We start from the raw sequence: 112,628 nt of genomic DNA on the forward strand, positions 1-112,628 counted from the left end.
AGTTGACCGGTACTAATAGGCCGAGGACTTGACTACTAAGCTGCTACGCGTCCACTGTGCAACTCACAGCAAACGAACAACAGACCACGATGTGTGTGGTGTTGTTTGATATGTTGATAGTGTTACGGCGGTCATGGCGGAGGGGAAACGCCCGGTTACATTCCGAACCCGGAAGCTAAGCCCTCCAGCGCCGATGGTACTGCACTCGGGAGGGTGTGGGAGAGTAGGACACCGCCGGACAATCTTCCAGTTCAGGGTCACCCTTCGGGGTGACCCTGAACTGCGTTACGGGTCGTATTCGCTCGGCCCCGCCGCCCGAAGCGCGGAGTCCAGAGCGCGAAGCGCGAAGTCCAGAGCGCGAAGCGCGAAGCCCGGAATCCGAAGTGCGAAAGCGCGGAGCCCAGGAGGCGTTCAGCATTCCTTGGCAGGTGGCGGAGCCGCTCTGGACCCTCCTGGGTCAGCTGTACTCATCGACGTCCAGGTCTGCGCCCACCAGGTGCAGGAACGCCAGCGTCGCCCGGTCGAGGTGCCAGCCGAGCAGCTGGTGCTGGCCCGGTAGCTTCGTCAGCCCGCCCACAGCGACGGCTTCCTCAGGCTCGCCGTCCTCGGCGTCGAGATGGCGGACCACCTGTAGCCGGGCGCCTCCCTGCTCACCGTCGACGCTGCGGAGGTCCGCCGCGACGTGACGGACCTCCGCAGCCAGCGGCAACAACCGGGCGACGACCCGGGCGATCTGTTCGTCCACTGCCAGACCGGGCTCCCGGCAGGTGATCTGCCAATTGTGGAGCACGGGTCGGGGCGGCTCCACCGACCGGCTGCCCCGTACCAGGACCTCGTCCGGCTCCAGCCCCAGGCGAGCCGTGATCTCGCTGGCGGGGACGCTCCGGGACCGGAGACTGAAGTAGGCGTACTGCCGGATCCACATCCGCGGAGGCTACCGGGGCGCGCACTGCGGGCGCAGGAGGCAGCGTCAGCGGTGCGCGTACGGCAGAAGGAAGCCCCGCCGGCGACGTGGCCGGCGGGGCTTCTCCGAGCGGGACTCAGACGGCGGTCAGGAGGGCTCCGGTCCGCAGATGAAGCGGGGCTCGGCGGAGTAGCGCCAGGTGAACTTCTCCCGCTTCACGACCTTGCCGTCCTTCTTGATGACCCGGAAGGCGTCCTGGGTGAAGCCCTGGCTGCCGCTGGCGGGGATGCACGTCGGGCCGGGCTTCAGGTAGACCGTGGTCGGCTGGGTGATGTTGCGGCGCGGACTGTACTCGGTCTTCACGCTGTCCCAGATCTTGGTGCTCCAGATCGACACGGTGATCGAACTCGACGTGTAGGAGGTGTCGATCAGGACGCCGTACTCGGTGTTGTTGCGGAACTTGAAGTCCAGGTCCGGCCAGAAGATGGTCGACTCGATGACCGCCGGATACCGGCTGAACCAGTACGAGTGCGGCTTGTGCTCGACGTCCTCCAGTCCGGCGTAGTACGTCGCGTTGAACAGCGTGGTGGTGAACTGCGAGGTGCCGCCGCCCACGCCGGGGACCAGCTTGCCGTCGAGGATGACGGGAGCGTCCCGGTAGCCCTGGGCGTAGCCACGCTCGCCGGTGTGGCCGTTGAGCGAGAACGTCTCGCCGGGCAGCACCACCGTGCCGTCCACGTCCTTGGCGATCGTGATGATGTTCTGGCTGCGCGGCGAGGAGAGCCCGCCGGTGAACCGGGTGGTGAAGGTGGAGACCCGCTCCTTGATGCCCAGCCCGGCCAGCTTCGCCGCGGTCAGCTCCGGCTCCGCCGGCTTCAGCTCGCCGGTGACCTTCCGGTCGTCCGCCTTCGGCAGGACGGCGAGCAGGTCCCGGCTGAGGGCCGCGCTGTCGAGCTGCTGGCCGGGCTTGCCGTCGACGACCTTCGGCTTGCCGCCGGAGATGGTCATCCGGGCGTCCGTCGGCGGCACCTCGATCGCGGCCAGGTCGGCGCCGAGCGCTGCGCGCAGCCGCTTCACGTCGACCTGCGGGGTCAGTTTGCCGGCCTTGTCGGCGGTGAACCGGAGGCTCCTGGCGATCGCGGTCGGCGGGATCCGCAGCGAGCCCTTGCCGGTCGTCAGCGTGACCGGGGCGGCGACGGCCGGCTTCGCCAGCTCGGCGACCAGCCGGTCCACCTCCTCGGCCGTGGTCGCCGGGTGCGTCTCGACCAGCGGCACGGTCACCGGCTGACCGCTGAGCCAGCCCTCCCGTACCACCTGCGCGGAGCGCTCCGGATCGAGCGCGAGGCTCGGCTTCGGATGCACCGCCTTCGGCGTGGTGCCCTTCCAGGTGATCGCCGGCATCGTCATCTTCCGGCCCTGGTCGCCGACGATCTTCTCGAGGGCGGCGTCGAGCCGGGCGGCGTCCACGGTCACCACGGGCTGCACCGCCCGGGATCCCACGAGCCGGTCGACCGCGTGCGCGTCGGCCTCGGCAGCCGCCGCCACCGTGGCGTCGACGTCGATCGCCAGGCCGACGGAGGCCGGGTCGATCGTGGCGGTCCGCTCGCCGACGCGTACCGACAGGGGGGTGGCGAGGTCGGCGGCGCGGCGTTCGAGGACCGCCCGCAGCTCCCGTGCGGCGTCCGTGCGGCTGCGGCCTCCCAGCTCCGCGCCGAGCACCGTCGTCCCGCGCGGCACGTCACCGGCGTACGCGTAGACGCCCGCCCCCGCCACGGAGCCCAGCACCACCGTGGTGATCCCGGCGGCCAGCAGCAGGCGGAACCGGCGGGACCGCGACCCGCCCGGACCGCCGGGCCCGCCCGCCGGAGCTGCCGGCTCGGGCTCGTCACCGGGCCAGGTCACGGCTGTGACCTGCACGGTGGGCCGGTCGTCGGCGGGTGGAGTCTTCTCGCCGTACAGCGTCACGGTCACCTCGATCGGACGTACCACAACGGGGGGAGCACGTCTCCGCCCGGAAGACACCTACGGTAACCGGCGCTCCGGCGGGGGCGGCAGCCTACGCCCCCACCGCCTCGTTACCGCGTGTCGTCCGGCGTGTCGCGGGGCACCGGTCGGCCGTGGGCCGGGGCGGCGGGAGACGGGTCGGAGGGCTCCGTCAGGGCCCGCCGGTCGGGGGACGGCCGGACGTGGGGCCGGCGGAAGGTCAGCCAGGCCATGACCGTGGCTGTCGCGACGGCGGCGGCGAGCGCGCAGGACAGGACGCCCTCGACCGTGCGCGGCGCGACGAGCAGGGCCGCCCCGGCGAGGCCGACGGTGGCCGCCCAGAGCGGCGCGGCGGGCCACCGGGCGCCCGTGGCCACCCGGTCGTTGACCAGCATGAAGACCACCGCGTAGAGGGCGCCGACGGCGGCGAAGAGGGGTGCCGTGCCGGCCAGGTGCAGGTAGTCCGCGCCGCCGGCGAGGCGGAACGCCAGCTCGCCGGCCAACGCGGAGGCGCCGACGAGGACCGTGCCGCAGGCCAGGATCAGCCCCAGCGCGGCGACCCGGGCCCGCCGGTCGCCCTGGGCGAGCCGGGGCAGCACCAGCACGGTGACCACCTGAGGCGCCCAGAGCGCGCCCTTGGTGAGCACCGACCCGACCGCGTACCCGCCGGAGGCGTCGTCGGGCAGCAGCTGGCGGGCGAGGATCAGGTCGGCGTACGAGATGGTGAGCATCGCCAACGACGCGCCGCACGCGGTCATGACGTGCCGGGCGGTCAGCCGGCGGTCCACCGCGGTGGCCGGGGCGACTGCGGGCGGGGCCGGCGCAGCGGGCCGGGCCGGGCGGGCGAGGCGGGCCAGCAGGGGCAGGACGGCCAGCCCGGTGAGCGTGGCGAGCAGCAGGCAGGCGACCGGCCCCCGGCCGAGGGCCACGCCGAGGACGAGCCCGCCGTAGCGGCCGGCGGCGAGCACGGTCATCGCGACAGCCAGGCGCAGGAACCGCTGGTCGCCCTGGAGTTCACCGAGCCAGCGGCCGGCCAGCACGGTGGCGAACGTGGTCGCCGCGAGCAGCAGGGTCAGCGCCACCGGTAGGCGCAGCGCCGCGCTGAGCACCGGGGCGGCCAGCGCGGTGACTCCGGCGGTGAGCGCGGCGGTGCGCAGCGCGAGGCGGGCGGCGCTGGTGGCGCCCCACCGGGCGCGGTGCGCGGCCACCGCGATCTGGAGCCCGAAGCCGGGCACGGCCGCGATGGCGGCGAGGGCGAGCGCGGTGGCCAGCGCGCCCAGTTCGGCGGCGGCCAGCCGGCGGGCCCCGAGGACCGGGACGAGGTACGCCAGCGCGTTGGTCAGCATGGTGGCGACGGTGACGGCGGCGCCCGCCGCGCCGAGCCGGACGGCTCCGGTCTCTCTGCCCGTCGTCCGGGTCATGTCACCCCATGTCGCGCTGCTGTCCTGGCACGGACGGTGCGCGTCGCGGCCGGTGGAGCGGCCGGAACGGGCCCGACCCCGGGTGACGGTACCGGTCAGTAGGGTCTTGCGTCAGCCCCCTGCCCATCCGCCCGGGAAACGTCTAGTGTGCTGGCCCATGGCGTCGACGCACGTGGCCCCCGCAGCGACCTCCGGTTTGGCCTCGATCCTTCCCGAACGGTTCGTCGCGGCCGCGATCCGCCGGGTCTACCCGCGGGTGGAGCCGGAGCTGGCCCGGTTGGCCGGTTTCGTGCCGCGCGGTGGCACGGCCGTGGACGTCGGCGCCTGGTACGGCCCGTGGACGGCGCGGTTGCTCAGGCGCGCCGACCGGGTGGTCGCGGTGGAGCCCACCCCGCCGCTGGCCCGACAGCTGCGGGCGGCGTTCCCGGCCGTCGAGGTGGTCGAGGCGGCCGTGTCGGACCACGAGGGCACCGCGTCGCTCTACCTTCCCGAGGGCGGGGCGATCGTCGGCACCTCCTCGCTGGAGGACCCTCGGCAGGGCGACCCGGTGGAGGTCCGGCGGATCACGCTCGACTCGCTCGGCCTGACCGACGTGCGCTTCGTGAAGCTGGACATCGAGGGGCACGAGCTGCCGGCGCTGCGGGGCGCGGCGGAGACGGTCCGCCGGGACCGGCCGGTGCTGCTCATCGAGGTCGAGGAGCGCATCCAGCCGGTCGGCCCGCTGCTGGAACTGCTCGACGGCTGGGGCTACCGGGGGTACGTGCTGCCGGGGCGGGACTGGGTGCCGCTGGCCGACTTCGACCTCGGCGGGCACCAGCGCGCGGCGATCGCCCGGATCGAGCAGAGCTTCGCCCGCCGGGTGCTCTGGCCGCGCCCCCGCTACGTGAACTCGGTGCTGTTCCGTCCCGAGTGACCCCGCCCCGGCAGGCTCACTGCTGCGGCACGGGGGTGCCGACGACGACCTCGTTGGTGCAGATCGTCACGCCGTGGCGTGGGACGTGCAGCTCGACGGTGTCGCCGCCGCCGGTGAACTCGAAGTGGTACTGGTGCAGGCCCTTCTTGACGGGGAACTCCCGGGCGCTGCCGCCGAGCCGGAAGACGGCGGTGGCGTCGGCGGAGCTCAGGTAGCCGATCCGGACCACCCAGAACCAGTCGTCGCGCGGCGCGCTGAGCGGTATCCGTACCGTCTGCCCCCCGAGGATCTTGTAACCGCAGCCCTCGTCGGGCCCGGGCGGGACGGCGGGCCCGTCCACCCGGACCGGGGCGATGCGTCCCTGGTCGTCGAAGATCGCCGGCTCCTCCGCCCCGGTGACGAAGACCGGGCCGTCCTCCAGCGCCTGGAAGAACTTCGACTGCCGGTTGTACGGCGCGGAGAGGTTGGGCACCACGCCCTCGGGAACGGGCCGGTCGAGGAAGACAGTGCCGGGCGGGGCGGCGGCCAGCTCGGTGCGCGCGGTCTCCAGGTAGGCCAGGCCCCGCTTCACGGCCCACTCGTCGCCGTACCGCGCGGTGCTCCAGGCCGTGCCCAGACCGGCGGCGAGCAGCACGACGACGAGCAGGGTGCTGGCCGTCTCGCGGTACCGGGTCAGCCACTCCGGTCGCTCGCCGTCCGCCGGGTCCGTCTGCGTACCGGCCGCAGGCTGACTGACAGGAGAGGCCAGGCCGAGCAGCGCGACGCCGATGCAGAGCGCGGCCACCACGACGACGTCGCTGACGTACCGGGGCACGGAACCGGCCACGGCGCTGTAGACCGAGCCGAGCCGGGTCGCGCCCAGCAGGGTCACCACCAGGACCAGGTACGCCCCGAGCAGCACCCAGGCGCGCCCGGCGGTGCGACGCAGTCGTACGGTCAGCACGACCAGGGTCAGGAAGACGGCCCAGGACAGCCAGCGGCCCAGCTCCGGTGGCGCGGTCACCGGGGCGCCGTCACCCGCCGCCATCCACTGCCACGGCCCGCCGAGCAGGCCCGGAACGACGGTCGAGCCGAGCAGCTGCCACAGGAACGACAGCACCTCGTTCAGCGAGTCCGGCCGGCGCAGGGAGGACTCCGAGCGGGTCAGGTAGAGCCCGGCGAAGCCCAGCGAGACGGCGGTGAGTACGGCCCACGACGGCCAGTAGCGGCGCACCGTGTCCCACACCGCCCGTACCGGCGGGCCGTCGACGAGCAGGCACGCGGTGAACAGGAAGACCAGCGGTACCACCAGCAGCGCCTTCTCGAAGAAGAGCAGCCCGAGCACCACCGCCAGGGCCAGGCTGACCAGGTGCCGGCGGCGGCCGGTGCGGACGTAGCGCAGCTGGGCGCCGACCGCCAGCACCATGGCGAGCTGCATGGGCACCATGTTCACGCCCACCGCCCACCAGGTGCCCGCCTCCAGGGTGAGCGGACTGAACAGGAAGATCGCGAGCGGCACCAGCAGCGCCAGACCGGGCCGGACCAGCGTGCGGAGCAGCCGGAAGAAGGCCACGGCCAGCACCGCCTGGCCGGCGGTCATCAGCAGCACGTACGGCCAGTAGGCGAGGCCGACCACCCGCGTCACCACCCAGGTGAGCAGCAGGGCGGCCGGCATGAAGTGGTTGTTGTACAGGGTGAGCAGGAAGCCCGGCGTGAGGTCGGCCTCCGCCGCCCGGGAGACCAGCACCCAGTCGTCGACCGCGAGGTGACCCCGGGAGGCGAGCTGCGCCCGCCACAGCAGGCTGACCACGATCATGGCGACGCCGATCGCCCGCACCGGGTCGGCGCGTACCCAGCCGCCGATCGTTCCGCTCTCGTCAGGCTGGGCGGCCCCCTCGGACCCGGTCGATGCCATGGCGGGAAGACTGCCACACCGCCGACCGCTGTTCCCATCAGGCCAACGGATGGTTCGGTCGCGGCCCGGCGTCCGCGTACAGTGGCCGCCACCAGCGCGGCGGTCGTCGCGCCCGGGCAGTGGTGAGGTCAGGGGATGCGCGAACGGCTGGTGCCGCACGGCGTGGCCGCCGCCGTGACGGCGGTGGTGCTCGCCCCGCTGGCCCTGCCCGGGTACGTGCTCCGCTACGACATGGTCTTCGTGCCCCGGCAGGCGCTGAGCTGGGAGGCGATCGCCCCGGCCACGGCGCTGCCCCGGGCCGTCCCGCAGGACGCGGTGGTCGCGCTGGCCAGCCAGGTGGTGCCCGGCTGGCTGCTGCAACGGCTGGTGCTGTGCGCGATCGTCTACCTGGCCGCGCTGGGCGCCGCCCGGCTGGTGCCGACCGACCGGGTCGCGGTCCGGGTGGTGGCCGCCGTCGGGTACGCCTGGACGCCGTACCTCGCCGAGCGGCTGCTCATCGGGCAGTGGGGGCTGCTGGTCGCGTACGCCGCGCTGCCCTGGCTGGTGCGGGCGGCGCTCGACGTGCGGGCGGGCCGGCGGGGCGGGCTGCGCCGGCTGCTGCTCGCGGCGGCGGCGTCGGCGATCACGCCGACCGGCGGCGTGCTCGCCCTGGCCGTGGTCGCGGTGCTGCTGCCCGGGCGCTATCCGGCGGCCGTCCGGTCGACGGCGCTGGGCGTGGGGTTGACGGTGCTGCTCAACGCGCCGTGGCTGGTCGCCGGGTTCGTCACCGCCGACGCCGGTCGGTCCGATCCGGCGGGGGTGGCGGCGTTCGCCGCGCGCGCGGAGAACTGGGCCGGTCCGCTGGCGGCGCTGGCGGGCACCGGCGGCATCTGGAACGGGCAGAGCACTCCCGCCTCCCGGGCGGTGGTGCTGGTGCCGCTGGCCACCGTGCTGCTCCTGGCGGTCGCCGGGTACGGCGTGCCGCTGCTGCGCCGGCGCTGGCCGCCGTCGGCCGCCGGTCGGTTCGGTCTGCTCGCCGCCGGCTCGTGGCTGGCGGCGGCGCTCGGGGTGCTGCCCGGCGGCGCGGACCTGCTCGGCTGGCTGGTCGCCGACGTGCCCGGCGCCGGGCTGTTCCGCGACGGCCAGAAGCTGCTGGTGCCGTACGCGCTGGCGCTGGCGGTGGCCGGCGCGCTCGGCGCGGAACGGCTCGCGGAGCGGCTGGCGGCCCGCTTCGACGCGACGACCGCCGCGGTGACGCTGGTCGGCGCGGCGCTGCTGCCCGTGGCGATCCTGCCCGACCTGGCCTTCGGCGGCGTCGGCCGGCTCCGCCCGGTGGCCTGGCCGGCGGACTGGGCGACGGTGGCCAGGTTGACCGCCGAGCGGCCGGGCGAGGTGATCTCGCTGCCGTTCCAGGAGTACCAGAGCCATCCGTGGAACCACGGACAGGTGGTGATCGATCCGGCGCCCCGGTACCTCGCCGTGCCGGTGCTGATCGACGACACGCTGCGGGTGGGCGGCCTGGCGGTGGCCGGCGAGGACCGCCGCGCGGCGCGGGTGCGCGAGGTGCTCGCCGCCGGTGCACCCCTGTCGACCACCGGCTCCCGGTGGGTGCTGGTGCAGCGGGCGGCCGGCCCGCCCCCGACCCCGGCGGCGCTGGCCGGGCTGCGAACCGTCCACGCGGGACCGGAGCTGACCCTCTACGAGAACCCCGACTGGACGCCGCCGCCCGCGCCGGCCCGGCCCGGCCCGGTGGGACTGGCCCACCTGTTGGCCGGAACGGTGGTGGTGGGGATCGTTTTTTCGGGCGCTGCGCGGGTAGGCTACCGCGTGGTAGCGTCCCGGCACGCGAGTCCCGCGGAAGGAGAAGGTGGATGAGGAACCTGCCCGCGTTCGTCGCCGTCGGGGTACTCGGGGTCGTGCTCGGCCTGCTCGGGAGCGTCGGACTGGCGAATGCGCTCAGCCCGTCCGCCAAGGAGGCCGCCAACACCAAGGTGAGTGAGCAGGGAACCGAGGCTCCGCTTTACGGCACGCGCTGAACCAAACGCACGAAGGGCGCCCGCTGACGCGGGCGCCCTTCGTCGTTCCCGGCGGCGGGCGGGCCGGAGCCGTTGCAGGCGACGCTGCGCGAGCCGGCGGACACGTCGGCTCGTTCCCGGCCGGCGGACACGTCGGCGTGGGGTGGCCAGGGGGCCGCGCTCAGGGGCGGGCGGTCACCTGCGTGACCAGGTGGGCGAACCGCGCGCCGGTAGCCGTCCAGGTGAAGCGGGACGCGTGCAGCAGCGCGGCCTCACCCATTGCCTTGCGCCGCACGTCGTCGCCGAGCAGTTCGCGGACGACGGCGGTGAACTCCGGCTCGTCGTCGACGAGGAGCCCGGTCTCGGTGTCGACCATCGCCTCGGCGACGCCCCCCGCGTAGCGGAACGCGACGGTCGGGGTGCTCCGGGCGGCGGCCTCCACGATGGTCAGGCCCCAGCCCTCCTTGAGCGAGGGGGTGAGCGCCAGCCACGCCGACGAGAGCACGCGGTGCTTCTCCTCCTCGCTGATGAAGCCGGTGAACCGGACATGATTCGCGATGCCGAGTGATTCGGACAGCTCCCGAAGTGGCTGCGTCCACCAGCCCTGGCCGGCCACCACCAGCTCCAGATCGGGCATCTCGGCGACCAGCTCGGCGACCGTGCGCAGGGCGATCTCCACCCGCTTGTGCGGCACCAGCCGGCCGAGCACCAGCAGCGACGGGTGCGGCGTGCGGGGCAGCGGCGGGCCGGTCACCGGCGGCGTCCCGTTGGGCACCACGTCGATCCGGTCCGCGTTCACCCCGAGGGCGGCCAGCTCCGCGCGGCTCGCCTCCGACACCGTCACGTAGCGGCAGCGGCGGTAGAGCCGGACCGCCAGCCGTGACTCGATCCACCAGCCCAGCCGGGCCATCTTCGGGCCGAAGACCACCGGCCACTGCTCCCGGTGCACGTGGTGCACCAGGGCGAGCACCGGGCGGCCGGCGTAGAGCGGGGCGAAGAACGGGACCCCGTTGCAGACGTCGACGACCAGGTCCGGCCGGCCCAGGCCACGCCGGCTCAGGGGGCCGAAGCCGAACCGGCCCGCCAGGCAGGTCAGCGCCGCCCGGGCGTAGACCGTCATCCGGGAGCCGCGCCGCAGCACGCGTACGCCCTCGGGCGTGGTGGTGGCCGGGCCGGCGTTCTGGTGCGCGGCGCAGAGCAGGGTGACCCGGTGCCCGGCGGCGACAAGTTCGGCGGCGATGCGCTCGACGTAGACCTCGGAGCCGCCGCCCTCGGGGTTGGTGGTGTCGCGCCAGTTGAGGAACAGGACGTGGCGCGAGCGGATGTCGGAGTTGTCCACGCTACTCCTACCGGCGAGTAATGAAGCTCGATTCGCGCCACACTAGGGCGACGCGGCTCACATTCGCAATGGGCCGGCGCGACGGCGACGGTTCGGTCACGGCCGGTCGCCAGGGGTTTGCCGGCAACCGAAAACCTTGGCAGGGTGTGCAGCGCGACTGCGTACGGTGTTGGGCGTCGCTCGGCGCCACGAGGCGCGACCTGCGGCCGGACGTCCCCTTCGTTCCGGCGACGACGAGGAGGTGACCGGGCGTGCTGCGCGACGATCCGGCAGCGGTGCGGGGCCTCTTCCGGCGGTCGCCGGTGGTGCTGCTCAGTGCCGCGCTCGCGCTGCTGCTGGCCGGCTGGGCCACGGTGGCGTACCTGCGGTCAGACCGCAACGTCCCGGAGTGCGTGGACCGCGTCCAGCTACGGGTCGCCGCGGCCCCGGTGATCGCGCCGGCCCTCGACCGGATCGTCCGGGCCAGCGTCGGCACCCAGCCCTGCGTCTCGATCTCGGTGCAGGCCCAGGAGTCCGCCGCCGTCGCCGCGCAGGTGGCCGAGGGCGTGGACGTCGCCGACGCGTGGGTGCCGGAGTCGACGTTCTGGCTGTTCCGGGCCCGCGCGGCCGGTGCGTTCGAGGTGCCGGCGCAGGGCACGTCGGTGGCGAGCACGCCGGTCGTGCTCGCGGTGGCCGAGCCAGCAGCGCGCCGGCTGGGATGGCCGGCGAAGCAGCTGACCTGGCGGTCCGCCGTCGGCCCGAAGGCCCGCGCCGTCAAGGTGGGGCTACCCGACCCGGCCGTCGACCCGGTCGGTGTCGGGGCGGTGCTCGGGGTGCGTGGCCTGGCCGCCGGGGAGGACGACCCGGCCGGGGCGGTCGCGGCGGTGCTGCGCCGGCTCGCCGACCGGACGTTCACTCCCGACGCGGGCGGGACGCTGCCGGTCGGGTCGGCCCTGCCACGCAAGGCCGACGCCGTGGCGACCAGCGAGCAGGCCGTGCTCGTGCACAACGCGCTGGCCGGCGACGACAAGCTGGTCGCGGCGTACCCGGAGGTGGCCGTTCCCGCGTTGGACCTGCCGTACGTGGTGCTGCCCGCCGCCCGCGCTCCGGTCCGGGACGCCGCCGCGCGCTTCCTGACCGACCTGCACACCGTCGAGGCACGCGACCTGCTGAGCGAGTACGGCTTCCGTACGGCGGCCGGTTTCCCGCCGGCGGTGCCCCGCGACAACCGGCTGTCGCCGGAGGTACGCCAACCGGTGCCGCTGCCCGCCGAGGAGGTCGTCACCGAGGCGCTGACCGGCTGGAGCGGCGTGCAGCGCAGTGCCCGCATCCTCACCGTGCTCGACATCTCCGGCTCGATGGCCGCCCAGGTGCCCGGTTCGGACGAGACCCGCCTCGAGGCCACGCTCAAGGCGGCCCGGGAGGGCTCCGGCCTGCTGCTCGACAACAGCGAACTCGGGGTGTGGGTCTTCTCCACGAAGGTCGACGGCGACCGGGACCACCAGGAGATCCTGCCCGTCGCGCCGCTGGACGAGAAGCAGCGGAAGCGGCTGACCGAAGGGCTGCGCGCCGTCCGCGTGAAGCCCCAGGGCGGCACCGGGCTGTACGACACGACGCTGGCCGCGTACCGCGACGCCCGGCGGCACTGGACGCCCGGGCGGATCAACCTCGTGCTGATCATGACCGACGGGCGCGACGAGGACGGCGACAGCATCGGCCGGGCCCGGTTCCTGACCGAGCTGGCCGAGTTGCAGAATCCGCGCCAGCCGCTGCCGATCGTCTTCATCGGGCTGGGCAAGGACATCGACGCCGACGACCTGAAGTCGATCGTCAAGGTCACCGGCGGGCAGGTCTTCAGCACCGACGAGCCCAGCGGCATCCGCGAGATCTTCTTCTCCGCGCTCGCCGACCTTAGCTGCCTGCCCCCGGAGTGCCGACGGTGAACCAGCACTCCCGGCCCCGGCACCCCGGCGGCCTGGTGCGTCGAGGCGTCCGGTCGGTACGCGAGGCGCCGGGCACCGTCCTGTCGCTGCTGCTGCTCACCGTGATCGCGTTCGTGCAGCGGCCCGGTCAGGTCACCTTCGACACCAAGCTCGACCTCGCCGCGAACCCCGTGCACTTCATGGCCCGGGCGCTGCACATGTGGAACCCGGAGGCCACCTCGGGGGAGCTGCAGAACCAGGCGTACGGCTACCTGTTCCCGATGGGGCCGTTCTTCGCCGGGGGGCAGCTGCTGGGCGTACCGCCGTGGATCACCCAGCGGCTGTGGACGGCGCTGCTGCTCGCCGCCGCGTTCTACGGCCTGCTGCGGCTGGCCCGGGCGCTGGGCATCGGCACCGAACCGACCCGGTACGCGGCGGCCCTCGGCTACGCGCTGGCCCCCCGGATGCTCACCGAGATCGGTGCGCTCTCCTCCGAGACGCTCTCCGCCGCGATGCTGCCCTGGGTGCTGCTGCCGCTGGTCCTGGTGCGGCGGATCGGGTCCCCGCGACGGGCCGCCGCGCTCTCCGCGCTGGCCGTGCTCGGCATGGGCGGGATCAACGCGGCGGTGGTGCTGCTCGCCCTGCTGCTGCCCGGGGTCTGGCTGCTCACCCGCCGCTGGGACCGCGAGCACCTGCGGCTGGTGGGCTGGTGGTGCCTCTGCGTCGTCGGGGTCTGCCTCTGGTGGATCGTGCCGCTGCTGCTGCTCGGCGAGTACAGCCTGCCGTTCCTCGACTACATCGAGTCGTCCACCACCACGACCGCCGTGGCTTCGCTCTTCCAGGCCGTACGCGGCACCAACCAGTGGGTCGCGTACATCGTGCAGGGCGATCCGTGGTGGCCGGCGGGGTGGCTGCTGATCGACAACCCGGTGCTGATGACGCTCACCGCGGTGGTGGCGCTGGTCGGCCTGGCCGGGCTGGCCGGCAACCTGCTGCCCGAGCGCCGGTTCCTGGTGCTGGGCTTCCTCACCGGGCTGACCCTGCTCACCATGGGCTACGTCGGCAGCCTGGACAGCCCGTTCTCGGCGCCGGTGCGGGACCTGCTGGACGGCCCGCTGGCGCCGTTCCGCAACGTGCACAAGCTGGACCCGGTGCTGCGGCTGCCGCTGATGCTCGGCTTCGCGCACGGCGTCGACGCGTGGGCCACCCGGCTGCACCGGGCCGCCACCCGACGCCGCCCCGCCGGCCGCCTCTCCCGCCGGCTGCGCCCGCTGCTGTTCGTACCGGTGCTGCTGCTGGTGCTGGGGGCCGCCGCGCCGGCCTGGCTGGGGCAGCTGCGGCCCGGTCCGGGCTGGTCGGACCTGCCGCCGCACTGGCGGGCGGCGGCGACGTGGCTGGCCGAGCGCGACGCGTTGGCCCGCACCCTGATGGTGCCGGGCTCCGGCTTCGGCCAGTACGAGTGGGGGCGGTCCGTCGACGAACCGCTCCAGGCCCTGGCCGGGGCGCCCTGGGCGGTGCGCCACCAGATCCCGCTCGGCTCGGCGGGCAACACCCGGATGATGGACACGGTCGAGTCGGTCCTGGCCCACGGCCGGGGGTCGGCCGGGCTGGCCGACTTCCTGGCCCGCTCCGGGTTCCGGCACCTGCTGCTGCGCAACGACATCGACCGCACGCAGGTGGACGCGCCGCCGGTGGCGGCGCTGCGCCAGGCGCTCGCCGGGTCGCCGGGGATCACGCGGGTGGCGACCTTCGGCAGCACCACCACCTTCGGCCGTACGCCGGGCAGCCCGGTCGACGAGGCTGCCGGCCCGCTGCCGGCCGTCGAGGTGTACGAGGTGCAACGCCCGGTGGCTGCCGCCTCGGCGGTGCTCGCCGCCGACGTGCCGACGGTCAGCGGTGGGCCGGAGTCGCTGCTGCCGCTGCTGGAGCAGGGGCTGGTGGAGCGGGACCGGCCGGTGGTGCTGGCCGGTGACCGGGCCGGCTTCCGCGACGGCGGCGACGAGTCGTGGATCGTGACCGACGGGCTGCGCCGCCGCGAGCGTGACATCGGCCGGGTCCGCGACAACCTCAGCCAGACGTTGACCGCGGCCGAGGCGAGCCGGCAGGGCCGCGTCGCCCTGGACCTGCTGCCCTTCCCCGGCGACCAGCACCAGACGGTCGCCACCTACCAGGGCGTACGCGAGGTCAGCGCCTCCAGCGCGATCAGCTTCGTGGACAGCTTCGCCCCCGCCGACCCGTCGCACCTGCCCTTCGCGGCCGTCGACGGCGACGAGCACACCGCCTGGCACTCGGCGCCCCTGGCCGGGCCCGTCGGCCAGTGGCTCCAGGTGGACCTGGACACGCCGCGCGAGGTCGACCGCGTCACGCTCAGCTTCGTCGACGACCTCGGGGTGGGGTGGCCGGTGACCCGGTTCCGGCTCACCACGGACCGGGGCTCGGTGGACCACGAGGTCGCCCGCACGCTGGGCGCGCACGCGTACTACACACTTCCGGGCTCCACGAGCCGCGTACGCGTCACGGTGCTGGCGGTGGCCGGTGAGCGGATCGACGGTGGGGTCGGCATCAGCGACCTCGGCATCCCCGGCACCACCCCGCGCCGGGCGCTGCGCGTCCCGGCCGACATCCCGGCCGGCTTCGTCGGCCCGGTCGCCTGGTCGTTCAGCCGGGGACCGGCCGACCGCCCCGCCTGCTTCCCGGCCGCCGCCGGCGACTCCGGCTCGGACGCCGCGCCGTCCACGGGTTCCGGCCTCCGGCCCGCCGGCACGGTGATCCGGTGCGACCGGTTCCTGGCCCGGACCGGTGAGGAGCCGCTCGGGGTGGACCGGGTGTTCCAGAGCGCGGCCCCCGGTACGTTCCGGCTGGACCTGACCGCCGTGCCCCGCCCCGGCGGGCAGTGGACGCTGTCCGGGGTGCCGGTGCGGGCCACCACCTCCTCCCACCTGGCCGGCGATCCGGCCGTGGCCGCGTACGCGGCGATCGACGGCGACCCCGGGACGGCCTGGCTGGCCGACACCGGCGACCTGCGCCCCACCCTGCGGCTGAACTGGTCGGAGCCGCGCCGGATCGCCGAGCTGCGGCTGCTTCCCGCGGAGCTGCCGGTCGGCTCGCTGCCACAATCGGTCGAGGTACGCACGCCGGGCGCCAACCGGGTGCTGCCCGTCGACGCGGACGGCACGGTGCGCTTCCCGGCCGTACGGACGGACCGGATCGAGATCGTGGTGCGCGAGTCCGCCGAACGGATCGCCGACCGGCGGGGCAACGGCTGGACGGCGACCGTGGGGATCGCCGAGGTGCAGATCCCCGGGCTGGACGGCCTGCTCCGCCCGATCGCCGGTGCGACGCGCGTCGTCGAGCGGTGCGGGTCGGGGCCCTCCGTCGAACTGGACGGGCTCCGCTACGACACGTCCGTCGCCGGCACCCTCGCCGACGTGCTCGACGGCCGGCCGCTGCCGGTCACCGTCTGCGGCGCCACCGGCGCGGTCGTGGACCTCCGGGCGGGCGGGCACCGCCTGGCGACCACGCCGTCGGACGGTTTCATCGTGCAGGACGCCGTACTGCGTCCGGAGGCGGCGCAGGCCGCGCCCCGGCACCGCGAGGTCACCGTGCTCGACTGGAACCCGGCCGACCGGCGGGTGCGGGTCGCGGCCGGCGACACGGCGCTGCTGGTGGTGCCGGAGAACGCGAACGCCGGCTGGACGGCCACCGTGGACGGCCGGCCGCTGACCGCCACCCGGGTCGACGGCTGGCAGCAGGCGTGGGTGCTCCCCGCCGGTGGTGAGGGAGAGGTCCACCTGACGTTCGCCCCGGACCGGACGTACCGGGGCGGGCTGGCGGCGGGGGCGGCGACGGCGTTCGGGGTGTTGCTGCTGGCGCTCCTCCCGGTACGGCGACGCGCGGCGGCTGGCGTTCCGCCCCTGTCCGGAGCGGTTCCGGCCGAGGGCCCCGTCTGGGCCACCGGCGCCCTGCTGGTGGTGCTGCTCGCCGCGCTGGGTGGCGTACTGCCGGTGGCCATCGTGCTGGCCGCGATGCTGCTGCGGCAGTTCACCCGCCGGGCGCTTCCGGTGGTGGTGTTCGGCGCGCTGAGCGTCGCCACGGTGACGACGGTGGCCGGCCGGTTGCAGGGCCACGGCCAGGAGTGGGCGTACGGCCCGTGGGTGCAGGGGGCGATGCTCGTCGCCGTCGGGGCGGTGGTCGCCGCCGTGCTCCCCGTTCCGGGCGTCCCGCCCGAAGGAGCCGTCGCGCCGGCGGCGGTGCCCCGCACGAGGACGGGCACGGGAGACGCGGATGATGTGACGCCGGGCCTCGGGGACGGGCGACCGGCCGCAGCCACGGATCGGGACGACGACGGGACGGTGGCGCGATGAGCGCAGCACATGACGGGACGGGTCGGGCGGCGCGGCGCCGGTTCGCCACGCTGGGCAGGTCGGTGGCCCTGTTCCGGGCCTTCCTGGTCGAGCAGACCGACCCGGACCGCTTCTACGGGCTGCTCGCCGAGGACTCCGTACGCCAGGTGTCCGGCTACGTTCCGCTCGCCGGACGGACGGTGCTCGACGTCGGCGGCGGCCCCGGCTACTTCGCGGCGGCCTTCCGTGCCGCCGGGGCCCACTACGTCGGGCTCGATCCCGACGTGGGCGACTTCTCGGCGGCCGGGGACTCGGTCTCCGGCATGCTGCGGGGCAGCGGTACGGCCCTGCCGGTCCGCTCCGGCGCGGTGGACGTGACGTTCTCGTCCAACGTGCTGGAGCACGTCTCGGAACCGGACCGGATGCTCGACGAGATGGTCCGGGTGACCCGGCCGGGCGGGGTGCTCTTCGTGTCGTTCACCCCGTGGTTGTCGCCGTGGGGCGGGCACGAGACCGCGCCCTGGCACTATCTCGGCGGCGACCGGGCCCGGCGGCGGTACGAGCGCCGCAACGGCCGCCCCCCGAAGAACCGGTTCCGGGAGACGCTCCACCCGACCTCGATCGCCCAGACGCTGCGCTGGGCCCGGGGCAACCCGGAGGTGGAGCTGCTCGACGCACTGCCGCGCTACCACCCGTGGTGGGGCCGGTGGGTCATCCGGATTCCCGGCGTCCGCGAGGTCGCGGCGTGGAATTTCCTGTTCGTTCTGCGTCGGACCGGTGCGGAGCCGGGCGGCGCGGCGGAAAAAACAGAGCTGACCGGGGGTCGCATTGCTATGTGACTTGGTAGTAACCTCGCGGCCATCTCTCATCGACAGCAGCGAAATTTAGGTCCTCCGGGGAGGAAACATGAAGCACCGCGCCATAGGTGCCGTGCTGTTCGGCAGCGGCATCCTGCTCCTGGCGCTTGCCGCCGGGCTTGTGTTCGTGGTCAAGCCGGCGATGACCAAACTGCCATACGATCTGGAAGCCTCGACTTCGGTCGCTGAGGCGAGGGGTGCGACCTTCCTCCAGATCACCAACGGCAACATCGCGATCAACCGCGCCGACCTGAGGTCCACCGTCCGCGTGACGCCCGACGCGAAGACGACCGGCGAACTCTCCGGTGACCTCGACGGCAAGGCCATGGTGTGGCAGGTCGGGCAGACCGTGGAGCGGACGGACACCAAGGAACTGGTGAGCGCCTACGGTCTGGCGCTGGCGCTGGACCGGGTTTCCGGTGCCGCGCTCGACTGGAACAACCAGTACCTCGACGACACCGGTACGCGGGAGAAGGTGCAGTTCTCCGGCCAGCTGTACAAGCTCCCGTTCAACGCGGAGAAGAAGGCCTACCCGTTCTACGACCGTGACCTGCGCAACGTGCGGCCCGCGGAGTTCAAGGGCACCGAGGACATCAAGGGCATCGAGTCCTACCGCTACGAGCAGGTGATCACCGACGAGCAGCTGAACCTGGCGGAGGAGCGGGTCAAGCTGCTGCTCGGCACGCTCGCGCCGGGTGCGACCACCGGCAAGGTCGTCTACAGCAACACCCGTACCGTCTGGATCGACCCGGTGACCGGCTCGTTCCTCAAGGTGCGCGAGGTGCAGCGCAAGACCCTGGTGCCGGACATCGGCGCGCCGGCCACGCTGCTCGACGCCGACTTCTCGTACACCGAGGACACGATCGCCGCCTCGGTGAAGCGGGCGGAGGACAGCCGGCAGAGCCTGACCCTTCTCGGCGTGTGGGCGCCGATCGGCCTCGCGCTGCTGGGCCTGATCCTGGCGGTGGTCGGTCTCATGGTGGCCCGGCGGGGCGCGGCCCAGTCGGCGACGGAGCCGCGCCACCGGGCGGACGTGACCGCCGAGCAGCCCGCCGTCCCGGGTCGCTGAACGATGGAGGATTCCCCGGTGTCGACGACGTGGCGTGCGGACGGTCCGGCGGTGCCGGGCCGGCGTCCGTCGCCGGGGAAGGTGGACCAGCGCTGACTGCGCGCTGAGCGTCATGCGAAGGGGTGGGCCGGGTTCGGTCCGCCCCTTCGCTGTGTGCTGGGTGCGACGGCCTCGTTACTGAATCGTAATGCATCGATGCGTAGCCACTCGGAGTGATCGATCCTGGCGGGGTAAATCCCCTTTGGCCGCTTTGCGGTGCGGTCGATGGTTTGCCGCCGCCCACTCTCGGTCACCGCCGCGCCGCCTCCCGCGGATCCGGCGTCGCGCGCGGGCGGTCAGGGTCTTGTGACCCGTGCCGCGCAGGAGCAGCATCATCGGCACATTCGTTACCCGCCGGTAACAGGGGGCGAGGCCCAGGTGCGGGGCCACCCGTCGCCGACCGGCCGTCCACGCGACATGGCCGAGGAGGAAACCTCGTGCAGGATCGGTTCGACAACCAGGGCCGCACCCGGTGGCGGCGCTTCGCCGCGATGATGGTGCCCGCGACGGCGCGGTCCACCCACGCCGGCACCTTCAACCTGACCGGCCTGACGATGAAGGCCAACGTCGGTGCGGACGCCAAGGAATGTTTCTGACCTGATCCCCGGGCCCGCGGCGGTCACGCTCCGCGGGCCCGATCCCGTCCCCTCTGGTTCCGGCAGGAGGCGTACGTGACGACCGTCGATCAGCAGCCCGCCCGGCTCGACCGGTTCCGCGAGGCGTGGCACGGCTTCCGCCGCTGGCGGCGGGTGCGACCGTTCTGGGGCGGCCTGCTGACCGCCCTGGCCGGCCTGGAGATCTTCGGTACCACCCAGATGTTGCTCGGCGACCTCACCTTCCAACTGGGACCGACGGGCTTCCTCTCCTGGCTGATCCCCACCATGCTGGTCGCCTGCGGGCTGCTGATGTGGTTCAGCCCGCAGCAGCGGATCTTCTACGCGGTGATCGCCTCGGTCACGGCGCTCTTCTCGCTGATCGGCGTCAACCTGGGCGGCTTCTTCGTCGGCCTGCTCCTCGGCCTGGTCGGCAGCGCCCTCGGTTTCGCCTGGATGTCGGACGCCGCCCCCGCCGACGGCCCGGCACGGTCGGCCGGCGACCACCGCTCGTACGCCGTGCTTCCGGTGCTGCTCGGCCTCTCGGCCGCCGTGGCCCTCGTCGCGCCCGGCCCGGCGCCGGTGGGTGCCGCCGCGCCGCCGGCTCCCGCCTGCCCGACCACGGCTCCCGGTCCGGGCGGGACGCGGCCGGCCCCGACGGGCACGCCGAGCGCGACGGCGGCCCCGACCGGCACGCCGAGCGCGTCGCCTGCACCGGCCGGTCCCAGCCCGTCCCCCTCGCGGGGCGGCATCGTCGACGACATCCTGGACGGCATCGGGGACCTCTTCGACGGCGACCGGAACGACGACAAGGAGCCGGCCGCCGGGGCGACGCCGTCGGCCACGCCGAGCCTCCGCCCCACGCCGACCGTAAGCGCCACGCCGACCGTCAGCCCCACGCCGACAGGACGGCCCGACCCCCGACCGACCGACAGCGGCCAGGGCTGCGCCCCGGCCGATCCGAAGCCGAGCCCGTCCGGGGAAGTGCCGCCGGGCGAGAAGCTGCCGCGGATCGCCCCTGCCCCGGGCCAGCCGGTGGTGGCGGCGGTGCCGTCGAAGCTCACCGGTTCGAAGGTGACCATGGCCGGGCTGCGGTTCGAGGGCATCGTCGACCTGCCCACCGCCGCCGGCAGCCTGCGGGTGCTGAAGTTCAGCATGGACCAGGCGGTCACCGAGGACTTCGTGCTCCGCTCGCCGGGACCGGACGGACGGACGATGCGGTTCGTCACGGACGAGCTGACGGTGCGCGGGGACGTCGCCTTCTACGCCACCCGGTTCGTGGGGCGGCTGCTCGGCATCCCGGTCACGCTCACGCCGGACCTGCCCTTGCCCGACGGCCTGCCGATCACGTCGCCAGTTCCGATCACCTTCACCGACCCGGCCATGGACCTGGCGTACGTCAGCAGTGACACGCTGACCGCCCGGCCGGTGCTGAGGCTGACCCTGCCCTGACCTCACTCCACCACCACCCGGTGCGGGGCCGGTGTCCCTCCGGCCCCGCACCGCCCACCTCAGAGCCGGGCGAGCGCCTTGCGCAGCGGATCGAGCCCCAGCGAGCCGAGGTCGAGCGCCTGACGGTGGAACTCCTTGAGGTCGAAGTCGGCGCCCTTGCGGGTCTTCACCTCGTCGCGGGCCTGGAGCCAGATCCGCTCGCCCACCTTGTAGGAGGGGGCCTGCCCCGGCCAGCCGAGGTAGCGGTTCAGCTCGAAGCGCAGGTTCTCGTCCGGCACCCGGCAGTGCGCCCGCATGAACTCCCAGCCCAGCTCCGGCGTCCAGCGCTCGCCCGGGTGGAAGCCGAACGGGTTGTCCTTCGGGATCTCCAGCTCCAGGTGCATGCCGATGTCGACGATCACCCGGGCGGCCCGGAGCGCCTGGCCGTCCAGCATGCCGAGCTTGTCGCCCGGGTCCTCGAGGTAACCCAGCTCGTCCATCAGCCGTTCCGCGTAGAGCGCCCAGCCCTCGCCGTGCCCGGAGGCCCAGCAGAGCAGCCGCTGCCACCGGTTGAGCAGCTCGGCCCGTACGGCGGTCTGGGCGACCTGGAGGTGGTGACCCGGCACGCCCTCGTGGAAGACGGTGGTCACCTCGCGCCAGGTCGAGAAGTCGGTGACGCCCTGGGGCACCGCCCACCACATCCGCCCGGGACGGGAGAAGTCCTCGCTCGGGCCGGTGTAGTAGATCGCGCCGTCGCTGGTCGGGGCGAGGCGGCACTCGATGCGGCGGACCTGCTCCGGGATGTCGAAGTGGACGCCGTGCAGGTCACTGACGGCCTTGTCGGCGAGCGCCTGCATCCAGTCCCGGAACGCCTCCTTGCCCTGGATCGTCCGGGCCGGGTCGGCGTCCAGTGCGGCGACGGCCTCGTCGATGGTGGCGCCGGGGCCGGCGATCCGGCCGGCCACCGTCCGCATGTCGGCCTCCAGCCGGGCCAGCTCCTCGAACCCCCAGGCGTACGTCTCGTCGAGGTCGACCCTGGCGCCGAGGAAGTACTGCGAAGCCAGCTCGTAGCGCTCGCGACCCGCGGCCTGCTTCTCCCGGCCGAGCGGGGCCAGTTCGGTACGCAGGAACTGGCCGAACTCGGCCGTCGCCGCGGTGGCCGCCGCCGCGCCGCGCCGCAGCTCGGCGCCGAGGGTGCCGTCGGCCTCCAGCCGCTCGACCAGCCCGTGGAAGAAGTTGTCGCCGTCCGGGTCGACCCAGGCGTCGCACTGCTTGGCGACCTCGACGAGTTGCACCCGGGCGCTGACGTGGCCGGCGGCGGCGGCCTCGCGCAGCGTCGTCTTGTAGCCCTCGATGGCGCCCGCGAAGCGGTTGAGCCGGGCCGCCACGTTGGCCTTGGCCTCGTCGCCCTCGGTCGGCATCAGGTCGAAGACCATGCGGACCTCGTGCAGGGCGCTGGAGATCACGTTGACCTCGCTGCTCGACTCCCCGGCGTCGTAGCGGGCGAGGTCGAGGCCGAGTCGCTCCTGCATGGCCTCCTTGGCGGTCCGCTCCGCCTCGGACTCCGGCTCGGTGACGTCCAGGTCGGTGAGCGTCCGCCGGATCAGCTCCGCCCGGGCTGTGTAGCCGTCGGGCGACAGGTCGTCGAGCTGGTCGTCGTAGCCGGCGATGCCGACGTAGGTGGCACTGATCGGGCTCAGCGGCGCCCACTCGGCCACGTAGCGGTTCGCGAGGTCATCGATTCGTCCCACGCTGCGACCCTACGTGAGGGCACAGCCGTGTTGTCGAACGGTTCTGTGTGTTCAGGGCAGCACGTCGGCGGATGCCGTCGAGGTCGACGAGCGGGTCGAAACGCATCGGCATCGCCACGGCGTGCACCTCCTCGGCTGGTCAACGCGTGACCAGCGTAGGCGGTTTCTGTGGCGGTCGACACGGCGTCCGAAAGTCGCAGGACTTCGTCGTACGCCTACGGCAGAGTGTCAGGGGTGACACCGGATATCACTCCTGACCGGGCGGCGCTGCGGAGCTGGCTGCCCGGGTTCCTGGCACTGGCTGCGATCTGGGGCTCCAGCTTCCTGTTCATCAAGATCGGCATCGGGGAACTGCACCCGGTGCACCTCACCCTCTACCGGGTCGCCGCCGGCGCGGTGACCCTGCTGGTGGTGCTCGCCGTGCTCCGCGACCGGCTGCCCGCCGAGCCCCGGGTCTGGGCGCACCTGACCGTGGTCGCCGCGTTCGGGGTCGCCGTGCCGTTCACCCTCTTCGGCTACGGCGAGCAGCGCGTCGAGTCGATGCTCGCGGGCATCTGGAACGCCACCACCCCGCTCATCGTGCTGCCGCTGGCCGTGCTGGTGTTCCGCACCGAGCGACTGACCGTACGACGGGCCGTCGGCATGGCGCTGGGCTTCGCCGGGGTGCTGGTGGTGCTCGAGGTCTGGCAGGGGGTGGGCGGGGCGCACTTCGCCGGGCAGCTCATGTGCCTCGGCGCGGCCGCCTGCTACGGCGTCGCCATCCCGTACCAGAAGAAGTTCGTGGCGGGCAGCGCGCACTCCGGGCTCTCGCTCTCGGCGGCGCAGCTGCTGGTCGCGACCGCGCAGCTCGCCGTCGTCGCGCCGTTCGTGGCGGGTGCGCCGCCGGCCCCGACCGGCCTCTCGGTCGAGGTGCTCGCCAGCGTGCTCGCGCTCGGCGCGCTCGGCACCGGCCTCGCCTTCGTCATCAACCTGCGCAACATCCGGGTCGCCGGGGCGAGCACCGCCGCCGCCGTCACCTATCTGGTCCCGGTGTTCGCGGTGCTGATCGGGGCCCTGGCCCTCGGTGAGCGGCTCACCTGGCATCAGCCGGTCGGCGCGCTCGTCGTGCTGTTCGGCGTCGCCGTCTCGCAGGGCCTGATCGGCCGCAACGGCCTGGCACCCGCACCCGTGCCGGCGGGCAGCCGTGAGAGCGCCGTCCAGCAGGTACGGCGGGAGGCGGGTCAGCCGGCGGCATGAGCGCGGGCCCAGTCGACGAGCCGGTCGGCGTCCCAGGTGTTGACCACCCGGTCGGCGGGCACCCCGCACAGGGCGGCGCGCTCGCAACCGAACCGCTGCCAGTCGAGCTGCCCGGGGGCGTGCGCGTCGGTGTTCACGGCGAAGTCGCAGCCCGCCTCCAACGCGCGGCGGATCAGCCGCTTCGGCGGGTCCTGCCGCTCCGGCCGCGAGTTGATCTCGACGGCCACCCCGCGCTCGGCGCAGGCGGCGAAGACGGCGTCGGCGTCGAACTCGCTCTCCGCCCGGGTACGCGGCCGGTGCGCCCGGTCGCCCGGCCCCTTCACCCCGGCCGGCCGCGACGACACCATCCGCCCGGTGCAGTGGCCGAGGATGTCCAGGTGCGGGTTGGCGATCGCGGTCACCATCCGCCGGGTCATCTTCGCCCGCTCGTCGTTGAGGCCGCTGTGCACCGAGCCGACCACCACGTCGAGGCGGGCCAGCAGCTCCTCGTCCTGGTCGAGTGACCCGTCGGCGAGGATGTCCACCTCGATGCCGGTCAGGATCCGGAAGCCCTCCGGCAGCGCCGCGTTGACCTTCGCCACGTGGTCGAGCTGCCGGCGCAGCCGGTCGGCGGTGAGACCCCGGGCCACCTTCAGCCGGGGCGAGTGGTCGGTCAGCACCATGTACTCGTGGCCCAGTTCGACGGCCGCGAGCGCCATCTCCTCGATGGGCGAGCCGCCGTCGGACCAGTCGGAGTGCGTGTGGCAGTCGCCGCGCAGGGCGGTGCGCAACGCGGTGGCCGCCGCGTCCAGGTCGGTGCCCTCGGTGGCGACCAGCCGGCGCAGGTAGACCGGTTCCTCGCCGGCCAGCGACTCGGCCACGCAACGGGCGGTGACGTCGCCGACGCCGGGCAGTTCGGTGAGCTTGCCGGTACGCGCGCGCTCGGCCAGTTCCCTGCCCGGCAGCGCGGCGAGGGCGGTGGCCGCCGAGCGGAACGCCCGCACCCGGTAGGTCGCCTCGTTCGCCCGTTCCAGCAGGAAGGCGATCCGGCGCAGGTCGGCGATGGGATCCCGGGCGGTCATGCCAAGGAAAATACGCCTCCGCGCCGCCGGTCGTGAGACGACCGACGGCGCGGAGGACCACGGGATCAGGAATGCGGCAGCTTCACCAGCGACCTGTCGCCGATGCCGACGGTTGTCGGGTTGTTACCGATCGCCGACCAGACCTCCACCCGTACGGTCCCGTTCGACAGGTTGCCGAGGGTGCCGGTGGCGGAGTGCAGGCCGCTCTGCTGGGTGTAGCGCTCGTACCCGGGAACCGGGTCGGTGGCGAAGTAGCGGTACGTCTCCACCCGTTCCCAGCTCCCGTTGCCGGTCAGGTCGTAGGAGACCCGTACCTGCACCCCGTTGCCGACGGCGGTGCCGGCGTCCAGGAACAGGTCGAACGTGGTCTGCCCGCCGGCGTACGTCAGGTTCAGGCCCGTCGCGGTGAAGACCTGCGGGTTGGTGGGCGTGCCGTCGCGGTTCACGCCGCCCGCGCTGGCCACCGTGGCGGTCGCCGGTCCACCGGCCGCGCCCAGCCCGCCGCCCGGCAGCAGGTACCGGGTGGGGAAGCCCGGCGACGGCGGCGGGGTCGTCGGCGGGGCCGTGGTGGGCGGGGCGGTCGTCGGTGGCGTCGTGGTGGGCGGCGTCGTGCCGGTGACCCCACCGGTCGCGGTGCCGCCGCTCCAGGCGTACGCGCCGCTGGTCGCCGTCTTCCCGGCGGGCACGTCGAGCCGGGTGCCGTCGGAGAACGTGACCGTCAGCGGCGCGGCGGTGATGTTGCTCGCCACGTAGGTGCGCGCGCCGTTGCGCTGGAACACCGACGCCAGCGGGTGGTTGGCGGTGATGCCGGTGTGGACCGTGCCCAGGGCGGCGAGGTTGCGGATCCAGTGGAAGGTGTGCGCCCGGCTCTCGCCCTCCTCCGGCGTGTACCCGGGGTTCGCGCGGAGCTTCGCCAGCGCCGCGTCCGGGTCGCCCAGCGCCAGGAACTGCCAGAGGATGTCCTGCCACACCGTCGGTTCGCCGCCGTTGTTGCGTACGAGTTCCTGGTAGTTCGCGCGGTTCGACGCGGGGTGGTAGCCGAGGTAGAGGTGCCCGCCGGTGACCGGGAGCATGTTGATGCCCTGGATCATCTCCGGGTCGGCGCTGAACCAGGTGGCGTACGCGCCGCCGTCGCCCCAGACCATGCCGACCGTGGAGTGCCCGAACGCCGCCGGGTAGTTCTCGTCCGTCACGTCGAACCAGTACTCGTGGATCGCGGCGGCCTGCGTGGTGTAGATGAAGATGCCGGCGTCGCGTACGGCGGTGTTGCCGGTCGCCTGTCCCCACTGGATGAGCGCGTTGGCGAAGTTCATCCCCTCGGACGAGGACTCCTGGTTGTTGCCGGCGTGGAACGAGCCGTGTCCGGCGGCCCAGTCGTGCCCCGCGTAGATGTCGAAGTCGCGCAGGTACGGGAAGCGGTTGTCGGCGCGGTCGTAGTTGTTCGCGTCCCGGATCAGCAGGTCGATCATGCCGCCGTACTGGTCCTGCCGGGCCCAGGTCGGGTCGAACTTGGCCAGCGTGGCGGCGGCGGCGATGTAGTAGCCGTAGTGGAAGTGGTGGTCGTTGAGTTCCTGGTCGGAGCCGTAGGAGGCCGGGTAGCCGATGAGGGTTCCCCAGTTACGGTCGTAGTGGAAGAGCCGCTCGGTCTCCCCGGGCGCGGCGGTGAGCCAGTCGGTGAGCGTGCTCCGGATGGCGTTCAGCGCGGCGGTACGCGTCTCGGCGTCGCCGACCTGGTCGGCGATCTCGGCGATGCGTGCGGCCCGGCCCAGGCCCTTGCCCGTCCAGTAGGTGTCGCCGCCGCGCTGGTCCATCGGGTTGCCCCGGACGGCCGCGAGGTGGTTGCGCAGCGTGGTCAGGTCCGTGCCGTTGCCGGTCGCCACGGCGGGGACCTCCGGCAGTACGCCGTGGAACTTCATCGAGGTGCGGAACGCGTCGACGCCGGTGAGCACCTTCATCCGGCCGCGCGCCGACGGGTAGGTGAGCGTCAGCGGGGTGGCCCCGGTCAGCGACCGCCACTGGTGCGGGTAGAGGCTGACGACCGTCCGGTTCGCGGTGCCCTCCCGGGCGGTCGTGGTGAAGGCGTACGTGGTGTTGACGGTGCTGGTCGCCTGGTCGTACGCGTACGAGACCCGGGTGCCGGTGACGTGGGCGTGGGCGTACTGGCCGTAGGTGCCGGCCAGCCCGGCGCGGGTGGCGGCGTCGGTGCCCGGGGTGGTGGGCAGCAGGGCGACGGAGAAGTAGCCCCTGCCGGCCAGGTTGGAGGTGATCCGGCCGCCGTTGACGGACCAGGTGGCGCCGGTGGGCGCGTACGCGACGTAGTCGTGTCCCCGTACGGTGAAGCCGATCGTGGCGCCGCTGTTCGACCAGACCGTGGGGCTGCCGCCGGTGGCGTTGATCAGCGCGTCGCCGCCGCTGGTGCGGAAGTACGCGAACGGCAGGCCGTGGCCGATGGTGGCGCGCATGGTCCGCGCGCCGTCGTTCCAGTAGGGCGTGACGGTCCAGTCGGTCCAGCCGTCGACCTTGACGACCGGGGCGCCGAGCGCGGCGATGCCGACGCGGATGTCCTCGGTGTACGTGTACTTGAACTCGCCGACCCCGGTCGCGGTGCCGCTGATCGTGGGGGTGGAGGTGGCCGACAGGCCGAGGCCGTCGCCGAAGGGCTGGTAGGAGACCGGGTGCGCGTGCAGCGGCTCGCTGTAGGAGCAGTTGGTCCGCTTCCACAGCAGTGACGACCACCAGTCGTTGGTGGGGACCGGCCCGGGTGGCGCGTCGGCGGTGGCGAACTGCCGTGGGTTGGTGGTCATGTCTCCGCAGCCGGTGGGCAGGGGGCCGACGCGGTCGGTGGTGTAGCTGCCGGCGCCGACGGTGGCGGCCTGGGCGGGGGTGGTGGTCACGACGGCGAGGCCGCCGAGGGCGAGGGCCAGGGCGGAGGTGGCCGCCACGGCCCAGGTGCGGCGTGTCGCGGGAGGTGTCACAGTGCCTCCGGTCGGGGAGCGCCGGTCGGGGACGGGCGCGTTCTGCGGGCGAATTGTGCGGAAAGGGGCCTCAGAGAGCGCTCTCTTGGGACGGGACGCTAGCCCAGCGCCGAGACTTCCGTCAATGTTTCCGACCGATGAAGCGCTGATGACGACAAACGGAAGGGTCCGTCAGCCGGCGGGCGGCGCCTTCGGGCAGCCGTTGCGGCGGTGCCAGGCGGCCACCTCGGCGGCCGGCTCCTTGTTGCCCTTGCGCCGCCACGAGTTCAGGTAGGGCGCCGGCCAGACCACGCCCCGGCGGATCCACCAGCCGTCCCGCCCCGTGCACGGCGGGGAGATGCCGAAGTGCAGGTGGCAGACGTTGTTCGCGTTCCCGGTGCGGCCCACCTCGCCGAGCCGCTGACCGGCGCGCACCCGTACCCCCGCGTCGATGCCGTCGGCGATCTTGCGCAGGTGCGAACCGTAGTAGCGCACCCCGTCGTCGCCGAGCAGCGACACCGACAGCCCGCCGTTGAAGGGCCCCCGCGGCCCGCGCTTGTCGAACCGGTCCACCCGGCTCACCTCCAGCAGCACGCCGTCGGTCACCGCCACGACCGGCTCGCCGCAGTCCGCGAAGATGTCCGTCCCCGGATAGGCCGAGTGGGTCGGGTGGTAGGCGACGTTCGCCGCGCGTACCGGGAAGACGTGCGGCAGCCCGGCGCGGGTCGGCGCGGTCGACGGGCCGGACGGGGCGACGGCCGTCGGGGTGCCGCCGGGGGTCGGGGTCGGGGCCGGGGACGCCGGCTGCGCGGCCGTCGCCGGCAGGCTCGGCCGGGGGTCGCCGGGCGCCGTCCCGGGCCGGGTCGTCGCGCAGCCGGCGGCCAGGACCGGCACGAGCAGCAGCAGGACGGGGTACGCCGGACGCGCCCGGCGTCCGATCGTCGGCGAGGACATCCGGACATCCTGACAGAGTCGGTACGGTGGGACGAGGCACCCGGCAGAGGGGAGGGTTCGGTGACGACCGGAGGGTACGCCTTCCCACCCGAGCCGGACGCCCGGTTCCGGCCCCCGCCACGGCTCCCCTCGGGGCTCTTCCCGTCCGGGCCGCCGTCGCAGCCCACCTACCGCGAACCGCACCCGGTCACCGGCGCGGGCGTCGCGTCCGGCGCCGCCGTGGCGACCGTGTGGCTGCTCCTGTTCGGCCTGCTCGGCGGCGGTGTCTCCGGGTACGCCTGGTGGACGCTGCTGGCCGGCGGGCTGGCCTGGCTGGTCGCGCTGGTGCTGGTGCGCGTCGGCGACCGGGGGGTGGCCGTCGGGGTCGCGATCGTCACCGCCGGCGGGTGGAGCATCGCCGCCGTCATCGTGGCGGCGCGGTGGCTGTCGAGCGGGCAGTGGCCGCTCTGGTGAACCCCCGCTCGGGCCGTCTCCCGGCCCGTTCCGGCGGGCCTGCGGCTGCGCTGCGTCGCGGGCCGGCTGCGCAGCGAATCCCGTCTTGACGTGGCCGCCGGAACTCGGCACCCTCGGCGTTATGGCCTGGACCACTCCGCGGCTCGATCCCGAACGTAGCCGCCGTCGCCAGCAGCTCCTCGCCGAGTTGGCGGGCGCCCGGGCGGTGCGCCAGCGCGTTCGGCCACAACGGGTGCGCACCGAGCGGCTGCGGGAGCTGATCGCCACCCGCCGCCGGGTCGCCGGCTGACGACCGGCAGACTTTCCCCAGGATTGACCGGCCCTTCGGGGCGTTGACCGGTCGCCTGCCGACCCGACCGGCTAACGTGCACGCGTAACGGGTCGGCCTGCCGAGGCTCTATTTGGGGGAACCGTGTCGTACTTCGCTGCGGCCGTCGTGCGTGACGACAGCGGTTGGACGGCCGCCGAGGTGAACCTGCGGGGCGTCACCGACATCGAGGACGTCGCCGACCGGCTGCGCGACGTCGACCAGGACGCCGACCTGTCGCTGCTCTTCGTCGAAGCCGACGACGCGTACCTGGTGATCATGCGCCTGGACGAGGGCGAGGACCTGCGGGTCTTCGGCTCCGACTCGGCCTACGCCGAGGAGTCCCGGCTGGGCGCCCTGCTGGTCGGGGACCTGAAGACCTCGGTGACCGGGCTGGACGACACCGAGGAGCCGCGCCCGTCCGGCCGTGGCGACGACGACACCGAGCAGCCCGCCGTCGACCCCGAGGCCGACCCGGTCGGCGAGGCCGATCTCCTGGCCGACCTGGGCATCTCCGCGCAGAAGCTGCTCAACCTCTGCGCGCGGGAGGGCATGATGCCGGCCGACGTCACCGCCGAGATCTGCCAGGTGCTCGGCTGCACCGACGACGTCGAGGAACTGCGTGAGGTCTGAGCCGTCCGGGCCCGGCCGGGCCGGGGCGGGCGGCGCCGAGCCGGCCGACGCCACCGACCCGACGCTGGGCACCGTACGCCCCGGACAGCCGACCCCCGGCGCGGCCGGCCGGGTCGGCCCCGGCGCGCACGAGGGGCTGGCCGACCCGGACGGCGCCGGCCGGCGGCAGCGGCATGAGGTGTGGATGCGCCGGGCCCTGGAGGTGGCCGTCACCGGCCCGGACGGCCCCGCCGACGCGGGCCCCGACGACGCCGCCGACGACATCCCGGTCGGTGCGGTGCTCTACGGGCCGGACGGCACCGAGCTGGCGATCGGACGCAACGAGCGGGAGCTGACCGGCGACCCGACCGCGCACGCCGAGGTGCTGGCGCTGCGCCGGGCCGCCGGCCGACTGGGCCGCTGGCGGCTCGACGGCTGCACCCTGGTCGTCACCCTGGAACCCTGCACGATGTGCGCGGGCGCGCTGGTGCTCGCCCGGGTGTCCACCGTGGTCTTCGGTGCCTGGGAACCCAAGACCGGGGCGGCCGGATCGCTGTGGGACGTGCTGCGCGACCGCCGGCTCAACCACCGGCCGGAGGTCTACGGCGGCGTCCTGGAGCCGGAGAGCGCCGCGATCCTGCGCGCCTTCTTCCGCTGACCGCCGGCTCCTCTCCGCCTTCCGCTGACCGTCGCTTGTCTTCCACCGGCCGTCGCTTGGCTGGCGCTCAGGCGTCGGCCGGGGCGGGCCGCAGCAGGGCGGAGGCGATCGCGCGGGCGGCGTCGGTCCACGGCGCGGGGCGCATGGTCGCCGGATCGATCCGGACGATCGACCGCTGGCCCTCGGCGTGCACCGTGCGGCCGTCCGTCGACTGGAACCGGTAGGAGTACCGCGCGCTGCTGTTGTTGAAGTAGTCGAGCCAGAAGTGCACCGCCACGGGCCCGGTCCCGGTGACGGGGGCCTGATAGGCGATGGTGAACTCGCGGACGGCGTGGAACACGTCCGGGGCGCTGCGCTGGCCGGCCTGGTAGGAGACGCCGTGGTCCGCCCAGTACCCCGTCAGGGCCCGTTCGAGCAGTACGGCGTACCGGGAGTTGTGCAGGAGGCCGAACGCGTCGAGGTCGTCGAAGTGCACCGTGACGTGCGTGACGTGACCGAACTCGACGGCGGGCTGGTCGACGATGGCCTGGCTCATGAGATGCCTTCCGGTAGCAGGGTCGGATCGGGGCACAGCGCCCGTAGTCGGTTCAGCAGGCCCTGGCGGGCGTGCCGGTAGGCGGTGTCGGGGTCCAGCAGCCGGGAGCGCATCGCGGCCGTGATCCCGAGCGCGTCGATCTCGTACGCCAGCTGCGCGACGTCCACGTCGGGGGCGAGTTCGCCGGCGGCGACCGCCTCCCGGACGAGGTCTTCGAGGAACGCGGTCCAGCGGCCGAAGGCTTCGGCGAGCCGGTCGCGGACGGGGCCGGGGCGCGCGTTGTACTCGAAGTCGGCGCTGGCGAAGAAGCAGCCGCCGGGGAGGATCCGGGCGGCGAAGAAGTCGATCCGGGCCTGGTGCAGCGCCCAGAGCCGCCGTACGCCCCGGGGGGCGCGCAGGGCGGGGCGTACGACCAGTTCCTCCTGCTGTTGCACGGCCCGGTCGACCGTGGCGAGCTGGAGCGCCTCCTTGGACCCCCAGTGCGCGAAGAGGCCGGACTTGCTGACGCCGAGCGTGTCGGCGAGCTGGGCGAGGGAGAGTCCGTGCAGGCCGACCTCGGTGGCGAGGACCACGGCGGCGTCCAGCGCGGCCGTGCGGGTCCGGTCGCCCCGCGCCACGCGTCCGTCGACTGTCATGGGCAGAGGCTAATTAATAAGCACGACCGTTCGTATAGTTTTTGGACGTGACGGTGGTCACGAAACCGCCCCGCCGTCCGAGCGGACGACGGGGCGGCAGTTGGACGGAGAATCAGGCGACGATCGTGTCCAGCGCGATCTCGACCATCTGGCTGAAGGTCTGCTCACGCTCCTCGGAGGTGGTCTTCTCGCCCGTCTTGATGTGGTCGCTGACGGTCAGCAGCGTCAGGGCGCGGGCCTTGAACCGGGCGGCGATCGTGTAGAGCGCCGCCGACTCCATCTCCACCGCCAGCACGCCGTACTCGGCGAGGCTGTCGTAGAGGTCCGGGCGGTCGGTGTAGAAGGCGTCCGCCGCCAGGATCGGCCCGACCCGCATCGCGATGCCGCGCCGCTCGGCCACCTCCACCGACGTACGCAGCAGCCCGAAGTCGGCCACCGGGGCGTAGTCGATCAGCCCGTCGAAGCGCATCCGGTTCATGTTCGAGTCGGTGGACGAGCCGATGGCGGCGATCACGTCGCGCAGCCGCAGGTCCTCGGTCAGGGCCCCGCAGGAGCCGACCCGGATCAGGCTCTTCACGCCGTACTCGTTGACCAGCTCGTGGGCGTAGATCGAGGCGGAGGGCATGCCCATGCCGGAGCCCTGGACGGAGACCTCCACGCCGTTCCAGCGGCCGGTGAAGCCCAGCATGCCCCGGACCGTCGAGTAGCACTGCGCGCCCTCGAGGTAGGTCTCCGCGATCCACTTGGCCCGCAGCGGGTCGCCCGGCATCAGGACCCGCTCGGCGATCTCTCCCGGCTTCGCGCCGATGTGCGTACTCATGCCAAGGATCCTGCCAGGCCGCACCGAGGCGTACCGGTTCGGCGTCCGCACCCGGGGTCATGTACCCTTCTCGGCGGTGGCGTGTCCGAGTGGCCTAAGGAGCACGCCTCGAAAGCGTGTGAGGGTTTACGCCCTCCGCGGGTTCAAATCCCGCCGCCACCGCTCGTGACAACGCCCGGACGATCCCGACGGATCGCCCGGGCGTTCTCGCGTTCGGCCCCCACCTTGGCCCCCCTCCGTGCCCCCTGCCTGCGCCGATCATGCAGTTGTGGTGCCCCGCGAGAGGGGTGCATAGGCAGTTTCCGTCCACCACAAGTGCGTGATTGACGAAGTGCGTGGGGTTCAGCGGCGGGTCAGTTCCCGTTCCAGGCGGTTGATGAGGGTCTTGCGGGACTTGCCGTTGCGCTCTCGGCGCAGGGCCGACTTCAGTTGGCCCTTGTCGAGGTCGCGGACGAGCTTGGTCGCCTCGGCGACCGGCAGCTCCGACAGTTGTTCGGCCGACGTGGCGTTGCGGCGTGCGCGTTTGGCCGGTCCGGTGTTGGCGACGTACTGCCTGCCGGACCTGGACGCCTTCCGCTTCTTGGCGTCTGTCGCCCGCCGATCCTTCTCGGAGAGTTCCTTCCAGGCCTGTTCGGGCAGGTAACGGCTGGTCTCGTCGCCGTGCCGCGCCCGGGTGTCGCCCTCCTTGGTCTGCCAGTGCTCGCCGCCCCAGCGCTGCAACGACTTCTGCCGCTCGTCCTTCGGGCCGACGAAGCCCCCGCCACGCCTCTTGTACTCCTGGGTGAGCAGCTGGGACTTGCGCGCCGACCACTGCCCCGGCCGACCGCCCTTGTCGGAGGCCTGGATCTCCTCCTTGACCTGCTGCCTGAGCTCGGGCTTCGTGTACCGCGCCATGCCCGGCGGTTACCCGGCGACCTGCGGCTCATGCTTCCGGGGTGCCGGTGTGCTGCCCGAGCGTCCGCCAGCACCCTCGGATCGGTGCGCGGGAGGGCACACGGCTCGGCGGTCGAATGGAATGATGTCCTCCGATGGCGCCAGAGATGGCGTCTCCACGGGGGATCGTTCAAGCGGAGACAGCACGACCAGCCTGGAGCAAGCGAAGGGCTGGTCGTCGGCTGCTCCGCTTCCTCGTGTCCGTTCTCACCTCGACCCACCCTGTTCAGGGCGGGTCGTCCCTCAGGAGGAAACGTGCACGAAAAGCGCTCGCACCGCCGCCAGTTGTTCCGGGCCGCGGCCGTCACCGCTGGTACAGCCGTCGCCGCGCCGCTGCTTGGGGGCGTCACGCCCGCCCAGGCCGCCGCGCTCGCCACCACCGGCGCCATTCCCTGGGTCGGCCCGGCGGGTTCCGGTGCCCCGTTCGAGGTGAACGAGACCCTGGGCGCGCAGGCCGCCATCAACGCGGCACTGGGCACGAGCAGCCGCCGGGCCGTCTACGTCGCCCCCGGCAGCTACGACCTCAAGGCCCCGGTGGTGCTCGGCGACAGGCAGGCTCTGATCGGAGCGGGTCCGCTGGTCACCATGCTGACCGCAGCGGCGGGCTTCAGCGGGGCGGCCCTGGTGGTCAACCCGTGGTCCGGTGCCCAGGCCGGCGCGTCCCGACAGTGCGTGACCGACATCGGGCTCGACGGCGCGAACCGCGCGGCCAACGGGGTCAACTTCCAGATGAACACCACGCCGGACCTGTACGGGCCGGACCCGGCGCCGTGGTTGACCCGGGTCTTCGTCACCCGGACCACGGGCGACGGGTTCCTCCTTGGCGGCACGTACGCCGGTGGGCAGCGAGAGTTCAAGCTCACCGACTGCCGGGTCGAGAAGGCGGGCGGCTGGGCGTACAACTTCCAGTCGTCGGACGGGTTCATCAGCGGGTGCTCGGCCCAGGGCTGCGCCGGGGGCGGCTACCTCCTCGGGGGCGGCAACATCAAGATCTGGGGCAGCAAGGCGTACGGCATCGGCACCGCGGCCACCTCCGCCCCCGCGTTCCGGATCGACTCCGCGCGGGCGACCGTCGTCGGCTGCGAGGCCCAGGACACCATCGGCAACGGCTTCGAGATCCGCGCTGCCAACACGACACTCTCCGGCTGCACCGCCGACTCGACCGGGCGCGGCAGCACCGGTGTCGACTCGGAGTCTGCGGGCTTCTACGTGGCCGCGTCCGCAGTGAGCCTGGAGGGTGGCGCGTTCCAGCGGAACAACGGTGGCGCGAAGTGGATCGTGAGCACCGAGCCGGGCATGCGGTGCGCCCTGTACCTGGCCCCCGGCGTCGACTTCCTCTCCGTACGGCTGGTCACCGGGGCGGGCCGGCCCGCGCCGTTCCAGCGGCTGATCACCGGGACGGTCGGCGCCGGTTCGTCGGTCTCGGTCCTCGGCTGACCGGGTAGGTCGCAGGGCCGCCCCCACCGGGTCGGCCCTGCGACCGCACGAGCTCCTGTCGGGGCCCCGGTCAGTCGACGAGATGCCTGCCGAACCCCGCCCCGGTCAGCCGACGAGCGTGTTGGGGTGGGCGCTGGTTGCGGCAAGTCGCCGCGCCGGTCAGCAGGGGCTGTGGCCCTCGTCGAAGAGGCGCTGGGCCCAGTCCGCGTACCCGGCGATGATCTTCTTCACCGCGCGCCCGTCGTGCAGGAAGAGGTACGCGCGGTCGCCCTGCCGGGCGAGCAGCCCGTCGAGCCGGTACGTCCCCTGTGGAGCGTCCAGGTCCCGGGCGGACGGGTAGCGGGTGCGGACGTCCTCGACCGGTGTGCCGGCGGTGACGCCCTGCGGGGTGCGGGTCGCCTCGCCGAGCCAGAGCAGCACCAGCCGGTCGTCGACGAAGATCGGGCTGGTCGTGTCGTAGCCGGCCAGCGCCGGGCCGCAGGCGTCGACGTCGGAGCGCAGGATGCCCCGCCGGGTCAGCTCGTCCTCGGTGTCGCCGAACTCGACGTCGCGCAGGCCGTTGAGGTCGACCACCTCGACGGCCCCGACGGGCCGACCGTCCAACTCGCGCAACGGCGGGTGCACGCCGCTGCCCGAAACCCAGGCAGCCGTCATCAGCGTGGCGATAAAGCCAAATTGTCGCAATTTCATCGAATCCCCCAGTCCCCAACGGGACTGGGGCGCTCAGGTTGCTGCCCGCCCGCAGATTGCCGGTCTTCCCATTCCTCGGCCAGCTCGTCCCAGTAGTCGGCGCTCAGTCGTCGGCGCCCGTGCGCCAGCCAGCCGGCGGTGCTCCGTTCGACGTGCAGGCCCAGCTCGGCGAACGGGTCGATCCACGCGCCGGGCTCCGCCCCGAGCCGGGTGAGCGCCGCGTTGAGCGGCCACTCGGCGCGCGGCCCGTCGAAGAGGCGGTCGAACCCCGGCCCCCAGCTCACCTGGCCGCCGAGCCACACCACCGCCGACTGGTAGCCGGCGCCGCCGAAGAACTCCGCCTCCAGGTACGCCACCGGACCCGACCGTGCCCAGCGGGCGAAGACCTCGGCGAGGGGTGCCGAGAGCACCAGGTGGAACGGCTCCTCCGGGGACCGCTCCGCCGTCGAGTAGTCGGGCGGCGCCCCGGTCAGCTCCTCGACCAGTTGCGGGGTGACCGGCAGCAGCGCGAAGTCCTGACGCAGCTCGCCCAGGACCGCGTGGTCGAGGTCGGCGGTCTGCTCGCGGAGCAGCTCGGCGTCCGCGACGACCGCGCTGAGCTGGTAAGCCATTCGAGCCCTCCGCCGTCCACAGCCTGTGGATGGAACATGTGTACGACGGATTCCGCCTCCGTCGCCCCCTCGCACCGTACCGAATTATCCCTCTCGATCCCGCCCCGTGACCTTGCGCTCCCGCCGCACCCTCCGGGGCGCGATGCGGCCTTGGTCCGGTCAGGAGCTGCGACCGGGCAGGCGGGCGAGGAGAGGGCGGCCTCGCGCGGGCCCGGTCAGGGGTGGTCGGCGACGGAGTCGACGAACGCGCGCCACGCCGTCGGCGGGAAGGCGAGCGCCGGGCCGGCCGGGTCCTTCGAGTCGCGCACCGCGACGACGCCGGGCAGGTTGTCGGCGACCTCGACGCAGTTGCCGCCGTTGCCGCTGCTGCGGCTGCTCTTGCGCCACCGCGCGCCGTTCAGCTCCATGTCTCCGCCACTTCCGTGATGAGATCGACTGACTGCCAGTGGGACAGCGCCTCGCCGCGCACGTTCTCCCACGCAGCCATCATGGCCGCGATGTCCGCCGGCTCGCTAACCAGTTGGCCCTGGAGCTGGTTGTCGAGGTAGCCGGCGATCCGGTGGTCGTGGCTGCTGGCGATCACGAACGGCCCGTTCAGGCCCGCGTAGGCGCCGACCGACGACGGCACGACGTGCACCCGCACGTGCGGCTCGGCGCAGGCGGCGATCACGGCCCGGAGCTGCTCGCGCATGGTGGCCCGGCCGCCGACCGGGCGGCGCAGCACCGCCTCGTCGATCACGGCCGTGAGCTGCGGCGGTTCGTCCTGCCGCAGGATGCCCTGGCGGGCGAGCCGGGCGGCGAGGTGCCGCTCGACGTCGCCCCGGGGGAAGAGGCCGCCGTCGGTGAGCACGGCCCGCGCGTACGCCTCGGTCTGGAGCAACCCGGGCAACACCACCGATTCGTACGACCGCAGCGACACCGCCTCGCGCTCGATCTCCTGCCAGGGACGGAACCAGATCGGGTCAAGACGTCTCGAAGTGTCCGGCCAGATGTCCGACACGTCCCGCCGGAGTGCCTCCGCCGCTCCCAGCCGGTGCCGGGCGTGCGGGATACGGTCCTCGGTCAGCCATCGCCCGACCGTCTTCGGATCGACGCCGACGGTCTCGGCGAGCGATTCGATCGTGTGCCCGGTGTCGCTGAGCGCCACCCGCAGCGCATCGTTCACGGGCTCCTCCCATTGGATGTCCCAGATATCTGGCGACCATAGCGTTACGGGCTGTATCTGTCTGCCCACGCACGGCAAGTTGGGGTGACGAAGACGGCGCGGCCGGTGGAGGTGAGAGAGCCCGGCGGTCGCGTCAGTCGCGGGGCCGCCCCGACGGGGAGGGCGGGGCGGCCCCGCTCCAGTCCCACGTCCGTCCCTTCCGGCCCACCGGCCTTCCGTCGCCCACCGCCCTTCGTCCCCAATGGCCTTTCGTCCCCGTCGGGCGAGCGCTGCCGAACCAGCCGAGGAGGTCCCGCCCGTGCCGACCCGCCGCGCCCCAGCCCCCGAGCACCGGGGCGAGTCCCGCCTCCCGGTCGACCGCGACGATCCGCCCCCACCCGTCGCCCCCGCCCGGGACCGGCGGACAGCCTGGCCCTCCGGTACGACCATCCGCGTCCCCGACGACGCGTACCGCTTCGGCGAGGGCCCGCTGACACTGCGGATCGTCGAGGTGCTCAGCGCGGGCTTGTTCGAGGGCCGCCTCTGGGCCGAGGTACGCGGCCACCAGGTGAACGCCGACGGCACCCTCCGCTCCCGCGAGCGCTTCGCCTCGATCCGCGTCGACCGCGCCCGGGTGGTCACCCTCGATACCTCCCAGGTCGGGGCGGCGACGCAGGTCGGGTCGGCGGACCAGGCTGGGTCGGCAGGCAGCGTTGAGCCGGCGGCTCAGGGCGGGTCGGCAGGCAGGGTTGGGCCGGCCGGACCGGTGGCGACGCGGTGAGCCGCCGTCCCCGGGAGCACGTCCCGACCCGGCCCACGTGGCGGTGCCGGGCGTGCGGCATCGCCTGGCCCTGCTCGCCGGCGAAGCTGCGGCTGCTCGGTGAGTACCGCCATGACCGCGCCGCGCTCACCGTCTACCTGGCGACCCTCCAGATCGAGGCCGCCGCGCAGCTCGTCGCGCTGGACCCTGACGTGAGCCCGGCCCAACTGGCCGACCGCTTCCTCTCCTGGGCCCGCCCGCGCGGATGACCGCCGCCGCTGGCCCGGGAGGGGGGATCACGGTGTGACGACGGGGTCCACCCACGCGGCGAAGACCCTCCGGTCCAGTCCCCCGCACGCCGTCGTCAGGACTTCAGCTTGGATCGCGATTCGGAACGCGCCGGCGATGTCCGCCCTGAAGGGAACTATCTCTCCGAATTCCGCGGTCTCCGAATGCTTCACGGCCCCGTCCACCCAGAGCGTGAACCTGACTTTGGCTGGGTAGGGGGTCTCGTCGCCGACTCCCACCCCGGCTTGGAACTGTCGGTATCTCCTGTCGAGCTGATAGGTGGTGGAGATCAGATCGCTCTGACAGGTGCTGGTGCCGTGAACCGTCCGGTCGTACGTCGTTCCGTTGACCTTCAACGGGCTCTCGGAGAAATGGAGGAACCCCTCTGCGGCCTTGTGCGCGTCGAGAAGGGACATCGTGCCCGGCGGTTGCGAGGGCGAGGACGTAGACGACGACGGAGGCGGGGGTGTCGGGGCGTTGGCGCTGTTCTGGTTCGCGAGGTCTGCACTGCGCTGGCCGCCAGCCTTGCCGTGGTCGCGGGCCGCGGCGGCGTTGTCACGAGAGTGCGGACCGGACGTCAGCGATCGGTCGATCGTCACGATCAACGCCCCGGACCCGGCGATCATGGTGACGGTGGCCAGGACTATCCGCCAGTCGACGGGCTGGCCCCACCTGACGGCGATCCGGTAGATGCCAGCGAGCAGGGCGCCGACCCCCGCGACCACGACTATGACCCCGAGGGTGGAGCGCGCCGTGGCGACCACTGCCGAAACGTCGGCGACCACCGCGACCGTGATCCAGATGTGGTCGGGTGCGCGGCGGCCGGGCGTTCCGTCGGCATCCGGCATGGCCGCCCCTTCCGGTGGGACCAATCGACATCAGTCGTCGTAATCCTAGGTTCCCGGAGCCAGTTGTCCGATCGTTGCGGGGGCGGGCGCGGGTGACCTCGACCGGCGATCACCCGGCGCGGGAGATCGCCGTGCTGTTCCGGACCAACGCGCAGCGCTGCGGCGGGCTAAGGACACCGACGCGGCGCGTAGGCCTCCGACCGTCTCCGGAGACGACTCAGGGCCGGTCCCCGTGGGGGCCGGCCCTGTCGTTTTTCCTGCTCAAGCGAGCGGAGGATACGAGATTCGAACTCGTGAGGGTGTTAACCCAACACGCTTTCCAAGCGTGCGCCCTAGGCCTCTAGGCGAATCCTCCGCAGACGAGGATACAGGTCCCCGGCGGGTGGGCCACCCCACCACCCCCTGAAGATCGACGCGGCGTCGGGTAGGGTTGGCGGTACCTCCCGTGCGGCGGTATCTCGTGAACCTCCCCAGGGCCGGAAGGCAGCAAGGATAAGCGAGCTCTGCCGGGTGCACGGGAGGCCTTTTTGTCTCCGGGCCCCGGTAACGTCCCTGCGGGTCAGGTCACGGGGTGGTGGGTGGTCACCCGCGCCTGACCGGCGCAGAATGGCTCGGTCGAGAGGAGGCGGGACGGGTGGCACTGGCGCTCTACCGCAAGTACCGGCCGCGCACCTTCGCCGAGGTCATCGGGCAGGAGCACGTCACCGAGCCGCTGTCGCAGGCGCTGCGCAGCGGGCGGCTCAACCACGCCTACCTTTTCTCCGGCCCACGCGGCTGCGGCAAGACCTCCAGCGCCCGCATCCTGGCCCGCTCGCTCAACTGCGAGCAGGGGCCCACCCCGGAGCCGTGCGGGCAGTGCGAGTCGTGCCGCGAGCTGGCCACCGACGGCGGCTCGATCGACGTACTGGAGATCGACGCGGCCAGCCACGGCGGCGTCGACGACGCCCGCGAGCTGCGCGAGAAGGCGATCTTCGCGCCGGCCAAGAGCCGCTTCAAGATCTACGTCATCGACGAGGCGCACATGGTCTCGTCGGCCGGCTTCAACGCCCTGCTCAAGCTGGTCGAGGAGCCGCCGGAGTACGTCAAGTTCATCTTCGCGACCACCGAGCCGGAGAAGGTCCTCGGCACGATCAAGTCGCGGACCCACCACTACCCGTTCCGGCTGATCCCGCCGAAGGTGCTCCGGCCCTACCTGGAGCAGCTCTGCGAGGCCGAGGGCGTCGCCGTCGAGCCGGCGGTCTTCCCGCTGGTGGTGCGCGCCGGTGGTGGCAGCGCCCGCGACAGCCTCTCCGTGCTCGACCAGCTCATCGCCGGTGCCGGGCCGGAGGGGGTCACCTACTCCCGGGCCGCCGCCCTGCTCGGCGTGACCGACTCCGCGCTGATCGACGAGATGTGCGACGCGCTGGCGGCCGGCGACGGCGCGACGGCGTACGCGACCGTCGACCGGGTCGCCGAGGCCGGGCACGACGCGCGCCGGTTCGCCTCCGACCTGCTGGAGCGGCTGCGCGACCTGATCGTGCTCCAGCAGGTGCCCGACGCCGCCGCCAAGGGCCTGATCGACGGCCCGGCCGACCAGATCGAGCGGATGGCCGCCCAGGCGCAGCGGCTCGGCCCGGCGACGCTGTCCCGCTGCGCCGACATCGTGCACAACGGCCTGGTGGAGATGCGCGGCACCACCGCGCCCCGGCTGCTGCTGGAGCTGATCTGCGCCCGGATGCTGCTGCCCGGCGCCGACGACTCCACCGGCGGCCTGCTCCAGCGCCTCGAACGCATGGAGCGTCGGCTCACCCTCGCCGGCACCGACGCGCCGCCGGCCACCGCCGGGCCCGCGCCGGTCGCCGCCCCTCCTCCCGTACGCCCCGACTCTCCCGCCCCGACCGCGGCTGCCGCCGCGCCCGACCCGTCGCCCGCCGGCCCGCCGGCGGCTGCCGGTGCCCCCTCCGGTGCCGCAGCCGCCCGCGCCGCGGCCCTGGCGGCCACCGGTTCCCGACCGGCGGAGGCGGCCCCGGCCGCCGCGGAACCGGTGGGTGCGCCCGCCGATGTGCCCGCCCGTCGCCAGGTGCCGCCTTCGGCGGTGATGCCCGACCCGGCCACCCCCGCCCCGCCCCGCCCGGGTGCGGCTCCGGCGGGCGCCCTGGACGCCGTCGCGGTACGCCGGGTCTGGCCGGACATCGTCGCGAAGGTCAACCGGATCAAGAAGCCGGCCGCCGCGCTGATGCGCGACGCGGTGGTCCGCGACGTGGACGGCGACACCCTGGTGCTGACCGTCAAGTCGCCGGTGCTCGCGCAGATGATGGGCAACCACACCTCGGTGCTGGCCGAGGCGCTCTACGAGGAGTTCGGCGGACGCTGGCAGATCCGCTGCGAGGTGGCCGGCGAGCGGGGCGGCACGTCGCTCGGTGGCCCGTCCCGCCCCGCCGCTCCGGCCCGCCCGGCCTCGCCGCCGGCCGCCCCCACCCAGCAGGACCGAGGCGCTGCCGGCCCGCCCGACAGCGGCGCGGGTGCCGGCGGGACCGGCGTCCCGAGCGGTCCGGCAGGCCCGAACGGCCAGTCCGGCGCGAGCGGCCCAACCGAGCCGGGTGGCCCAGCCGCTTCGAGTGGCCCAGCTGGTCCGGGTGGCTCAGCAGGCACGAGTGGCCTCGGTGGGGTGGCCGCTGGACCTGGTGGCGCGAGCGGTTCGGGTGGCGATTCGGGCGGCCACGCTGGGACGACCCGGTCCCCCTCCGGCGCTGGTGCGTCGGGGGCCGGCGGTGCTCCCGCCGCCGACGGGGCCGACGACTGGCCCGAGCCGGCCCGCCCGGGTGGCGCGGCCGGGGGCGCCGACGACTGGCCGGAACCGGCCCGGCCGGGCGGCACGCCGACTGCCACCTCGACGGCCGGCGCGGCGACGGACAGCGCAACGGCGACCGCACCGACGGCCGTGCCGGCCGTACCGAAATCGGCCGCCCCCTCGGCGGCTCCGCAGCAGGCCGCGCCCGCCAGCCCTCCGGTGAGCAGCGCGATCGCGGCTGCGCGGGCGGCTGCGGCGGGACGCGGTCCGCGTACCGGCCAGCCGGCCCGGAAGACCGCGGACGCCGACTGGGCCGGCGAGCCGCCGTACGACCCTGACTTCGACGGCCCGCTGCGCGGCGGCGCGGGGCGCCCCGGCGGCGCCGCGCCGGCGGCCCCGAACTTCGAGGGCTTCGACCCGGGCGACGAGCCGCTGGACGAGGTCATCGACGAGCGGACCGCGCGCGAGTCCAGCGAGGAACAGGCGGTACGGCTGCTCCGCGAGGCGTTCGGCGCCGAAAAGATCGACGAGGTCGACGCCCGATAGCCAACCCGGCCCCGACCTCGACTCTGACACCGAGGCCGACGCGATGACGGGCCAGGGAACGGGCGGTCAGGTGGGCCAGGCGGGGAGGCCGTGGGGGTGCGCCTCCGCGAGCAGGCGTTCCGGCCCGGTGCCGAGGCGGGCGCGGAGCTGGAAGTCGTTACGGGCCTCCCGGGGGTGCGGCTCGAAGGACACGTGGGCGACCGGCGCGTCGGCGCTGCCGGCGGCGGCCAGCCGGTCCAGTTCGGCGGTGACCCGCGTCCACTCCTCGACCGGCACGTACTGCCGCATCACCGAGTGCCAGACCACTGTCAGCGTGCCGGGGCGCGGGGTAATCCCGGCGAGGAAGTCGGCCGCCCCCGCCGTGACGACCCGGACCGGCAGCCGCCGGGCCAGTTCCAGCGCGCCGGCGAGCCGGGCCGCGCGGGCCGTGTGCTCCGGCCAGACGTACGCCCGCAGCGCGAGCGCGTCGTCGGGGTCGCCCGGATCGAGCGGGGTGAGGTCGCAGCCGAGCCGCTCCACGACGCTCAGCCGGGGGTACGCGCCGGCCGCCTCCCGCAGCCAGCCGGGCGCCCCGCCCCGCCAGGCGTCCGGCAGCCGTACCGGGGAGTCGGCCGGTCCCCAGGTGAAGTCGGCGGCCTCGACGCGGAACCGGTCGGCGCGCAGGTTCAGCCCGCCGCTCGCGCCCAGCTCGACGAGGCGCACCGGCAGGCCGCCGGTCTCGTGGACGGCGTGCAGCAGCCCGGCCAGCAGCAGGTTGGCCCGTCCGACCTCGTTGGTCTGGGGCGGGCGGCGCAGCCAGCCGCGCAGCGTGTCGCGCTCGGCCTCCACGATCGCCCGGAACGCCGTCCAGCAGGCGGGGGCGTCCGCCGCCCGGTACGCCCCGCCGGCGCTGGGATAGAACCGGGCCAGCTCCGGTGCCCGGCCGGAGAGCACCAGCGCGTGCACGCCACCGAGCAGGCGCAGCGACACGACGTCGTCGGCGGGGGCGTCCTCGTACCCCGCGATGGCGGCGGCGCACGGGCCGCCGGCCAGGACGTCCGCGGCGGCGCGCGTCAGCAGGTCGGCGTAGAGGCCGGCGTCCATGTGGGCGCAGGCGCGGGCCTGTCGTCGTATGGCCGCTACGGCCTGTTCCCGGGGCATCCGCCACCTCCGTCCGGTCGCGCGCGACGTGCCTGCCGCCGAGTCTCGACGAGGGTTCCGTGCGCGTGCGCGGAGTTCTTCGACACGGATCCCCTGGGCGTGCGCCGAGTTTCTCGACAAGCTCCGATGATCGTGCGTCCCGGACCCGCCGCGAGGGAAGCACCGGGCGGGGCGAGGCCGCTCACAGCCGATAGGCTGAGCGGCGGCCGAGCAGACGAGTGCGAGAAGGAGCCATCCGTGCGCCCAGGTGGACAGCCGAACATGCAGCAGATGCTGAAGCAGGCGCAGAAGATGCAGCAGCAGATCGCCAAGGCGCAGGCCGAGCTCGCCGAGGCGGAGCTGACGGGCACCGCCGGCGGTGGCCTGGTGACCGCGACCGTCGCCGGCACCGGCGAGCTGAAGTCGATCAAGATCGACCCGAAGGCGGTCGACCCGGAGGACGTGGAGACCCTGGAGGACCTGGTCGTCGCGGCCATGCACAACGCCGCCGAGGCGGCGCGGGAGCTGACCGAGAAGAAGATGGGCCCGGTCACCGGCGGCATGGGCGGCCTCGGCCTGCCCGGTTTCTGAGCGGCAGATGTACGAGGGCGCCATCCAGGACCTGATCGACGAGCTGGGCCGGCTGCCGGGCGTGGGCCCCAAGAGCGCCCAGCGGATCGCCTTCCACGTCCTGTCCGCCGACCCGGCCGACGTGAACCGGCTGGCCGGGGCGTTGCGCAAGGTCAAGGAACTGGTGCGGTTCTGCACCAGCTGCTACAACGTGGCCGAGTCCGACCGGTGCCGGATCTGCCGGGACCCGCGCCGCAGCGACGAGGTGCTCTGCGTGGTCGAGGAGCCGAAGGACGTGGTGGCGATCGAGCGGACCGGCGAGTTCCGGGGCCGCTACCACGTGCTCGGCGGGGCGATCAATCCGCTGGAGGGGATCGGGCCTGACAATCTGCGCATCCGCGAGCTGATGGCCCGGCTCAGCGACGGCACGGTGCGGGAGTTGATCCTGGCCACGGACCCGAACACCGAGGGCGAGGCGACCGCGACGTACCTGGCGCTGATGGTCAAGCCGATGGGCATCTCGGTGACCCGGTTGGCGAGCGGCCTGCCGGTTGGCGGCGACCTGGAGTACGCCGACGAGATCACGCTCGGCCGCGCCTTCGAGGGCCGTCGCGCCGTCTGAGTTTCCGTCGTGGCCGGCACCCGGATCGGGTGCCGGCCACCGTCGTACGGGCACCGCCGGATCCACCGTCAGGTCTGACATGGGAGCGATGCGGGCGACGTTCGATGTAACAAAACGGCATCGGTCAACTCGGACATAATTCCCCTTTGGCGGCGGTCCGGAACGGCCCTCGCGGCGGGGCGCATCGGTTAAGACACGATCCGGTACCAACCGGTTCCTCGAAGGTTTCCCGCCGGTCCGAACGGCGGCTAAGGTCACGGCGATCGGTGACCCCTGTCACCACGATTGTCCGTAACCCCAAGGACGAGGTGAAGCACCCATGCGTGCATCCAGGCCGAAGGTCGCGATCGCGGCCATCGCGGTCGCGGCCCTCGCGGTAGCAGGCTGCGCCGAGAGCGACCGCGATGACAGTTCCGGCGGTAGCAAGAAGGACACCCTTGTCTTCGGCGTAGCCGGAGACCCGAAGGTGCTCGACCCGAGCTTCGCCAGTGACGGTGAGTCGCTGCGCGTGGCGCGTCAGGTCTTCGAGACGCTGGTCCGTCCGGAGGAGGGTGGCACCAAGGTCACCCCCGGCCTGGCCGAGTCCTGGACGCCGGACGCGGCGGGCACCACGTGGACCTTCAAGCTGCGCTCGGGCGTGAAGTTCCACGACGGCACCGACTTCAACGCCGAGGCGGTCTGCAAGAACTTCGACCGCTGGTACAACGCCAAGGGCCTCATGCAGAGCCCGGACGTGACCGCGTACTGGCAGGACGTCATGGGCGGCTTCGCCAAGAACGAGAGCGCGGACCTGCCGCCGAGCCTCTTCAAGTCCTGCACCGCCAAGGACGCCACGACGGTCGACCTGGCCTTCACCCGCGTCTCCAGCAAGATCCCGGCCGCGCTGATGCTGCCGTCGTTCTCCATGCACAGCCCGACCGCGCTGGAGAAGTACGACGCCAGCAACGTGAGCGGCACCGCCGAGGACATCAAGTACCCGTCCTACGCGATGGAGCACCCGACCGGCACCGGCCCGTTCAAGTTCAAGTCCTGGGACGTCGCCAACAAGACGCTCACCATCGAGCGCAACGAGGACTACGCGGGCAACAAGGCCAAGCTGAAGACCCTCATCTACAAGACCATCTCGGACGAGAACGCGCGCAAGCAGGCGCTGCGCTCCGGCGACATCCAGGGGTACGACCTGGTCGGTCCGGCCGACGTCGAGCCGCTGAAGGGCGAGGGCTTCAACGTCCTGACCCGCCCGGCGTTCAACATCCTCTACCTGGCCATCAACCAGAAGGGGAACCCGAAGCTCGCCGACCTGAAGGTCCGCCAGGCCATCGCGCACGCGCTGAACCGGCAGGCCCTCGTGGACTCGAAGCTGCCCCCGGGCGCCAAGGTCGCCGAGAACTTCCTGCCGGACACCGTCGAGGGCTGGAACGGCGACGTCACCAAGTACGACTACAACCCGGAGAAGGCGAAGGCGCTGCTGGCCGAGGCCGGCGCGACGAACCTGACCCTGAAGTTCCACTACCCGACCGAGGTCACCCGGCCGTACATGCCGAACCCGAAGGACATCTTCGAGCTGCTCTCGGCGGACCTCAAGGCGGTCGGCATCAACGTCCAGGCCATCCCGCTCAAGTGGAGCCCGGACTACCTGAACGCCACCACCTCGGGCAACAAGCACGACCTGCACTTCCTCGGCTGGACCGGTGACTACGGCGACGCCTACAACTTCATCGGCACGTTCTTCGACCGGCCGAAGGACGAGTGGGGCTTCAGCAACCCGGCCCTGTTCGAGCAGTTCAAGGACGCGGACACCACCGCCGACGCGGCGGCCCGGACCGAGAAGTACAAGGCCCTGAACAAGGCCATCATGGACTTCCTGCCCGGCGTCCCGGTGTCGCACTCGCCGCCGGCGATCGTGTTCGGCAAGGACGTGACCGGGGTCAAGGCGAGCCCGCTCACCGACGAGCGGTTCTCCACCGCCGAGTTCAAGTCCTGATCTGACGCTCCGAGTCGTGGGCGGGCGCTGTTTCGGCAGCGCCCGCCCACGACCCTCCGTACCCCTTTCGAGGCCGCCGTGTTCCGGTTCATCGTCAGACGCCTGCTCCAGCTGATACCCACGCTGTTCGGGCTCTCCCTCCTGCTGTTCATCTGGCTCCGCCGACTGCCCGGCGGTCCCGAGACCGCCATCCTCGGTGAGCGCGGGACACCCGAGATGCGCGCTGCGATCCGGCGCAACATGGGCCTCGACGAGCCGATCCTGGTGCAGTACGGCCGGTTCGTACGGCGGCTGGTCCGCCTCGACCTGGGCACGTCGACCTCCACCAAGCGCACCGTCGTCACCGAGTTCGTCGAACGCTTCCCCGGCACGGTGGAGCTGTCCATCACGGCGATGCTGATCGCGGTCGGCGTCGGCATCCCGCTGGGCTACCTGGCGGCCCGGCGTCGCGGCCGGATGCTCGACCACCTCTCCGTCGGCGGCTCGCTGATCGGCATCTGCATCCCGGTCTTCTTCCTCGCGTACGTGCTCAAGGCGATCTTCGCGGAGAACCTCGGCTGGTTCCCGGCGAGCGGCCGGCAGGATCCGACGCTCGGCGCGACGCGGATCACCAACTTCTTCGTCCTCGACGGGATCATGACCCGGGAGTGGGACGCCGCCGCCGACGCGCTCTGGCACCTGGTGCTGCCGGGCGTCGCACTGGCCAGCATCCCGCTGGCGATCATCGTCCGGATCACCCGGGCCAGCGTGCTGGAGGTCCTCAACGAGGACTTCGTACGCACCGCAGAGGCGAAGGGGCTGACCGAGAGCACGGTCCGGCGCCGGCACGTGCTGCGCAACTCCATGCTGCCGGTCGTCACCTCGATCGGCCTGCTCACCGGCGGCCTGCTCTCCGGCGCGGTGCTGACCGAGACCGTCTTCGCCTTCAGCGGCATCGGAGCCTTCATCTACGAGGCGATCAGCCAGCGTGACTATCCGGTCCTGATGGGCTTCATCCTGATCATCGCGGTGGTGTACGTGCTGGTGAACCTCCTGGTCGACCTCTCCTACAGCCTGATCGACCCGAGGGTGAGGGTCCGATGACGATCACCACAGGCAAGAAGAAGGAAAAGATCGACCGGCTCGCCGAGCTGGCGGGCCGGGAGGACGAGCGCGGCGTCAGCCTCTGGAAGGAGGCGTTCCGCCGGTTGCGGCGCAACCCGGCGGCGATCGTCGGCGCGGTGATCCTGAGCCTGTTCCTCCTGGTCGCCATTCTCGGGCCGTTCTTCGTCCCGTACGCCCCGGACGCCCAGCTCTGGAAGGGCGAGATCCGCCTCGGCGACTTCCCCGGCTTCCGGGGCGAGAACTGGTTCGGCGTCGACCACATCGGTCGCGACGAGTTCAGCCGCATGATCGTCGGCGCCCGGCAGACCCTGCTGGTCGGCGTGGTCTCCACCCTGATCGGTCTCGCCGTCGGCTCGCTGATCGGCGGCGTCGCCGGGGCCGCCGCCGGCCTCGGCGGCCGGTGGGGCCGGGCGGTCGACAACGTGCTGATGCGTTTCGTCGACATGCTGCTGGCCATGCCGAGCCTGCTGCTGGCGATCAGCATCGCCGCCCTGCTCGGCGCCGGCCTGACCACCGTCATGATCGCCGTCGGTGTGGTGTCGGTGCCGGTCTTCGCCCGGCTGCTGCGCGGCTCGATGATCTCCCAGGCGAACAGCGACTACGTCCTGGCCGCCGTCTCGCTGGGCGTCAAGAAGCCGAAGATCGCGCTGACCCACGTGGTGCCGAACTCGCTCGCCCCGGTCATCGTGCAGGCCACCCTCACGCTGGCCACCGCGATCATCGAGGCCGCGGCGCTCTCCTTCCTCGGCCTCGGCAACAACGACGCCTCCATCCCGGAGTGGGGTGTGATGCTCGCCGACGCGCAGCAGTACCTCGACTCCGCGCCCAGGCTGGCGATCCTGCCCGCCCTCGCCATCATCGTCACCGCGCTGGGCTTCACCCTGCTCGGCGAGGCGATGCGCGAGGCACTCGACCCGAAGCTGCGGAAGTAGGACCGGTGAGCGCGAGGAGTGAGCTTGCGAGCCCCGCAGTAGCGAACGAAAGGCGGGCCCGTCATGGCTCTGCTTGATGTCGAAGATCTCTCCGTCACCTTCGCCCGGCGCGGCCAGCGCGCCGTGCACGCCGTCGACGGGGTCTCCTTCTCCGTGGACGCGGGCGAGATCGTCGGCCTGGTCGGCGAGTCCGGCTGCGGCAAGAGCGTCACCTCGCTGGCGATCATGGGTCTGCTGCCGAAGCAGCCGGGCCTGCGCGTCGGCGGCAAGGCGGTCTTCGACGGCACGGACCTGCTCCAGCTCGACGACCGGTCCCGGCGGGACATCCGTGGCCGGGACGTCGCGATGATCTTCCAGGATCCGCTCTCGTCGCTGAACCCGGTCATCCCGATCGGGTTGCAGGTCACCGAGGTGCTCACCCGGCACCGGGGGATGAAGGGCGCGGTAGCCGAGAAGGAGGCGGCGCAGCTGCTCGACCGGGTCGGCATCCCGGACCCGAAGCGGCGGCTGAAGGAATACCCGCACCAGCTCTCCGGCGGCATGCGCCAGCGCGCCCTGATCGCGATGGCCGTGGCCTGCAAGCCCCGGCTGCTGATCGCCGACGAGCCGACCACGGCGCTGGACGTCACCATCCAGGCGCAGATCCTGGAGCTGCTCAAGGAGCTGGTCCGGGACTCCGGCACCGCCTTGGTGATGATCACCCACGACCTGGGCGTGGTCGCCGGCATGTGCGACACGATCAACGTGCTCTACGGCGGCCGGGTGGTGGAGACGGCCCGCCGTCGCCCGCTGTTCCGCGAGCCCCGGCACCCGTACACCGTGGGGCTGCTCGGTTCGGTGCCGCGCCTGGACGCCGGGCGCGGCGAGCGGCTGAACCCGATCCCCGGCTCCGTCCGCGACCTGCTGCCCTGGCCGGACGGCTGCGCCTTCGCGCCGCGCTGCGCGCGGCGGGTCGACGAGTGCGTGGGGGAGCCGCCCGCGCTGGTGCACGCCCACGACGGGCGCAGCTACCGTTGCGTCAACCCGGCTCCGCTGCCCGGCACCGCGCCCCCGCGGTCCGCCACCGGCACTACCCCGGCGGAGCCGGCCGCCCCGGTCACCGCCACCGACGCCCCGGCCGCCACCCCGGCACCGGCGACCGACGCACCGGCGACCGAGGCCCCGGACGCCCCGGCGGCGGAGGCGACCGCGGGCCCCGTGCCCGCCCCGCGCGAGGAGGAGAAGCCGTGACCGAGAGCGACATCCTCGTCGAGGTCCGCGACCTGAAGGTGCACTTCCCGATCCGGCGGGGCGTGCTCTTCGACCGGACGATCGGCCACGTGAAGGCCGTCGACGGGGTCGACCTGAGCATCCCGCGCGGCAAGACGTACGGCCTGGTCGGCGAGTCCGGCTGCGGCAAGTCGACGCTGGGCCGGGCGCTGCTCCAGCTCACCCCGCCCACCGGCGGCGAGGTCCGGTTCGACGGCGTCGAGCTGACGAAGCTGCCGGCGGGCAAACTGCGGTCCATGCGCCGCCGGATGCAGATGATCTTCCAGGACCCGATGTCGAGCCTGGACCCCCGGCAGAACGTCGAGTCGATCCTCACCGAGGGTCTACAGGCCCACGGCATCGGCGGCGACCGGGACGCGCGGCGTCGGATCATCGGCGAGACCCTGGACAAGGTCGGGCTGCCCCGCTGGGCGCTCTCCCGCTACCCGCACGAGTTCTCCGGCGGCCAGCGGCAGCGCATCGGCATCGCCCGGGCGCTGGTGCTCGGGCCCGACCTGATCGTCGCCGACGAACCGGTCTCCGCGCTCGACGTGTCGATCCAGGCCCAGGTGGTGAACCTGCTCGACGATCTCCAGGACACCCTCGGCCTGACCTACCTGGTGATCGCGCACGACCTCGCGGTGGTGCGGCACATCTCCGACACCGTCGGCGTGATGTACCTGGGCGCACTGGTCGAGGAGGCGCCGAGCGACCGGCTCTACACCGAGCCGCTGCACCCGTACACGCGGGCGCTGATGTCGGCGGTGCCGGTGCCGGACCCGGACGTGGAGGACCGCCGCGAGCGCATCCTGCTCGCCGGCGACCTGCCCTCGCCCGCCAACCCGCCGACGGGCTGCCGGTTCCACACCCGCTGCCCGTGGGCGCAGCCGACCCGCTGCGCCGACGAGCGGCCCGCGCTGCGCGAGATCGGCGGCAGCCGGGTCGCCTGCCACTTCGCCGAGCGGATCGCCAGCGGGGAACTGCGCCCGCACGAGGTCAGCGTGCAGCTCACCCGCCCGCTCGGCGAGGGCGACGAGCCGCACACCGTCTCCGCCCCCAGCGAGCCCGGCTCGTACGTCTGATCCGCGTCACGGGCGCGGCCTTCCGTCGAGGGGGCCGCGTCCGGGCGGGTCGTCGCCGAGGTCCTCCCGATGCGGGGCCTCACGGGCGTGGCGGTCGTCGACGAGGTCGACCGGCGCGGCGGTTCCGCGCGTCGCCACCGGCGGTGAGTGCCGGGTGCGGTCAGCCCTCGGGGCGGTGCAGCAGCGCGACCGCGATGCCGTGCACCGCGTCCAGCCCGGCCGCGTCGGCCAGCGCGACCCTGCCGCCGGTGACCGCGTACCACTCGTCGGCGTCCTTGTACTGCACCGTCAGCGTGACCTGGCCGTCGGCGTACCCGGTGCGCAGGGTCAGCTCGCCGGTCACCACGCCGACCTCGTCGGTCATCACCCCGCCCGGGCCCGGCACGATGTCGGCCGTACGCTCCTGCGCGGCGGTCGAGGTGCCCTCGGCGTCGGCGGCCATCCCGGCCCCCGGCACCCCGGCGGCAGTGCCGGCCGTGCCGTCCGCCGCCATGCCGGCCGTGCTCGGTCCGGCCGGCGCGCCGCCGGTGGCCGCCGCCGCGTCCTCCCCGGTGGCGTCCGGCGTCTGTTCCGGGGCGGGGGTCGCCCCGGCTCCGGTCACGGCTTGCTCGCCCATGTGCAGCCCTCCAGCATGTCGGTCAGGGCGGCCTTCTCGGCACTGGTCACCGTGAGCCGCCAGTGGTGCTTGACCGTCACCCAGTTCTCGGCGTACTGGCACCAGTACGACCGGTTCGCCGGTTTCCACTGGGACGGGTCCTGGTCACCCTTTGCCCGGTTGGAGGACGCGGAAACCGCGATGAGCTGCGGCCGGTCCAGATCGTTGGCGAACTCGCCGCGCTTCGCGTCGTCCCACTCGTCGGCACCCGAACGCCACGCGTTCGCCAACGGCACCGTGTGGTCGATGTCCACGCCGGACGGGTCGGTGAAGGCGCGGTTGTCGTACACGCTCTCCCAGTGGCCGCCGACCACGTTGCAGCCGGAGAGCCGGATGTCCTCCCCGTCGCGTTTCAACACGCTGTCGCGTACGTCGCAGTTCTTGCCGGTGTTCCGCCAGTGCGGGAAGCGGCTGCGGCTGTAGCCCTTCATCGATCCGGCGGTGGCGACCGTAAGCTGGCTCAGCTTCTGTGCCGCGTTGCCGCCGCCGCCACCGCTGCTCGGCGCGACGTCCGGCTCGTCGACAGCGACACAACCAGCCGCGCCGAGCGCCAACGCCGCGGCGAGCGCGGCCGTCACCGCGGCGCGCGGTCCTGATCTGGTACGCACAGAGGACACCTCTCCAGCTTGCGGGCTTCCGGCGATCCCGCACAGTACCCCGACCTGGTTTTGGCGATTCGTGGCGTCTCTCATTTCGGGCGGGCAGATTGGACGCCATGACCGCAACCACGCCCGCGCTCCGCCTGGGCACCGCCAAGGGGCGGGGCACCCTGCTCGCCGCCGTCCTCGCCTCGGGCATGGTCTTCCTGGACACCACCGTGGTCAACGTCGCGCTGCCCCGCCTCGGTGCGGACCTCGGCGCCACCGTCGCCGGTCTCCAGTGGACGGTCAACGGCTACCTGCTGATGCTCGCCGCCTTCGTCCTGCTCGGCGGGGCGCTCGGCGACCGCTTCGGGCGGCGGCGGATCTTCCTGCTCGGGGCGGTCTGGTTCACCCTCGCGTCGCTGCTCTGCGGGTTGGCCCAGGGCACCGAGTGGCTGATCGCGGCCCGGATCCTCCAGGGCATCGGGGGCGCGCTGCTCACCCCCGGCTCGCTGTCGGTGCTCCAGGCCAGCTTCCATCCGGACGACCGGGGCCGGGCCATCGGCGCCTGGTCGGGGCTCTCCGGCGTCTCCACCGCGCTCGGCCCGTTCCTCGGCGGCTGGCTGATCGACGCGCTCTCCTGGCGGTGGATCTTCTTCCTCAACCTGCCGCTGGCCGTGCTCGTCGTGCTGGCGGCGCTGCGCTGGGTGCCGGAGAGCCGGGACGAGGCCGCCTCCCGCACCGGGGGGTCGGGGCGTGGCCGCCGCCGCTTCGACGTGGCCGGCGCGCTGCTCGGCGCGTTCGCCCTGGCCGGGGTCACGTACGCGTTGATCGACGCCCCCGTCCGGGGCTTCGACTCGCTGCCGGTGCTGGCCGCCGCGCTGACGGGTGTGGCCGGCGCGGTGGCCTTCGTGCTCGTCGAGCGCCGCCGGGGAGACGCCGCGATGCTGCCCACCGGGCTGTTCGGCAGCCGGCTCTTCTCGGTGCTGAACGTCTTCACCGTGCTCGTCTACGCGGCGCTCGGCGGCTTCACCTTCTTCCTCGCCGTCTACCTCCAGAACGTGGTCGGCTGGTCGGCGCTGCTCACCGGGGTCGCGCTGCTGCCGATGACGGTGCTGCTGCTGGTCGGCTCGGCCCGCGCCGGCGCGCTGTCGGCGCGGATCGGGCCGCGGCTGCCGCTGACCGTCGGGCCGGTGGTCGCCGCCGCCGGGCTGGTGCTGCTGCGTGGCGTCGGCCCCGGCGCGTCGTACTGGCGGGACGTGCTGCCTGGCGTGGTGCTCTTCGGGCTCGGGCTGACGCTGGTGGTGGCGCCGCTGACCGCGTCCGTGCTGGCCGCCGTGGACGACCGGTTCGCGGGCGTGGCGAGCGGCTTCAACAACGCCGCGTCCCGGGCGGGCGGCCTGCTGGCGGTGGCCGCGCTCCCGCTGCTGGTCGGGCTCTCCGGCTCCGGCTACGCCCAGCCGGCCGAGCTGACCGGCGCGTACCGGGGCGCGATGCTCTGGTGCGCCGGCCTGCTGCTGGCCGGCGCGGCGATGGCCGCCCTGCTCATCCACCGCCCGCCGAAGCGGTAGGAAGGGCACCCTGCCGCAGCAGGATGCCCTTCCTACCGCCGGGTCAGGCGCGGGCGCGGTTGACGGCGCTCGTCACGGCCTTCACGGAGGCGGTCACGATGTTGGCGTCGGTGCCGACGCCCCAGACCGTACGGCCGTCGACCTCGCACTCCACGTACGCGGCGGCCTGCGCGTCCCCACCGGAGGAGAGCGCGTGCTCGTGGTAGTCGAGCACCCGTACCGCCACGCCCACCGAGTCGAGCGCGTTGACGTACGCGTCGATGGGGCCGTTGCCGACGGCGGTCAGCGTGTGGGACTGCCCGCCCTGGCCGACGCGGGCCTCGATCTCGACCTTGCCGTCGGCGGTGCCGATGGCGTACCCGTCCAGGGTGAGCGCCGGGTCGGCCTGGTGGTCGAGCAGGTAGTGCCCGGCGAAGATCTCCCACATCGTGCCCGGGTCGACCTCGCCGCCGTCGTGGTCGGTGACCTGCTGGACCACGCCGGAGAACTCGATCTGGAGCCGGCGCGGCAGGTCGAGCTGGTGCTCGCTCTTCATGATGTACGCGACGCCGCCCTTGCCGGACTGCGAGTTGACCCGGATGACGGCCTCGTAGGTGCGGCCCAGGTCCTTCGGGTCGATCGGCAGGTAGGGCACCGCCCAGGTGTGCTGGTCGATTGGCACCCCGGCCGCCGCCGCGTCCCTGGCGAGGGCGTCGAAGCCCTTCTTGATCGCGTCCTGGTGCGAGCCGGAGAAGGCGGTGTAGACCAGGTCGCCCGCGTACGGGTGGCGCTCGTGCACCGGGAGCTGGTTGCAGTACTCGACGGCGCGCTTCACCTCGTCGATGTTCGAGAAGTCGATCATCGGGTCGACGCCCTGGGAGAAGAGGTTCAGCCCCAGCGTCACCAGGTCGACGTTGCCCGTGCGCTCGCCGTTGCCGAACAGGCAGCCCTCGACCCGGTCCGCGCCGGCCAGCAGCCCCAGCTCGGCGGCGGCGACGCCGGTGCCCCGGTCGTTGTGCGGGTGCAGGCTCAGCACCAGGCTGTCGCGGCGGGGCAGGTGCCGGTTCATCCACTCGATCGAGTCGGCGTAGACGTTCGGCATGGCCATCTCGACCGTGGCCGGCAGGTTGACGATCAGCTTGCGGTCCGGCGTCGGGTCGATCACCTCGATGACTTTGGTGCAGACCTCCAGCGCGTAGTCCAGCTCCGTGCCCGTGTAGGACTCGGGCGAGTACTCGTAGTAGATGTCCGTGTCCGGGGTGTGGATCTCCGCGTACTTGCGGCAGAGCCGCGCGCCCTGGGCGGCGATGTCGGCGATGCCGTCGCGGTCCAGCCCGAAGACCACCCGCCGCTGGAGCGTGGAGGTCGAGTTGTAGAAGTGCACGATCGCCCGCCGGGCGCCGCGCAGCGACTCGAAGGTCCGGTCGATCAGGTGCTCCCGGCACTGGGTGAGCACCTGGATCGTGACGTCCTCGGGGATCAGGTCCTGCTCGATGAGCTGCCGTACGAAGTCGTAGTCCGTCTGGCTCGCCGAGGGGAAGCCGACCTCGATCTCCTTGTAGCCCATCTGCACGAGCAGCTGGAACATCCGGCGCTTGCGCTCCGGCGACATCGGGTCGATCAGCGCCTGGTTGCCGTCGCGCAGGTCCACCGCGCACCAGCGCGGCGCGGCCTCGACGTGCCGGGTCGGCCAGGTGCGGTCGGGCAGGTCGATGCGGAACTGCTGCTGGAAGGGCTCGTAGCGGTGGTACGGCATCCGGCTGGGGCGCTGCCGGGCGATCGGATCGTTCTCAGCGTCGGTGACGGGTTGAGCCATGACGGAGTGCTCCTCGGAACATGTGGCGTCAGCAATCGGAAGGTTTCGGCCGGGTGCCGGGCGACGGTGCCCGGGCGGTTGCCGATGGGAGGTTCGGATGTGCTGGACGGCGCGGTTCGACTCCGCGACGAGGTGCCGGCCTTCAGGCCTCGTCGCGGCGACCAAGGAGGAGGTACGCCTGCCACATGACGACGTAACCCTACGTGGCGGGATGGGGTGTGGGAAGGCAGGTCCGGACTATGAGACGCACTTCGCATACCTGCCGGTCAGTAGCAGGTCGGCCAGGGGGAGTCGGCGCCGCAGGCCGGTCTCGGAGCGCAGCAGGTCGGCGGGGAGGCTGAGCGGGTCGCCGAGCTGCCCGACGGCCGCCACCACGTGCGGTCGTACGTCCGCCGGCAGGTCGAGGTCGGCGGTCAGGCCGGCGTGGTCGAGCTCGTGCAGCTGGCGTACGTGCAGGCCGAGCGCCGTGGCCTGCACGGTGAGGTGGGCGACGGCCTGGCCCAGGTCGTACGCGTGCCCGGCGGATCCGGTGCGGTGCGCGCCGAGCAGCAGGGCGGCGGCGCGCTGCGCCCAGCGCTGGTCGGCCTCGGGCAGGTTGACCAGGATCCGCTTGAACGTCTCGTCGTTGCGGTGCCCGAGCGCGAACCGCCACGGTTGGCCGTTGCCGGCCGAGGGCGCCCAGCGGGCCGCCTCCAGCAGCGCGGACGCGTCCTCGCCGGACAGCTCCGCCACCGGGTCGAAGGACCGAGGGCTCCAGCGGAACGCGAGCAGCGGGGTGAGGTCGGCCATGCGCCAAGTGTCCCGTAAGGGCGAATCAGTCCTTTAGGCCGGGATGTCCGAATGTGGCGAAGAGCACCCGTAACGTGCCCGACGCTCAGAACGTTCCCGCGCCCGGGCTCGCGGACGGTTCCCCGGTCGGGTCCGGCGTCGCCGTGCCGAGCGGCTCGGCGTCGACCACCGGCCCGGCCAGCTGCACGGTGGCCGGGGCCGGGGCCGGCGTACCGACGAGGAGGAGCGTGCCGAAGGCGGCGTGCACCGCCGTGGGGGTGCCGTCGGGGCCGTAGCAGTAGATCCCCACGTCGAGGGGCGCGTTGATCGACGCCGAGGTGGTCTCGACGGAGTAGCAGGCGCCGGACGCGCCGGACGGCGGCTGGGCGGGCGACACGGCGAGCGGGGCCCGCCGGTCGGTCAGCACGGCCAGCCAGTCGGTGAACGGGTGCTGCACCCGGGGATCGAGCCGGCGGGGCACCGCCTCGTCCTTGTCGCCGAGGCGTACGCAGGCCGCCGGCTCGGGTCGGGCGGCGGACGGCAGCGCGCACTGGAACAGCCCGTCGGCGGTGGCGGCGAACGAGACGTCGGCGCTCCCACCGAGGGCGCCGCCCGGCACGTCGACCCGCCAACTGCCGTCGTTCGCGCTGGTCACCAGGATCGTCCGGTCCGGGGCTCCCGGGGCGCGCAGCGTGTAGCTGGCGACCAGGTGCCGGTCCTGCGCGGCGGCCGCCAGCGCGGCCAGCTCGTCGCGCGCCGCGTCCAGGCCCGCCGGCGCCGGTGTCGAGGTGGGCGTGGGCCGGGTGGCCGGCTCGTCGGCGGCGCAGGCGACGAGGAGCGCGGGCAGGGCGAGCGCGAGCGGGCCGGCGAGACGTCGCGCCAGCGCGCGCAGGGGCTTCGCGGAAGGCCCGGCCGGGCGGAAATGGGCGTGCACGGGCACATTCTGCGGCCCGGGAACGACGCGCGGGGGGCCCTGCCGGCGCGGCGTCCCGGCGTGTCGCGCACCACCCCGGCCCCGGCGGGCCCGCCGGATCGTGGGATCACCCGACCAGGCCCGGTCAGGCGACCGATACCCTGGGTGCGTCCGACATCGCGCCGCCGGCTGAAGGGTCGGCGGCGTCGGCACGCTCAGGACCGTCGCTGGGAGGGAGTGCACCGTCGTGGCACTCGTGGTGCAGAAGTACGGCGGGTCCTCCGTCGGCAACGCGGAGCGGATCAAGCGGGTGGCCGAGCGCATCGTCGCCGCCCGCAAGGCCGGCGACGACGTCGTCGTCGTGGTCTCCGCCATGGGGGACACGACCGACGAGCTGCTCGACCTGGCCAACCAGGTCAGCCCGCTGCCGCCGGGTCGCGAACTGGACATGCTGCTCACCGCCGGGGAGCGGATCTCCATGGCGTTGCTCGCCATGGCCATCCACAACCTGGGGTACGAGGCCCGCTCGTTCACCGGCTCGCAGGCCGGCGTGATCACCACGTCGGTGCACGGCCGGGCGCGGATCATCGACGTCACGCCGGGCCGGCTCAAGGGCGCGCTCGACGAGGGCGCGGTGGTCATCGTCGCCGGCTTCCAGGGCGTGTCGCAGGACACCAAGGACGTCACCACGCTGGGCCGGGGCGGTTCCGACACCACCGCCGTGGCGCTCGCCGCCGCGTTGCAGGCGGACGTCTGCGAGATCTACACCGACGTCGACGGCGTCTTCAGCGCCGACCCGCGCATCGTCCCGAACGCGCGGCACATCACCCAGATCACGTACGAGGAGATGCTGGAGCTGGCCGCCTGCGGCGCCAAGATCCTGCACCTGCGCAGCGTGGAGTACGCCCGCCGGGCGGGCTTGCCGATCCACGTCCGTTCGTCATACTCGACCAACACCGGCACCATGGTCACCGGATCGATGGAGGACCTTCCTGTGGAGCAAGCACTGATCACCGGGGTCGCCCACGACCGCAGCGAAGCCAAGATCACGATCGTGGGGGTGCCCGACGAGCCGGGCGCCGCCGCGCGGATCTTCGACACCGTGGCCGGCGCCGAGATCAACCTCGACATGATCGTGCAGAACGTGTCGACCGAGGGCACCGGCCGTACGGACATCTCCTTCACGCTGCCCAAGGCCGACGGCCCGACGGCCATGGCCGCCCTCAGCAAGATCCAGGAGTCGGTCAAGTTCAAGGGCCTGCTCTACGACGACCACGTCGGCAAGGTCTCGCTGATCGGGGCCGGCATGCGCTCGCACCCCGGCGTCGCGGCCGGCTTCTTCGCCGCCCTCGGCGCGGCCGGGGTGAACATCGAGATGATCTCCACCTCGGAGATCCGGGTCTCCGTGGTCTGCCGCGACACCGACCTGGACGCCGCCGTACGCGCCATCCACGAGGCCTTCGACCTCGGTGGCGACACCGAGGCCGTCGTCTACGCGGGGACGGGACGGTAGCCAGCGTGTCGGCGCTGCCCACCCTGGCCGTGGTCGGGGCGACCGGTGCTGTCGGCACGGTGATGTGCGAGCTGCTCAGCGGGCGCAAGAACGTCTGGGGCGAGATCCGGCTGCTCGCCTCCGAGCGCTCGGTCGGGCGGCGGCTGCGCTGCCGGGGTGAGGAGCTGACCGTCCAGGCGCTGACCCCGGAGGCGTTCGACGGCGTCGACGTGGCGATGTTCGACGTCCCGGACGAGGTCTCCGCGCAGTGGGCGCCGATCGCGGTCGCGCGTGGAGCCGTCGCGGTGGACAACTCCGGCGCCTTCCGGATGGACCGCGACGTCCCGCTGGTGGTGCCGGAGATCAACCCCGAGCAGGTACGCAACCGGCCGAGGGGGATCATCGCCAACGCCAACTGCACCACCCTGGCGATGATCATCGCGATCGCCCCGCTGCACCGCGAGTACGGGCTGCGCGAACTCGTGCTCGCCTCCTACCAGGCGGCCTCCGGCGCGGGCCAGAGCGGCGTGGACGCCCTGCACGCCCAGCTCACCAAGATCTCCGGGGACCGGGCGCTCGGCTCTCGCGCCGGCGACGTACGCCAGGCGGTCGGCGACGACGTGGGCCCGTTCCCCGCGCCGCTGGCGCTCAACGTGGTGCCCTGGGCCGGCTCCCTGGTCGACGCGGGATGGTCGTCCGAGGAGATGAAGCTGCGCAACGAGTCGCGCAAGATCCTCGGGCTGCCCGACCTCAAGGTCTCCGCCACCTGCGTACGGGTGCCCGTGGTGACCGGCCACTCCGTCGCGGTGCACGCCGTCTTCGCCACCGAGGTCGACGCCGAGGGCGCCCGCGAGGTGTTGCGGAACGCGCCCGGGGTGATCCTGGTCGACGACCCCGCCGCGGGAGAGTTCCCGATGCCCATCGACGCGGTCGGCACCGACCCGTCCTGGGTGGGCCGGCTCCGGCGCGCCGTCGACGACCCCCGCGCCCTGGACTTCTTCGTCACCGGCGACAACCTCCGCAAGGGCGCCGCCCTCAACACGGCCCAGATAGCCGAACTCCTGGCCAAGGAACTAACCCCCCGCTGACCCACCGGCCCACCCTCCCCACCTCTCCCCGCGCACTCCCCGGATCGACGCGGGTCGGGGTGGGGGCGCGGGTGGGTCAGGCGGGGGCCAGGCGGACGCCGTCGCGGCCGTGGTGTTTCACCGCGTAGAGCGCCTGGTCGGCGCGGCGCAGCGTGGCCTCCGGGGACTCGCCGGGGCGGGGCAGGGCCACGCCGACGCTGATCGTGCGGCCGATCCGCCGCGCCGCCTCGGCCAGGCGCTCGGCGATCCGGACCGCCTCCTCCGGGCGCGCCACCTCGATCACCGCCACGAACTCGTCGCCGCCGATCCGGTAGAGCTCGTCGCCGTGGCGTAGCGCAGCCTCCAGGGCCCGGGCCAGCCGGACGAGCACCCGGTCGCCGGCCTGGTGGCCGTACGTGTCGTTGACGGCCTTGAAGCCGTCCACGTCGATCGCCAGCAGGGCCGTACGTCCCGGGGTGGCGACCGCGATCCGCCGGCCGAACGGCCCGGTGTGCCGTAGCCCGGTCAACGGGTCCGAGTTGGCCTGCTCGCGCAGCCGGGCCAGGGTACGCAGCCGTTCCAGGCAGCTCCACGCCTGCCCGGCGAGCAGCTCCAACAGGTTGACGGTGGTCGGGTCGGGGCGCAGCAGCCGTTCGTCGGCGACCAGCAGCACCCCGCCGTCGTCGGGCTGGCCCACGGGCACCGCGACCAGGGTGCGTACCCCCGCCCGGGTCAGCGGCCGGTGGTCGGGGACGGGCGGGTGTCCCGCCTCGCCGAGCGTGTAGCCCACGCCGTGCCGGTGCGCGCGGGCGACCAGCCGGTCCAGCGCGGCCGGGCCCGCCTCGGTCAGCTCCGCCCGGATCCGGGCCTCCAACTCGCACGGGGTGGCCGGTGGGGTGCCCAGCCGGGGCCCGTCCGGGCCGGCGCCGGCCCGGTCGCCGGCGCGGCGGGTCCGGCGTTCGTCGAGCAGCAGCACCGCCGCGGAGAGCGTGGAGACGTCCCGGGCCGCGGCGATCGCGGCGGCGAACAGGTCCCACTCCGTCGACGCGGCGGTCAGCGCGGCGGTGTGCCGGAGGAGCTTCTCGCTGCGGCTCTCCGCCGGTGGCCCGCCGAGCGCCACGATGCGGGCGCCGAGCCGGGCCGCCAGCCGCTCGGCGGTGTCGCGCCACGGAGCCAGGTCGGTCGGGCCGCTCCATTGCAGGTCCAGCACGCCGAGGGGCCGGCCCGCCGGGTCCAGCACCGGTACGCACACCTCGGCGGTGACGTCGGGGCGTACCGGGATGTAGTCGGGGTCCTCGGTGACGTCGGGCACGACGGCGGTCTCGCCGGAGGCGTACACCCGGCCCACGATCCCGGTCTTCGGCGGCACGGTGGAGAAGACCTGCCAGGAGCCGGTGGCCGCGACGCAGCGCAGCCGGTCGTGGACGTGCAGGAGGACGGAGATGGTGGCCGGCGCGTGCCGGGCGAGCGCGGTTACCGCGTACCGGCACGCCTCGACGGCGGTCGACGCCATGGGGAGGCGGACCGTGACGTCACGGATGACTCGCTCGTGATCCACTCGGCACGTCGTTCCAGGTAGGGAGGGCTGCGACCGGCGGGCGGGCCCGGATCAAGCGTACTCAGCGGGGGCCCGGAGCGCCGTGGCCAAGATCGCTCGGACGCCTTCGTACACATGTGCCATCCACAGGCTGTGGACAGGGCCTGTGGGCACGGGCAGGCCGCACGCCGGGGCTCGCGGCGATAGCGTGAGGGTCCCGGTCGAGTGGAGGCACCGATGCTCATCGCCCAGCTCAGTGATCCGCACCTGACCACCGGCGCGCTCGCCGCCGAGCCGGCCGCCGGGCTGCACCACGCCCTCGGGCGGGTGCTGGCGCTGAATCCCCGGCCCGACTGCGTGGTCGTCACCGGCGACCTGGTCGATCGTGGCCGTCCCGACGAGTACGCGACGCTGCGCGAGATCATCGGCCGGTTCCCGCTGCCGGTGCACCTGGTCGCCGGCAACCACGACGACCGGGAGTCGCTGCTGGACGCGTTCGGCGGCACGCTGTGGCTCGGCGGCGGCTTCTCGGCGTACTACCACGTGGACCACCCGGAGGCCACCGTCGTGGTGCTGGACTCGGTGATGCCGGGCGGGGACGGCGCCGGCTGTCTCGGCGAGGACCAGCTCGGCTGGCTGGACGGGGTGCTGGCCGGCCGCCCCGAGGTGCCGGCCGTGGTCTGCCTGCACCACCCGCCGGCGCCGGTCGGCATCCCGTTCCTCGACGGCATCGGGCTGACCGACGGCGACGCGCTGGCCGAGGTGGTCCGCCGGCACCCGCACGTCGTCCGGGTGATCGCCGGGCACGTCCACCGCCCGGTCACGGTGACCTTCGCCGGCACGGTGCTCACCACCGCGCCGAGCACCTGGCGGCAGAGTTCGCTCACCACCAGCGCCGACGAGCAGATCGGCTGGGTCGCCGAGCCGACCGGCTTCCTGCTGCACCAGGTCACCGGGAGCGGATGCGTCACGCACCTGGTGCAGGCCAGCCACGCCGCCGGCATCACCTGCCCGTTCTGAGGCGCGGGCGGGGCGGGTCGCGATGGGCGAGGTCTGGTACGTCGCGTACGGGTCGAACCTGCACGCCGCCCGGCTGGGTTTCTACCTGGCCGGGGGCTGCCCGCCCGGCGGGCGCCGGACGTACCCGGGCTGCCGGGACCCGCGACCCCCGAGGCGTACGGTCCCGGTGGCGCTGCCCGGCGGGGTCTACTTCGCCGGCGAGTCCCGGGCCTGGACCGGCGGGATGGCGTTCTACGACCCGGCGCTGCCGGGCGAGGCGGCGGCCCGGGCCTACCTGCTCGACGTCGGGCAGTTCGCCGACGTGGCCGCCCAGGAGATGTACCGGGAGCCCGGCGCCGACGTCGACCTGATCGCCGAGGCCGTCGCCACGGGGCGGGCCACCCTCGGACCCGGCCGCTACGAGACGCTGCTCTGCCCCGGCCGGCTCGACGGGCTCCCACTGCTGACCTTCACCGCCCCGTGGGCGGCGTCCGAGGTGCCGTGGCGCGCGCCCGCCCCCGCCTACCTCGGCATGATCGCCCGGGGCCTGCGCGAGTCGCACGGCTGGGACAGCGACCGGATCGTCGCCTACCTGCTGGCCCGCCCCGGCGTCGCCGGTGCCTGGGACGCGGCGGCCGTCGCGGCGCTGACCGTCGCGCCGGAGCCGCGCGAAGTGCCGGGATGAGCGTCGCGTCGGCTGCTTTCCGGCACCGAACGCCGGCCGGTGACGGGACGGTCGGTGTCCGGCGGCTCACCGCCCGGTCATCCCCGCGTCCCGTCGGACGACCGGCGTACGTCCCGTCGGGCGGGAGCTGATCAACCGGCCAGCCGCAATCGCCCGGCGCGGTCGTTTCACTGTCCACAATCGCCTTCCGGCGTCGATAACCTCGGCCAGCCGTGCGTGGGGCACGGCGCAACGGCTCATCCGCCGGCCTGCGGGCCGGCTGTCCCTGTGGGGGAATCGCATGAGAAGAAGGCTGATCGGTCTCGCGGTGGCGTTCGCCGTCACGGTGGGCGTCTCGCTGACCACCGCAGGCCCGGCCCAGGCGGCCACCCCGGCCATCCAGATCACCAAGGTCTACTACAACTCGCCGGGGGCCGACAACCGCTCGAACTCCAGCCTCAACGCCGAGTACGTCAGGCTGACCAACCGACGCTCGACCACCCTGAACCTGAAGAGCTGGACGCTGCGCGACAAGTCCAACCACGTCTACAAGTTCTCGGGCGACTTCAAGCTGCGCCCGGGCGCCAGCGTGGTGATCCACACCGGACGGGGCACCAACAGCTCGACCCACCGTTACTGGGGCTCGCGCGCCTACATCTGGAACAACACCGGCGACAAGGCGTACCTGCGCAACTCGTCCGGCACCCTGATCGACTCCTGCTCGTGGGGTAGCAGGGGCAGCTACACGAACTGCTGACGTGGGCACCGGCCCCGGGCGACCGGGGCCGGTGGTCAGACGCCCTCCGGCCGCCCGCGTGCCACCTCGGGACACCCGCAGTCATCAACAGTGGACGATCGGCGAACCCCTGCCGGGCATGTCGGAAACGTCCGCGCGGATCTCACCGGCCGCAGGCGTATCCCCAGCTCCCTGGGCCGCCCCGGTCGCGCGGTGACCGGCGGCGATGAGAGGCTGTCGGCGATCCGGCGGCGGTCACCCATCGCCGCCGACCGCGACCCGAACCCTGCCGACGGCGCGGCCGACCCGGCGTGAACCGCCGCCCGGGTGCCCGCGCCGGCTTCCCACGAGGAGTTCCATGTCCATCTCCGGGACGCGCCGGGCCGCCATCGGCCTGACCGTGCTCGCCGTGGCCGCCTTCGGCGCGGTCACGACCACCCCCGACCAGGCGGACGCCGGCCCGAAGCCGGTCGCCGTCAAGCTGCTCGCCCTCAACGACTTCCACGGCAACCTCGAACCGCCCTCCGGCTCCAGCGGCAGCATCGCCGGGCAGCCCGCCGGTGGCGTCGAGTACCTCGCCACCCAGCTCGCCGCGCTGCGCGAGCGCGCCGCCAAGAAGCAGAACACCATCACCGTGGCGGCCGGCGACCTGATCGGCGCCTCCCCGCTGCTCTCCGCCGCGTTCCACGACGAGCCGGCGATCGAGGCGCTGTCGCTGGCCGGGCTCGACTACGCCAGCGTCGGCAACCACGAGTTCGACGAGGGCGCGGACGAACTGCTGCGGATCCAGAACGGCGGCTGCCACCCGGTCGACGGCTGCGCCGACGGCACCCCGTACAAGGGCGCCGGCTTCCAGTACCTCTCCGCGAACGCGTTCAAGACCGCGACCGGCCAGCCGCTGCTCGCCCCGTACGCGATCCACAAGGTGCAGGGCGTCAAGGTCGGCTTCATCGGCATGACGCTGGAGGGCACCCCGCGGATCGTCAGCCAGCAGGCCGTCGCCGGCCTGACCTTCGCCGACGAGGCGCAGACCGCCAACCGCTACGCCCGCGAGCTGCGTCGCCAGGGCGTCGAGGCCATCGTCGTGCTGCTGCACGAGGGCGGCACCCAGGACGCCACCGGCGGCATCAACGACTGCAAGGGCATCTCCGGCCCCATCGTGGACATCGCCAACCGGATGGACCCGTCGATCGACGTGGTCGTCAGCGGCCACACCCACCAGGCGTACAACTGCGAGATCGGCGGCAAGCTGGTCACCAGCGCCAGCTCCTTCGGCCGCCTGGTCACCGACATCGACCTCTCCATCGACCGGCGCACCGGCGACGTGATCAGCGCCCGGGCCGAGAACGTGGTGGTCACCCGGGACCTCGACCCGGACCGGGCGCAGACCGACCTGATCAACCGCTACAAGACCCTGCTCGGCCCGGTCGCCGGCCGCGAGGTCGGCCAGACCACCGAAGAGATCAAGAAGACCCAGGAGACCCTCTTCGGTACGCACCTGGGTGAGTCCCCGCTGGGCAACCTGATCGCCGACGCGCAACTCGCCGCCACCGACGACGAGCAGGGCGCGGTCGCCGCCTTCATGAACCCCGGTGGCGTACGCGCCGACCTCGACGCCGGCCCGGTCACCTACGAGGAGGCGTTCACGGTGCAGCCGTTCGCCAACAACCTCGTGACGCTCGACCTCACCGGCGCGCAGCTCTACTGCCTGCTGGAGCAGCAGTTCGTCGCCGGCCGGACGCTCTACCCGTCGTCGACCGTCCGGTACGTCGTCGACCCGGCCGGCACCACCGGCACCGTCGCCGACGCCTGTGCCGGCACCCGGGTCGTCCGGGGCAGCCTCACCCTCGGCGGGGTGGCGGTCACCGCCGACGCCACGTACCGGATCACGGTGAACAACTTCCTCTCCGGCGGCGGCGACGGCTTCACCGTCCTGACGGGCGGCACCAACGCGGTCACCGGAATGATCGACCTGGACGCGTTCGTGGCCTACCTGACCGCGCAGTCCCCGGTCTCGGCGCCGACGCTGGACCGCATCCGCACCACGGCGGAGGTTGCCGCCTCCTGACGGCAGCGGTACGCACCGACGGGCCCCGGAGCACCCGCTCCGGGGCCCGTCGACGTCGGGAAGGGAGCCACGCCGGGAAGGGAGCCGTGCCGCGGCCGGGCGGGCCGACGCGGTGGCGGTGTCCCAGCGGCGCTTCCGGGGACGCCCCGGGGCGCTCAGGCTTTGGCGGGGGCCGGCTCGGCGGCCGGCGGGGTGGCCGGCGCGCGGCCGTCCTGGGCGGTCGTGAGCAACCGCCGCAGGGAGAGCGCGATGAGCGAGGCCACCAGGCAGCCGCTGACGACCGCCACGACCCAGATCCGGCCGTTGGCCGCCCCGATCAGCGGGCCCGCCGTGACCGGGCCGATCACCCCGCTGACGCCGAAGATCATCGAGCTCATGGCGTTGTAGCGGCCCCGCAGCTCGTCCGTGGCGAGGGCGTTGGTCAGCGCCGGCATGACCGGCGACAGCAGCGTCTCGCCGAAGCCGAAGACCGCCGAGCAGGCCACGACGCAGAGGGCGGCGAGCAGGGCGTTGCCGGGGCCGACCACGCCCCCGGCCCCCAGCACCAGCCAGGCGGACGCGAAGACCCCGCCGACGACCGCCAGCGCGCCCGTCCGGCTGCGCCCCTCCATCCGCCGCAGGACCAGCAACTGGGAGAGCACGATCATCACCGTGTTGCCGGCCAGCGCCCAGGCGACCACGCGCGGCGTCACCTCGACCACCCGCACGGCGTACGCGGTGAAGCCGACCTCGATCTGCGCGTAGCCGCAGGTGGTCAGGACCAGGCCGAAGATGACGAGCCGCCGGAACGGGCGGTCGCGCAGCACGGTGAGGTAGCCGCCGGCCGACCTCTGCTCCCCGGCGGGCCCGGCGGCGAGCCGGCGGCCCACGTGCGGCAGGGTCAGCAGGATCAGCGCGGGCATCAGGTAGCTGATCGCGTCCAGCACGTAGATCGCCTGGAAGGTGACCGCGCGGGCGGTGTCGACGATCGCGCCGGAGGTCAGGCCGCCGACGCCGATACCGAGGTTGAGCAGGGCGAAGTTCAGCCCGAACACCCGTTGCCGCTCGTCGGCGTCGGTGATCGAGGCGAGGATCGTGTTCTGCCCGGGCCAGATGACGGAGCTGCCCATCGCGACCAGCGTCATCACCCCGAACGCCGAGGGCGTCGAGTCGACCAGCGCCAGCGAACCGGTGCCGACCGCCTCGATCAGCAGGCCCGACAGCAGGATCCGGCGCGCGCCGAACCGGTCGATGAGGGTGCCGCCGATCGGCGACAGCGCCAGGGTGATCACGCCGTACCAGCCGATGACCAGGCCGGCCCGGGTGTCGGTGAGGCCCCGCACGTCGGTCAGGTAGATGAACAGGAACGGCAGGGTGAGGCCGCGCCCGATCGCCGACAACAGCGTGCCGACGAGCATCCGCCGGGCTTCGGGACGGCGGGGCAGGGCGCGACTGAGCATCCCCCGATTCTGTGTCGTGGGTGTGACGCGGCGCGAGGCCTTTTGCCGCCGAGTTTTCCGGCCGCCGTGTGCGTGGGGTCACACCCCGGGCGCGGCGGCGGGGCGTCGTACCCTTCTGCGATCCTGGTCGCGATGACCACCACCTGGCGGCACCTGCCCGCACCGGCCCGCGAGATCGCCACCGCCACCACCGACGCGGTCGCCGCCGCACGCGAGCGCGCGCCCGAGGCGTACGACGTCGCGGTGGCCCGGCTCGCGGCGGCCGAATGGTCCGGCCTGGTGCTCGGCGCGGTGGTCCGCCTGCTGTTGGAGGAGACCCACCCCGACGGCCTGGACGGCGACGACGTCCGTCAGGTGCTCGAAGGTTGCGTACGCGACGCCGCGCAGTGGCGGTCCGACGTGGACCCGCACGTGGTGCTCGTCCTGCTGGCCGGTGCCCTCGGCGTCTACGACCCGGACGGCGACGAGTCGCCGCCCGACCCGCCCGCCGTGGCGCGGCACGCGCCGCTGCTCGTCGCCGACCTGCTCGCCGCCACCGGCCGGCCCGTCGACGGATATCTGACGGCGGCGTTCACCGAGATCGCCCGCACCGAACGGCAGGACTGACCGGCTACTGAGGGCTGGTGTCTAGGACGCCTGGCGGACGGGCAGATCGGCCAGCCAGACGTCGGCCAGGTCGGCGAGGGGGACGTCGAGGGCCTGGCTGAGGCAGACCACGGTGCCGAACGCCGGTGCGGGCAGGCGGCCCGCCTCGATCTTGCGCAGCGTCTCGGGGGAGATGCCGGCTGCCAGGGCCACCTCGACGAGGCTGCGGTTGGCCCGCGCGGCCCGGAGGGCGGCTCCGAGGCGCTGGCCCGCGGCGATCTGTTCGGCGGTGAGTGGTTGGCGAACCATGGCAGCAGGATATCCCTCCTGAGCGCCCCGACCTGGCGTGGTATAAAAATACCGGTATAAAAATACCGCGCGGGAGAGGGAGGCTGTCGTGATCGAGCTCAAGTCCGCCGAGGAGATCGGCCGGATGGCGGTGACCGGGCAGTTCGTCGGCGAACTGCTCGCCGAGCTGAGCGGTGTCGCCGCGGTCGGGGTCAACCTGATGGACCTCGAACACCATGCCCGTCGCCGGATCGCCGAACGCGGCGCCGAATCCTGCTACTGGGACTACGCCCCGTCGTTCGGTCGTGGCCCGTTCCGCAACGTGCTGTGCCTGTCGGTCAACGACGCGGTGCTGCACGGCCTGCCGCACGACTACGTCCTGCGCGACGGTGACCTGCTCAGCATCGACATGGCGGTCAGCATCGACGGCTGGGTCGCCGACTCCGCGCTCTCCGTCGTCGTCGGCACCCCCGACCCGGCCGACCTGAAGCTGATCGAGGCCACCGAGGTCGCGCTGGAGGCCGCCATCGCCGCGGCCCAGCCCGACGGTCGCCTCGGCGACATCTCCGCCGCGATCGGTGAGGTCGCCCGCTCCTACGGCTACGGCGTCAACGCCGAGTTCGGCGGCCACGGCATCGGCCGCACCATGCACGAGGCGCCGCACGTCTCCAACGACGGCCGCCCCCGGCGCGGCCTGAGACTCGACCCCGGCCTCACCCTCGCCATCGAGCCCTGGTTCTGCCGCTCCACGGACAAGATCAAGTTCGACGAGGACGGCTGGACGATCCGCTCCGCCGACGGCTCCCGTACCGCCCACTCCGAGCACACGGTCGCCATCACGGCCGCCGGCCCCCAGGTCCTGACCCGCCGCCCCACTCCCGGCGACGCCCCGGCCGACCTCACCAGGAAGCCCGCCGCAGCCGCCTGAGCCCTCGCCCACCCGGGGCTGCGGCCTGGCGGTGTGGGCGCTACGGCGGAGCGGGGCCGGAGCGGGGCGGAACAGCCAACCCGGCCGGCGGTGACGGCGAGCCGCGTGAGCGTCGTCGAGGCGTGCGGGGGGATATTCGGGTACGTCCCAACCGTCGCCATGCCGGTTGGTCGCCCGGAACGCTGGCGAGCGGTTTAGCTCTCCTGACCGCATCAGGCTCATCGCTCGCTGCCGCTCGGCCCTGTTGCTGTCGACAGCAACAGGGCTGACTGCTTCGGTGTGAACGCGGCTGGAGAGCACCGACGGCGGTCGACTGCTGCCAGGAAACCTCCATCCATGCATGTTGTTCGGGCTCCAGCCACGTCCGGTGGTATCGGTTGTCGTCTCGTTCGCTGCCTCCCTGCTGCCTCGCGACTTCCGTTACCCGCACCCGCGTACGGCGGCCAGGTCGCTACCCTTCTCCGGTGACGAATGGTGCCGCTGTCGCATTGGGTATCGAGGCCGCTCGGCGGTTAGCACAACTGGACCTGGTGGACATTCAGCCAGGGCTCAACGACGCTGAGTTCGACAGCATCGAGCGACGGTTCGGCTTCGAATTCGCCGACGACCACCGCGCCTTCCTCGCGGCCGGGCTGCCAGTCTGGACATCTGGCCGCGATGACCACCCCGACAGGGCAAGTTGGGGCTGGCCGAACTGGCGCCAACTTGACTCGACCACCCTGCAAGAGCAGCTTGACTGGCCGATCGCAACCGCGCTCAACGACATCGAGCAGGGCGAGTGGCCGCCTGGGTGGGGCAATCGCCCTCACGAACTCGTCCTGCGCATTGCCAAGGCGAAGCGCCTTCTCGCCGAGGTTCCCCAGATGGTTGCCTTGTATGCCCACCGCTACCTGCCGGCCGGCCGCGGCTCCTTCGGGCATCCCGTGCTGTCCATCCACCGGCTGACCGACACCATCGTCTATGGCCACGACCTCGCCCACTACATTGATCAGGAGTTCCGAGAGCCCAAGGTGACCGTGGCCCTCTGGCGTGACTACGTGTGAGAGGTGAAGGCCGGCGCCCGACTGCTCGACCTCCAGGCAACGATCAGGCCGCGTCTACCTGCCCGCTAAGCGCCCCACGCCAGGTGCGTCCGTCGGCGTCCACGGATGTCCGGCTGGATCCACCACGATCGCTCACCCCGTAGGGGGTCGATGGGCTCAGACCAGTGCTGATGCCGCGAGGTTGGTTGCAAGACCACTGAGGACACAAGTAACAGAGCCGACAATCATCTTTATCCAGACCATCTTGCCTCCTCCGTCGATCTCCGTTAGGGCTGCGGCAGAGATCAGCGAGAAGATGCAGGCGAGCAGCATGATGAGTAGCACTGGACCCAGGTTCAACCCTGGTCTCAGCCCATCACCTACCTATAGTAGCCCTCTCGCTGGCGAGGCTCTGCGCGCTCGGTACGGCGTAATCGTGTACATCCCTGGCATGGGCGCTGCCACTGCACTCGTCCGAAGCGGCTCCCAGGAGCAGCTGTGTCCGACCACCACAGCACATGCGACCGATCTTCGCGCGCACCTCGGAGCGGTAGTCAGGAAGCACTAGAGGGCACATCCATCGATTGGATGTGCCCTCTTACCTCTGGTCGGGGTGGCCGGATTCGAACCGACGACCTCTTCGTCCCGAACTGGCTGCATCGTGGTTTGGTCGGGCTGCTCCGAGGTCACGAGCTCTGCTGAGGCTCGGCTCGGCCTAGTTCGGCTGACACGGTTGCTGTACTTCGCTGCTGTACTGCTGGCGTCAGACGAGGCGCTGGATGCGGACCTTGGGCTGCTCGTTTCTGAGGTGGCCTTCCTTGTGTTGGCGGACCTGCTCGTCCCAGACCGCCTGGTCGTAGTCGGGGTCCGGCGGGATCCACTTGTGGGAGCCGTCGCTGTAGTGGAACTTCTCGTCGCCGGGTCGCAGGATGCTCATCGGGTCCAGCCGAGGAATCGGTGGTGTAGGTAGCCGGCGGGGACGTGGGCCAGGTCATCGGCGGCGCCGACGAGTTGGACGGCCAGGTAGAGGGCCAATGACACGGGGGCGCGATCGTACTCGGCTCGCAGCTCCTGCCGCCGGGGCTGGCAGGGCCAGTCGGCACCGCAGCCGCCGCATGTCCAAGCCGGTGTGACCGGAAGGTGTGTCGTCATTGCAGCCTCTTCCGCGCTGCCCGCCACTTCGACGCTACGGCTCTCGGCCGGTCGTCGTCTGACGGCCAGTGGCCTCTGTTGATCGGAATCCGATGCCTGGTGCGGCAGGGGAGCTCACCTCCGCACCGACAGACCTTCCGCCACCGGTGCCATGACCAGACCGGCCGGTGCCGTCTGGCGAGAGTGAGCGCGACAGCTACCAAGTACTCCTCGTACGAGACGCGAGGCACCAAGTCTCCCCTCGGGTATCGGCCAACCACGGCAGCACGTCGGGACTGGTGATCGTGCAAGTCCGCAGCTCACGTCACCGTAACGACGTAGGACTGTAGATACAATAAGATGTAGAGCTGTTGGACACATAGCGTCACTATCGTGATCGACCCCAGCGCAGATCGTGCCGTGTTCCGGCAGCTCGCAGACCTCCTGCGAGACCGGATCGCGTCTGGCGACCTCGCGCCCGGGGCGTCACTGCCCAGTGAGCTGCGGTTAGCTCAGGAGTACGGGCTGAGCCGCACGAGCGTCCGACAGGCGGTAGCGCTACTCCGGTCGGAAGGGCTCGTGATCGTGGAACCACCGCGCGGCACGTTCGTCCGTGCCGTCGAGCCGACCGAGACGGTGACTCTCCTCAAAGGCGACACCGCCACCGCTCGGATGCCTACCCCTGTCGAGCGGCGTGAGCTAGAGATGGGCGAAGGTATCCCGATCCTCGTGATCTTTCGCGCCGACGGCTCGCGCGAGCTGTACGCGGCCGACCGCATCCGCGTAGGAAGGTAGAGGCGGCGATGGCCATTGCGCCTACGCGTCGCGCTGGGCGGCCGGTCAGGCCTTACCTGCAAACTGCCCGGCAACGCTGATCGCCGTCGCTACGATCGTCGACAGCATCCCCACGATCGCGCCCAGGGTCGTCAGTCCCTCCCTGGGCGACGCCCAAAGCCCGCGGTTCATCTGACGCCACGCGTGCGGAACGAAGGTCATCCTGAGCTTCTGCCACTTGTGTTGCCGCTTGCTGCATCCAAGCAGCAGGCCAGCCGAGTTGTTTCGGCACAAGGTCCCGTCGCGGTTCACGGCGCAGCACCAGACAGGGGCCTGGAACAGGAAGAAGCCTGTCACCAGCAGCGACAGCACGAGCAGCGCCACTGGCCCCACGGAGCGAGTCCACCAAGCCGTGACGAGGATGACGAACGCCAGATAGCCCCAGTACCGCCCCAGACCCTTCATGGAGATCGACCGTAGTGGAGTGTATGCGGTCAGTAAGGGCTATCTGTCCGGCACCCGACAAGTGCCTCGCGGCTTAGACGTGTCTCATGGCGGCTGACCTGCTGTTTCTGGGCGCTGCTGGTCGACGTTCTACGGCCCTGCAATGCTCCGGTTGGCGGCCCAAAATGGCTATCCGCACTCCTGCGCGCCTTCGGCCGGTCCCGTTAGCCTTCCCAGGTGTCCTACCCGGTGTGGAACTACTACCCGCGCAACCTTCGGCCGCCAGAGTGGGTCGAGGGCTTCCTTTCCGTCATCCATGATGCCGCCCCGCACATCTCTACGGCTGAGCCTCGCGTCGGCGTCACGAGCGACATGGTGCTACGCCACCTTGCTGCTGGACTCCAAGGTCTTGGCTTCGCGGTCGAGACGGGCAAGACGGCTGCCGGGAAGATCCGCCGGCCTGTCCTGTTCGGCGATAACGGGCGAGCCGAGGTGTCCTACGAGATCGACGCCTTCCACGACGGCCACGGGATCGTGGTAGAGGCCGAAGCAGGGCGCGGCGCTCGGGGCAATGCGGTCTACCGCGACATCGTTCGCACCAGTCTCATCCTTGACGCGCGATATCTTGCCTTGTTGCTTCCGATCGCCTACCGCCATCAGAGCGGGGGCCGTGAGGTCGCGGTGCCAGCCTTTCGCGACGCCCGAGACCAGTTCAACGCCATCTACGCCAGCCAGCGTCTGCGGCTCCCCTTCGATGGGGTGCTGCTGGTCGGCTACTGACACTTGGCGTTGAACGGTCACCGAGTGTCAGGCGAACCGGACAAAGGACGCCGATTGATTGCCTGAGCAGCGCAAACACTAGGCATCGATACTCTCCGTTGGGCATCGTTGGTCAAGGTTCCACGGCCTGGCGACGGCCTGAACCTAACCCCATCCTCGCCGCGCCCTGGCAGCTCGCCGGGCTGACGATGAAGCGCCGGCTCACGATCCCCATATGCTGACTGCAATCATCGGTAGGGAAACGACTCACGTGCGGGACTGGGTAAACGTCGACAGGGTCGCCGTCATCGTTGCGATCATCGCCGTCATCGTGTCGGTCGCCTCGGTCCTCTACGGCCGCAGACAGGCGGACATCGCCGAAGGGGCTAAGCAAGAGGCTCGTCGGGCCGCTGACGCAGCGGAGCAGCAGGTAAAGATCGCTGACGCGGCGAAGGAAGAGGCCCGGCGGGCCGCCGATGCCGCGAGCGATGTGGCGAAGATGGAGGCCCGCCGAGACCATCTCGCCGGAGCAATCAAGGACATAGAGCTACTCAGGGTCGAGTCGCGCCAGCATCCGAACTTGCCGCATCGCAATCTGTTCGCGGTGTTCAGGAACAGCGGGCACCGTGTCTACCGCTACTCCATCCAGGTCGAGTACAACACCAACAGCCATAGCCCAGTGGGAACGGGGCGCATCCACGCGGGTGAGACCGTTGACGTGCACTTGCTGCGGGACGGCATCCGGTACGGCGGGATTGCGGCGTGGTTCGACGGCGAGTGTCCCTGTGATCAGCCGGACGGGGACCAGGGGCACTGGCGGAAGTTCTGGCGGGCACCCGATCCGGAAACTCCACGAGATGAGCCACCGAACCTCCATTAACAGTGTCGCGAACGATGACCCCTCGCTTGTAAGTTCTGGGCGCATCGTCTGGCCTCGTCCGCGCACGTCTCTGACGTCGGGCGTTAATCCGTTGCCCGCTGGCTTCGGCTCGCCCTGTTCGGCCCTGTTGCTGTCACCGTTGCTGTCGACAGCAACGGGGCCACCAGCGTTCGGCCTTCGCACGGACCCCCAGCTTGGAAATTGGATAGACCCAGACCGCGCACGTCAGCGACGGGTGCGGCCTCGGCGGACCGCCCAGACTCCCCCAGCGATGGCCGCTGCCGTTGGCAGAAGGCAGCACAGGGTGAGAACGACCAGGTGCCACGGCTTGAGTGCTGCCATGGCCGCGACGGTAATCGCTGTTGACTTACGCCGCTGCCCCAGCAGTGCCGCAGAGTCGGGTTCACGACGACGTAGCTCAGCGTCTTATTCGGTTGGTCAAGACCCGAGCTGTGCCGCGCCGAGGAGCTGCCGCCTTCGTCCCTAAGGAATAATCAGCCGCCGATGAGCTGGGCAAGCAGCCAGGGTGAGCTGTCGAAACAGTCCGCCGTCGCCCATGGGCGTCTGACACCTAGGGAAGGCGCAGCGGCGTCTCACTGCCGTCTTAGCTACACTCGGCCTCCATGACGACGATCTACGCAACCCGGGAGTGGAACGGCCACGGGAAGCAGAACTACTACTGGAACGAGTACCGGCTCGAAGGCGACACCGTCGTCAAGTACAAGTGCCACAGGCAGAAGTTCTTCGATGGCGATGAAAACACCTGGCAGGAGGACGAGACGGAGGTGGAGTCGTGGAGGGTGGACGATCCAAGCATTCCCGACTGGCTCAAGCAGTATCTCTGATCGCGCACCCTTAGTTCATGACGTCGCTCAGACGTTGAAGCGGAACTCCGAGCGGCTAAGCCGTCACCAGCGAGAACGGCGCTCGACGCCTACTCGCAGGGCCTCTCGTGCTGCCATTACTGATCAATCACTACCTGGCGACGTTTCACGCTGTCTTGTGCCCCCTGCGTACCCCAGACTGTCGCGCTTCGGCGAGGGCAAGAGTCAGATCGGCGACAAGCTACCTTGTCATCATCGGACATGATCGGCTGGTGATAAGACACCGCCCTAGCGCACTCGTGGTTGCGTCGGCTCCCTTCGCTGTCGGCTCTGGCACAGCTACCCTTCGTCACGAGTCAAGCTGCGGTCGTCTAGCACAACAGCCCGTTGCCCCGCATTTCATAGCGCCGAGGCTGGGACAGGAAGTCGATGGATGTTAAAGCTGCTGACCGGGATCAGCCATCCCCGATACCCTGGGCCTTGATTGCCCTGTTGGGCGTTGGGTTGATAGTCGCTCTTACAGTGACAGCGGTCGTCGTTCTCGGACCCGACGACCTGAACAACGACAAGAAACTTCGCCTTGACGCCTTCAAGCTCGTACTGACAGGAATTGCCGGCTATGGGGCGGCTGTTACCGTATGGCTCGCCCTCCGAAGGCAGCACCATTTCGAACACCATAGCTGGAACCAGCATGCGCTCGAACTGCGCAAGCAGGCTGCGGAAGACCTCAAAAGCCAATCGCGTCGAGCGCTCGATCTTTATTCAGCAGCGGCCGAACAGTTAGGGTCGGAACATGCCGCAGTTCGTTTGGCTGGGGCCTACACATTCGAGCGGCTGGCATCCGAGGAAGCCGCATACCGACAGACCGTAGTGGATGTGTTCTGCGCCTATCTCCGAATGGGCCGTGTATACGATCACGATACGGAGCACCAAGCCGAGCAGGAAGTTCGATCCTCAGTGCAATCCCTGTTGATCCGGCACCTACGGCCGCCAGGCTCCCCCTTGGCATGGGCAGACGTGCGCGTGAACCTGTCCGGCGCCACCCTGCGCGACTTCGACGCTTCAGGCACTTACTTTGCTGCCGCCACCTTTGAAGGTGCACAGTTCTTGGGAAGCGCGACATTCGATCGCACTACCTTCGCGGGCAAAGCAAGGTTTGCGAACTGCAATTTCGGCGGGAGAACCAGCTTCCGGCGCGCCCAATTCGACGGTGGGGCAGATTTCGAAAGTGCGGAGTTTCAGGGAATGGAGGCCGGCTTTACGGGCGCGATATTCTCCGGAACTGCGACTCAGTTCAGGCAGGCTAAGCTGCTGAGCGGTCAGGTGGTCTTCCGTGCCGTACGATTTTCTTCAGAAATGTCGACAAACTTTAGCAAGGCGCAATTCGGGCCGGCGCTGATTTTTAAACGGTCTAGGTTCTCAAGCCGCGTCACTTCGTTCAATCGAGCTGAGCTACCAGAGGGCGTCACGCCGTTCATGATGGCTAAATTCTCTGGGCCCATTGTCGTAGACGACACTGCTCGCTGGAATTCGGTCTTGAGGGGCGCTCATGTGCTCGGCGAGGTAAGAGGTAGCAACCCCACCTCCCAGAGAGAAGAAGACGATGAGCATAATCTCCAAATAAGCGATGATGAATCAGTAGACGAGGACGACTGGCGCTTCTCTGAGAATGAGTGATGCTCGGCACGCCATCTCTCAATACTCCTATGGACGTCAGGCGCCGCCGGCCGTCTCGCTGGCGGTGTCTGACCCCTTCGCCCCGAAAGAACCAGCACGGCTCACTAGCCTGCACTGACAGCAAGCGTGACCTGCGAGAACAGTGCAGGTACCTCCCCGCTCGTCCGCCATAGTCCGCACCCGTCGTCACTCATCTGGCCACCCAGGAGAGACCTCGTCACCACCTGCGGAGATTCCAGATATCCCGAACCGCCTGCCGGATGAGAGCTCCGACCTTCCGGATGTCGACGCTGCCTCTCGCTGCGCCGGAATAACGAGAGGTATCCCGCACCAGGAGAACCGCACCAATCCAGCCCACCATGATCCCCAGCACCATGGCGAAAAAGAGCAGCATCACGAGCGGCACAAGAACATTCGGCACAACGCCGAGCCGAGCGAGCACCATCAACACGAGCGTTACCGGAAAGAGCAGACCGAGGCGCATCCCTCTTACGAACAGACGGTATCGATACGACTCCACGATTCTGGACATACCGGGGCCATCCAAAAGGGCTCTCCATCCCGTTCCCAAGCGCTTGCAAACACGGTCGCACGCTGAGTCAACGGTTGTGCCATCCCGCCTGCCGCCGACCCGCCTATCAGGAGCGGGCCGCTGCCCGGTCCGCCACGTCAAGACGGCCTTGACGCACGTACGGACGCTGCCGGAACAGCCCGCGTCGGTGTCGGCTCTCGTGTCACGGACCGCGCCCCGGCGGACACCGCCACAGTGGCGCAGTTGACCCAACCTCGCCCGGCACGGACCCGGCTCCCGGGGGAGGGGTGGCCACCGGCGGCCACCCCTCCCCCTCCCAGATGAGCGGTTGATCTGACCTGAGTGGGTGTGGAGCCGGCTCCTGGACGACCGGCATGCCGTCGCGCGGACACCGCCCCCATGCTTGGGGCTTGCCGCGCGGACCCGGCACGCGCCCTCTCCTGCGCCGCGCTGCTCGGGCGCGGCGCGGCCGGCTGCCGGCGACGAACCTCCACCACTCCCACACCTGATCCGTCTGCGGCGGCCCCTCCGGGCTTTCCGCTGTCCGCGCCAGCCGCCGGGCGTGTTGCGTGGCCGGAGTCGGAGCGCCAGCGGAGCGACGGACGCGCGCCCAGGCGGCGGTGCGTGCGGCCCGTTCAGGGCCGCCTTGATAGACGTACAGAAAGTCCTCCCACGCCGGCCGGCGGCTGGCTGTCCTCCGGCGGCTGGCCCGTCCCGCTTCGTCGCTGCGGAGTCACGGCGGGTTGACGTGTCGGTACTCGGTGCTACTCTGGCCCTCGTCGAGCACGCCAGCCCGGCCTTCCCGCCGGATCGCTAAACTCGACTTCGGAGTTGCCGAGCGGCCTTCCTGCCGCTGATGCGGGTCGCGTCCCGCCGGCTCTCGATCGCACCGGCCGCTGCGTCGGCCCGAAATTCGCTGAACGGTCCAGCGCGGCCTTTCCGCCGTCCACGATGGCCCTCGGATTCGCGCACCTCGACGGGTGGGGATCGCCTGCGGCAACCGACCGGAAGCCGACGACCAGGCACCCCACCCGTCTCGGCAGGATCCAAGGTCCAGCAAACGGAAGGACCCAGCTCACCGGCGGTCCGACGCCAATGCTCTGTGCCCGCCCTCCGGCGTGAGCCGCCCTCGCTGGCGGTGCCAGGAGACACCACGAACACCACCGACGGATACCCGCTCCGGCGTCCGGTGGCAGTTCGTCGCCCGTCCCTGCCACCCCTGTTGAGGAGAATCCGTGTCCGCCCTGCCCACCATCGCCGCCGGGCGTGACGCCCAGGCCCTGTACCGCGCCGCCACGCCGGACTTCTTCGGCTGGCTGGAGCACACCCGTGCCGCCGCTGGCTGAGCCCGTCCGATCCGCCTGACCGGGACCCTGACCACTGTCGAACCCGGCACCGGCCGCGTCGTGGAACAGCGGCACACTGACGGATTGCCTGACCGGACGCTGTACAAGGCGTGCGGCAACCGCCGTGCTGCCCAGTGCCCCGACTGCGCCTGGGTCTACGCCGGCGACGCTTTCCAGGTCGTCCGCTGCGGCCTGACTGGCGGTAAGACCGTTCCCGCCGCCGTCGCCCGGCACCCGGTCGTCTTTGCCACCTTCACCGCACCGTCCTTCGGCCCTGTCCACCAACGGCACATCCCCCGCCACACCTGCGCCGACCGGCGGCGATGTGACTGCCGCCCGGCGCCCTGCCACGCCCGCCGTACCGCCGGCACCTGCCCGCACGGGCAGCCCGCGGCCTGCTTCGCCCGCCACGATGCCGATGATCCGCAGCTCGGTCGACCGCTGTGCCTGGACTGCTACGACCACGATCACCAGGTCATCTGGAACGCCTTCTCCGGCGAACTGTGGCGGCGCACCAAGCAGGCCGTCGAACGCCACCTCACCGCCCAGTGCCGCCGACGCGGCATCGGTCACGTCCAGGTCGTCACCGACTCCGGAAGGATTCGCCGGGTGCCGCCGGTGCGGGTGTCGCACGGGAAGGTCGCCGAGATGCAGCGCCGGGGTGCGGTGCACTTCCACGTCCTCGTCCGCCTCGACGGCGTCGACCCGCACGACCGGCACGCCCTGGTCCCGCCACCGGCCGGCATCACTGCCGACGACCTCGACGCCGCCGTGCACGCCGCCGCCCGGCAGATCACCGTCACCACCCCCGCGCACCCCGACCGGCCGCACGGCTGGTCGATCGCCTGGGGTGAGCAGGTCGACGTACGGCGCATCGGCACCGGCGACGGGGACGTGACCGACGGGAAGGTGGCCGCCTACCTGGCCAAGTACGCCACCAAGTCCACCGAGGCCACCGGCCACTGCTCCACCCGCCTCACCCCGGACACCGTCGACGCATACGCCGACCCCGAAGGCGACCACCTCGCCCGGCTCATCGACGCCTGCTGGCGACTCGGCCGCCCCACCCACACCCGGAGCAGCAACACCGCCACCCCGACCGGCGGGCGTCAAGGCGACCTTGACAGCAAACCGAACCCCTACGCGGGGCTGCGCCGCTGGGCGCACATGCTCGGCTACGGCGGCCACTTCCTCACCAAGGCCCGCCGCTACTCGATCACCTTCGGGCTGCTCCGCGACACCCGCGCCACCTACCGCCGCACCGAGCGCGACGACACCGCCGACACGATCACCATCGGCACCCTGGCCTTTGTCGGCTCCGGCTGGCTCACCAACGGAGACGCCCTACTCGCCAACACCGCCGCCGCCCAACACCGCGAACGCCAACGCATCGGCCGGGAAGAACTCGCCCATCAGGCGTGGTCGGGGGTGGCGGCTTGACCCGGAACCTCACCCCGCGCTGGTACTCGCCCGCCGAGGTCGCCGTCTTGCTCGGCTTTGGCCTGTCCAAGGTCAAGATGAAGATCGCCACCGGCGAACTGCGCTCCATCAAGGACGGCAAGTACCGCCGCATCCTCCCCGGATGGGTCGACGACTACATCCGTGAGCAGGTCGAGCGGCAGGAGGCGGCCTGATGCCCGGACGCGCACGCGCCAACGGCGAAGGCTCGATCTTCCCGTACCGCAACGGCTTCGCCGCGTACGTCTGGGTCACCAAGCCCGACGGCAAACGCACCCGCAAGTATGTCTACGGACAGACCCGCGAGGTCGTCCACGACAAGTGGATCAAGCTGCACCAGCAGGCCAAGGCCGGGCCGGTCGCCACCCGGGTTCCGACCCTCGGCGACTACCTGACCTACTGGCACTGCGAGGTCGTGCGGCCCAACCTCGCGCCGCTGACCTGTGCCACGTACGAGACGATCCTCCGGCTGTACGTGATCCCCGGCCTCGGTGGGAAGCGGCTCGACCGCCTCCAGGTGCGCGACGTACAGACCTGGGTCAACGAGGTAGCCCGCACCTGCCAGTGCTGCGCCCAGGGCAAGGACGCCCGCCGCCCGGAACTCAGGCGGCGCTGTTGCGCGCTCGGCCGGTGCTGTGGTGACACGCCGTCCGCCCGCACCGTCAAGGACATCCGGGGTGTGCTGCGCTCGGCGCTCAACCATGCCGCCACCGAGGAACTGGTCACCCGCAACGCCGCCGCCTTGGTCAAGCTCCCACCGGTCCGCCGCCGTAGGGGCCGGGCCTGGACCAGTGACGAGGCGCGCCGCTTCCTGGAGTCCGCGCGGGCCGACCGTGATCCGTTGTACGCCGCGTACGTGCTGATCCTGGTGCTCGGCCTGCGTAAGGGCGAGGTGCTCGGCCTCACCGAGGACGCCGTCGACCTGGCGGCGGGGGAGTTGTCGATCGGCTGGCAGTTGCAACGGGTCGGCGGCCAACTGCTGCACCGCGAGACCAAGACGCAGACCTCGGACACCACACTCCCACTGCCGGACATTTGCGCGACGGCGCTCGACCTCCGTCACACGGCGAAGAAGAACGACCGTGATCAGGCGGGCATTGCCTGGCAGGGCTCCCGGCTGCTGTTCACCACCCGCTACGGAACGCCTGTCGAGCCGCGCAACTTCAACCGTTCCTGGGACGTGCGCTGCGCCCGTGCCGGGGTCCGGAAGATCACCGTGCACGACGCCCGGCGTACCTGCGCGACTCGGCTCGTCGACCTGGACGTGCACCCGCGCGTCATCATGCAGGTGCTCCGGCACGCGGAGGTGTCGGTGACGATGGAGATCTACTCGCAGGCGTCCTCGGACGCCACCCGCGACGCCCTCAAGCGCCTGGGGGAGAGCCTGCGGTGACCGCCGCTGCTGTACTCAACTGCTGTACGAATGCATCAGGGGCCACCCTCATCGATGGAGAGTGGCCCCTGACCTCGGTCGGGGTGGCCGGATTCGAACCGACGACCTCTTCGTCCCGAACGAAGCGCGCTACCAAGCTGCGCCACACCCCGAGGCGTGCCGACAAATAGTAGCCCACCCTGCTCGGGGGTCAAACTCGGTACCCCCACCGCTGGTGCGAGCCCTGCCTGGGTCACGCGAGACCCGTCGGCACCGGGCGCAGCGGCGCCTGATGTCGTAAACGATTCAGCTCGACAGGGCGAACAACGCCCACGCCCGACCTGACGCCGCACGCTCTCGCCGGCAGCCCGCGATCCCAGCCGCCGAGCCTGCCTCACGCAGGCCCCCGACCCGGGCACCGCCGGCCCGGCCCAACCGGCCCGGCCCAACCGAACCGGGCGCCGAGGCCCGCCCGGCCCAGCAACCGGCCGCAAACCAGGCCGCCGGACACGCAGGCGCCCGGCGGCCCGGCAGACCGCAGCCGTACGGGTCAGCGGGGGATCAGGGTGAGCACGCTCGCCTCCGGCGGGCAGGCGAAGCGGACCGGCGCGGTCGGGTGGGTGCCGAGCCCGGCGGAGACGTGCAGCCACGAGTCGGAGCCGGGCCAGCGGTGCAGGCCGCGCGCCATGGAGCGGGGCAGGCCGCAGTTGGTGACCAGCGCGCCGACCCCCGGTACGCAGACCTGGCCGCCGTGGGTGTGCCCGGCGAGCAGCAGCCCGAAGCCGTCGGCGGCCATCCGGTCGAGGACGGCCGGCTCGGGGGAGTGGGTGAGCGCGATCGACAGGTCGGCGGCGGGCGGCACCGGCCCGGCCACCGAGTCGTAGTCGTCCCGTTCGACGTGCGGGTCGTCCACGCCGAGCAGCTCGACGGCCCGGCCGCCGGCCTTGACGGTGGTGCGGGCGTTGTTCAGGTCCGCCCAGCCGGCGCTGACGAGGATGTCGCGCAGCTCCTCGTGCGGCAGCTCGACGCCCTCCGTGTACTCCCGGTCGGGCAGGAAGTAGGTGAACGGGTTCTTCCAGACCGGCCCGGTGTAGTCGTTGGAGCCGAAGACGAAGGCTCCCGGGTAGTCGAGCAGCGGCTGGAGGGCGCGCAGCACGCCGGGCACGGCGTCGGGGTGCGCCATGTTGTCCCCGGTGACCACGACCAGGTCGGGGTCGAGCGCGGCCAGCGACGCCACCCAGCGCTGCTTGCGACCCTGGTCGGGCATCATGTGCAGGTCCGACAGGTGCAGGACCCGCAGCGGCTCCGCGTTGGCCGGCAGCACCGGCACGTCGTACCGCCGCAGGGTGAACATGTTGCGCTCGACGAGTGACGCGTACGCCAGGGTCGCCGCGCCGAGGGCGGCGGTCCCGGCCGCGAGCCGGAATAGTGTGCGCTTTCGCATGCCGTTCAGGGTAGTTTCACCGTCCATGAGCACGCTGAAGGACCGTCTGACCGCCGACATGCGCGCCGCCCTGAAGGCGCGCGACGAGCTGACCACCTCGACGCTGCGGATGGCGCTGGCCGCCGTCGGCACCGCCGAGGTCGCCGGCAAGGCCAAGCGCGAGCTCACCGACGACGAGGTGCTCGCGGTGCTGACCAGGGAGGCGAAGAAGCGCCGGGAGGCCGCCACCGCCTTCGGCGACGCCGGCCGCACCGAGCAGGCCGCGAAGGAGGTCGCCGAGGGTGAGGTGCTGGAGCGCTACCTGCCGAAGCAGCTCTCCGACGGCGAGCTGACCGAGCTGGTCGCGGGGGCGCTCGCCGCGGGCGGCTTCACCGGCAAGGCGCAGATGGGCCCGGCCATGAAGGCGGCCCAGGCGGCGGTGGCCGGCCGGGCCGAGGGGGGCCGGGTCGCCGCGGAGGTACGCCGACAGCTCGGCCTCTGACCCGGAGCACACCGACCCGCGTACGCGAAACGGGCGGGCACCCCGCGAAGGGTGCCCGCCCGTGGCGTTTTCGTACGGCCGGCTCAGCCGCCGGGGCGACCCGGCGGTCGGCCGGGAGTGCCCGGCCTGGTGTTGTCGGGCGGGGTGCCCGAGCCGGGGGTGGCGCCGCCGCCGGCGCTGATCTGGATGGTCACCACGCCGCCCTTGATGGTGCGGCCGTCGGGACTGGTGCCGGCGGCCTTGCCGGCCGGGCAGCTCGACGGGACCTTGACGTCGGAGATGACCGCGTCGAAGCCCTCCGCCTCGATCCGGGACTTCGCCTGCTGCGGGTCCAGGCACTTCACGTCGGGGATGCGGCGCTGGTCGCCCTCACGGATCTTCTGGCCCGGGGGCTCGAAGTTGATCCGCTTCTTGCCCTTCATGGCGTCGCGCAGCGTCTCGTAGACCGGCGGGTTGATGCCGTCCTTCTGGTTGTGCTTCATCTTGACGTTGGTCTGCGGCCAGTCCGGGTCGGCCATGATGCCGGCCACCGCGTACTGCTTGGTCATCGCGACCAGGGAGGCGGTCTTCTCCGAGTCGGTGGTGCCGGACTTGCCGGCCACCGGCGCGTTGACGATGCCCCGGACGTTCGCGGCCGTACGGCTGCCGCCGCACTTGCTGGTGGAGGAGTTGTCACCGACCGGGCAGCGGGCGGCGTCGACGGCGGCGCGGGCCACCTCGGTGCTGACCCGCTTCTCGCAGCGCGGGTTGGCGACGTCGAGCTTCTTGCCCTCCGGGTCCTTGATCGTCTGCACCGGGATGGGCTCGCAGTACTTGCCGTCCGCCGCGAGGGTGGCGTAGGCGTTGGCCAGCTCCAGCGGAGTGGTCTGCGAGACACCGAGGGTGAAGGCGCCCCACTGGTGCGCGGCCTCCTTGGTGCCGCTCAACCGGAGATCCTCGGTGGTGCGGAACTGGATGCCGAGCCGCTTGGCCACGTCGACCACGTTCTCCGCGCCGACCTGCTGCTGGAGCGGCACGAAGTACGTGTTGATTGACTGGGCGAAGGCGCTCCACATGTTCTGCACGCCGCCGGCCTTCTTGCCGGAGTTGGTCGGGCAGTACAGGTTGGTGCCGGGGCAGGCGGCGGGCCCGGGCTGGATCTTGTATTCCGACCGGAACTGCTGCGGCGCGTTGATCGTGTAGCCGAGCGGGATGCCCTTCTCCAGCGCGGCCACGATGGTGAAGATCTTGAAGGTCGAGCCGGCCTGGTAGCCCGTGAGGCCGTCGCCGCCGGTGAGCAGCGGGTTCACCGTGTTCGGGTAGTTGCCGAGCTTGTCCTTCTTGCGCTGCTTGGGGTCACTGTGCGGCTTGTTGGCCGGCTTGTTCGGGTCGTCGAGCTTGAAGTTGCGGTTCACCGCCAGCGCCCGCACGTAGCCGGTGCCCGGCTCGACCACCGCCACCATGGCGGCTTCCTTGCTCTTCTCCGACTTCGCCCTGCGGACGGCCTTGTCGGCGGCCCGCTGGGCCTGCGGGTCCAGCGTGGTGACGACGGTGTAGCCGCCGCTCTTCAGCCGCCGCTCCCGGTCGTACGAGGTCGAGCCGAACGTCTCCTGCCCCATCCACCAGCGGTAGAAGTAGTCGCAGAAGAAGCCCCAGCCCTTCTCGTTGGTCGAGACGCAGCCGTTGGGGGCCCGCTTGCCGGTGACCTTGAGCTGGACGGCCTTCGCCGCGTCCGCCTCCTGGCGGGTGATGGCACCGGTCTCGACCATGTTCTCGATGACGTAGTCGCGCCGGGCGACCGCCGCCTTGTAGCCGCTCTTGGTGGTCGGATCGTTGGTGCTCGGCGCCTTGACCATGCCGGCGAGCATGGCCGCTTCCTCGATCTTCAACTTGCTCGGCGGCTTGTTGAAGTAGACCTGGCTGGCGGCGTAGATGCCGTACGCGCCGTTGCCGAACGCGGCGATGTTCAGGTAGCGCTCCAGGATCTCGTCCTTGGAGAGCTCCTTGTCGATCTGGAGGGCGTAGCGCATCTCGCGCAGCTTGCGGGCGCTGGTGTCCTCGGTGGCCGCCACGACGTCCGCCGGGTGGCTCGCCGAGTAGGCGATGGCGAGGCGGACGTACTGCATGGTCAGCGTCGAGGCGCCCTGCTGGCTGGACGCGTTGGACTGGTTGTTGACGAAGGCCCGGGCGATGCCGTTGAGGTCTACGCCATTGTGCTTGTAGAAGTCGTGGTCCTCGGCGGCGATGATCGCCTTCTGCATGATGGGCGCGATGTCGGCCAGCTTCACGTCACGACGGTTCTCGTCGTACATGGTCGCCAGCGGGGTCTTGCCGTCGGCGGCGAGCAGGTAGCTGATCTGCGGCGCGCGGGCCACCGTCAGCTCCTTGGGTAGTGCGCCGAAGGTCTCGGCGCCCGCCTTCGCGGCAAGCCCGGACATCGCCACCGCGGGGAAGGCCGCCGCCGCGACCACCACGCCGGCCAACAGGCCACATATGAGTAGCGATGCGGCGTTGGTCAGCACATTGTGGTCACGTTTCCGCATCCAGGTCACCTCGACAGGGTACGCGAGTAGGGAACGAGGGGCGCTGGGGCGTTCTTTCCCCATTTCCTGCGCGCGCCGACCTCGTTGTGCTAAACGCATGACCCCCGGTAGGTGGTTGCGTGGATCCGGCGCCGAGTCTCCCTCCTGCCGGAGGGGGTCCGCAGCGTTTTCACGGACTCCGACGGGGTAACCGGCGGTCGCGAGGCCCGGGAAGCCGGGAGTGTCCGGAATGATGGATTTCGCCGACAACGTTGCGTAATCAGTCGACTACAGAGCATGATGGTGGCGGCGACAGCGCCACATGTCGTCCGTGCCGCCTTGGGGAAGGCGGGCCGGGCGCTCGGGGGGATTTGCCGGCTGGTCCGCGACGGGGTCGGTAGGTACTGCAAGGGGGGACGTGTACAGATGGGCATGATCACTGACTGGCCGTCGCTGGCGGCGTGTCAGAACGGCGACCCGGACGCGTTGTTCGTACAGGGCGCCGAACAGAACGTGGCGAAGCGGATCTGCCGGAGCTGCCCAGTTCGGTACGAGTGCCTGGCCGACGCGCTGGACAACCGGATCGAGTTCGGCGTGTGGGGCGGCATGACCGAACGCGAACGCCGCGCGCTCCTGCGCCGTCACCCGCAGGTGGCGAGCTGGCGCAAGATGTTCGAGGCCGCGATGAAGAAGAACGCCAAGGACAAGACCGGCAAGGACAAGATCCTCGTCACCACCGCCGGCTGAGCGGCGGCGTCGGAAGGTCCTGACCTGCTGCCAGCCGGGCGCAGGCGGCCGTCACGGCCGGCTGATCGCCGTACCGATCGTCCGCAGCCCGTCGACGTCGTGCACGTCGGCGGGCTGCGCCGTGACCGACACGGCCGGCACCGCCGGGAACGCCTCGGTGAACCGGGCCGCCACCTGCCGCTCGCGTACCGCCTGCTGGGCCAGCGCGGCGTGGGCCCGCAGCACGTCGACGGTGCCCTCGTGCCCGCCGAGGTCGGCCAGCCGCTCCGCGGCGGCCAGGCTCTCCGCCGCGTCGAGGCCGGGCACTGCCGAGCGGTGCACCCGGTTGAGCACCAGGCCCGCCAGCGGCATCTTCTCCTCGCGCAGCCGGCCCGCGAAGTAGGCGGCCTCCCGGACCGCGTCCGGCTCGGGCGCCGCGACCAGCAGGAACGCCGTCTCCCGCGCCTGGAGGATGCGGTACGTCTGCTCGGCGCGCTGGCGGAAGCCGCCGAACATCGAATCCAGGGCGGCGACGAAACCGGAGAGGTCGGTCAGCAGTTGTGCCCCGAGCACCTTCTGCACGACCTTGGAGAACATTCCGAACGAGGCCGTGACCAGGCTGAACATGCTCCGACCGCCGGTCCGCGCCGGGGCCAGCAGCAGCCGCAGCATCCGCCCGTCGAGGAAGCGGGACAGGCGGGCCGGGGCGTCCAGGAAGTCCAGCGCCGAGCGGGACGGCGGGGTGTCCACCACGATCAGGTCCCACTCGCCCCGGGCGTGCAACTGGCCCAGCTTCTCCATCGCCATGTATTCCTGCGTGCCGGCGAAGGTCGAACTCATGGCCTGGTAGAACGGGTTGGCGAAGATCTCCGCCGCCTTCGCCGGATCGGTGTGCTGGAGCACCACGTCGTCGAAGGTGCGCTTCATGTCGAGCATCATGGCGTGCAGCTCGCCGCCGCTGGCCTCGACGTCGATGCCCTTGACCTGGCGCGGGGTGTTGTCCAGCTCGGTCAGCCCCAGCGACTGGGCCAGCCGGCGGGCCGGGTCGATGGTGAGCACCACCGTGCGCCGGCCGTGCCGCTCCGCGGCGCGCAGCGCGAGCGCGGCGGCCGTGGTCGTCTTCCCCACCCCACCCGCTCCGCAGCACACCACGATCCGGACGCCCGGATCGGCGAGGATCTGGTCGACGTCCAGTTGCGGCGCCGCGTCTTCGGAAGGCACCAATCGAGCGTATCGGGCCGGTTCGCTCCGCGCGCCGTGCCGGTGACAGGTGTGAGTCAATCGGCCCGGACGAGGGCCTCGGCGAGCCGGTCCAGGCCGGCCCGGTCCACGCCGTCGGGCAACAGCGGCAACTCCGTCATCGGCAGCCCCAGCTCCACCAGGTCGGTCCGGAGCGAATCCTCCAGCTCACGGCGTACGGCCTGGTCGCGTGCCTCGGCGGCCAGCCCGGCGACGGTGTCCCGATCGGCCGGCAGCCCGGCGGCGCGCAGCCCCCGCTCCAACTCGGCGGCGGCCACCACCCGTCCCGCGGGCAGCGGCGGCCGGGCGCCGTTGACGATCACCCGCCCCACCGGGAAGCCGAGCTGGGTCAGCTCGGCGATCGCGTCGACCGTCTCCTGGACCGGCATCTCCTCCAGCAGGGTGACGACGTGCACGGCGGTGATCGGGGAGCGCAGCAGGGCGGCGACGCCCTCGCTCTGGGTCTTGATCGGGCCCACCTTGGCCAGCCGGGCCGTCTCGGCCGTGACGTTCAGGAACCGGCCGATCCGCCCGGTGGGCGGCGCGTCCAGCACCACGGCGTCGTACGCGCGCCGCTGCCCGTCGGTGCGGGTGGTGGCCTCCTTCACCTTGCCGGTGAGCAGGACGTCCCGCAGGCCCGGGGCGATGGTGGTGGCGAAGTCGATCGCCCCGAGCTTGCGCAGCGCCCGGCCGGCCGCGCCGAGCTTGTAGAACATGTCGAGGTACTCCAGCAGGGCCTCCTCGGCGTCCACCGCCAGGGCCCGCACCTCCCCGCCGCCCGGCGCGTCCGTCAGGTGCCGCTCCTCGTACGGCAGCGGATCGGCGCCGAAGAGCTGGGCGACGCCCTGCCGCCCCTCGACCTCGACCAGCAGCGTGCGCCGGCCGCCGGCGGCCAGCGCCAGGGCCAGCGCCGCCGCGACGCTGGTCTTGCCGGTGCCTCCCTTGCCGGTCACGACGTGGAGGCGGGCCGGCCACTTCGTGCCGGCCGGATCGGCCGGCGACTCTGCTGCACGCACCCGTCGAGCCTATCCAGGCCGCCGGCTCAGGCGACCTCGCAGACCCACCAACCCGTCTTCTTCACCACGGTGAACCGCAGATCCTGGTCGGCCACCTTCTCGTCGGCGGTGGTCATGGTGACCTTGGTGGTGACCGTGGCGCGCTCGCCGGTCTGGTTGTCCACCTGGGGGGTGCTCCACCGGAACCGGGGGTTCTGGTGGGCCGACACGTGCTTCTCCACCTCGGCCACCTTGGCGGCGATCTTCTTCTCGTCCCGGGACGAGGCGCAGACCAGCCCGGCGGCCCGGTCCGCGTCGCGCTCCTGGTAGACGGCCTTGAGGAACTCGTCCACCGCCACCGCCGGCTCCTTGGCGCCCTCGCCGCTCTCGGCGTCGCGCAGCGTCAGGAACGCGACCACGCCGCCACCGGCGCAGAGCAGCAGGATCACGGCGAGGGCGATGGAGGCGATGAGCGCGCCGCGCTTCTTCTTCGGGGCGGCAGGCGGCTGGTAGGGCGGGTACCCGGCCAGGGGAGGCGGGATCGACGGGTCACCGGCGGTGGCCGGGCCGGCGGCCGGGCCGGGCGGGCCAGCGACTGGGCCGGGCGGTACGGCGACCGGGCCGGGCGGTACGGCGACTGGGCCGGGCGTCTCGGCGGCGTCGGGAGCCGGTGGGAAGCCCGGCTGGTCGGCCGGCGGTCCGACGGGGCCACCGTTGGGTGGTTGGGTCATCTCATCCCCCGGGTTGCGACGTCGTCGCCTGGGGGCGACGAGCGTGATCGAGCTGGCGGCGAGCCGGCGAGCGCCCGTCCGACCGGAAGGGTAGCGGTCGGTTCACGCCTGCGGGGGGCGGCGGGTGCCGTCAACTTCCTTACCCGCACTGTGTCGCATATGTGACTTTGCGTGATCGCATGTGCGCGTCCGGTTGTCGCGACTGTCGCGGCGGACCTACGTTCTCACCGGCGCGGGGGGCGGGCCCCGACGATGTGCCCGGGCCCGCAGGCGATGACGTGACCAGGTACGACGCCCGGAGGCAAGGCATGCGCGACGTGGACAACACCCCTCGAGCCCAGTTCCCGGGCGGCCGGGCGCGGCGGCCCGGCTCCCCGGGTGAAGCCGAGGGCGGCGCCGGCCTGCCCATCAACGAACGGTCGTACCGGCGGCTCGCCGAGCCCGCCGAGGTGCTGCGCCCCGGGGGCCGGGACGAGGAGGAGCCCGGGTTCGTCATCCACCTGCCGATCCGGGTCGCCGACCTGAAGGCGGCCACGGCCCTGGCCGGTACGGTCGCCACCTCGCTGAGCTTCCTGGCCGAACTCGACGCCGGCGAGACCACCGTGTCCAGCACGGACGACCAGAACAACCGGCACCGGGTCTTCTGCGACCTCCTCCTGCCCGACCGCTCCCGCTGCCCCCAGCCGTACGAGCACGGCGGCCCCTGCGGCGAGGTGTCGGCGCCCCCGGAGCAGCGTCCCGCGCCCCGCCCGTCCGCCGGACCGTAGGCTGTGCCCCGAGAAGTCGAACTCCATCCGAGGGAGCCCTCCACCTATGCAGAAGTGGGAATACGCCACGGTCCCGCTGCTGGTCCACGCGACCAAGCAGATCCTCGACAACTGGGGTGAGGACGGGTGGGAACTCGTCTCCGTGGTTCCCGGTCCCAACCCGGAGCAGCTCGTCGCCTACCTGAAGCGGCCGAAGGCATGAGCGAGCGGAGCGAGCGAATCATCCTGAACGGCGCGTCGGGGCCTCATGACGCCGCCGAGCGCAGCGAGGTGGCGGCATGAGCAACGGCCCACACGCGAAGCTCGCCGAACTCGGGCTCACGCTGCCCGAGGTGGTCCCGCCGCTGGCCAGCTACGTGCCGGCCGTCCAGTCGGGGCAGCACGTCTACGTCTCCGGGCAGTTGCCGATGGTCGACGGGAAGCTGCTCGCCACCGGCAAGGTCGGCGCCGGCGTCTCCGCCGAGCAGGCCAAGGACCTTGCCGAGCGGTGCGCGCTCAACGCGCTGGCCGTGATCGACTCGCTGGTCGGCCTGGAGAACGTCGTCAAGGTCGTCAAGGTGACCGGCTTCGTCGCCGCCGCCTCCGGCTTCACCGCCATCCCCGGCGTGATCAACGGCGCCTCCGACCTGTTCGGCGCGGTCTTCGGTGAGGCCGGCCGGCACGCGCGCAGCGCCGTCGGCGTCGCCGAGCTGCCCCTGGACGCCCCCGTCGAGGTCGAGGTCATCGTCGAGGTCGCCTGACCCCGCGCCGCCTCCCCGCGATCCTGCGTCTCGCCCGGCAAAAGCCGTGAAGTGGGACGTATCCACAGCCGGATCTGCAAGATCGCGGGGAGTGGCCGGCGGGGCCGTACGATCGCAGCCATGACCGGGCACTTCACCGCGCCGGCGGCGGCGCTCGCCGGCGAACTGCCGGACTGGGTGACGCTGCTGCGTGCCCCCAACCCGGGGCCGATGACGCTCGACGGCACCAACACCTGGGTGCTGCGCGCCCCCGGCCAGGAGCACGCCGTCGTCGTCGATCCGGGCCCGGCCGACGAGGGGCACCTCGCCGCTATCGCCGCACAGGGCCCGATCGGCCTGGTGCTGATCACCCACGGCCACCCCGACCACACCGACGGCTCGCGCCGCCTGCACGAACTGCTCGGCGGGGTGCCCGTACGCGCCGCCGACCCGGCGCACACCATCGCCGGGCAGCCGTTGACCGGGCCGGGGAAGGAACTCGGCGGCCACGGGCTGGGCGTACGCCTCGTGCCGGCCCCCGGGCACACCGGCGACTCGGTCTGCTTCCTGGTCGAGCACGGCGACGAGCAGGTGGTCCTCACCGGCGACACGATCCTGGGCCGGGGCACCACCGTGGTCGCCCACCCGGACGGGCACCTCGGGGACTATCTGGCCAGCCTGGAGCTGCTCTCGACGTACCGGGGGATCGCGGCGCTGCCGGGGCACGGCCCGGCGCTGGCCGACTGCGGCGCCGCCGCGGACTTCTACCTCGCCCACCGCCGCGCCCGACTCGACCAGGTCAGGGCGGCGGTCGCCGCGGGCGCCACGACCGCCGCGGAGGTGGTCGCGGCGGTCTACGCGGACGTCGACCGGTCGCTGTGGTGGGCCGCGGAGTGGTCCGTGCGGGCCCAACTGGAATACCTGGGCCGGGAATCCGGCGGAGGCGCCGCGGGGTTGGAGCAAGCGTGACCTGCCCGGTGTGCGGAACCGTCGCCGTCCCCGGCGGGCGGTTCTGCCACAACTGCGGCGCCGCCCTCCCGGCCGCCGCGACGCTGCCCGCGGCCGAACGCCGCGTGGTGACGGTGCTCTTCGGCGACCTGTCCGACTTCACCTCCTGGTCGGAGGACCTCGACCCGGAGCGCGTCGGCGCGGTCACCGACCGGGTGCTCGCCGCGCTGGCCGGCGCCGTGAAGACGTTCGGCGGCCACGTCGACAAGCTCACCGGTGACGGGATCATGGCGGTCTTCGGCGCGCCGGTCGCGCACGAGGACGACGCCGAGCGGGCCGTGCGCGCCGCGCTGTCGATGCAGCGGGCCGTCCGCCGGGTACTCGACGACGAGCGGGGCGGCGGCGCGCCGCTCGGCCTGCGGGTCGGCCTGAACACCGGCGACGTGATCGCCGGCATCCAGGCCGCGATCGAGTACACGGTCATCGGCGACACCGTCAACACCGCCGCCCGGCTGGCCGACGCCGCCGCCGTCGGCGCGGTCTACGCGGGGGCGCGGACCTCCGCCGCCACCCGGCACGTCGCCTCCTGGCGGGCGCTGCGTCCGCTGCGGCTCAAGGGCAAGCGCGAGCCGGTCGAGGCGTACGAGCTGCTCGGTCTCCTCGACGCCCCGGGCACCCGCTCCGGTCTCGGCGACGAGGCCCCCTTCGTCGGCCGGGAGACCGAGATCGGTCGGGTCGCCGGTCGGCTGGCCGAGGTTATCGACCGCGCCGAGCCCCGGGTGCTGCTGATGACCGCCGAGGCCGGGATCGGCAAGTCCCGCTTCGCCGCCGAGGTGGAACGCCTCGCGGCCGGCTACGACGTCGGCGCCGGCCGGTACGCCGCGCACACCGGCGCCCGCGTGCTGTCGGTGCGCTGCGCCGCGTTCGGCGAGCGGCGCCGGCTCGCGCCCCTGGCCGACCTCGTCCGGGCGGCGGTCGGCCTGCCCAGCGACGCCGCCACCGCGCTCACCCGCCCGGCCGTCGAGGAACGCCTGCGCCGCCTCGCCCAGCGACTCAGCCGCTCCGGGGAGCCGGCGCCCGTCGCCACCGACCAGCTGCTGGCCCTCCTCGGGTACGCCGAGCTGCCCGGTGGCGGCCCGGCCGAGCAGGGCGAGTGGGGCACCGCGCAGCCCGCCGACGCCGAGGCGGTGCCGAACGCGGTCGCGGACCTGCTCACCGGGCTCGCCGGGGAGGCGCCCCTGGTGGTCGTCGTCGACGACCTGCACGACGCCACCGCCGAGACCATCCGGGCGCTCGGGGTCACCCTCTCCCGGATCGCCGGACCGGTGCTGGTGCTGCTGCTCGGCCGGCCCGAACTGGTCCGTACCGCCGGGGCGCTGACCCGGGTCGCGGACGCCGAGGTGCACGCGTTGCCGCCGCTGCGCGGCGCCGACGCGGCCCGGCTGCTCACCACCTACCTCGGCGGCGGCCGGCTGCCGCAGGCCGACGCCGACCGGCTGCTCGCCACCGCCCAGGGCAACCCGTTCTACCTGGCCGAGCTGGTCACCCTGCTGATGGAGCGGGGGGCGCTGACCGCCGTCGTCGACCGGCGCTCCCCGAACCCGGGCAGCTGGCGGCTGGCACCCGGCTCGCTCGGCAGCCGCCTGCTCTCCCGCGACCTGGCCGCGGTGCTCGCCGCGCGCATCGACGCGCTGCCGGCGGAGGCCCGCTCCGTGCTGCGCGACGCGGCGGTCGTCGGCGACACGGTGCCGGACGGGGCGCTGGAGGCGCTGCGCGAACAGCGGGCCGGCCGCGACGGTCGCCCGGCGGCGGTGGTCGCCGTCGAGTTGGAACGGGCGGTGGAGGAGCTGCTGCAACGCCGCATGCTGCACCGCACCCGCAGCGGGTACGCCTTCGCGACCCCGTTGATGCGGGAGGCCGCGTACGCCGGGGTGAGCAAGGCGGAGCTCGCCGAGCGGCACGCCGCGCTCGCCCGGTGGGCCGCGGCGGACCCGCCGACGGGTGCGGGCATGCCGGGCGGATTCACCGAGGCCACCCGTGACGTCTTCGTGGCCCAGCACGTCGAACGGGCCGCCGCGCTGGCGGACGCGGTCGGGTTGCGGCCGGACGCGCCCGCGCGGGCCGTCGTCGGCCTGGGCGTCAGCGCGCTCGGCCGGGCCGCGCGTCGGTCGTTGCAGGCGGGCGAGCCCGCGCTGGCCGTGGAGTACGCCGACCGAGCCGCCGAGCTGGCCCGCGACGGGGTGCCGGTGGCCGACCGGGTGGTGCACGCGCGGGCGCTGCTCCAGGTCGGCCGGCCCGCCGACGCCCTCGCCTCCGCCGAGAAGATCGCCGCCAACGCCGGCGACGAGTCCGCCGTGCGGACCAGCGCGCTGCTGCTCGCCGGGCAGGCCCACCAGACCATGGGCGACCAGGCGCGGGCGACGGCCTGCTGGCAGGAGGCGTTGCAGGTGGCCACGGCCGGCGGGCTGCCGACGCTGCGCGCCTCGGCGATGCGTCGCCTCGGCATGGCCGACTTCATCGAGGGGCGCCTGGGCCAGGCCAGCAGCCGGCTCGCCGCGTCGTACCAGCTGAGCCTCCAGGCGCAGGACCGCCGGGGGCAGGCGTGGTCGTTGCAGAACCTGGCGTGGGTGACCACCACCCGGGGCGACTTCGCCGGCACCGATGCCGTGCTCGGCCGGGCCGCGCGCCTCTTCGCCGAGCTGAAGGACCCGTACGGGCGGGCGTGGCTGCGCGGCACCACCGCGTTCGCCCGGCTGCTGGCGGGCCGGCTGCGCGAGGCGTGCCGGATGGCGCAGGTCTTCCTGCCGTTCGGCGAGCGGGTCGGCGAGGCGTGGGCGGTGGGCACGTTGCGCGCGGTCGAGGCGTTCGCCACCGCCGAGCTGGGCGAGCTGGCCGAGGCCGACCGGGGGGCCCGCCGGGCGTACGGGGAGTTCGTCGCCGCCTCCGACGACTGGGGGCGCGGGTTCGCGCTGGTCGTCCGGGGGGTCGTGGCGCGCGGGCTGGGCGAGCCGGGGCACGCCGTCGACCTGCTCACCGACGCCCTGACGTACGCGGAGCGGACGTCGCACCCGCTGCTCACGGGGATGGCCGGCACGCTGCGCGGGTTCGTGGCGCTGGATCTGGGCGACTGCGAGACGGCCGAGCGGGACGCCCGTTCGGTGCTGACCGCCGTCGAACCGCACAACCCGCAGGCGCCCGCCCAGGTGGGGCCCCGGGTGCTGCTGGCCACCGCCCGGCTGGCCGCGGGCGACTCGGCGACCGCCGTCGGGCTGCTCGCCCCGGTGGCCACCGCCGCCGCCACCGGGCCCTCGCTGCTCTTCTCCCGCCGTCAGACCATGGCTCGCTACGCCTCCGCGCTGCTCGCGCACGGCCAGTGCGAGCAGGCGCTGGACTGGGCGCGGCGGGCCGTCACCGCCCCGTCGGAGGACGTGCGCAGCCAGGTCGTGGCCGCGAGCGTGCTGGCCGAGGCGCTCGCGGCCTGCGGCCGGCCGGAGGAGGCGCTGGCCAGCGCGGAGGAAGCGGTCCGCCTCGCGTACGCGACCGAGCAGCGCAGCGAGCGTCCCGCCGCCGACGCCCTGCGCGCCCGCCTCGCCACCCCCTAGTCCGCCGCCCGGAATCGACAAAGCTCTGACGATTCTGGGGATGCGGTGTGTCGGGGGTGGCCGATAGCGTGTCAGGTCCGAGGGGCGGTCGGCCGTGCGACCGTGTGGGTCTGGGGGAGGGCCGTGATGAGGTTGCCGCGTTCGGCCGCCGGGTGGACGATCGCGGTCTTCGGCGTGCTGGCCCTGCTCATGGGCGCGATCGGGCTCGTCTGGCCGGAGGCGCTGCTGCACCTGCTCGGTCTGGAGGTGCCCGCGACGCGCGCCCCGGGCGACCACACCGGCACCTTCCTGACGGCCTCCTCGATGGCCTCGTTCAACATGGGGGTCTACTACCTGCTCGCCACCGCCACCGAGTGGCGCCCGTTCTTCCGCTTCACAGTGGTGTTCCGGCTGGTCACGTTCACGGTGTTCAGCATCGCGGTGCTGGCCGACGTCGCGCCGGGGCGGTTCTTCGGGGTGGCTGTCTGGGAGGCGCTCGGCGCGGTGGCGACCCTTGTCGGGCTCCGGTGGGACGACCGTCGCGCGGCTTCCAAGGCGGAGGGCGGCGGGAGTCTTCTCACCGCCGGTGCCGTCCCGGCCACTGATGCGGTTCGTTGAGCCGCCGGCCCGGTTGGGTATTTTCAGAGCTGTGACCGAGACCCCGCCCGGTGCCCTGCCGGTGCCCATCGTGCCCGGTCTGACCGATCTACACGTGTTTGCCAGGGGTGGCTACGCGACCATCTACAAGGCGACCCAGATCTCGGTGGGGCGCGAGGTCGCGGTCAAGGTGGAGAACCGCACGCTCGACAGCGAGCACGACCAGGCCCGCTTCCTGCGCGAGGCGCGGGCGGCCGGGCGGATGTCGTCCCACCCGCACGTGGTCGACCTCTTCGACGTCGGGGTCACGATCGACCAGCACCCTTATCTGATCATGGAGCTCTGCGACGGCTCGTACGCCGAGCGGATGCGGACCTCGCCGCTCGGGCCCGCCGAGGCGCGCGACCTCGGGGTCAAGATCGCCGACGCGATCGCCCACTCGCACGCCGCCGGGGTGCTGCACCGCGACGTCAAGCCGGCGAACATCCTCCACTCGCACTTCAACTCCGCCGTGCTGGCCGACTTCGGGCTGGCGGTGGTGGCCGAGATGCGTGACGCCTCGGTCGCCCTGGAGGTGCTCACCCCGGCCTACGCGCCGCCGGAGATGTTCAACCACGCCCCGCCGTCGCCCGCCGTCGACGTCTACGCCCTCTGCGCCACCCTCTACGCGGTCATGCACGGTCGGCCGCCGCGCTGGCAGTCCGAGCGCAATCCCAGCCTCGTCACGGTGCTGGAGATGTTCCACCAGCCGGTCCCCGGCCTGCCCGGGGTGCCGGTCGAGATGATCGACGTGCTCCGGGCGGGGATGTCCAACGATCCTGGTGAGCGGCCCTCGGCCGTCGAGTTGCGTGACCTGCTGGCCGGCCTGCCGCTCGGTCCGGCCGGCTCCCCGGCGGGCGGCACGGGAGTGCCGGGACCGATCAGCGGCGGGCACGGCCCCGTCGGCCCGTACGCCGTCGACCACGTCTCCCAGCCCGCCCCGCGACAGCCGGTGGAGGATCTGCACCCCACGGTGCCCACGGCCGGCCGGCGGCGTCGGCGGCGCTGGTTCCTCGGCGGTGCCGGGATGGTCGCGCTGGCCGCCTCGGCCGGCGCCGGTGCCTGGCTGGGCGGCGCGGTGTTCAACCCCGGCCCGGCGCCGCCGGCCGAGGTGGTGGCGACGAGCGCGGTGCTGCCCGCGTGCGCCCTGACGGCCGGGCTGCCCGCCGGCGCGGGCTGCGCCGACGAGCTGGAGTGCTTCGGGCCGATGGAGGTGCGCGGCGCGCGGGCCCGGGCGGCCCGGGTGCCCTGCGACGGGCAGCACACCTGGGAGAGCTACGCCCAGGGCAGGCTCCCCGACACCCTGGTGGGTGCCGACCACGACAAGGTCAGCGCGGACGCGACGGTACGCAAGGTCTGCAACGAGACCACCTTCCGGCTCACCAGCGGGATCAGCTACGCCGACGGCTGGAACCTGGAGGTGCTGCCCCCGGCCGGGGCGGACGCCGACCGGACGTACCGCTGCCTGGCCGGGCGCGGGCTCGACGCGCTCGCCTCACCCACCCTCACCGGGCGCTGAAGCGCTCGTCGGCCCGACGCGACTCCTGCGCGCTCGTCGGTCCGACGCGCCCCTGCACGGTCGCCGGTCCGGCGCCGCTCCCTGGGCGCTCGCCGGTCCGGCGCTGCTTCCCGGGCGGTCGGGCGAGGACGGGCGGCGGAGGGAACGAGTGCGCGCGGTCGCGCGGGTGGATCAGGCGCCGCGTCCCCGGTGGTGCTCGCGCATGGCGCGGACGGCCTCCCGGTGGTCGAGCGACTCGAGCGTGTCGGCGTCGATGCCGTACAGGCCGCCGGCCGGCTGACCCGGGCCGCTCGGCGTGACCGCCGGCTCGGTGCCGTCCTCCTGCCGGGCCGCCGCCACCGAGACCGCCGCGACCATCGTCGCCAGTACGCAGAGCAGCGCCAGCGTCACGCCGACGAGATCCTGGCGCCCCCACACGATCAGCGTCACCAGCAGGGCGGCCGCCACCAGCGTGGCGACCACCGCCTTCGCCCGTGCATCGGGCCTCGCGACTCTCACCCGTCCAGGATGTCCGAGCGGGCCCCGCTGTCAACAGGAACGGCGACACTCGATGCGATGATCTCCGCCGAAGATCGTCCCCGTGGGAGAGGAGTGCCGGTGACCCGCGTCCTCCGGACCGTCGCCGCCGTGCTGGTGTCGGCTGCGCTGGCAGCGTGCGGATCGGACGGAGAGCCGGCGACCCCGCCGCCGCCCGCGAGCGACGTCGCGTCCGCCCCGTCGTCGTCCGCCGCCCCGTCCTCGACCGCCGCCCCGTCGTCTGCTGCTCCGTCGTCGGCCGGCACGCCGTCGTCGGCGGGTCCCGCGCCGTCGGCCGCCGGCAGTCGCGGATACGCCAACCCGGACGCGGCGATCGCCGGGCACCTGGCGGCCGTCCCCGGGGTCCGCTACCTCGGCCTGTGCAAGAACGCGAAGCGCGATCCGGCGGCGTTCTGCGCCCTGCGGATGGGCTTCGTCGGCCAGGACGAGGTCTACGGACTGGGCGCCCCCCACAGCGACGTCGTCGCCTTCCTGCTGTTGAGCAAGGGACCCGGCGGCTGGCGCGTGGTGGACGACCACACGCCCGACGGCGGGACGCCGGCGCCGCCGTGGATGGCCGACGTGGGCTAGCCGTTCCGACGGAAGCGCCAACAGCGTCAACGGTGAATCAATCGTTACATCAGATGGCGGATTGTCGGATATATGGCCCCTCGCCGGCCTGTAGTCATGTCGCGCGATCCCTAGAGTGACGGAGGTCGAGCCACGGCTCGACCGTCCTGTCGCCCACCGGAAGGCGTCCACATGCCACGACGAAACCGGTCCCTCGCCGCTGCGGGAATCGCCGGCGTCCTCCTCGCCGGCGCCGCGGTCGCACCCGCCACCGCCGCACCGTCCCCCGTCGGCGGGGACCGTCCGGTCACCTCCGACCGGACCAGCCCTCAGGAGGCGCGCCGGGTCGACCGCCTGCCCACGCCCACACTGGACTGGTACGCCTGCTACGACTACGCCGAGTGCGCCACCGTCCGGCTGCCCCGCGACTACGACAAGCCGAACGGCCCGACGACCGAGGTCGCCGTGCTGCGCGTCAAGGCCCGCGACCAGCAGCGGAAGATCGGCAGCCTCTTCATCAACCCGGGCGGCCCCGGCGGCTCCGGCACCGACGTCGCGCTCGCCGCGCCGTACTTCCTCGGTGACGAGGTGCTCGACCGCTTCGACATCGTCGGTGTCGACCCGCGCGGTGTCGCGGCCAGCCAGCAGGTCAGGTGCTTCCCCTCCGTCAAGGAGCAGACCCGCGCGTACGCCGGGCTGAACGTGGCGTTCCCGTGGACGAAGGCCGAGGAGAAGGCCGGCATCGCCTCCTCGAAGGCCGTGGGGAAGGGCTGCTCCACCACGGGCCGGCCGCTCACCGGCGCGATGTCGACGGCCGAGGTGGCCCGCGACATGGACGTGCTGCGCCGCGCCGTGGGCGACCGGAAGCTCACCTACCTCGGCTTCAGCTACGGCAGCATCCTCGGCCAGTACTACGCGAACATGTTCCCGGACCGGGTCCGCGCCCTGGCGATCGACGGCGTGCTGAACCCGAACGAGTGGGTCGGCCAGGGCAAGGCGCGCAGCCTGTCCCAGGAGGACCGGATGCGCAGCGCGCAGGGCGCGTACAAGGCGCTGCGGGAGATCCTGGTGCGCTGCGACCGGGCCGGCGCACAGGCGTGCCCGCTGGCCGAGGGCGACCCCGTCGCGTCGTTCGACCTGGTCGCGAAGCGGCTGCGGGCCAAGCCGGTGGTCATCGAGGACCCCGACTTCGGCCGGGTCACCATCACGTACGCCGACTTCATCGCCGCCAACCTCAGCGTGCTCTACGGCCCGACGGGCTTCGTCGAGGTCGTCGACATGACCTCCGCCCTGCTGGTGCTCACCGATCCGGCGTCGTCCCCGGCCGCACGTCGTCCCGCGTCGGTCACCGTGACCCGGCAGGCCGCCAAGGCCCGCGAGCAGGCCCGTCGGTACGACTTCCCGTACGACAACGGGTTGGAGACCTTCCTCGGCGTGGACTGCACCGACGCGTACCACCCGAAGGACGCCGGCTCGTTCCCGGCACTGGCCGCCAAGGCCGACAAGCGCGACCCGTACTTCGGCCGGCTCTGGACGTGGGGCACCTCGTCGTGTGCCCGCAAGACCTGGACCGTGCGGGACGAGGACGCCTACACCGGGCCGTTCAACCGGCGCACCGCCGCGCCCGTGCTGGTGGTGGGCAACTACTGGGACCCGGCGACCAACTACCGGGGCGCGGTCAGCTCGGCCCGGCTGCTGCCGAACAGCCACCTGCTCAGCAGCGACAGCTGGGGGCACACCGCGTACGGGACGTCGGCCTGCGTGACCGGCGCCGTCGACGCGTACCTGCTGCGCGGGGCGCTGCCGGCCAACGGCAAGGTCTGCGTGGGCGACGTCCAGCCGTTCGTGGAGTTGCCGGCGGAGCCGGAGGCGACCCGGCGGGCGGAGGCGTCGAAGGGCGCGCTGGCCGCCGAGGGTGCCCCCGGGCGGGGCGAGCCGAAGCGGCTCCCACCGGTGGTCGCGCCGCTGCCGGCGGTCGGCGCGCTGACCGTCCGCTGAGGCCCCGGGGTGCGACGGGCGATCGGGCGCCCGCCGCACCCCGGCCCCGCGGTCCGCGAGGAGCGCTCTGCCGACTGGCAGGCAAGCCACGGTGCGGGTCACCGACGCCATCGGAACAGCTCAGCCACGGCCTTGATGATGCCGGGCTGGTCGCCAGGCACATCCGGTGCAGCCAGCGATGATCAGGACGCCATTGACCTCAAAACTGCCGGGTCACGTCCATGGCGTCCTGATCGTCAGGGGCATGCCCCGCCGGGATGCCTCACTCGTCGGTCCTCGGTCGGCGGCGTCAGTAGGACTTGTCCTGGCCGAGGACGTGCTGGGCGACGAAGTTGAGGATCATCTCGCGGCTGACCGGGGCGATCCGGCCGGCGCGTACCGCGCCGAGGAGCGTGGCCACGCCGTACTCGGTGGTCATGCCGGCCCCGCCGAGCACCTGGACGGCCGTGTCGACGGCCAGCGCGGCGGCCTCCCCGGCGGCGTACTTGGCCATGTTGCCGGACACGCCGGCCTCCAGGTCGCGGCCCGCGTCGTAGAGGCTGGCCGCCTTGTGGATCATCAGGCGGGCCAGCTCGACCTGCACCGCCGCGTGCGCGAGCGGATGGGCCACGCCCTGGTGCGAGCCGATGGTGCGCCCGCCCCAGACCTTGCGGGTGGCCGTGTACTCGCTGGCCCGTTCGATGGCGTACCGGCCGGTGCCGGCGCCCATCGCGGCGACCGTGATCCGTTCCGGGTTGAGCCCGGCGAAGAGCGCCGGCAGGCCGGCGTCCAGCGACTCGCCGACCAGCGCGTCGGCGGGTACGCGCACGTCGTCGAGGTAGAGCAGGAACTGGTTCTCCGGGGACAGGATCTCCATGTCGAGCTTGGAGCGGGTCAGCCCCGGCGCGTCGGTCGGCACCACGAACAGCGCCGGCTTGAGCTTGCCGGTGGTGGCATCCTCGGTGCGGGCCACCACCAGCACGTACGACGCCTCGTCGACGCCCGAGATGTAGCACTTGCGGCCGGAGATCAGCCAGTCGTCGCCGTCGCGGCGGGCCACCGTGCCGAGCCGGTGGAAGTTGGAGCCGGCCTCCGGCTCGGTGATCGCGAAGACCACCTTCAGCGAGCCGTCCGCGAAGCCGGGCAGGAAGCGCTTGCGCTGGTCCTCGGTGCCGTGCCGGGCGATCACCGTGGCCGCGATGGCCGGCGAGACCACCACCAGCAGCAGCGGGCAGCCGGTCGCCGCCAGCTCCTCGCAGACGATGGCCAGCTCGGTGATGCCGCCCCCGCCGCCGCCGTACTCGGTGGGGATGTTGACCCCGAGGTAGCCCAGCCGGCCGGCCTCTTCCCACAGTTCTGTGGTGTGCTCGCCGGCCTTCGCCTTGGCGACGAAGTAGTCGTGGCCGTACCGGCGGCCGAGGGCACGGACGGCGTCGCGGAGCTGGTCCTGCTCGGGGGTGAGGTCGAAGTTCATCGGGGGGCCTCCAGCATCACTCGGGGTTGACCACGGCCAGCACGGCACCCGTGTCGACCTGCCCGCCGGCGGCGACCGGAAGCTCGGCGACCACGCCGTCGGCCGGGGCGAGCACGGGGTGTTCCAGCTTCATCGCTTCCAGGGTCAGCAGCAGCTCGCCGGCCGCCACCCGCTGCCCGACCTCGACGTGCACCCGGGTCACCGCGCCGGGCAGCGGCGCGACCAGCGACCCGGCCGCAAGCTCCGCCGTGGGTTCCGGGAAGCGTGGCAGCTCCATGAGGCTCGCCGCCCCGTCCGGGCCGTCCACGAAGACCTCCGACCCCACCCGGTGTACGCGGTACGCCCGCCGTACCCCGTCGACGTCGAGCACCACCCGGTCCGGAGCGGCCTGGACCAGGCTCACCACGGGCGTCGGCTCGTCTGCCGTCGTCCTTTCCGGCGTCGGCCCGCCTGCCGGGGCCACCGCGTTCGGCACCGGCCCGGCCGCCGGGGCTGCGTCCGCGGACGCTCCGGTGGAGCCGGCGCCCGCCGAGGTCGACCACTCGGCCAGGCCGCCAGAGCGGTCCAGGCGGTAGCGGACCCCGATCTCGCCGTCCGGGCCGGCGAAGCGGGTGGCCTGCGGGAACGCCGGCACGTTGCGCCAGCCCGAGGGGAGCCCCGCCAGCACCGGCGCCTCGGCCCGCCGGGCGGCGGCGGTGGCCAGCGCGGCGGCCAGGGCCACCAGGGGGAGCTGGTCGGCCGGCAACAGCGGGGCGAACACCTCGGGGTGCCGGTCCAGGAAGCCGGTGTCGACGTCGACGGCGGCGAACTGCGGGCTGCGCAGGACACGGACCAGCAGGTCCCGGTTGGTGGCGACGCCGTGCAGCTCGGCGCGGGCCAGCGCGCCGGCCAGGGCGCGGGCCGCCTCGGCGCGGGTGGGCGCCCAGGCGATCACCTTGGCGAGCATCGAGTCGTAGTGGACGCCGACCTCCGAGCCGTCGACCACGCCGGAGTCGAGCCGCAGGCCGACCGCCTGGAGGTTGCCGAACTCCCGGGCCACCCCCGGGACCGCGAACCGCTGGAGGGTGCCGGTGGCGGGACGCCAACCCTGCGCAGGGTCCTCGGCGCAGAGCCGCACCTCGATCGCGTGACCGCGCATCGAATGCGGGTCGGTGGCGCTCCCCGGCAGGGGCTGGCCCTCGGCGACGAGCAGTTGCAGGCGGACCAGGTCCAGGCCGGTGGTCAGTTCGGTGACCGGATGTTCGACCTGGAGACGGGTGTTCATCTCCAGGAAGTAGATCTCCCCGTCGGGCGCGAGCAGGAACTCGACCGTGCCGGCGCCGACGTAGTCGACGGCCCGGCCGGCGGCCACCGCCGCCTCGTGCAGCCGCTCCCGCACCTGCGCGGGGAGGACTCCGGGCGCCTCCTCGACGATCTTCTGGTGGCGGCGCTGGATCGAGCAGTCCCGAACCCCGAGGGCGGCCACCGTACCGTGGGTGTCGCCGAAGACTTGCACTTCGACGTGTCGGCCGCGCTCGACGTACCGCTCGATGAAGATCGTGCCGTCGCCGAACGCGCCGGCCGCCTCGCGGCGCGCGGAGGCGACGGCCTCGGCCAGCCCGGCGGCGTCGCGGACGACGCGCATGCCGCGCCCGCCGCCCCCGGCGGACGCCTTCACCAGCACCGGGAACTCGGTGATCTCGTCGACGTCGGTCCAGGTGGGCAGCATCGGCACGCCCGCCTCGGCGAGCAGGGCCTTCGCCGCCATCTTGTCGCCCATCGCGGCGATCGCCTTCGCTGGCGGACCGACCCAGGTCAGCCCCGCGTCGGTCACCGCGGCGGCGAACTCGGCGTTCTCGGCGAGGAACCCGTAACCGGGGTGGACCGCGTCCGCCCCGGCCTTCCGGGCCGCGTCGAGGATCAGGTCGATCCGCAGGTACGTCTCGGCGGGCGTGTTCCCGGGCAGCCGGACGGCGTGGTCGGCCTCGGCGACGAACGGCGCGTCAGCGTCGGCGTCGGCGTGCACGGCCACCGTCTCGACGCCCAGCGCCCGACAGGTGGCGAAGACCCGGCGGGCGATCTCGCCCCGGTTCGCCACCAGAAGTCTCGTGATCACTGAGCCTGCCTTTCGTTCGCGACTGCGGGACTCCGCTTCGCTGCGTTCCTCGCGCTCACATTCGGAAGACGCCGAAGCCGTCGGCGCCCCTGACCGGTCCGTTGTGGATCGCCGACAGGCAGAGCCCGAGGACGGTACGGGTGTCGCGCGGGTCGATCACCCCGTCGTCGTAGAGCCGGCCGGAGAGGAAGAGCGCGCCGGACTGCGACTCGATCTGCTGCTCGACCATCATCCGCATCGCGGCGTCGGAGTCCTCGTCGTAGTCGCGCCCCCGGGCGGCGGCGGCCTGCCGGGCCACGATGGACAGCACGCCCGCGAGCTGCGCCGGCCCCATCACCGCCGATTTGGCGTTCGGCCAGGTGAACAGGAACCTCGGGTCGTACGCCCGCCCGCACATGCCGTAGTTGCCGGCGCCGTAGGAGGCGCCCAGGTTGACCGTCAGGTGCGGCACGGTCGAGTTCGACACCGCGTTGATCATGAGCGCGCCGTGCTTGATGATGCCGCGCTGCTCGTACTCGGTGCCGACCATGTAGCCGGTGGTGTTCTGGAAGAAGAGCAGCGGGGTGTCGGCGGCGTTGGCGAGCTGGATGAACTGCGCCGCCTTCTGCGCCTCCTCGCTGAACAGCACGCCCCGCGCGTTGGCCAGCACCCCGACGGGATAGCCGTGCAGCTCGCCCCAGCCGGTTACCAGGGCGGTGCCGTAGGCCGGCTTGAACTCGTCGAACTCGCTGCCGTCGAGCACCCGGGCCAGCACCTCGCGCGGGTCGAACGGCACCTTCAGGTCGGCGCTGGCGATGCCGAGCAGCTCCTCGGGGTCGTACTTCGGCGGGGCCGGGAACGGGTTGCGCGGCGCCGGGCCCTGCTTGCGCCAGTTCAGCCGGCGTACGCACTGCCGGGCCAGCCGGATGCCGTCGGGCTCGTCCTCCGCGAGGAAGTCGGCCAGGCCGGACGTGCCCGCGTGCATGGCCGCCCCGCCGAGGGACTCGTCGTCGGTGACCTCGCCGGTGGCCATCTTCACCAGCGGCGGCCCGGCCAGGTAGACCTGCGACCGGTCCCGGATCATGATCACGTGGTCGGACATCCCCGGCACGTACGCGCCCCCGGCGGTGGCGTTGCCGAAGACCACGCTGACCGTGGGGATCTTCGCGGCCGAGAGCCGGGTCAGGTCGCGGAACACCCGCCCGCCCGGGATGAAGATCTCCGCCTGGGTGGGCAGGTCCGCGCCGGCCGACTCGACCAGGTTCACCATCGGCAGCCGGTTGGCCAGGGCGATCTCGCCCGCCCGGCGGGTCTTCGCCAGCGACCACGGGTTCACCGCGCCGCCGCGTACCGTCGGATCGTTGGCGACGATCAGGCACTCGACGCCCTCGACGACGCCGATGCCGGTCACCACGCTGGCGCCGACCGGGAAGTCGGTGCCGTACGCCGCCACCGGCGACAGCTCCAGGAACGGGCTGTCCGGGTCGACCAGCAGCTCGATCCGTTCCCGGGGCAGGAGCTTGCCCCGCTTGTGGTGCCGGGTCACGTACTTCTCGCCGCCGCCGGCGCGGGCCTGGTCGAGGGCCGCCTCCAGCTCGGCGAGGCGCTCCAGCAGCGCCTCCCGGTTGGCGCGGTGCCCCGGCGAGGACGCGTCGACCGCGCTGCGCAGAATGGTCACAGGCCCATGCCCTTCGCGATGATCTCGTTCATGATCTCCGTGGTGCCGCCGCCGATGCCGAGGATCCGGGCGTCGCGGTAGTGCCGCTCCACCTCGGCGTCGCGCAGGTAGCCGAAGCCGCCGTGCAGTTGGAGCGCCTGGTCGACCACCTCGGCGCAGGCGGCCACCGCGACGTTCTTGGCCATCGCCACCTCGGTCACCACCGGTTCGCCCGCCGCGACCCGCGCCGCCACCTCGTGCACGTACGCGCGGGCCGCCTCGGTGCGGGTGTGCATCTCGGCCAGCCGGTGCCGGATCAGTTGCCGGCTCGCCAGGGGGCGGCCGAAGGTGGATCGGTCCCGGCACCAGCGCACCGTCAGCTCCACGCAGCGCTGCGCGGTCGCGTACGCCTGGGTGGCCAGCGAGAGCCGTTCCGCGGCGAAGTTCTGCATGATCGCCAGGAAGGCCGTGTCCTCCGCGCCGACCCGGTTCGCCACCGGCACCCGTACGTCGACGAAGGAGAGCTCGGCGGTGTCCGAGCAGTGCCAGCCGAGCTTCTCCAGCCTGCGCCCGACGGTGAAGCCGGGCGTGTCCTTGTCGATCACCAGCAGGGTCAGCGCGCCGGTGCCCGGCGGCAGGGTGCAGACGGCGGTGGTCACGAAGTCGGCCCGTACGCCGCTGGTGATGTAGGTCTTCGACCCGTTGACCACGTAGTGGTCGCCGTCGCGCCGCGCGTGGGTGCGCAGGCTCGCCACATCGGACCCGCCGTCGGGCTCGGTGATCGCCAGCGCGCCGATCATCGTGCCGGCCAGCGTCGGCCGGACGTACCTGTCGATCAGCTCCCCGTCGCCGGAGGCGACGATGTGCGGCAGCGCGATGCCGTGGGTGAAGAGCGCGGCGATCAGCCCGGACGAGCCGCCCGAGCGGATGATCTCCTCGGTGACGATGATCGAGTCGAGCAGGTCCCCGCCGCTGCCGCCGACCGCCTCCGGGAAGCCGATGCCGAGCAGGCCGAGCTTGGCGGCGGTGGCGTGCAGCTCCCGGGGGAGTTCCCCGGCCCGCTCCCAGTCACTCAGGTGCGGCAGCACCTCGCGGGTGACGAAGGCCCGGGTCAGCTCCCGCAGCTGCCGGCGTTCCGGCGTGTCCACGATGGTCATCGCTCCTCCCCGGGCGTGGCGCCGCCGGCCGGGGAGCCCGGGCCGGCAGTGAGTTCCGCCGGCAGGTCGACGAGCCGCGAGCGGAGCAGCTCGCCGAGCGCCTTGGCCTGCGGATCGAACCGGGTCGAGGCGGCCACCCCCTGCCCGAGCAGGCCCCGGACGACGAAGTTGACGGCCCGCAGGTTCGGCAGCTCGTACCGCTCGACGGTCAGCGGCGCGGTCTCCGGCAGCAGCTCGCCCAGCCGGGCGGTGGTCAGCCAGCCGCGCAGCCACGACCAGGTCGCGTCGGTGCGGGCCCAGACGCCCAGGTTGGCGTCGCCGCCCTTGTCGCCGGAGCGCGCCCCGACCAGCTCGCCGAGCGGCGCGCGCCGGGTGGGCCGGTCGGCCGGCGGGGCCGTTCCTGCGGGCGCCGGCTCGTCGGACGCCGTTCCGTCGGACGGGTCGACGGCGGGCGCCGGTTCGTCCGCCGGCTCGGCGGTGCGGGGCGGCGGCGGGATCGGCACCCGCTCGCCGGAGGGGAGCACCGCGACGTGCGGCACCGCTTCCTGCGGCACGGCGTCGGCGGTGAACACCCCGTAGGGCGTCGCGTCGCCGGGCAGCGTCGTCAGGGTGCAGCCGGGGTAGGAGGCCAGCGCCAGCTCCACCGCGGCGGCCGAGAACGCCCGCCCGGCCCGCGCCTTGTCGCCGTCGCGCAGGTGTACGTGCAGCAGCGCGCTCGCCGCCTCCGTGTCGACCGCGTCCGCGTGGTCGGTACGGGCCAGCGTGAACTCCAGCCCCTCAGTACCGACGGCCGCCTCGATCTGGCTGCGGACCAGGGCCGCCTTGGCGGGGATGTCGAGCCCGCACAGGACGAAGGTCATCGAGTTGCGGAAGCCGCCGAGGTTGTTGACGCCCACCTTCAGGGTGCCCGGCGGCGGAGTGCCCCGGACGCCGCTCACCCGTACGCGGTCCGGCCCGTCGGCGGCCAGCTCGACCGTGTCCAGCCGGGTCACCACGTCCGGGCCGAGGTAGGCCGGGCCGCCGACCTCGTAGAGCAGCTGGGCGGTGACCGTCTCCACGGTGACCGCGCCGCCGGTGCCGGGATGCTTGGTGATCACGCAGGAGCCGTCGGAGTGCAGCTCGGCGACCGGGAAGCCGGGACGCCGCCCCCCGTCGGGCAGCTCGCTGAAGAAGCTGAAGTTGCCACCGGTCACCTGCGCCCCGCACTCGACGAGGTGCCCGGCGACGGTCGCCCCGGCCAGCGCGTCCAGGTCGTCGCGCCCCCAGCCGAAGCGGGCGATCGCCGGCCCGACCACCAGGGACGCGTCGGTCACCCGGCCGGTGACCACGACGTCCGCCCCGCCGGCCAGGCAGGCCGCGATGCCGTACGCCCCCAGGTAGGCGTTCGCCGTCAGCGCGTCGGGTCGGGCGAGGGCGTCGCCCTCGACGTACCCGACGCGTACGGTCAGGCCGAGCCGGTCGGCGAGCGACCCGATGGCGGCGGCCAGGCCGGCCGGGTTCAGTCCGCCGGCGTTGGTCACGATCCGTACGCCCTGGTCTCGCGCGGTGCCGAGGCAACCCTCCAACTGGCGGAGGAAGGTCTTCGCGTAGCCGAGGGAGGGGTCGCGCAGCCGGTCCCGGCCGAGGATCAGCATGGTGAGCTCGGCCAGGTAGTCCCCGGTCAGCACGTCCAGTTCGCCGCCGTCGAGCATCTCCCGCCACGCCGTGAACCGGTCGCCGTAGAAGCCGGAGGCGTTGCCCACGCGCAACACGCCGCTCACGCCGTCACCCCGCCCACCGTGTCGCTTCCGGGGGCCGCCGGCGGGCGGCCGGGACTCGGTGGGCCGGCGAAGGCCTGCGCCACGTCCAGCCACGCGTCGGCGACGGGGCCGGTAGCCGAGAGTGCCAGGTCGGCGCGGTGCCTGCGCTGGGTGACCAGCAGGCAGAAGTCGAGCGCCGGGCCGGTGACCCGGTCGGCGGCGTCGGCCGGGCCGTACGTCCAGGTGTCGCCGTGTGGCGCCGTCAGCTCGACGCGCACCGGCGCCGTCGGCACCGGCCGGCCGTGGGCGGCGAAGCTGTGCCCGAGGGTACGGACGCCGAGGTGCGCGACGTGCCGCAGCCGGGCGGTGCCGGGGCGGGTCGCGTCGAGCGCGTCGGCCACGTCCGTGCCGTGGGCCCAGGTCTCCATGATCCGGGCAGTGGCCATGGAGGCGGCCGACATGCGGGTGCCGAACCAGGGCAGCTTTCCGCCCGCCGGCACGCTGGCCAGCGCGTCGGCGAGTGCCGCGCGGCCGGCCCGCCAGCGGGGAAGCAGCTCGTCCGGTGGGGCGAGGAACTCCTCCGCGCCGGAGTCGACGAGCCGGGCGGGGTCGGGGGCGGCGAGGACGGCGGCGAGGAACGCCTCGGGATCGGTGGCGGCGAGCAGCGCCACGTGGTCGGTCCAGGCGAGGTGGGCGATCTGGTGTCCGACGCTCCAGCCCGGCGACGGGGTGGCGCGTGCCCAGTCGGCCGGCGGTCGGCCGGTCACCAGGTCGTCGAGCTGCTCGGATTCGTCGGCCAGATCCGCGAGCAGGTCCTTGAGGTCGACCATGGTGCCTCCGGGGGCTGGGCGGGCCGGTCAGGGCGGGCGGTCAGGGGGTGAGCAGGGTGGCGAGCTGGCGCTTCCAGGTGTGCAGCAGGGCGGCCCGGCGGGACGAGTCGTCGTTGAGCAGGTTGGCCACGCCGAGCCCGCGGAGCAGGTCGAGGGTCGCCTGCACCGCCTCGCGTACGCCCGGGCGGCGCTCGTCCACGTCGAGCAGCGCGACGGTGAGCCGGTGCATCTCGCGGCCGACCCGGGCCTCCAGCGGCACCAGGGCCTCGCGCAGCTCCCGGTCGGTGCGGGCGGCGACCCAGAGTTCGAGGGCGGCCACGAAGAGCGGGCCGGTGAAGGCCGCACCGAGCAGGTCGATCACCCGGTCGAGCCGCTGCGGGCCGGGCGGCAGCGCCTCGGCCTCGGTGCGCAGCTCCTCGGCCCGCCGGTCGGCGAGGTGGGCGACGGCGGCCGTGACCAGCGCGGCCTTGGTGGGGTAGTGGTGCAGCTGGGCGCCGCGCGAGACGCCGGCCCGGGCCGCGACGACGGTGGTGGTGGTGCCGGACCAGCCGTGCTCCACCAGGCACTCGACGGTCGCCTCCAGCAGCCGGGCCTGGGTGGCGCGGCTGCGTTCCTGCTGAGGGACGCGGGTCGATGCGGGCACGGGGACAGCCTGCCGCTCCGAAAACAAACAGTCAAGACTGACTTTTTCTGGGTGGCCGACTCGCGCCCCTGGCCGATCGACGGGCTGCCGGGCCGCCTGTGCTCGGCGCCGTCGCGCTCAGCGGCCGTCGCGCGGGGCGAACACCGCGAGGGCGGTGGCGTCGCTGTGCCGGGAGCGCAGGTATTCGTCCGCCCACGCGGCGGCGTCGGGAAAGCCCGACCCGGCGGCCACCCGGGCGCAGGCGGCGTCCACGTCGAAGGGGGTACGCCGCAGGTGCACCCCGGGCCCGAGGAGCGCCCAGTAGGCGCCGGGACCGCCGTAGGGCATCCCGACACTGCCCGGGTTGACGATCAGCCGCCGGTCGGCGAGCCGGGTGAACGGCATGTGGGTGTGCCCGCAGACCACCGTGCCCACCTCGGCCGGGACGTCGGCGAGCACCTCCGCCCAGCGTTCCAGCCGGGAGTCGACGAGCACGACCTCCTCGTCGTCGCGGGGGGTGGCGTGGCAGAACAGCACCGGGCCGAGGCCGGTGACCTCCAGGGTGACCGTCAGCGGCAGCGCGGCCAGCCGGGCCACCTGGTCGTCGCGGAGCTGCTCCGCCGCCCAGTTGGAGACGTCCACCGGCGAAGGGCTGCCGGCCCGCGCCTCCACCAGCTCGCGGTCCGCGTTGCCCCGTACCCAGCAGGCCCGGTCGCCCAGGCCGGTGAGCAGGTCGAGCACCTCCACGGGCTGCGGGCCAGCCGCGATGTCGCCGGTGAGCACGATCAGGTCGGCGGCGGCGACATCCGGCTCGGCCAGTACGGCCTCCAACGCCGGCAGCGCCCCGTGGATGTCGGAGAGTACGGCCACCCGGTCCAGCATCGCCCCAGACTGCGGGAGGGGCGGGCCCCAGGTCCAGGAATTCTGCGCCCGGCAGACGGAGAGACGGAACCGGCCCGGACCGACGAGGCGGTCCGGGCCGGGTGCGTTCCGGCGGCCGTGGACGGGCCACGGCCGGGAGGTCAGACGCGGGCGCGGCGGGCCAGGCGCTCCGGGTCGAGGATGATGATGCTCTTGCCGTCCAGGCGCAGCCAGCCCCGCGACGCGAAGTCGGCCAGCGCCTTGTTGACGGTCTCCCGGGAGGCGCCGACGAGCTGGGCGATCTCCTCCTGGGTGAGGTCGTGGGTCACCCGCAGCACTCCGCCGTCGCGGGTGCCGAAGCGGCCGGCCATCTGGAGCAGGTTCTTGGCGACGCGGCCGGGCACGTCGGTGAAGATCAGGTCGGCCAGCGAGTCGTTCGTCCGCCGCAGCCGGCGGGCGAGCACGCGGAGCAGCTGTTCGGCGATCTCCGGCCGGTTGTTCAGCCACGGGCGCAGGGCCTGCTTGCGCAGCCGTACCAGCCGGGTGTCGGTGACCGCGGTGGCGGTCGCCGTGCGGGGGCCCGGGTCGAAGAGCGACAGCTCGCCCACCATGTCCGACGGGCCCATCACCGCGATCAGGTTCTGCCGGCCGTCGGCAGCCCGCCGGCCCACCTTGATCTTGCCGGACAGCAGGATGTAGAGACTGTCGCCGGGCTCGCCCTCGTTGAAGACGACTTCGCCCTTGCGTACCTCGAGCGTCTCCATCTCCTTGGCGAGCGCCTCGGCAGCCTCCGGGTCGACGCCCTGGAAGATTCCGCTGCGGGCCAGTACCTCGTCCATCGCGCACCTCCGCCTGCGCGTGCCGTCCGTCGGCCGGGTCCGCCGTCCGCTGATCCCTCGCGCGTCGCCAGTCTAGGCGCATGTGAGCAGCAATCAGAGGTGCACCCCTGGAAACTTGATCGTTGGGCGTAGCCTGCCGGACCTGATCAAGCAGTAGGATCACCCGCCGCGCGGGCGCCGAGCCGGCCTGAGACACCGGGCCGTAGGGTCACCCCGTGCTGACTGAACCCGCGCTGACCGCCCGCCAGGAGGACGGTCGGGACGTACCACTGCTCGTCTGGCGCGCCGAGCGTCCGCTGCGCGCGGTCAGCTCCGCACCGCTGGGCGGCGGGATCGGCGTACGGCACTGGGTCGTCAACGCGACCGTGCACATGT

100 protein-coding genes, 3 tRNA genes, 1 rRNA gene, 1 other RNA gene and 1 pseudogene (1 of these 106 running past the window's edge) are annotated in these 112,628 nt (G+C 72.6%); 58 read left to right on the plus strand and 48 right to left on the minus strand.

Features of this window, described 5'->3' with window-relative positions; genetic code table 11:
• Positions 1-123: 123 nt before the first annotated feature.
• Positions 124-240: ribosomal RNA gene (gene rrf, locus ACGFIG_RS00005) — 5S ribosomal RNA — on the plus strand.
• A gap of 217 nt (positions 241-457) precedes the next feature.
• On the opposite strand, the gene ACGFIG_RS00010 is transcribed toward rrf, so the two are convergent.
• The 3 genes from ACGFIG_RS00010 to ACGFIG_RS00020 all read right to left on the minus strand — a co-directional run bounded on the left by ACGFIG_RS00010 (position 458) and on the right by ACGFIG_RS00020 (position 4,308).
• Complete coding sequence (locus ACGFIG_RS00010; RefSeq protein ID WP_392997852.1) at positions 458-925, minus strand: DUF4279 domain-containing protein; 468 nt, start codon at positions 923-925, stop codon at positions 458-460.
• A gap of 126 nt (positions 926-1,051) precedes the next feature.
• A complete protein-coding gene (locus tag ACGFIG_RS00015; RefSeq protein WP_392997853.1) occupies positions 1,052-2,875 on the minus strand; it encodes a VanW family protein in 1,824 nt (607 codons plus the stop codon).
• Between the two features lie 104 nt (positions 2,876-2,979).
• Positions 2,980-4,308, minus strand: a complete 1,329-nt coding sequence (locus ACGFIG_RS00020; RefSeq protein WP_392997854.1) for a polysaccharide biosynthesis protein — start codon at positions 4,306-4,308, stop codon at positions 2,980-2,982.
• 157 nt (positions 4,309-4,465) lie between these two features.
• On the opposite strand from ACGFIG_RS00020, the gene ACGFIG_RS00025 reads away from it, so the two are divergent.
• Positions 4,466-5,221: an FkbM family methyltransferase gene (locus ACGFIG_RS00025; protein ID WP_392997855.1), complete on the plus strand. Its 756-nt coding sequence runs from the start codon at positions 4,466-4,468 to the stop codon at positions 5,219-5,221.
• A 16-nt stretch (positions 5,222-5,237) separates the two neighbouring features.
• Here the strand turns inward: ACGFIG_RS00025 and ACGFIG_RS00030 are convergent, their stop codons facing one another.
• Positions 5,238-7,115, minus strand: coding sequence for a hypothetical protein (locus tag ACGFIG_RS00030; RefSeq protein WP_392997856.1), 1,878 nt, complete (start codon positions 7,113-7,115; stop codon positions 5,238-5,240).
• Between the two features lie 135 nt (positions 7,116-7,250).
• Here ACGFIG_RS00030 and ACGFIG_RS00035 point away from each other — a divergent pair, with 135 nt between their 5' ends.
• Together ACGFIG_RS00035 and ACGFIG_RS00040 are read left to right on the plus strand one after the other, a co-directional pair.
• Complete coding sequence (locus ACGFIG_RS00035) at positions 7,251-8,969, plus strand: hypothetical protein (RefSeq protein WP_392997857.1); 1,719 nt, start codon at positions 7,251-7,253, stop codon at positions 8,967-8,969.
• A complete protein-coding gene (locus ACGFIG_RS00040) occupies positions 8,966-9,130 on the plus strand; it encodes a hypothetical protein (RefSeq protein WP_157747273.1) in 165 nt (54 codons plus the stop codon). The genes ACGFIG_RS00035 and ACGFIG_RS00040 overlap by 4 nt, the downstream gene beginning before the upstream one ends.
• 160 nt (positions 9,131-9,290) lie before the next feature.
• Here the strand turns inward: ACGFIG_RS00040 and ACGFIG_RS00045 are convergent, their stop codons facing one another.
• Positions 9,291-10,448: a glycosyltransferase family 4 protein gene (locus tag ACGFIG_RS00045; protein WP_392997858.1), complete on the minus strand. Its 1,158-nt coding sequence runs from the start codon at positions 10,446-10,448 to the stop codon at positions 9,291-9,293.
• Between the two features lie 251 nt (positions 10,449-10,699).
• On the opposite strand from ACGFIG_RS00045, the gene ACGFIG_RS00050 reads away from it, so the two are divergent.
• From ACGFIG_RS00050 to ACGFIG_RS00075, 6 genes are all read left to right on the plus strand, one after another.
• Positions 10,700-12,370 (plus strand): substrate-binding and VWA domain-containing protein, encoded by a 1,671-nt coding sequence (locus ACGFIG_RS00050; protein WP_392997859.1) that lies wholly within the window; start codon positions 10,700-10,702, stop codon positions 12,368-12,370.
• Positions 12,367-16,713, plus strand: coding sequence for an alpha-(1->3)-arabinofuranosyltransferase family protein (locus tag ACGFIG_RS00055; protein WP_392997860.1), 4,347 nt, complete (start codon positions 12,367-12,369; stop codon positions 16,711-16,713). Before ACGFIG_RS00050 ends, ACGFIG_RS00055 begins: the two co-directional genes overlap by 4 nt.
• A complete protein-coding gene (locus tag ACGFIG_RS00060) occupies positions 16,710-17,531 on the plus strand; it encodes a class I SAM-dependent methyltransferase (RefSeq protein ID WP_392997861.1) in 822 nt (273 codons plus the stop codon). Before ACGFIG_RS00055 ends, ACGFIG_RS00060 begins: the two co-directional genes overlap by 4 nt.
• A 67-nt stretch (positions 17,532-17,598) precedes the next feature.
• The gene (locus tag ACGFIG_RS00065) at positions 17,599-18,618 is read left to right on the plus strand and encodes a DUF3068 domain-containing protein (RefSeq protein ID WP_392997862.1); all 1,020 of its coding nucleotides are present in this window, start codon (positions 17,599-17,601) and stop codon (positions 18,616-18,618) included.
• Between the two features lie 476 nt (positions 18,619-19,094).
• Positions 19,095-19,253 carry a hypothetical protein gene (locus tag ACGFIG_RS00070; protein ID WP_392997863.1) on the plus strand — a complete coding sequence of 53 codons (159 nt, stop codon included), beginning with the start codon at positions 19,095-19,097 and terminating at the stop codon, positions 19,251-19,253.
• 75 nt (positions 19,254-19,328) lie between these two features.
• Complete coding sequence (locus tag ACGFIG_RS00075) at positions 19,329-20,702, plus strand: DUF6114 domain-containing protein (RefSeq protein WP_392997864.1); 1,374 nt, start codon at positions 19,329-19,331, stop codon at positions 20,700-20,702.
• A gap of 59 nt (positions 20,703-20,761) precedes the next feature.
• On the opposite strand, the gene ACGFIG_RS00080 is transcribed toward ACGFIG_RS00075, so the two are convergent.
• Complete coding sequence (locus ACGFIG_RS00080; RefSeq protein ID WP_392997865.1) at positions 20,762-22,432, minus strand: DUF885 domain-containing protein; 1,671 nt, start codon at positions 22,430-22,432, stop codon at positions 20,762-20,764.
• A 234-nt stretch (positions 22,433-22,666) separates the two neighbouring features.
• Here ACGFIG_RS00080 and ACGFIG_RS00085 point away from each other — a divergent pair, with 234 nt between their 5' ends.
• Entirely contained in the window at positions 22,667-23,668 is a 1,002-nt protein-coding gene (locus tag ACGFIG_RS00085) for a DMT family transporter (RefSeq protein ID WP_392997866.1), read from the plus strand.
• Here ACGFIG_RS00085 and ACGFIG_RS00090 read toward each other — a convergent pair.
• The 3 genes from ACGFIG_RS00090 to ACGFIG_RS00100 form a co-directional block, all read right to left on the minus strand.
• Positions 23,653-24,729, minus strand: coding sequence for a PHP domain-containing protein (locus ACGFIG_RS00090; RefSeq protein WP_392997867.1), 1,077 nt, complete (start codon positions 24,727-24,729; stop codon positions 23,653-23,655). The genes ACGFIG_RS00085 and ACGFIG_RS00090 overlap by 16 nt on opposite strands.
• A gap of 65 nt (positions 24,730-24,794) precedes the next feature.
• Positions 24,795-27,704 carry a glycosyl hydrolase gene (locus tag ACGFIG_RS00095; protein ID WP_392997868.1) on the minus strand — a complete coding sequence of 970 codons (2,910 nt, stop codon included), beginning with the start codon at positions 27,702-27,704 and terminating at the stop codon, positions 24,795-24,797.
• A 171-nt stretch (positions 27,705-27,875) separates the two neighbouring features.
• Positions 27,876-28,637 (minus strand): M23 family metallopeptidase, encoded by a 762-nt coding sequence (locus tag ACGFIG_RS00100; RefSeq protein WP_392997869.1) that lies wholly within the window; start codon positions 28,635-28,637, stop codon positions 27,876-27,878.
• 60 nt (positions 28,638-28,697) lie between these two features.
• Between ACGFIG_RS00100 and ACGFIG_RS00105 the strand changes: the two genes are divergently transcribed.
• From ACGFIG_RS00105 to ACGFIG_RS00120, 4 genes are all read left to right on the plus strand, one after another.
• The gene (locus ACGFIG_RS00105; protein WP_392997870.1) at positions 28,698-29,090 is read left to right on the plus strand and encodes a hypothetical protein; all 393 of its coding nucleotides are present in this window, start codon (positions 28,698-28,700) and stop codon (positions 29,088-29,090) included.
• A 121-nt stretch (positions 29,091-29,211) separates the two neighbouring features.
• The gene (locus ACGFIG_RS00110) at positions 29,212-29,379 is read left to right on the plus strand and encodes a hypothetical protein (RefSeq protein ID WP_357877863.1); all 168 of its coding nucleotides are present in this window, start codon (positions 29,212-29,214) and stop codon (positions 29,377-29,379) included.
• 123 nt (positions 29,380-29,502) lie between these two features.
• Positions 29,503-30,030 (plus strand): tRNA adenosine deaminase-associated protein, encoded by a 528-nt coding sequence (locus ACGFIG_RS00115; RefSeq protein ID WP_392997871.1) that lies wholly within the window; start codon positions 29,503-29,505, stop codon positions 30,028-30,030.
• Between the two features lie 184 nt (positions 30,031-30,214).
• The gene (locus ACGFIG_RS00120; RefSeq protein ID WP_392999356.1) at positions 30,215-30,667 is read left to right on the plus strand and encodes a nucleoside deaminase; all 453 of its coding nucleotides are present in this window, start codon (positions 30,215-30,217) and stop codon (positions 30,665-30,667) included.
• A gap of 67 nt (positions 30,668-30,734) precedes the next feature.
• Here ACGFIG_RS00120 and ACGFIG_RS00125 read toward each other — a convergent pair whose 3' ends face one another.
• From ACGFIG_RS00125 to deoD, 3 genes are all read right to left on the minus strand, one after another.
• On the minus strand, positions 30,735-31,202 hold the full coding sequence (locus ACGFIG_RS00125; protein ID WP_392997872.1) for an acyl-CoA thioesterase: 468 nt from the start codon (positions 31,200-31,202) through the stop codon (positions 30,735-30,737).
• Complete coding sequence (locus ACGFIG_RS00130) at positions 31,199-31,837, minus strand: TetR family transcriptional regulator C-terminal domain-containing protein (protein WP_392997873.1); 639 nt, start codon at positions 31,835-31,837, stop codon at positions 31,199-31,201. Before ACGFIG_RS00130 ends, ACGFIG_RS00125 begins: the two co-directional genes overlap by 4 nt.
• 112 nt (positions 31,838-31,949) lie before the next feature.
• The gene (gene deoD, locus ACGFIG_RS00135) at positions 31,950-32,657 is read right to left on the minus strand and encodes a purine-nucleoside phosphorylase (protein ID WP_392997874.1); all 708 of its coding nucleotides are present in this window, start codon (positions 32,655-32,657) and stop codon (positions 31,950-31,952) included.
• 75 nt (positions 32,658-32,732) lie between these two features.
• On the opposite strand from deoD, the gene ACGFIG_RS00140 reads away from it, so the two are divergent.
• A tRNA-Ser gene (locus tag ACGFIG_RS00140) sits at positions 32,733-32,819 on the plus strand.
• A gap of 180 nt (positions 32,820-32,999) precedes the next feature.
• Here the strand turns inward: ACGFIG_RS00140 and ACGFIG_RS00145 are convergent.
• Entirely contained in the window at positions 33,000-33,551 is a 552-nt protein-coding gene (locus ACGFIG_RS00145) for a DUF5872 domain-containing protein (protein ID WP_392997875.1), read from the minus strand.
• 294 nt (positions 33,552-33,845) lie between these two features.
• Between ACGFIG_RS00145 and ACGFIG_RS00150 the strand changes: the two genes are divergently transcribed.
• Positions 33,846-35,027: a right-handed parallel beta-helix repeat-containing protein gene (locus tag ACGFIG_RS00150; RefSeq protein ID WP_392997876.1), complete on the plus strand. Its 1,182-nt coding sequence runs from the start codon at positions 33,846-33,848 to the stop codon at positions 35,025-35,027.
• 159 nt (positions 35,028-35,186) lie between these two features.
• Here ACGFIG_RS00150 and ACGFIG_RS00155 read toward each other — a convergent pair whose 3' ends face one another.
• From ACGFIG_RS00155 to ACGFIG_RS00170, 4 genes are all read right to left on the minus strand, one after another.
• Positions 35,187-35,681 (minus strand): hypothetical protein, encoded by a 495-nt coding sequence (locus tag ACGFIG_RS00155; protein ID WP_392997877.1) that lies wholly within the window; start codon positions 35,679-35,681, stop codon positions 35,187-35,189.
• A 32-nt stretch (positions 35,682-35,713) separates the two neighbouring features.
• Complete coding sequence (locus tag ACGFIG_RS00160; RefSeq protein WP_392997878.1) at positions 35,714-36,328, minus strand: hypothetical protein; 615 nt, start codon at positions 36,326-36,328, stop codon at positions 35,714-35,716.
• A gap of 215 nt (positions 36,329-36,543) precedes the next feature.
• Complete coding sequence (locus ACGFIG_RS00165; protein WP_392997879.1) at positions 36,544-36,735, minus strand: DUF397 domain-containing protein; 192 nt, start codon at positions 36,733-36,735, stop codon at positions 36,544-36,546.
• Positions 36,726-37,493, minus strand: coding sequence for a Scr1 family TA system antitoxin-like transcriptional regulator (locus ACGFIG_RS00170; protein ID WP_392997880.1), 768 nt, complete (start codon positions 37,491-37,493; stop codon positions 36,726-36,728). Before ACGFIG_RS00170 ends, ACGFIG_RS00165 begins: the two co-directional genes overlap by 10 nt.
• A 298-nt stretch (positions 37,494-37,791) precedes the next feature.
• Between ACGFIG_RS00170 and ACGFIG_RS00175 the strand changes: the two genes are divergently transcribed.
• Entirely contained in the window at positions 37,792-38,253 is a 462-nt protein-coding gene (locus ACGFIG_RS00175; RefSeq protein WP_392997881.1) for a hypothetical protein, read from the plus strand.
• A complete protein-coding gene (locus ACGFIG_RS00180) occupies positions 38,250-38,501 on the plus strand; it encodes a flavin reductase (protein WP_392997882.1) in 252 nt (83 codons plus the stop codon). Before ACGFIG_RS00175 ends, ACGFIG_RS00180 begins: the two co-directional genes overlap by 4 nt.
• Before the next feature lie 27 nt (positions 38,502-38,528).
• On the opposite strand, the gene ACGFIG_RS00185 is transcribed toward ACGFIG_RS00180, so the two are convergent.
• Together ACGFIG_RS00185 and ACGFIG_RS00190 are read right to left on the minus strand one after the other, a co-directional pair.
• Positions 38,529-39,368 (minus strand): NPCBM/NEW2 domain-containing protein, encoded by an 840-nt coding sequence (locus ACGFIG_RS00185; RefSeq protein WP_392997883.1) that lies wholly within the window; start codon positions 39,366-39,368, stop codon positions 38,529-38,531.
• A 270-nt stretch (positions 39,369-39,638) separates the two neighbouring features.
• A tRNA-Ser gene (locus ACGFIG_RS00190) sits at positions 39,639-39,723 on the minus strand.
• 82 nt (positions 39,724-39,805) lie between these two features.
• On the opposite strand from ACGFIG_RS00190, the gene ffs reads away from it, so the two are divergent.
• Both ffs and ACGFIG_RS00200 read left to right on the plus strand, forming a co-directional pair.
• Positions 39,806-39,895, plus strand: an RNA gene (ffs, locus tag ACGFIG_RS00195) — signal recognition particle sRNA small type.
• A 107-nt stretch (positions 39,896-40,002) separates the two neighbouring features.
• Positions 40,003-42,684, plus strand: a complete 2,682-nt coding sequence (locus ACGFIG_RS00200; RefSeq protein WP_392997884.1) for a DNA polymerase III subunit gamma and tau — start codon at positions 40,003-40,005, stop codon at positions 42,682-42,684.
• A 66-nt stretch (positions 42,685-42,750) separates the two neighbouring features.
• Here ACGFIG_RS00200 and ACGFIG_RS00205 read toward each other — a convergent pair whose 3' ends face one another.
• Positions 42,751-43,824, minus strand: coding sequence for a DUF2332 domain-containing protein (locus ACGFIG_RS00205; RefSeq protein WP_392997885.1), 1,074 nt, complete (start codon positions 43,822-43,824; stop codon positions 42,751-42,753).
• Positions 43,825-44,085: 261 nt separating this feature from the next.
• Between ACGFIG_RS00205 and ACGFIG_RS00210 the strand changes: the two genes are divergently transcribed.
• The 7 genes from ACGFIG_RS00210 (at position 44,086) to ACGFIG_RS00240 (ending at position 51,345) form a co-directional block, all read left to right on the plus strand.
• Positions 44,086-44,394: a YbaB/EbfC family nucleoid-associated protein gene (locus ACGFIG_RS00210; RefSeq protein WP_233600326.1), complete on the plus strand. Its 309-nt coding sequence runs from the start codon at positions 44,086-44,088 to the stop codon at positions 44,392-44,394.
• 7 nt (positions 44,395-44,401) lie between these two features.
• Positions 44,402-44,995 (plus strand): recombination mediator RecR, encoded by a 594-nt coding sequence (gene recR / locus ACGFIG_RS00215; protein ID WP_392997886.1) that lies wholly within the window; start codon positions 44,402-44,404, stop codon positions 44,993-44,995.
• 319 nt (positions 44,996-45,314) lie between these two features.
• Complete coding sequence (locus ACGFIG_RS00220; RefSeq protein WP_392997887.1) at positions 45,315-46,979, plus strand: ABC transporter substrate-binding protein; 1,665 nt, start codon at positions 45,315-45,317, stop codon at positions 46,977-46,979.
• Between the two features lie 78 nt (positions 46,980-47,057).
• Positions 47,058-48,062 (plus strand): ABC transporter permease, encoded by a 1,005-nt coding sequence (locus tag ACGFIG_RS00225; RefSeq protein WP_392997888.1) that lies wholly within the window; start codon positions 47,058-47,060, stop codon positions 48,060-48,062.
• The gene (locus ACGFIG_RS00230; protein WP_392997889.1) at positions 48,059-49,015 is read left to right on the plus strand and encodes an ABC transporter permease; all 957 of its coding nucleotides are present in this window, start codon (positions 48,059-48,061) and stop codon (positions 49,013-49,015) included. The genes ACGFIG_RS00225 and ACGFIG_RS00230 overlap by 4 nt, the downstream gene beginning before the upstream one ends.
• Before the next feature lie 63 nt (positions 49,016-49,078).
• Positions 49,079-50,245 (plus strand): ABC transporter ATP-binding protein, encoded by a 1,167-nt coding sequence (locus ACGFIG_RS00235; RefSeq protein ID WP_392997890.1) that lies wholly within the window; start codon positions 49,079-49,081, stop codon positions 50,243-50,245.
• Positions 50,242-51,345: an ABC transporter ATP-binding protein gene (locus ACGFIG_RS00240; protein ID WP_392997891.1), complete on the plus strand. Its 1,104-nt coding sequence runs from the start codon at positions 50,242-50,244 to the stop codon at positions 51,343-51,345. Before ACGFIG_RS00235 ends, ACGFIG_RS00240 begins: the two co-directional genes overlap by 4 nt.
• A gap of 160 nt (positions 51,346-51,505) precedes the next feature.
• Here ACGFIG_RS00240 and ACGFIG_RS00245 read toward each other — a convergent pair whose 3' ends face one another.
• Together ACGFIG_RS00245 and ACGFIG_RS00250 are read right to left on the minus strand one after the other, a co-directional pair.
• Positions 51,506-51,961, minus strand: a complete 456-nt coding sequence (locus ACGFIG_RS00245) for a hypothetical protein (RefSeq protein WP_392997892.1) — start codon at positions 51,959-51,961, stop codon at positions 51,506-51,508.
• Positions 51,943-52,608 carry an HNH endonuclease family protein gene (locus tag ACGFIG_RS00250; RefSeq protein ID WP_392997893.1) on the minus strand — a complete coding sequence of 222 codons (666 nt, stop codon included), beginning with the start codon at positions 52,606-52,608 and terminating at the stop codon, positions 51,943-51,945. Before ACGFIG_RS00250 ends, ACGFIG_RS00245 begins: the two co-directional genes overlap by 19 nt.
• A gap of 107 nt (positions 52,609-52,715) precedes the next feature.
• Between ACGFIG_RS00250 and ACGFIG_RS00255 the strand changes: the two genes are divergently transcribed.
• Positions 52,716-54,152, plus strand: a complete 1,437-nt coding sequence (locus ACGFIG_RS00255; RefSeq protein ID WP_392997894.1) for an MFS transporter — start codon at positions 52,716-52,718, stop codon at positions 54,150-54,152.
• Positions 54,153-54,195: 43 nt separating this feature from the next.
• Here the strand turns inward: ACGFIG_RS00255 and leuA are convergent, their stop codons facing one another.
• The 3 genes from leuA to ACGFIG_RS00270 form a co-directional block, all read right to left on the minus strand.
• Positions 54,196-55,947 (minus strand): 2-isopropylmalate synthase, encoded by a 1,752-nt coding sequence (leuA, locus tag ACGFIG_RS00260; protein WP_392997895.1) that lies wholly within the window; start codon positions 55,945-55,947, stop codon positions 54,196-54,198.
• Positions 55,948-56,184: 237 nt separating this feature from the next.
• The gene (locus tag ACGFIG_RS00265; protein ID WP_392997896.1) at positions 56,185-56,736 is read right to left on the minus strand and encodes a nitroreductase family protein; all 552 of its coding nucleotides are present in this window, start codon (positions 56,734-56,736) and stop codon (positions 56,185-56,187) included.
• An 85-nt stretch (positions 56,737-56,821) separates the two neighbouring features.
• Positions 56,822-57,649: a hypothetical protein gene (locus ACGFIG_RS00270; protein WP_392997897.1), complete on the minus strand. Its 828-nt coding sequence runs from the start codon at positions 57,647-57,649 to the stop codon at positions 56,822-56,824.
• Positions 57,650-57,875: 226 nt separating this feature from the next.
• Here ACGFIG_RS00270 and ACGFIG_RS00275 point away from each other — a divergent pair, with 226 nt between their 5' ends.
• A complete protein-coding gene (locus tag ACGFIG_RS00275; RefSeq protein WP_392997898.1) occupies positions 57,876-59,141 on the plus strand; it encodes an aspartate kinase in 1,266 nt (421 codons plus the stop codon).
• Positions 59,142-59,146: 5 nt separating this feature from the next.
• A complete protein-coding gene (locus tag ACGFIG_RS00280; protein ID WP_392997899.1) occupies positions 59,147-60,208 on the plus strand; it encodes an aspartate-semialdehyde dehydrogenase in 1,062 nt (353 codons plus the stop codon).
• Between the two features lie 76 nt (positions 60,209-60,284).
• On the opposite strand, the gene ACGFIG_RS00285 is transcribed toward ACGFIG_RS00280, so the two are convergent.
• Positions 60,285-61,745 (minus strand): diguanylate cyclase, encoded by a 1,461-nt coding sequence (locus tag ACGFIG_RS00285; RefSeq protein WP_392997900.1) that lies wholly within the window; start codon positions 61,743-61,745, stop codon positions 60,285-60,287.
• 216 nt (positions 61,746-61,961) lie between these two features.
• Here ACGFIG_RS00285 and ACGFIG_RS00290 point away from each other — a divergent pair, with 216 nt between their 5' ends.
• The 4 genes from ACGFIG_RS00290 to ACGFIG_RS00305 all read left to right on the plus strand — a co-directional run bounded on the left by ACGFIG_RS00290 (position 61,962) and on the right by ACGFIG_RS00305 (position 66,191).
• Positions 61,962-62,744, plus strand: a complete 783-nt coding sequence (locus ACGFIG_RS00290) for a phosphodiesterase (protein ID WP_392997901.1) — start codon at positions 61,962-61,964, stop codon at positions 62,742-62,744.
• A 22-nt stretch (positions 62,745-62,766) separates the two neighbouring features.
• Positions 62,767-63,408: a histone deacetylase gene (locus ACGFIG_RS00295; protein WP_392997902.1), complete on the plus strand. Its 642-nt coding sequence runs from the start codon at positions 62,767-62,769 to the stop codon at positions 63,406-63,408.
• A gap of 280 nt (positions 63,409-63,688) precedes the next feature.
• Positions 63,689-64,144: a lamin tail domain-containing protein gene (locus tag ACGFIG_RS00300; protein ID WP_392997903.1), complete on the plus strand. Its 456-nt coding sequence runs from the start codon at positions 63,689-63,691 to the stop codon at positions 64,142-64,144.
• 337 nt (positions 64,145-64,481) lie between these two features.
• Positions 64,482-66,191, plus strand: coding sequence for a bifunctional metallophosphatase/5'-nucleotidase (locus tag ACGFIG_RS00305; protein WP_392997904.1), 1,710 nt, complete (start codon positions 64,482-64,484; stop codon positions 66,189-66,191).
• A 155-nt stretch (positions 66,192-66,346) separates the two neighbouring features.
• Here ACGFIG_RS00305 and ACGFIG_RS00310 read toward each other — a convergent pair whose 3' ends face one another.
• Positions 66,347-67,630, minus strand: a complete 1,284-nt coding sequence (locus ACGFIG_RS00310; RefSeq protein WP_392997905.1) for an MFS transporter — start codon at positions 67,628-67,630, stop codon at positions 66,347-66,349.
• 132 nt (positions 67,631-67,762) lie between these two features.
• Here ACGFIG_RS00310 and ACGFIG_RS00315 point away from each other — a divergent pair, with 132 nt between their 5' ends.
• A complete protein-coding gene (locus tag ACGFIG_RS00315; RefSeq protein ID WP_392997906.1) occupies positions 67,763-68,236 on the plus strand; it encodes a hypothetical protein in 474 nt (157 codons plus the stop codon).
• Between the two features lie 21 nt (positions 68,237-68,257).
• Here ACGFIG_RS00315 and ACGFIG_RS00320 read toward each other — a convergent pair whose 3' ends face one another.
• Positions 68,258-68,524, minus strand: coding sequence for a helix-turn-helix domain-containing protein (locus ACGFIG_RS00320; RefSeq protein ID WP_392997907.1), 267 nt, complete (start codon positions 68,522-68,524; stop codon positions 68,258-68,260).
• An 88-nt stretch (positions 68,525-68,612) separates the two neighbouring features.
• On the opposite strand from ACGFIG_RS00320, the gene map reads away from it, so the two are divergent.
• Positions 68,613-69,431 carry a type I methionyl aminopeptidase gene (gene map, locus ACGFIG_RS00325; RefSeq protein WP_392997908.1) on the plus strand — a complete coding sequence of 273 codons (819 nt, stop codon included), beginning with the start codon at positions 68,613-68,615 and terminating at the stop codon, positions 69,429-69,431.
• Between the two features lie 464 nt (positions 69,432-69,895).
• Positions 69,896-70,474, plus strand: a complete 579-nt coding sequence (locus tag ACGFIG_RS00330) for a hypothetical protein (RefSeq protein ID WP_392997909.1) — start codon at positions 69,896-69,898, stop codon at positions 70,472-70,474.
• Positions 70,475-70,630: 156 nt separating this feature from the next.
• On the opposite strand, the gene ACGFIG_RS00335 is transcribed toward ACGFIG_RS00330, so the two are convergent.
• Positions 70,631-70,798 (minus strand): hypothetical protein, encoded by a 168-nt coding sequence (locus ACGFIG_RS00335; RefSeq protein WP_392997910.1) that lies wholly within the window; start codon positions 70,796-70,798, stop codon positions 70,631-70,633.
• A 418-nt stretch (positions 70,799-71,216) separates the two neighbouring features.
• A complete protein-coding gene (locus ACGFIG_RS00340) occupies positions 71,217-71,390 on the minus strand; it encodes a hypothetical protein (protein WP_392997911.1) in 174 nt (57 codons plus the stop codon).
• Positions 71,391-71,977: 587 nt separating this feature from the next.
• On the opposite strand from ACGFIG_RS00340, the gene ACGFIG_RS00345 reads away from it, so the two are divergent.
• On the plus strand, positions 71,978-72,379 hold the full coding sequence (locus ACGFIG_RS00345; protein WP_392997912.1) for a GntR family transcriptional regulator: 402 nt from the start codon (positions 71,978-71,980) through the stop codon (positions 72,377-72,379).
• A gap of 45 nt (positions 72,380-72,424) precedes the next feature.
• Here the strand turns inward: ACGFIG_RS00345 and ACGFIG_RS00350 are convergent, their stop codons facing one another.
• Positions 72,425-72,823, minus strand: coding sequence for a hypothetical protein (locus ACGFIG_RS00350; protein WP_392997913.1), 399 nt, complete (start codon positions 72,821-72,823; stop codon positions 72,425-72,427).
• Positions 72,824-73,039: 216 nt separating this feature from the next.
• Here ACGFIG_RS00350 and ACGFIG_RS00355 point away from each other — a divergent pair, with 216 nt between their 5' ends.
• The 4 genes from ACGFIG_RS00355 to ACGFIG_RS00370 all read left to right on the plus strand — a co-directional run bounded on the left by ACGFIG_RS00355 (position 73,040) and on the right by ACGFIG_RS00370 (position 76,942).
• Complete coding sequence (locus ACGFIG_RS00355) at positions 73,040-73,582, plus strand: hypothetical protein (protein WP_392997914.1); 543 nt, start codon at positions 73,040-73,042, stop codon at positions 73,580-73,582.
• 214 nt (positions 73,583-73,796) lie between these two features.
• Positions 73,797-74,441 (plus strand): hypothetical protein, encoded by a 645-nt coding sequence (locus tag ACGFIG_RS00360; protein ID WP_392997915.1) that lies wholly within the window; start codon positions 73,797-73,799, stop codon positions 74,439-74,441.
• Between the two features lie 623 nt (positions 74,442-75,064).
• Positions 75,065-75,286 (plus strand): hypothetical protein, encoded by a 222-nt coding sequence (locus tag ACGFIG_RS00365; RefSeq protein ID WP_392997916.1) that lies wholly within the window; start codon positions 75,065-75,067, stop codon positions 75,284-75,286.
• A 408-nt stretch (positions 75,287-75,694) separates the two neighbouring features.
• Entirely contained in the window at positions 75,695-76,942 is a 1,248-nt protein-coding gene (locus tag ACGFIG_RS00370) for a pentapeptide repeat-containing protein (protein ID WP_392997917.1), read from the plus strand.
• Between the two features lie 217 nt (positions 76,943-77,159).
• Here ACGFIG_RS00370 and ACGFIG_RS00375 read toward each other — a convergent pair whose 3' ends face one another.
• A complete protein-coding gene (locus ACGFIG_RS00375) occupies positions 77,160-77,474 on the minus strand; it encodes a hypothetical protein (RefSeq protein WP_392997918.1) in 315 nt (104 codons plus the stop codon).
• Between the two features lie 1,244 nt (positions 77,475-78,718).
• On the opposite strand from ACGFIG_RS00375, the pseudogene ACGFIG_RS00380 reads away from it, so the two are divergent.
• The 3 genes and pseudogenes from ACGFIG_RS00380 (at position 78,719) to ACGFIG_RS00390 (ending at position 81,671) form a co-directional block, all read left to right on the plus strand.
• Positions 78,719-80,260, plus strand: a pseudogene (locus ACGFIG_RS00380) (replication initiator).
• On the plus strand, positions 80,257-80,454 hold the full coding sequence (locus ACGFIG_RS00385; protein WP_392997919.1) for an excisionase family DNA-binding protein: 198 nt from the start codon (positions 80,257-80,259) through the stop codon (positions 80,452-80,454). Before ACGFIG_RS00380 ends, ACGFIG_RS00385 begins: the two are co-directional and overlap by 4 nt.
• Positions 80,454-81,671 carry a tyrosine-type recombinase/integrase gene (locus ACGFIG_RS00390; RefSeq protein ID WP_392997920.1) on the plus strand — a complete coding sequence of 406 codons (1,218 nt, stop codon included), beginning with the start codon at positions 80,454-80,456 and terminating at the stop codon, positions 81,669-81,671. Before ACGFIG_RS00385 ends, ACGFIG_RS00390 begins: the two co-directional genes overlap by 1 nt.
• A gap of 78 nt (positions 81,672-81,749) precedes the next feature.
• Here the strand turns inward: ACGFIG_RS00390 and ACGFIG_RS00395 are convergent.
• A tRNA-Pro gene (locus tag ACGFIG_RS00395) sits at positions 81,750-81,823 on the minus strand.
• Positions 81,824-82,200: 377 nt separating this feature from the next.
• Positions 82,201-83,094 carry a metallophosphoesterase gene (locus ACGFIG_RS00400; RefSeq protein WP_392997921.1) on the minus strand — a complete coding sequence of 298 codons (894 nt, stop codon included), beginning with the start codon at positions 83,092-83,094 and terminating at the stop codon, positions 82,201-82,203.
• A 25-nt stretch (positions 83,095-83,119) separates the two neighbouring features.
• Here ACGFIG_RS00400 and ACGFIG_RS00405 point away from each other — a divergent pair, with 25 nt between their 5' ends.
• Entirely contained in the window at positions 83,120-83,575 is a 456-nt protein-coding gene (locus tag ACGFIG_RS00405) for a GatB/YqeY domain-containing protein (protein WP_392997922.1), read from the plus strand.
• Between the two features lie 83 nt (positions 83,576-83,658).
• Here ACGFIG_RS00405 and ACGFIG_RS00410 read toward each other — a convergent pair whose 3' ends face one another.
• Positions 83,659-86,097: a penicillin-binding protein gene (locus ACGFIG_RS00410; RefSeq protein WP_392997923.1), complete on the minus strand. Its 2,439-nt coding sequence runs from the start codon at positions 86,095-86,097 to the stop codon at positions 83,659-83,661.
• A gap of 405 nt (positions 86,098-86,502) precedes the next feature.
• Here ACGFIG_RS00410 and ACGFIG_RS00415 point away from each other — a divergent pair, with 405 nt between their 5' ends.
• Complete coding sequence (locus ACGFIG_RS00415) at positions 86,503-86,823, plus strand: WhiB family transcriptional regulator (RefSeq protein WP_132238543.1); 321 nt, start codon at positions 86,503-86,505, stop codon at positions 86,821-86,823.
• Positions 86,824-86,874: 51 nt separating this feature from the next.
• Here the strand turns inward: ACGFIG_RS00415 and ACGFIG_RS00420 are convergent, their stop codons facing one another.
• From ACGFIG_RS00420 to ACGFIG_RS00430, 3 genes are read right to left on the minus strand one after another with little or no spacing between them, the layout of a single operon-like run.
• Positions 86,875-88,026 carry an ArsA family ATPase gene (locus ACGFIG_RS00420; RefSeq protein ID WP_392997924.1) on the minus strand — a complete coding sequence of 384 codons (1,152 nt, stop codon included), beginning with the start codon at positions 88,024-88,026 and terminating at the stop codon, positions 86,875-86,877.
• 53 nt (positions 88,027-88,079) lie between these two features.
• Positions 88,080-89,057 carry an ArsA family ATPase gene (locus tag ACGFIG_RS00425; protein WP_392997925.1) on the minus strand — a complete coding sequence of 326 codons (978 nt, stop codon included), beginning with the start codon at positions 89,055-89,057 and terminating at the stop codon, positions 88,080-88,082.
• Between the two features lie 26 nt (positions 89,058-89,083).
• A complete protein-coding gene (locus ACGFIG_RS00430; protein WP_392997926.1) occupies positions 89,084-89,767 on the minus strand; it encodes a hypothetical protein in 684 nt (227 codons plus the stop codon).
• Positions 89,768-90,075: 308 nt separating this feature from the next.
• On the opposite strand from ACGFIG_RS00430, the gene ACGFIG_RS00435 reads away from it, so the two are divergent.
• From ACGFIG_RS00435 to ACGFIG_RS00465, 7 genes are all read left to right on the plus strand, one after another.
• Positions 90,076-90,534: a hypothetical protein gene (locus tag ACGFIG_RS00435; RefSeq protein ID WP_392997927.1), complete on the plus strand. Its 459-nt coding sequence runs from the start codon at positions 90,076-90,078 to the stop codon at positions 90,532-90,534.
• A gap of 46 nt (positions 90,535-90,580) precedes the next feature.
• A complete protein-coding gene (locus ACGFIG_RS00440; protein WP_013736319.1) occupies positions 90,581-90,736 on the plus strand; it encodes a DUF4177 domain-containing protein in 156 nt (51 codons plus the stop codon).
• 76 nt (positions 90,737-90,812) lie between these two features.
• Positions 90,813-91,274 (plus strand): RidA family protein, encoded by a 462-nt coding sequence (locus tag ACGFIG_RS00445; protein ID WP_392997928.1) that lies wholly within the window; start codon positions 90,813-90,815, stop codon positions 91,272-91,274.
• 120 nt (positions 91,275-91,394) lie between these two features.
• The gene (locus tag ACGFIG_RS00450; protein WP_392997929.1) at positions 91,395-92,222 is read left to right on the plus strand and encodes an MBL fold metallo-hydrolase; all 828 of its coding nucleotides are present in this window, start codon (positions 91,395-91,397) and stop codon (positions 92,220-92,222) included.
• The gene (locus ACGFIG_RS00455) at positions 92,219-95,803 is read left to right on the plus strand and encodes an adenylate/guanylate cyclase domain-containing protein (RefSeq protein ID WP_392997930.1); all 3,585 of its coding nucleotides are present in this window, start codon (positions 92,219-92,221) and stop codon (positions 95,801-95,803) included. The genes ACGFIG_RS00450 and ACGFIG_RS00455 overlap by 4 nt, the downstream gene beginning before the upstream one ends.
• Positions 95,804-95,929: 126 nt before the next feature.
• Entirely contained in the window at positions 95,930-96,400 is a 471-nt protein-coding gene (locus ACGFIG_RS00460) for a hypothetical protein (protein ID WP_392997931.1), read from the plus strand.
• 31 nt (positions 96,401-96,431) lie between these two features.
• Complete coding sequence (locus ACGFIG_RS00465; RefSeq protein WP_392997932.1) at positions 96,432-97,937, plus strand: protein kinase; 1,506 nt, start codon at positions 96,432-96,434, stop codon at positions 97,935-97,937.
• 171 nt (positions 97,938-98,108) lie between these two features.
• On the opposite strand, the gene ACGFIG_RS00470 is transcribed toward ACGFIG_RS00465, so the two are convergent.
• Positions 98,109-98,435: a hypothetical protein gene (locus ACGFIG_RS00470; protein ID WP_392997933.1), complete on the minus strand. Its 327-nt coding sequence runs from the start codon at positions 98,433-98,435 to the stop codon at positions 98,109-98,111.
• A 99-nt stretch (positions 98,436-98,534) separates the two neighbouring features.
• Between ACGFIG_RS00470 and ACGFIG_RS00475 the strand changes: the two genes are divergently transcribed.
• Positions 98,535-99,044, plus strand: a complete 510-nt coding sequence (locus tag ACGFIG_RS00475) for a hypothetical protein (RefSeq protein ID WP_392997934.1) — start codon at positions 98,535-98,537, stop codon at positions 99,042-99,044.
• 171 nt (positions 99,045-99,215) lie between these two features.
• Positions 99,216-101,021 (plus strand): alpha/beta hydrolase, encoded by a 1,806-nt coding sequence (locus ACGFIG_RS00480; protein ID WP_392997935.1) that lies wholly within the window; start codon positions 99,216-99,218, stop codon positions 101,019-101,021.
• Positions 101,022-101,310: 289 nt separating this feature from the next.
• Here ACGFIG_RS00480 and ACGFIG_RS00485 read toward each other — a convergent pair whose 3' ends face one another.
• The 9 genes from ACGFIG_RS00485 to ACGFIG_RS00525 form a co-directional block, all read right to left on the minus strand.
• Entirely contained in the window at positions 101,311-102,474 is a 1,164-nt protein-coding gene (locus tag ACGFIG_RS00485; protein ID WP_392997936.1) for an acyl-CoA dehydrogenase family protein, read from the minus strand.
• Between the two features lie 16 nt (positions 102,475-102,490).
• The gene (locus ACGFIG_RS00490; RefSeq protein ID WP_392997937.1) at positions 102,491-104,569 is read right to left on the minus strand and encodes a biotin carboxylase N-terminal domain-containing protein; all 2,079 of its coding nucleotides are present in this window, start codon (positions 104,567-104,569) and stop codon (positions 102,491-102,493) included.
• Between the two features lie 55 nt (positions 104,570-104,624).
• Positions 104,625-106,226, minus strand: a complete 1,602-nt coding sequence (locus tag ACGFIG_RS00495; protein WP_392997938.1) for an acyl-CoA carboxylase subunit beta — start codon at positions 106,224-106,226, stop codon at positions 104,625-104,627.
• A complete protein-coding gene (locus ACGFIG_RS00500; protein ID WP_392997939.1) occupies positions 106,223-107,362 on the minus strand; it encodes an acyl-CoA dehydrogenase family protein in 1,140 nt (379 codons plus the stop codon). Before ACGFIG_RS00500 ends, ACGFIG_RS00495 begins: the two co-directional genes overlap by 4 nt.
• A complete protein-coding gene (locus ACGFIG_RS00505) occupies positions 107,359-109,122 on the minus strand; it encodes an acyclic terpene utilization AtuA family protein (protein ID WP_392997940.1) in 1,764 nt (587 codons plus the stop codon). The genes ACGFIG_RS00500 and ACGFIG_RS00505 overlap by 4 nt, the downstream gene beginning before the upstream one ends.
• A complete protein-coding gene (locus ACGFIG_RS00510; protein ID WP_392997941.1) occupies positions 109,119-109,931 on the minus strand; it encodes a TIGR03084 family metal-binding protein in 813 nt (270 codons plus the stop codon). The genes ACGFIG_RS00505 and ACGFIG_RS00510 overlap by 4 nt, the downstream gene beginning before the upstream one ends.
• A gap of 40 nt (positions 109,932-109,971) precedes the next feature.
• Entirely contained in the window at positions 109,972-110,574 is a 603-nt protein-coding gene (locus ACGFIG_RS00515) for a TetR/AcrR family transcriptional regulator (RefSeq protein WP_392997942.1), read from the minus strand.
• A gap of 117 nt (positions 110,575-110,691) precedes the next feature.
• Complete coding sequence (locus ACGFIG_RS00520; protein WP_392997943.1) at positions 110,692-111,435, minus strand: metallophosphoesterase family protein; 744 nt, start codon at positions 111,433-111,435, stop codon at positions 110,692-110,694.
• Between the two features lie 140 nt (positions 111,436-111,575).
• Positions 111,576-112,253, minus strand: coding sequence for a Crp/Fnr family transcriptional regulator (locus tag ACGFIG_RS00525; protein WP_088981720.1), 678 nt, complete (start codon positions 112,251-112,253; stop codon positions 111,576-111,578).
• A gap of 215 nt (positions 112,254-112,468) precedes the next feature.
• Here ACGFIG_RS00525 and ACGFIG_RS00530 point away from each other — a divergent pair, with 215 nt between their 5' ends.
• Positions 112,469-112,628: the start of an adenosylcobinamide amidohydrolase gene (locus ACGFIG_RS00530; RefSeq protein ID WP_392997944.1), read on the plus strand. Its footprint extends 503 nt past the window's final position; the window shows 160 of its 663 coding nt (coding positions 1-160); it begins with the start codon at positions 112,469-112,471; its stop codon lies beyond the right edge, outside the window.

Origin of the sequence: Micromonospora sp. NPDC049048, assembly GCF_043197615.1 — a bacterium.
Classification (GTDB): domain Bacteria; phylum Actinomycetota; class Actinomycetes; order Mycobacteriales; family Micromonosporaceae; genus Micromonospora.

What these genes read in the sequence shown, in the direction of transcription:
- ACGFIG_RS00035 (WP_392997857.1), top strand. Translation starts at nt 7,251, where the DNA reads ATGCGCGAACGGCTGGTGCCGCACGGCGTGGCCGCCGCCGTGACGGCG.
- ACGFIG_RS00100 (WP_392997869.1), bottom strand. Translation starts at nt 28,637, where the DNA reads ATGTCCTCGCCGACGATCGGACGCCGGGCGCGTCCGGCGTACCCCGTC.
- ACGFIG_RS00485 (WP_392997936.1), bottom strand. Translation starts at nt 102,474, where the DNA reads ATGAACTTCGACCTCACCCCCGAGCAGGACCAGCTCCGCGACGCCGTC.
- ACGFIG_RS00245 (WP_392997892.1), bottom strand. Translation starts at nt 51,961, where the DNA reads ATGGGCGAGCAAGCCGTGACCGGAGCCGGGGCGACCCCCGCCCCGGAA.
- ACGFIG_RS00430 (WP_392997926.1), bottom strand. Translation starts at nt 89,767, where the DNA reads ATGACCCAACCACCCAACGGTGGCCCCGTCGGACCGCCGGCCGACCAG.
- ACGFIG_RS00235 (WP_392997890.1), top strand. Translation starts at nt 49,079, where the DNA reads ATGGCTCTGCTTGATGTCGAAGATCTCTCCGTCACCTTCGCCCGGCGC.
- ACGFIG_RS00315 (WP_392997906.1), top strand. Translation starts at nt 67,763, where the DNA reads ATGACCACCACCTGGCGGCACCTGCCCGCACCGGCCCGCGAGATCGCC.
- ACGFIG_RS00310 (WP_392997905.1), bottom strand. Translation starts at nt 67,630, where the DNA reads ATGCTCAGTCGCGCCCTGCCCCGCCGTCCCGAAGCCCGGCGGATGCTC.
- ACGFIG_RS00460 (WP_392997931.1), top strand. Translation starts at nt 95,930, where the DNA reads ATGAGGTTGCCGCGTTCGGCCGCCGGGTGGACGATCGCGGTCTTCGGC.
- ACGFIG_RS00340 (WP_392997911.1), bottom strand. Translation starts at nt 71,390, where the DNA reads ATGAGCATCCTGCGACCCGGCGACGAGAAGTTCCACTACAGCGACGGC.
- ACGFIG_RS00255 (WP_392997894.1), top strand. Translation starts at nt 52,716, where the DNA reads ATGACCGCAACCACGCCCGCGCTCCGCCTGGGCACCGCCAAGGGGCGG.
- ACGFIG_RS00300 (WP_392997903.1), top strand. Translation starts at nt 63,689, where the DNA reads ATGAGAAGAAGGCTGATCGGTCTCGCGGTGGCGTTCGCCGTCACGGTG.
- leuA (WP_392997895.1), bottom strand. Translation starts at nt 55,947, where the DNA reads ATGGCTCAACCCGTCACCGACGCTGAGAACGATCCGATCGCCCGGCAG.
- ACGFIG_RS00125 (WP_392997872.1), bottom strand. Translation starts at nt 31,202, where the DNA reads ATGAGCCAGGCCATCGTCGACCAGCCCGCCGTCGAGTTCGGTCACGTC.
- ACGFIG_RS00305 (WP_392997904.1), top strand. Translation starts at nt 64,482, where the DNA reads ATGTCCATCTCCGGGACGCGCCGGGCCGCCATCGGCCTGACCGTGCTC.
- ACGFIG_RS00290 (WP_392997901.1), top strand. Translation starts at nt 61,962, where the DNA reads ATGCTCATCGCCCAGCTCAGTGATCCGCACCTGACCACCGGCGCGCTC.
- ACGFIG_RS00375 (WP_392997918.1), bottom strand. Translation starts at nt 77,474, where the DNA reads ATGTCCAGAATCGTGGAGTCGTATCGATACCGTCTGTTCGTAAGAGGG.
- ACGFIG_RS00520 (WP_392997943.1), bottom strand. Translation starts at nt 111,435, where the DNA reads ATGCTGGACCGGGTGGCCGTACTCTCCGACATCCACGGGGCGCTGCCG.
- ACGFIG_RS00480 (WP_392997935.1), top strand. Translation starts at nt 99,216, where the DNA reads ATGCCACGACGAAACCGGTCCCTCGCCGCTGCGGGAATCGCCGGCGTC.
- ACGFIG_RS00065 (WP_392997862.1), top strand. Translation starts at nt 17,599, where the DNA reads ATGAAGCACCGCGCCATAGGTGCCGTGCTGTTCGGCAGCGGCATCCTG.
- ACGFIG_RS00365 (WP_392997916.1), top strand. Translation starts at nt 75,065, where the DNA reads ATGACGACGATCTACGCAACCCGGGAGTGGAACGGCCACGGGAAGCAG.
- ACGFIG_RS00040 (WP_157747273.1), top strand. Translation starts at nt 8,966, where the DNA reads ATGAGGAACCTGCCCGCGTTCGTCGCCGTCGGGGTACTCGGGGTCGTG.
- ACGFIG_RS00350 (WP_392997913.1), bottom strand. Translation starts at nt 72,823, where the DNA reads ATGAAGGGTCTGGGGCGGTACTGGGGCTATCTGGCGTTCGTCATCCTC.
- ACGFIG_RS00205 (WP_392997885.1), bottom strand. Translation starts at nt 43,824, where the DNA reads ATGCCCCGGGAACAGGCCGTAGCGGCCATACGACGACAGGCCCGCGCC.
- ACGFIG_RS00130 (WP_392997873.1), bottom strand. Translation starts at nt 31,837, where the DNA reads ATGACAGTCGACGGACGCGTGGCGCGGGGCGACCGGACCCGCACGGCC.
- ACGFIG_RS00010 (WP_392997852.1), bottom strand. Translation starts at nt 925, where the DNA reads ATGTGGATCCGGCAGTACGCCTACTTCAGTCTCCGGTCCCGGAGCGTC.
- ACGFIG_RS00525 (WP_088981720.1), bottom strand. Translation starts at nt 112,253, where the DNA reads ATGGACGAGGTACTGGCCCGCAGCGGAATCTTCCAGGGCGTCGACCCG.
- ACGFIG_RS00405 (WP_392997922.1), top strand. Translation starts at nt 83,120, where the DNA reads ATGAGCACGCTGAAGGACCGTCTGACCGCCGACATGCGCGCCGCCCTG.
- ACGFIG_RS00510 (WP_392997941.1), bottom strand. Translation starts at nt 109,931, where the DNA reads ATGGTCGACCTCAAGGACCTGCTCGCGGATCTGGCCGACGAATCCGAG.
- ACGFIG_RS00220 (WP_392997887.1), top strand. Translation starts at nt 45,315, where the DNA reads ATGCGTGCATCCAGGCCGAAGGTCGCGATCGCGGCCATCGCGGTCGCG.
- ACGFIG_RS00500 (WP_392997939.1), bottom strand. Translation starts at nt 107,362, where the DNA reads ATGACCATCGTGGACACGCCGGAACGCCGGCAGCTGCGGGAGCTGACC.
- ACGFIG_RS00435 (WP_392997927.1), top strand. Translation starts at nt 90,076, where the DNA reads ATGCGCGACGTGGACAACACCCCTCGAGCCCAGTTCCCGGGCGGCCGG.
- ACGFIG_RS00210 (WP_233600326.1), top strand. Translation starts at nt 44,086, where the DNA reads ATGCAGCAGATGCTGAAGCAGGCGCAGAAGATGCAGCAGCAGATCGCC.
- ACGFIG_RS00415 (WP_132238543.1), top strand. Translation starts at nt 86,503, where the DNA reads ATGGGCATGATCACTGACTGGCCGTCGCTGGCGGCGTGTCAGAACGGC.
- recR (WP_392997886.1), top strand. Translation starts at nt 44,402, where the DNA reads ATGTACGAGGGCGCCATCCAGGACCTGATCGACGAGCTGGGCCGGCTG.
- ACGFIG_RS00445 (WP_392997928.1), top strand. Translation starts at nt 90,813, where the DNA reads ATGAGCAACGGCCCACACGCGAAGCTCGCCGAACTCGGGCTCACGCTG.
- ACGFIG_RS00155 (WP_392997877.1), bottom strand. Translation starts at nt 35,681, where the DNA reads ATGACGGCTGCCTGGGTTTCGGGCAGCGGCGTGCACCCGCCGTTGCGC.
- ACGFIG_RS00230 (WP_392997889.1), top strand. Translation starts at nt 48,059, where the DNA reads ATGACGATCACCACAGGCAAGAAGAAGGAAAAGATCGACCGGCTCGCC.
- ACGFIG_RS00370 (WP_392997917.1), top strand. Translation starts at nt 75,695, where the DNA reads ATGGATGTTAAAGCTGCTGACCGGGATCAGCCATCCCCGATACCCTGG.
- ACGFIG_RS00090 (WP_392997867.1), bottom strand. Translation starts at nt 24,729, where the DNA reads ATGACCGCCCGGGATCCCATCGCCGACCTGCGCCGGATCGCCTTCCTG.
- ACGFIG_RS00265 (WP_392997896.1), bottom strand. Translation starts at nt 56,736, where the DNA reads ATGGCCGACCTCACCCCGCTGCTCGCGTTCCGCTGGAGCCCTCGGTCC.
- ACGFIG_RS00110 (WP_357877863.1), top strand. Translation starts at nt 29,212, where the DNA reads ATGGCCTGGACCACTCCGCGGCTCGATCCCGAACGTAGCCGCCGTCGC.
- ACGFIG_RS00450 (WP_392997929.1), top strand. Translation starts at nt 91,395, where the DNA reads ATGACCGGGCACTTCACCGCGCCGGCGGCGGCGCTCGCCGGCGAACTG.
- ACGFIG_RS00320 (WP_392997907.1), bottom strand. Translation starts at nt 68,524, where the DNA reads ATGGTTCGCCAACCACTCACCGCCGAACAGATCGCCGCGGGCCAGCGC.
- ACGFIG_RS00060 (WP_392997861.1), top strand. Translation starts at nt 16,710, where the DNA reads ATGAGCGCAGCACATGACGGGACGGGTCGGGCGGCGCGGCGCCGGTTC.
- ACGFIG_RS00165 (WP_392997879.1), bottom strand. Translation starts at nt 36,735, where the DNA reads ATGGAGCTGAACGGCGCGCGGTGGCGCAAGAGCAGCCGCAGCAGCGGC.
- deoD (WP_392997874.1), bottom strand. Translation starts at nt 32,657, where the DNA reads ATGAGTACGCACATCGGCGCGAAGCCGGGAGAGATCGCCGAGCGGGTC.
- ACGFIG_RS00360 (WP_392997915.1), top strand. Translation starts at nt 73,797, where the DNA reads ATGCTGACTGCAATCATCGGTAGGGAAACGACTCACGTGCGGGACTGG.
- ACGFIG_RS00025 (WP_392997855.1), top strand. Translation starts at nt 4,466, where the DNA reads ATGGCGTCGACGCACGTGGCCCCCGCAGCGACCTCCGGTTTGGCCTCG.
- ACGFIG_RS00030 (WP_392997856.1), bottom strand. Translation starts at nt 7,115, where the DNA reads ATGGCATCGACCGGGTCCGAGGGGGCCGCCCAGCCTGACGAGAGCGGA.
- ACGFIG_RS00145 (WP_392997875.1), bottom strand. Translation starts at nt 33,551, where the DNA reads ATGGCGCGGTACACGAAGCCCGAGCTCAGGCAGCAGGTCAAGGAGGAG.
- ACGFIG_RS00410 (WP_392997923.1), bottom strand. Translation starts at nt 86,097, where the DNA reads ATGCGGAAACGTGACCACAATGTGCTGACCAACGCCGCATCGCTACTC.
- ACGFIG_RS00160 (WP_392997878.1), bottom strand. Translation starts at nt 36,328, where the DNA reads ATGGCTTACCAGCTCAGCGCGGTCGTCGCGGACGCCGAGCTGCTCCGC.
- ACGFIG_RS00120 (WP_392999356.1), top strand. Translation starts at nt 30,215, where the DNA reads ATGCGCCGGGCCCTGGAGGTGGCCGTCACCGGCCCGGACGGCCCCGCC.
- ACGFIG_RS00440 (WP_013736319.1), top strand. Translation starts at nt 90,581, where the DNA reads ATGCAGAAGTGGGAATACGCCACGGTCCCGCTGCTGGTCCACGCGACC.
- ACGFIG_RS00390 (WP_392997920.1), top strand. Translation starts at nt 80,454, where the DNA reads ATGCCCGGACGCGCACGCGCCAACGGCGAAGGCTCGATCTTCCCGTAC.
- ACGFIG_RS00400 (WP_392997921.1), bottom strand. Translation starts at nt 83,094, where the DNA reads ATGCGAAAGCGCACACTATTCCGGCTCGCGGCCGGGACCGCCGCCCTC.
- ACGFIG_RS00295 (WP_392997902.1), top strand. Translation starts at nt 62,767, where the DNA reads ATGGGCGAGGTCTGGTACGTCGCGTACGGGTCGAACCTGCACGCCGCC.
- ACGFIG_RS00020 (WP_392997854.1), bottom strand. Translation starts at nt 4,308, where the DNA reads ATGACCCGGACGACGGGCAGAGAGACCGGAGCCGTCCGGCTCGGCGCG.
- ACGFIG_RS00185 (WP_392997883.1), bottom strand. Translation starts at nt 39,368, where the DNA reads ATGCCGGATGCCGACGGAACGCCCGGCCGCCGCGCACCCGACCACATC.